The 114,928-nt window shown below is 67.3% G+C and carries 97 protein-coding genes (2 of these 97 only partly in view); 29 read left to right on the forward strand and 68 right to left on the reverse strand.

The annotated features are described in order from the left end of the window. Positions 1–1,337: the 5' portion of a DUF3422 family protein gene (locus OIK44_RS16035; protein WP_273672531.1), read on the reverse strand. It extends 22 nt beyond the left edge of the window; only the first 1,337 of its 1,359 coding nucleotides appear in the window; its start codon is at positions 1,335–1,337; its stop codon lies off the left edge, out of view. 221 nt (positions 1,338–1,558) lie between these two features. On the opposite strand from OIK44_RS16035, the gene yidD reads away from it, so the two are divergent. The 4 genes from yidD to OIK44_RS16055 all read left to right on the forward strand — a co-directional run bounded on the left by yidD (position 1,559) and on the right by OIK44_RS16055 (position 4,900). Further along, positions 1,559–2,074, forward strand: a complete 516-nt coding sequence (gene yidD / locus OIK44_RS16040; RefSeq protein WP_273672071.1) for a membrane protein insertion efficiency factor YidD — start codon at positions 1,559–1,561, stop codon at positions 2,072–2,074. A gap of 189 nt (positions 2,075–2,263) precedes the next feature. Then, entirely contained in the window at positions 2,264–3,205 is a 942-nt protein-coding gene (locus OIK44_RS16045; protein ID WP_273672072.1) for a bestrophin family protein, read from the forward strand. 74 nt (positions 3,206–3,279) lie between these two features. After that, a complete protein-coding gene (locus OIK44_RS16050) occupies positions 3,280–3,480 on the forward strand; it encodes a heavy-metal-associated domain-containing protein (protein ID WP_273672074.1) in 201 nt (66 codons plus the stop codon). A 76-nt stretch (positions 3,481–3,556) separates the two neighbouring features. Continuing rightward, positions 3,557–4,900, forward strand: coding sequence for an erythromycin esterase family protein (locus OIK44_RS16055; protein WP_273672075.1), 1,344 nt, complete (start codon positions 3,557–3,559; stop codon positions 4,898–4,900). On the opposite strand, the gene OIK44_RS16060 is transcribed toward OIK44_RS16055, so the two are convergent. Continuing rightward, positions 4,882–5,187, reverse strand: coding sequence for a hypothetical protein (locus OIK44_RS16060; RefSeq protein ID WP_273672076.1), 306 nt, complete (start codon positions 5,185–5,187; stop codon positions 4,882–4,884). The genes OIK44_RS16055 and OIK44_RS16060 overlap by 19 nt on opposite strands. A 303-nt stretch (positions 5,188–5,490) precedes the next feature. Between OIK44_RS16060 and OIK44_RS16065 the strand changes: the two genes are divergently transcribed. Further along, positions 5,491–6,243, forward strand: coding sequence for a sulfite exporter TauE/SafE family protein (locus OIK44_RS16065; protein WP_420213860.1), 753 nt, complete (start codon positions 5,491–5,493; stop codon positions 6,241–6,243). 215 nt (positions 6,244–6,458) lie between these two features. Here the strand turns inward: OIK44_RS16065 and cueR are convergent, their stop codons facing one another. The 7 genes from cueR to OIK44_RS16100 all read right to left on the reverse strand — a co-directional run bounded on the left by cueR (position 6,459) and on the right by OIK44_RS16100 (position 21,306). Next, positions 6,459–6,866 (reverse strand): Cu(I)-responsive transcriptional regulator, encoded by a 408-nt coding sequence (gene cueR / locus OIK44_RS16070; RefSeq protein WP_273672078.1) that lies wholly within the window; start codon positions 6,864–6,866, stop codon positions 6,459–6,461. After that, positions 6,863–9,301, reverse strand: a complete 2,439-nt coding sequence (locus OIK44_RS16075) for a heavy metal translocating P-type ATPase (RefSeq protein WP_273672080.1) — start codon at positions 9,299–9,301, stop codon at positions 6,863–6,865. Before OIK44_RS16075 ends, cueR begins: the two co-directional genes overlap by 4 nt. A gap of 147 nt (positions 9,302–9,448) precedes the next feature. Next, positions 9,449–10,297 (reverse strand): FecR family protein, encoded by an 849-nt coding sequence (locus tag OIK44_RS16080; RefSeq protein WP_273672082.1) that lies wholly within the window; start codon positions 10,295–10,297, stop codon positions 9,449–9,451. Then, positions 10,266–15,575, reverse strand: coding sequence for a beta strand repeat-containing protein (locus tag OIK44_RS16085; protein ID WP_273672083.1), 5,310 nt, complete (start codon positions 15,573–15,575; stop codon positions 10,266–10,268). The genes OIK44_RS16080 and OIK44_RS16085 overlap by 32 nt, the downstream gene beginning before the upstream one ends. 9 nt (positions 15,576–15,584) lie before the next feature. Beyond that, entirely contained in the window at positions 15,585–17,171 is a 1,587-nt protein-coding gene (locus OIK44_RS16090; protein WP_273672084.1) for a ShlB/FhaC/HecB family hemolysin secretion/activation protein, read from the reverse strand. A gap of 229 nt (positions 17,172–17,400) precedes the next feature. Continuing rightward, on the reverse strand, positions 17,401–19,677 hold the full coding sequence (locus OIK44_RS16095; RefSeq protein ID WP_273672086.1) for a CHASE2 domain-containing protein: 2,277 nt from the start codon (positions 19,675–19,677) through the stop codon (positions 17,401–17,403). Between the two features lie 21 nt (positions 19,678–19,698). After that, positions 19,699–21,306 carry an HD family phosphohydrolase gene (locus OIK44_RS16100; RefSeq protein ID WP_273672088.1) on the reverse strand — a complete coding sequence of 536 codons (1,608 nt, stop codon included), beginning with the start codon at positions 21,304–21,306 and terminating at the stop codon, positions 19,699–19,701. A gap of 184 nt (positions 21,307–21,490) precedes the next feature. Here OIK44_RS16100 and OIK44_RS16105 point away from each other — a divergent pair, with 184 nt between their 5' ends. Together OIK44_RS16105 and OIK44_RS16110 are read left to right on the forward strand one after the other, a co-directional pair. Beyond that, positions 21,491–22,354, forward strand: a complete 864-nt coding sequence (locus OIK44_RS16105) for an MBL fold metallo-hydrolase (protein WP_273672090.1) — start codon at positions 21,491–21,493, stop codon at positions 22,352–22,354. Between the two features lie 15 nt (positions 22,355–22,369). Beyond that, complete coding sequence (locus OIK44_RS16110) at positions 22,370–24,730, forward strand: ATPase, T2SS/T4P/T4SS family (RefSeq protein ID WP_273672092.1); 2,361 nt, start codon at positions 22,370–22,372, stop codon at positions 24,728–24,730. Here OIK44_RS16110 and OIK44_RS16115 read toward each other — a convergent pair. From OIK44_RS16115 to rpsF, 8 genes are all read right to left on the reverse strand, one after another. Then, entirely contained in the window at positions 24,723–26,315 is a 1,593-nt protein-coding gene (locus tag OIK44_RS16115) for a pyridoxal-dependent decarboxylase (RefSeq protein WP_273672093.1), read from the reverse strand. The two genes, OIK44_RS16110 and OIK44_RS16115, sit on opposite strands and share 8 nt — an antisense overlap. Positions 26,316–26,501: 186 nt before the next feature. Next, positions 26,502–27,515: an inorganic phosphate transporter gene (locus OIK44_RS16120; RefSeq protein WP_273672094.1), complete on the reverse strand. Its 1,014-nt coding sequence runs from the start codon at positions 27,513–27,515 to the stop codon at positions 26,502–26,504. A 48-nt stretch (positions 27,516–27,563) separates the two neighbouring features. Then, the gene (locus OIK44_RS16125) at positions 27,564–28,190 is read right to left on the reverse strand and encodes a DUF47 domain-containing protein (RefSeq protein WP_273672096.1); all 627 of its coding nucleotides are present in this window, start codon (positions 28,188–28,190) and stop codon (positions 27,564–27,566) included. Between the two features lie 84 nt (positions 28,191–28,274). Beyond that, positions 28,275–29,660 (reverse strand): replicative DNA helicase, encoded by a 1,386-nt coding sequence (locus OIK44_RS16130; protein ID WP_273672097.1) that lies wholly within the window; start codon positions 29,658–29,660, stop codon positions 28,275–28,277. A gap of 119 nt (positions 29,661–29,779) precedes the next feature. Beyond that, complete coding sequence (gene rplI, locus OIK44_RS16135) at positions 29,780–30,232, reverse strand: 50S ribosomal protein L9 (protein WP_273672099.1); 453 nt, start codon at positions 30,230–30,232, stop codon at positions 29,780–29,782. 33 nt (positions 30,233–30,265) lie between these two features. Further along, entirely contained in the window at positions 30,266–30,556 is a 291-nt protein-coding gene (gene rpsR, locus OIK44_RS16140) for a 30S ribosomal protein S18 (RefSeq protein ID WP_010400024.1), read from the reverse strand. A gap of 27 nt (positions 30,557–30,583) precedes the next feature. Next, complete coding sequence (gene priB / locus OIK44_RS16145) at positions 30,584–30,883, reverse strand: primosomal replication protein N (protein WP_273672532.1); 300 nt, start codon at positions 30,881–30,883, stop codon at positions 30,584–30,586. A gap of 20 nt (positions 30,884–30,903) precedes the next feature. Continuing rightward, complete coding sequence (rpsF, locus tag OIK44_RS16150; RefSeq protein WP_273672108.1) at positions 30,904–31,290, reverse strand: 30S ribosomal protein S6; 387 nt, start codon at positions 31,288–31,290, stop codon at positions 30,904–30,906. Between the two features lie 300 nt (positions 31,291–31,590). Here rpsF and lexA point away from each other — a divergent pair, with 300 nt between their 5' ends. Continuing rightward, positions 31,591–32,229, forward strand: a complete 639-nt coding sequence (gene lexA, locus OIK44_RS16155) for a transcriptional repressor LexA (protein WP_273672109.1) — start codon at positions 31,591–31,593, stop codon at positions 32,227–32,229. A gap of 59 nt (positions 32,230–32,288) precedes the next feature. Here lexA and OIK44_RS16160 read toward each other — a convergent pair whose 3' ends face one another. From OIK44_RS16160 to OIK44_RS16250, 19 genes are all read right to left on the reverse strand, one after another. Beyond that, positions 32,289–32,705 carry a hypothetical protein gene (locus OIK44_RS16160; protein WP_273672112.1) on the reverse strand — a complete coding sequence of 139 codons (417 nt, stop codon included), beginning with the start codon at positions 32,703–32,705 and terminating at the stop codon, positions 32,289–32,291. An 83-nt stretch (positions 32,706–32,788) separates the two neighbouring features. After that, entirely contained in the window at positions 32,789–34,033 is a 1,245-nt protein-coding gene (locus tag OIK44_RS16165; RefSeq protein WP_273672113.1) for a cystathionine gamma-synthase family protein, read from the reverse strand. Between the two features lie 188 nt (positions 34,034–34,221). Then, positions 34,222–35,745, reverse strand: coding sequence for an amidophosphoribosyltransferase (gene purF, locus OIK44_RS16170; protein WP_273672114.1), 1,524 nt, complete (start codon positions 35,743–35,745; stop codon positions 34,222–34,224). 39 nt (positions 35,746–35,784) lie between these two features. Further along, positions 35,785–36,273 carry a CvpA family protein gene (locus OIK44_RS16175; RefSeq protein ID WP_273672116.1) on the reverse strand — a complete coding sequence of 163 codons (489 nt, stop codon included), beginning with the start codon at positions 36,271–36,273 and terminating at the stop codon, positions 35,785–35,787. A 28-nt stretch (positions 36,274–36,301) separates the two neighbouring features. Beyond that, positions 36,302–37,249 carry an SPOR domain-containing protein gene (locus OIK44_RS16180; RefSeq protein WP_273672117.1) on the reverse strand — a complete coding sequence of 316 codons (948 nt, stop codon included), beginning with the start codon at positions 37,247–37,249 and terminating at the stop codon, positions 36,302–36,304. Between the two features lie 26 nt (positions 37,250–37,275). Further along, positions 37,276–38,574, reverse strand: coding sequence for a bifunctional tetrahydrofolate synthase/dihydrofolate synthase (folC, locus tag OIK44_RS16185; RefSeq protein WP_273672118.1), 1,299 nt, complete (start codon positions 38,572–38,574; stop codon positions 37,276–37,278). A 77-nt stretch (positions 38,575–38,651) separates the two neighbouring features. Then, positions 38,652–39,524: an acetyl-CoA carboxylase, carboxyltransferase subunit beta gene (accD, locus tag OIK44_RS16190; protein WP_273672119.1), complete on the reverse strand. Its 873-nt coding sequence runs from the start codon at positions 39,522–39,524 to the stop codon at positions 38,652–38,654. A gap of 197 nt (positions 39,525–39,721) precedes the next feature. Next, complete coding sequence (gene trpA, locus OIK44_RS16195; RefSeq protein ID WP_273672120.1) at positions 39,722–40,519, reverse strand: tryptophan synthase subunit alpha; 798 nt, start codon at positions 40,517–40,519, stop codon at positions 39,722–39,724. A 48-nt stretch (positions 40,520–40,567) separates the two neighbouring features. Next, positions 40,568–41,815 carry a tryptophan synthase subunit beta gene (gene trpB, locus OIK44_RS16200; protein ID WP_273672121.1) on the reverse strand — a complete coding sequence of 416 codons (1,248 nt, stop codon included), beginning with the start codon at positions 41,813–41,815 and terminating at the stop codon, positions 40,568–40,570. Then, positions 41,799–42,491 (reverse strand): phosphoribosylanthranilate isomerase, encoded by a 693-nt coding sequence (locus tag OIK44_RS16205; protein ID WP_273672123.1) that lies wholly within the window; start codon positions 42,489–42,491, stop codon positions 41,799–41,801. The genes trpB and OIK44_RS16205 overlap by 17 nt, the downstream gene beginning before the upstream one ends. Before the next feature lie 113 nt (positions 42,492–42,604). After that, positions 42,605–43,414 carry a tRNA pseudouridine(38-40) synthase TruA gene (gene truA, locus OIK44_RS16210; protein WP_273672125.1) on the reverse strand — a complete coding sequence of 270 codons (810 nt, stop codon included), beginning with the start codon at positions 43,412–43,414 and terminating at the stop codon, positions 42,605–42,607. A gap of 62 nt (positions 43,415–43,476) precedes the next feature. After that, positions 43,477–46,074: a motility hub landmark protein FimV gene (locus tag OIK44_RS16215; RefSeq protein WP_273672126.1), complete on the reverse strand. Its 2,598-nt coding sequence runs from the start codon at positions 46,072–46,074 to the stop codon at positions 43,477–43,479. A gap of 322 nt (positions 46,075–46,396) precedes the next feature. After that, positions 46,397–47,524 (reverse strand): aspartate-semialdehyde dehydrogenase, encoded by a 1,128-nt coding sequence (gene asd, locus OIK44_RS16220; protein WP_273672128.1) that lies wholly within the window; start codon positions 47,522–47,524, stop codon positions 46,397–46,399. Positions 47,525–47,581: 57 nt separating this feature from the next. Beyond that, complete coding sequence (leuB, locus tag OIK44_RS16225; RefSeq protein WP_273672129.1) at positions 47,582–48,652, reverse strand: 3-isopropylmalate dehydrogenase; 1,071 nt, start codon at positions 48,650–48,652, stop codon at positions 47,582–47,584. 13 nt (positions 48,653–48,665) lie between these two features. Then, entirely contained in the window at positions 48,666–49,313 is a 648-nt protein-coding gene (leuD, locus tag OIK44_RS16230; RefSeq protein ID WP_273672130.1) for a 3-isopropylmalate dehydratase small subunit, read from the reverse strand. 55 nt (positions 49,314–49,368) lie between these two features. Continuing rightward, on the reverse strand, positions 49,369–49,491 hold the full coding sequence (locus tag OIK44_RS16235; RefSeq protein ID WP_273672131.1) for an entericidin A/B family lipoprotein: 123 nt from the start codon (positions 49,489–49,491) through the stop codon (positions 49,369–49,371). A 96-nt stretch (positions 49,492–49,587) separates the two neighbouring features. After that, a complete protein-coding gene (gene leuC / locus OIK44_RS16240; protein WP_273672533.1) occupies positions 49,588–50,991 on the reverse strand; it encodes a 3-isopropylmalate dehydratase large subunit in 1,404 nt (467 codons plus the stop codon). A 236-nt stretch (positions 50,992–51,227) separates the two neighbouring features. Then, positions 51,228–53,111 (reverse strand): chemotaxis protein CheA, encoded by a 1,884-nt coding sequence (locus OIK44_RS16245; RefSeq protein ID WP_273672133.1) that lies wholly within the window; start codon positions 53,109–53,111, stop codon positions 51,228–51,230. Continuing rightward, complete coding sequence (locus OIK44_RS16250; protein WP_273672134.1) at positions 53,111–53,956, reverse strand: protein phosphatase CheZ; 846 nt, start codon at positions 53,954–53,956, stop codon at positions 53,111–53,113. The genes OIK44_RS16245 and OIK44_RS16250 overlap by 1 nt, the downstream gene beginning before the upstream one ends. A gap of 479 nt (positions 53,957–54,435) precedes the next feature. On the opposite strand from OIK44_RS16250, the gene OIK44_RS16255 reads away from it, so the two are divergent. From OIK44_RS16255 to OIK44_RS16280, 6 genes are all read left to right on the forward strand, one after another. Further along, complete coding sequence (locus tag OIK44_RS16255) at positions 54,436–54,900, forward strand: universal stress protein (RefSeq protein WP_273672136.1); 465 nt, start codon at positions 54,436–54,438, stop codon at positions 54,898–54,900. A gap of 204 nt (positions 54,901–55,104) precedes the next feature. Further along, positions 55,105–55,749, forward strand: a complete 645-nt coding sequence (locus OIK44_RS16260) for a response regulator (protein ID WP_273672138.1) — start codon at positions 55,105–55,107, stop codon at positions 55,747–55,749. Positions 55,750–56,106: 357 nt separating this feature from the next. Continuing rightward, a complete protein-coding gene (locus OIK44_RS16265) occupies positions 56,107–56,904 on the forward strand; it encodes a Crp/Fnr family transcriptional regulator (RefSeq protein WP_273672534.1) in 798 nt (265 codons plus the stop codon). Positions 56,905–57,128: 224 nt separating this feature from the next. Further along, positions 57,129–57,326, forward strand: coding sequence for a hemin uptake protein HemP (gene hemP / locus OIK44_RS16270; RefSeq protein WP_273672139.1), 198 nt, complete (start codon positions 57,129–57,131; stop codon positions 57,324–57,326). Between the two features lie 93 nt (positions 57,327–57,419). Next, on the forward strand, positions 57,420–57,782 hold the full coding sequence (locus OIK44_RS16275; RefSeq protein WP_273672141.1) for a hypothetical protein: 363 nt from the start codon (positions 57,420–57,422) through the stop codon (positions 57,780–57,782). 26 nt (positions 57,783–57,808) lie between these two features. Beyond that, positions 57,809–59,014 (forward strand): DUF2325 domain-containing protein, encoded by a 1,206-nt coding sequence (locus OIK44_RS16280; protein ID WP_273672143.1) that lies wholly within the window; start codon positions 57,809–57,811, stop codon positions 59,012–59,014. A gap of 43 nt (positions 59,015–59,057) precedes the next feature. On the opposite strand, the gene OIK44_RS16285 is transcribed toward OIK44_RS16280, so the two are convergent. Genes OIK44_RS16285 through OIK44_RS16305 form a run of 5 tightly spaced genes read right to left on the reverse strand, consistent with a single transcriptional unit; the run spans position 59,058 to position 63,475 of the window. Next, entirely contained in the window at positions 59,058–60,422 is a 1,365-nt protein-coding gene (locus tag OIK44_RS16285; protein ID WP_273672145.1) for a sulfite reductase subunit alpha, read from the reverse strand. Then, the gene (locus tag OIK44_RS16290) at positions 60,419–61,432 is read right to left on the reverse strand and encodes an FAD:protein FMN transferase (RefSeq protein WP_273672147.1); all 1,014 of its coding nucleotides are present in this window, start codon (positions 61,430–61,432) and stop codon (positions 60,419–60,421) included. Before OIK44_RS16290 ends, OIK44_RS16285 begins: the two co-directional genes overlap by 4 nt. 21 nt (positions 61,433–61,453) lie before the next feature. Continuing rightward, positions 61,454–62,272, reverse strand: coding sequence for a DUF4198 domain-containing protein (locus OIK44_RS16295; RefSeq protein ID WP_273672149.1), 819 nt, complete (start codon positions 62,270–62,272; stop codon positions 61,454–61,456). A gap of 18 nt (positions 62,273–62,290) precedes the next feature. Then, the gene (locus OIK44_RS16300) at positions 62,291–62,806 is read right to left on the reverse strand and encodes a DUF2271 domain-containing protein (protein WP_273672151.1); all 516 of its coding nucleotides are present in this window, start codon (positions 62,804–62,806) and stop codon (positions 62,291–62,293) included. A gap of 21 nt (positions 62,807–62,827) precedes the next feature. Beyond that, entirely contained in the window at positions 62,828–63,475 is a 648-nt protein-coding gene (locus tag OIK44_RS16305) for a PepSY-associated TM helix domain-containing protein (RefSeq protein ID WP_273672152.1), read from the reverse strand. Between the two features lie 88 nt (positions 63,476–63,563). Between OIK44_RS16305 and OIK44_RS16310 the strand changes: the two genes are divergently transcribed. Next, a complete protein-coding gene (locus tag OIK44_RS16310; RefSeq protein WP_273672153.1) occupies positions 63,564–63,701 on the forward strand; it encodes a hypothetical protein in 138 nt (45 codons plus the stop codon). Between the two features lie 187 nt (positions 63,702–63,888). Further along, positions 63,889–64,392, forward strand: coding sequence for a pyridoxamine 5'-phosphate oxidase family protein (locus OIK44_RS16315; RefSeq protein WP_273672154.1), 504 nt, complete (start codon positions 63,889–63,891; stop codon positions 64,390–64,392). 83 nt (positions 64,393–64,475) lie between these two features. Here OIK44_RS16315 and OIK44_RS16320 read toward each other — a convergent pair whose 3' ends face one another. The 8 genes from OIK44_RS16320 to OIK44_RS16355 all read right to left on the reverse strand — a co-directional run bounded on the left by OIK44_RS16320 (position 64,476) and on the right by OIK44_RS16355 (position 75,069). Then, positions 64,476–64,736, reverse strand: a complete 261-nt coding sequence (locus OIK44_RS16320) for a hypothetical protein (RefSeq protein WP_273672155.1) — start codon at positions 64,734–64,736, stop codon at positions 64,476–64,478. A 251-nt stretch (positions 64,737–64,987) separates the two neighbouring features. Beyond that, entirely contained in the window at positions 64,988–65,392 is a 405-nt protein-coding gene (locus OIK44_RS16325; RefSeq protein WP_273672157.1) for a KGG domain-containing protein, read from the reverse strand. Positions 65,393–65,591: 199 nt separating this feature from the next. Further along, positions 65,592–65,969, reverse strand: a complete 378-nt coding sequence (locus tag OIK44_RS16330) for a response regulator (protein WP_273672159.1) — start codon at positions 65,967–65,969, stop codon at positions 65,592–65,594. 84 nt (positions 65,970–66,053) lie between these two features. Beyond that, entirely contained in the window at positions 66,054–66,557 is a 504-nt protein-coding gene (locus OIK44_RS16335; protein ID WP_273672160.1) for a GNAT family N-acetyltransferase, read from the reverse strand. Positions 66,558–66,583: 26 nt separating this feature from the next. Then, positions 66,584–71,212 (reverse strand): CHASE domain-containing protein, encoded by a 4,629-nt coding sequence (locus tag OIK44_RS16340; protein WP_273672161.1) that lies wholly within the window; start codon positions 71,210–71,212, stop codon positions 66,584–66,586. A gap of 16 nt (positions 71,213–71,228) precedes the next feature. Continuing rightward, positions 71,229–72,152 (reverse strand): GGDEF domain-containing response regulator, encoded by a 924-nt coding sequence (locus OIK44_RS16345; RefSeq protein WP_273672163.1) that lies wholly within the window; start codon positions 72,150–72,152, stop codon positions 71,229–71,231. A 137-nt stretch (positions 72,153–72,289) separates the two neighbouring features. Then, positions 72,290–73,930, reverse strand: coding sequence for a methyl-accepting chemotaxis protein (locus tag OIK44_RS16350; protein WP_273672165.1), 1,641 nt, complete (start codon positions 73,928–73,930; stop codon positions 72,290–72,292). 245 nt (positions 73,931–74,175) lie between these two features. Further along, entirely contained in the window at positions 74,176–75,069 is an 894-nt protein-coding gene (locus OIK44_RS16355) for a DMT family transporter (protein ID WP_273672166.1), read from the reverse strand. 73 nt (positions 75,070–75,142) lie between these two features. On the opposite strand from OIK44_RS16355, the gene OIK44_RS16360 reads away from it, so the two are divergent. Beyond that, positions 75,143–75,937, forward strand: coding sequence for an AraC family transcriptional regulator (locus OIK44_RS16360; RefSeq protein ID WP_273672167.1), 795 nt, complete (start codon positions 75,143–75,145; stop codon positions 75,935–75,937). On the opposite strand, the gene OIK44_RS16365 is transcribed toward OIK44_RS16360, so the two are convergent. Then, complete coding sequence (locus OIK44_RS16365) at positions 75,926–76,822, reverse strand: hypothetical protein (RefSeq protein WP_273672169.1); 897 nt, start codon at positions 76,820–76,822, stop codon at positions 75,926–75,928. The genes OIK44_RS16360 and OIK44_RS16365 overlap by 12 nt on opposite strands. A gap of 136 nt (positions 76,823–76,958) precedes the next feature. Between OIK44_RS16365 and OIK44_RS16370 the strand changes: the two genes are divergently transcribed. Next, positions 76,959–77,549, forward strand: a complete 591-nt coding sequence (locus tag OIK44_RS16370) for a TetR/AcrR family transcriptional regulator (RefSeq protein ID WP_273672170.1) — start codon at positions 76,959–76,961, stop codon at positions 77,547–77,549. Between the two features lie 4 nt (positions 77,550–77,553). Beyond that, positions 77,554–78,348 (forward strand): type I methionyl aminopeptidase, encoded by a 795-nt coding sequence (gene map, locus OIK44_RS16375; protein WP_273672171.1) that lies wholly within the window; start codon positions 77,554–77,556, stop codon positions 78,346–78,348. 28 nt (positions 78,349–78,376) lie between these two features. Here map and OIK44_RS16380 read toward each other — a convergent pair whose 3' ends face one another. Beyond that, positions 78,377–78,847 carry a cyanophycin metabolism-associated DUF1854 family protein gene (locus OIK44_RS16380; protein WP_273672173.1) on the reverse strand — a complete coding sequence of 157 codons (471 nt, stop codon included), beginning with the start codon at positions 78,845–78,847 and terminating at the stop codon, positions 78,377–78,379. 3 nt (positions 78,848–78,850) lie between these two features. Beyond that, complete coding sequence (locus tag OIK44_RS16385; RefSeq protein WP_273672536.1) at positions 78,851–81,127, reverse strand: cyanophycin metabolism-associated ABC transporter; 2,277 nt, start codon at positions 81,125–81,127, stop codon at positions 78,851–78,853. Between the two features lie 496 nt (positions 81,128–81,623). On the opposite strand from OIK44_RS16385, the gene OIK44_RS16390 reads away from it, so the two are divergent. Both OIK44_RS16390 and cphA read left to right on the forward strand, forming a co-directional pair. Further along, positions 81,624–83,795: a cyanophycin synthetase gene (locus tag OIK44_RS16390; RefSeq protein WP_273672174.1), complete on the forward strand. Its 2,172-nt coding sequence runs from the start codon at positions 81,624–81,626 to the stop codon at positions 83,793–83,795. Positions 83,796–83,844: 49 nt separating this feature from the next. Next, positions 83,845–86,415, forward strand: coding sequence for a cyanophycin synthetase (gene cphA / locus OIK44_RS16395; RefSeq protein ID WP_273672176.1), 2,571 nt, complete (start codon positions 83,845–83,847; stop codon positions 86,413–86,415). A 247-nt stretch (positions 86,416–86,662) separates the two neighbouring features. Here cphA and OIK44_RS16400 read toward each other — a convergent pair whose 3' ends face one another. From OIK44_RS16400 to nosZ, 13 genes are all read right to left on the reverse strand, one after another. Further along, on the reverse strand, positions 86,663–87,670 hold the full coding sequence (locus tag OIK44_RS16400; RefSeq protein WP_337587206.1) for a DUF4351 domain-containing protein: 1,008 nt from the start codon (positions 87,668–87,670) through the stop codon (positions 86,663–86,665). Positions 87,671–87,746: 76 nt separating this feature from the next. Further along, the gene (locus OIK44_RS16405; RefSeq protein WP_273672180.1) at positions 87,747–88,931 is read right to left on the reverse strand and encodes an ABC transporter permease; all 1,185 of its coding nucleotides are present in this window, start codon (positions 88,929–88,931) and stop codon (positions 87,747–87,749) included. After that, positions 88,928–89,662, reverse strand: a complete 735-nt coding sequence (locus OIK44_RS16410; protein WP_273672182.1) for an ABC transporter ATP-binding protein — start codon at positions 89,660–89,662, stop codon at positions 88,928–88,930. The genes OIK44_RS16405 and OIK44_RS16410 overlap by 4 nt, the downstream gene beginning before the upstream one ends. A 14-nt stretch (positions 89,663–89,676) precedes the next feature. Further along, complete coding sequence (locus OIK44_RS16415; protein WP_273672184.1) at positions 89,677–91,107, reverse strand: alpha/beta fold hydrolase; 1,431 nt, start codon at positions 91,105–91,107, stop codon at positions 89,677–89,679. 207 nt (positions 91,108–91,314) lie between these two features. After that, the gene (locus OIK44_RS16420) at positions 91,315–92,352 is read right to left on the reverse strand and encodes an FAD:protein FMN transferase (protein ID WP_273672185.1); all 1,038 of its coding nucleotides are present in this window, start codon (positions 92,350–92,352) and stop codon (positions 91,315–91,317) included. 61 nt (positions 92,353–92,413) lie between these two features. Beyond that, the gene (locus OIK44_RS16425; RefSeq protein ID WP_273672186.1) at positions 92,414–92,824 is read right to left on the reverse strand and encodes a c-type cytochrome; all 411 of its coding nucleotides are present in this window, start codon (positions 92,822–92,824) and stop codon (positions 92,414–92,416) included. Between the two features lie 70 nt (positions 92,825–92,894). Continuing rightward, on the reverse strand, positions 92,895–93,551 hold the full coding sequence (locus OIK44_RS16430) for a hypothetical protein (protein ID WP_273672188.1): 657 nt from the start codon (positions 93,549–93,551) through the stop codon (positions 92,895–92,897). Positions 93,552–93,558: 7 nt separating this feature from the next. Next, positions 93,559–94,098 carry a nitrous oxide reductase accessory protein NosL gene (locus OIK44_RS16435; protein ID WP_273672190.1) on the reverse strand — a complete coding sequence of 180 codons (540 nt, stop codon included), beginning with the start codon at positions 94,096–94,098 and terminating at the stop codon, positions 93,559–93,561. Then, the gene (locus OIK44_RS16440) at positions 94,095–94,919 is read right to left on the reverse strand and encodes an ABC transporter permease (protein ID WP_273672192.1); all 825 of its coding nucleotides are present in this window, start codon (positions 94,917–94,919) and stop codon (positions 94,095–94,097) included. The genes OIK44_RS16435 and OIK44_RS16440 overlap by 4 nt, the downstream gene beginning before the upstream one ends. Then, positions 94,903–95,853, reverse strand: coding sequence for an ABC transporter ATP-binding protein (locus OIK44_RS16445; protein WP_273672194.1), 951 nt, complete (start codon positions 95,851–95,853; stop codon positions 94,903–94,905). Before OIK44_RS16445 ends, OIK44_RS16440 begins: the two co-directional genes overlap by 17 nt. After that, on the reverse strand, positions 95,828–97,111 hold the full coding sequence (locus tag OIK44_RS16450; RefSeq protein ID WP_273672196.1) for a nitrous oxide reductase family maturation protein NosD: 1,284 nt from the start codon (positions 97,109–97,111) through the stop codon (positions 95,828–95,830). The genes OIK44_RS16445 and OIK44_RS16450 overlap by 26 nt, the downstream gene beginning before the upstream one ends. 4 nt (positions 97,112–97,115) lie before the next feature. Continuing rightward, a complete protein-coding gene (locus tag OIK44_RS16455) occupies positions 97,116–99,341 on the reverse strand; it encodes a 4Fe-4S binding protein (RefSeq protein ID WP_273672198.1) in 2,226 nt (741 codons plus the stop codon). An 89-nt stretch (positions 99,342–99,430) separates the two neighbouring features. After that, the gene (gene nosZ, locus OIK44_RS16460) at positions 99,431–101,380 is read right to left on the reverse strand and encodes a TAT-dependent nitrous-oxide reductase (protein WP_273672200.1); all 1,950 of its coding nucleotides are present in this window, start codon (positions 101,378–101,380) and stop codon (positions 99,431–99,433) included. Between the two features lie 327 nt (positions 101,381–101,707). Here nosZ and OIK44_RS16465 point away from each other — a divergent pair, with 327 nt between their 5' ends. After that, positions 101,708–102,970 carry a DUF945 family protein gene (locus OIK44_RS16465; RefSeq protein ID WP_273672202.1) on the forward strand — a complete coding sequence of 421 codons (1,263 nt, stop codon included), beginning with the start codon at positions 101,708–101,710 and terminating at the stop codon, positions 102,968–102,970. 50 nt (positions 102,971–103,020) lie between these two features. On the opposite strand, the gene OIK44_RS16470 is transcribed toward OIK44_RS16465, so the two are convergent. After that, the gene (locus OIK44_RS16470) at positions 103,021–106,581 is read right to left on the reverse strand and encodes an indolepyruvate ferredoxin oxidoreductase family protein (RefSeq protein ID WP_273672204.1); all 3,561 of its coding nucleotides are present in this window, start codon (positions 106,579–106,581) and stop codon (positions 103,021–103,023) included. A gap of 136 nt (positions 106,582–106,717) precedes the next feature. On the opposite strand from OIK44_RS16470, the gene OIK44_RS16475 reads away from it, so the two are divergent. Both OIK44_RS16475 and OIK44_RS16480 read left to right on the forward strand, forming a co-directional pair. Next, entirely contained in the window at positions 106,718–107,182 is a 465-nt protein-coding gene (locus OIK44_RS16475; RefSeq protein WP_273672206.1) for an Lrp/AsnC family transcriptional regulator, read from the forward strand. Between the two features lie 60 nt (positions 107,183–107,242). Next, entirely contained in the window at positions 107,243–107,983 is a 741-nt protein-coding gene (locus tag OIK44_RS16480; RefSeq protein ID WP_273672208.1) for an SOS response-associated peptidase, read from the forward strand. A 332-nt stretch (positions 107,984–108,315) separates the two neighbouring features. On the opposite strand, the gene OIK44_RS16485 is transcribed toward OIK44_RS16480, so the two are convergent. Both OIK44_RS16485 and OIK44_RS16490 read right to left on the reverse strand, forming a co-directional pair. Next, positions 108,316–108,804 carry a hypothetical protein gene (locus OIK44_RS16485; RefSeq protein WP_273672210.1) on the reverse strand — a complete coding sequence of 163 codons (489 nt, stop codon included), beginning with the start codon at positions 108,802–108,804 and terminating at the stop codon, positions 108,316–108,318. A gap of 41 nt (positions 108,805–108,845) precedes the next feature. Then, positions 108,846–109,376, reverse strand: coding sequence for a glycoside hydrolase family protein (locus OIK44_RS16490; RefSeq protein ID WP_273672212.1), 531 nt, complete (start codon positions 109,374–109,376; stop codon positions 108,846–108,848). Positions 109,377–109,636: 260 nt separating this feature from the next. Here OIK44_RS16490 and OIK44_RS16495 point away from each other — a divergent pair, with 260 nt between their 5' ends. From OIK44_RS16495 to OIK44_RS16515, 5 genes are all read left to right on the forward strand, one after another. Further along, positions 109,637–110,128 carry an Hcp family type VI secretion system effector gene (locus OIK44_RS16495; RefSeq protein WP_273672214.1) on the forward strand — a complete coding sequence of 164 codons (492 nt, stop codon included), beginning with the start codon at positions 109,637–109,639 and terminating at the stop codon, positions 110,126–110,128. A gap of 278 nt (positions 110,129–110,406) precedes the next feature. Continuing rightward, the gene (locus tag OIK44_RS16500) at positions 110,407–110,577 is read left to right on the forward strand and encodes a DUF3096 domain-containing protein (RefSeq protein ID WP_420213852.1); all 171 of its coding nucleotides are present in this window, start codon (positions 110,407–110,409) and stop codon (positions 110,575–110,577) included. 108 nt (positions 110,578–110,685) lie between these two features. Beyond that, entirely contained in the window at positions 110,686–111,099 is a 414-nt protein-coding gene (locus OIK44_RS16505; RefSeq protein WP_273672215.1) for a hypothetical protein, read from the forward strand. 203 nt (positions 111,100–111,302) lie between these two features. Then, positions 111,303–113,990, forward strand: coding sequence for a DNA mismatch repair protein MutS (gene mutS, locus OIK44_RS16510; protein WP_273672217.1), 2,688 nt, complete (start codon positions 111,303–111,305; stop codon positions 113,988–113,990). Continuing rightward, positions 113,987–114,928 carry the 5' portion of a hypothetical protein gene (locus OIK44_RS16515; protein ID WP_273672218.1) on the forward strand. It continues 9 nt past the right edge of the window, so 942 of the gene's 951 nt are visible here — the first part of the coding sequence; its start codon is at positions 113,987–113,989; the stop codon falls past the right edge of the window. Before mutS ends, OIK44_RS16515 begins: the two co-directional genes overlap by 4 nt.

Raw genomic sequence — 114,928 nt, forward strand, 5'->3', positions numbered from 1 at the left:
TGCAGGCGCCGCAGCGCCAGCCAGACGGCGCCCGCCACCAGCGGCACCAGCAGGCCGGTGGTAATTTCGACATTGATCGGCAGGCCCGCCGCCTTCGCCGCCTTGCCGGCGTAGCTGAGCAAGCCCACCATGTAGTAGGAAATGGCCACCACCGACAAGCCTTCGACGGCTTGCTGCAGGCGCAGTTGCTGCGCCGCGCGCCGGTTCATCGACTGCAGGATGCGCCGGTTCTGGTGCTCCTGGATGATGCCGACGCGGGTGCGCAGCAGGTCATTGGTGTGGGCGATGCGCCGCGCCAACGCTTCCTGCCGGCCGGCGATGGCCGTGCAGGTGTTCATCGCCGGCGTCAGGCGCCGCTCCATGAATTCGCCGACCGTCGGGATGCCTTCGATGCGCGTCTCGCGCAATTCCTCGATGCGGGCGTGGACCAGGCGGAAATAGGCTTGGGAGGCGGAAAAGCGGTAGTTGTTGTCCAGCGATAGCTTCTCGACGCGCGCCGCCAGCCGCGTGATGTGCCCCAGCAGCGCCTGCTCCGGGTCGGCGTCCTGGGCCGAGCGCTCGGCGAAGGTGTTGGCGCTGGTGTCGTCGATGTCGACCATCGTCGCCGTCAGCGTCGCCAGCTCTTCCTCGACGGCGTTGAGGGCCGGCGCGGCGCTCTGCGCGTAGGGCAGGCCCAGCAGCGCCATCATGCGGTAGGTTTCGATTTCCAGGACGCGCTGCACCAGGCTGCCCGCCTGCTGCTCGCGCAGGCCGGCGTCGCGCACGACGAAGCGGCTGAAGCCGTCCGACTGGATCAGGAAGTCGGTCCACACTTCGCCGCCCTGCAAGACTTTGCTGCCGACCAGCAGGCAGCCTTCGAAGACGCGCTGCAATGGCTCGGCAAATTCCTCGGCCGGCGCGGCGCTCTTGTCGAGCACGACGTGGGCGGCCACCATGATCTTGCCCTGCAGGCCGGCCAGCCAGTCTTGCGGAATGTGCATCAGCGGCACGCGCGCGAAGGCGTCCGCCAGCGCCGTGCCGACGGCCTGCGGCTCGGCGAAGGTGTAGGTGGCAAACTCCGTGTGGCATTCCCACTTCAGGCGGAAGCGGCCGAAGTCGTGGTAGAAATATTTGGCGTCGACGTGCGGTGCGGCAACGCCAAAATGCAGGCACAAGGCCGCCAGCATGGCGTGCCGCCCGGCCAGGTTGGCGCCGCGCGGTTCGGCGCCGTCGCGGCAGTACACGGCCAGGTGGCTGATGCTTTCCGGCGCCTTGAGCCGCAGGAAGGGCCGCGAGTGGACTTCGGCGGCCAGTGGGATGCGCAGCGCGTGGTTCAAATTAGAATAACGTATCGGTATCGGGGTGGCGGCTAAATTGGGCATGGTCGGTGACTTGGTTGAAAGCGAAAAGCGTGCGTTGACATTGCATTGAGTGCATGGATGATGCCGTCCCAAACAATTGGCGCACCAGTTGGTAACCAGTGTCACATCACCATCTTCCGATGATTCCGGATATTATGCAATGTTCATCACCCGCGCGGCGCAATCCAGCAACAACGCCTGCCCGCCCCAACAGGAGCATGAGAAAAGTCATCACCGCCACCAGCAAAATGATGCAGAAAGCCGCGCTGGCCGCCATTTCCGCCTACCAGCGCCACCTGTCGCCGCTGAAAGGCTATGCCTGCGCTTTCCGCGTCCACGAGGGCGGCGCCAGTTGTTCCGCCTACGGCCGGCGCGTCATCGCCCGCTACGGCGTGGCGCGCGGCATGGCCTTGCTGCGGCGGCGCCTGCACGCCTGCGCCGAAGCGCAGCGCCGCCACCAGCCCAGCCAGCGGCCGCTGCGCCATCCGGCGCTGCGGCGCCAGGCCGGTTTTTGCGATGCGCCCTGCGACTGCGACGTCGGCAGTTGGGACGCCGCGGGCGAGGTGTGCGATTGCCTGTCCGATGCCGCCGACCTGAGAAAATCCGGCCGCAACTGCCGAAGCTGGACATGGCGCTGCAGCGATATGCCGAAGGGGCCGGAAAGTCGCGCGGCGCGGCGCCGCCGGGAACGGGAGGAGGCGCGCCGGAGCAGCGGCGGCGACACGCGGCCATAAGCGCCACTTATTCACGATCAGAATAGCTGATATGCCAGCGCTGAATTTGCCGGCGCAGCTAGCTCAGCCTATACTTTAACGCCCTCCCCCACGCCTGTCCCCCATGCAGATCAATTTCCGCCCAAGTCCCGCACGGCTTTCGCCTTTCCGGCCGGCGCCGTCCCGCCATCCTCGGCAAGGGAGCGCGGCATGATCGTGCGCGAGCGCCCCTCCGGCCCCCGCCTGTTCCTCGTGCTGCGCGGCTCCGTGCTGGCGCGCATCCGCCTGACGCTGTTCGTCAACATCCTCGTCGCCACCCTGGTGACGCTGTGCCACGGGGTGCTGTTCGACCAGAAGGTGACGCTGACCACCATCCCCTTCACCCTGATCGGCCTGCCGCTGGCGATCTTCCTCGGCTTCCGCAACAACGCCGCCTACGACCGCTACTGGGAGGGCCGCAAGCTGTGGGGCGAACTGGTGCACCGCAGCCGCAGCCTGTCGCGCCAGTGCCAGAGCCTGATTGCCGGCGCCGCGCCGGCCAGCTTCGAGCTGGGGCTCGACGATGTCCGCGTGCGCATGATTTACCGCACCATCGCCTTCGCCCACGCGCTGCGCCAGCAACTGCGCGACCTGCGCCGCCCCGAGGAACTCAAGCCGCTGCTGCTGGCGACGGAATGGCGCCAGGCCGTCGCCGCGGCGCACACGCCCGACTACCTGATGCAACAGATGGGCCTGGACCTGCGCCGCTGCCTCGACGAAAAACGCCTGGAAAGCTGCCTCGGCGCATCCATCGACGCGACGCTGTCGCAGATGGCCGCCGCGGCCGCCGCCTGCGAGCGCATCAAGGGCACGCCCATCCCGTTTTCCTATTCGCTGATGCTGCATCGCACCGCCTACCTGTACTGCTTCCTGCTGCCCTTCGGCCTGGTCGACTCGCTCGGCTTCATGACGCCCTTCGTCGTCGGCATCGTCGCCTACACCTTCTTCGGCCTGGACGCGCTCGGCGACGAGATCGAGGAACCGTTCGGCAGCGACGCCAACGACTTGCCGCTGGACGCCATCTGCCACACCATAGACAGCAATCTGCGCGCCTCGCTGGGCGAGCGCGACTTGCCGCCGGCGCCGGCCATCGTCGACTACTGCCTCAGTTGAACGGCGCGGCTTGACCTTCCCATCATGGCAAGGGCTACAGTGAAGACTCAACACAACTGACAGGAGTATTAGCCATGTATGAATTACAAGTCGAAGAAATGAGTTGCGGCCATTGCGTCGGCGCCGTCACGGCGGCCGTGCGCGCGCTGGACCCGCAGGCCCAGGTGGACGTGGACCTGGCCGCCAAGACCGTCAAGGTGGCAACGGCCGTCGAACTGGCGCGCGTGCGCGGCGCCATCGAAGAAGCCGGCTTCCCGGTGGCCGGCGCGCGCTAGCCGGCCGCCGGGAGCGGGAACCGCCCCGCGCCGCCCCGGTCTAATAGCGACGTAGCTAACACCGGGAGCGGCCGCCATGTCCGAGCCATCAATCATCGAAGCGCTTCGCCAAGAAGCCATCCCCCTGGCCGCCGACGACCAGGTCGAAGCATTGCTGCACCTGATAGGCGACGCCGGCGTCGTGCTGCTGGGCGAGGCCAGCCACGGCACGCGCGAATTCTACCGGCTGCGCGCCGCCATCAGCCGCCAACTGATCGTCGAAAAAAGCTTCGACGCGATCGCCGTCGAGGCGGACTGGCCCGACGCCCTGCAAGCCAGCCGCTACGCCCAGCTGGCCAGCAGCGACCGCACGGCCGACCAGGCGCTGGGCGGCTTCCAGCGCTTTCCGCAATGGATGTGGCGCAACATTGAAACCATCGAATTCCTCTCCTGGCTGCGCCTGCACAATTCCCAGGTGGCGGCGCCCGAGTGCCGCATCGGCTGGTACGGCTTGGACCTGTACAGCCTGCGCAAATCGATGCACGCGGTGCTCTGCTACCTCGACCACGCCGACCCGGACGCGGCGCGCCGCGCGCGCGAGCGCTACAGCTGCTTCGACCACCTGGCCGAAGACCCCCAGCACTACGCGTCGGCGGCCCGCTTCGGCCTGCGCAAGAACTGCCAGGAGGAAGTGCTGAACCAGCTGCAGGACATCACGGCGCAGGCGGCCGGCCACCTGTCGCAAGAGGATGGCAGCGTGCCCGACACCCTGTTTTACGCGCTGCAGAACGCCCGCGTCGTCAAAAACGCGGAATTCTATTATCGCGCCATGTTCGAAAGCCGCGACGACTCCTGGAACGTGCGCGACAGCCACATGGCCGACACCCTGGAGGCGCTGCGCGAGCACCTGAGCCGGCGCAAGGGCAGCCCGGCGAAAATCGCCGTCTGGGCCCACAACTCCCACCTGGGCGACGCCCGCGCCACGGAAATGGGCGAGCAAGGCCAGCTCAACCTGGGCCAACTGATGCGCCAGCGTTATGGCGGCGACGACACCTTCCTGCTCGGTTTCACGACCCACACGGGCACCGTCACGGCGGCCAGCGACTGGGGTGGCCACGCCGAGCTGAAGGAGGTGCAGCCATCGCTGCCGGACAGCGTCGAACGGCTGCTGCACGACACCGGCCTGCACAGCTTCCTGCTACCGCTGCGCGGCCAAGCCAGCGCCCTGCGCGCGGCCGGCATGCGCTACCTGGAACGGGCCATCGGCGTCATCTACCGCCCCGACACGGAACGCATCAGCCACTACTTCCACGCCGATCCGGCGCGCCAGTTCGACGCTCTGATCCACATCGACCGCAGCACCGCGCTGCGGCCGCTGGAATACTCGCCGCACTGGAAACCACGGGAAGAAGTGCCGGAAACCTACCCCTTCGGCGTCTGAGCGGCGTCGGCCGCCGGCAAGGCGTCGGCGCGGAAATCGACGTTGCAAGACCAGCAGTGGCGCGCACTCTTCGCCAAGCCCAGGCCGAAGCGGTCGCGCATCAGCTTGGCCTTGCAGTTCGGGCATTTCGCAATCGAGGCCACATACAGCGAGGAACCGGCGACGCCGGCGAAAGGCAGCATCAGCAGCAGTTGCGAATAGGCACCGTTACGGAAAAACAAACCGCCGATATACAAACCGAAAAAACCGAAGCCGATCAGGCGGGCCGTCACTATTTTTTTATGCAACTTTGAAACAATACTCAATTTATATCCCTGAATGAAAAACCTTGTGATTACCTGTGCAACGCCGGGAAACGGCGGCCTCCATCCGCGTTGCTGAACGGCAGGCGCGGCGGCGGGGCCGCGGGCCATCCGGATTCCTGGCGATGCGATGGCGCATATCATGCACCGCGACAAGCAAATCGGCAATGGCCAGTTGCCACTGATGGCGCTGCGCCCGCGACAAAGGCGGCCGCGCCGCATCCACGGTTATAATCGACGCCACACTTCCCGTCGCGCAACACTGCCACCCCTCCCCACATGAGCCCAATTGCCCCGCTCGAACTGCACGTCATCATCCTCATCGCTGCGGCCGGCTTCATCGCCGGCGTGCAAAACGCGCTGGCCGGGGGCGGCTCCTTCATCACCTTTCCGGCGCTGCTGCTGGCCGGGCTCAACCCGCTGGCGGCGAACATCACCTCGACGGTGGCGATGTTCCCCAGCCAAACCACATCGGCGCTGGCGGGGCGCAAACTGATCGACGACGTCGGCCCGCTCAGCTTTCGGCACATGTTACTCATCAGCGCAGTCGGCGGCATACTGGGCGCGCTCCTGCTACTGAGCACCCCGGCCACCTACTTCGCCAAAATCGTCCCCTGGCTCGTGCTCTTCGCCACCGGCGTATTCGCCTGGGGCACCTTCCGCCGCAAACCGCTGCACGCGGCCGGCGCCATGTCGCTGCCGCTACTCATCGGCGTACAAAGCTGCATCGCCGTCTACGGCGGCTACTTCGGCGGCGGCATCGGCTTCCTCATGCTGGCGGCGCTGACCATCGCCGGCATGCAAGTGCGGGCGGCGACGGCCACCAAAAACATGCTGGCGACGGCCATGAACGCGGCGGCGACACTCATCTTCGCCTTCTCCGACAAAATCAGCTGGCCGGCCGCGTTCGCGCTGGCGGCGGGCGGCATAGGCGGCGGCATCTGCGGCGCCTGGCTCATCCACCGCCTGCCCGAGCGCATCATGCGCGCCTTCGTCGTCCTCATCGGCGCCCTCCTCACCGCCTGGATGTTCATCCGCTAAAACAACAATGGGGTCAGGTCTAGACATGGCGGTTTTTTAAAACCAACATTGGGGTCAGGTCTAGACATGACGGTTTGTGCCGGAAAAACAACGGGCCAGCCAGGCCCATAGCACGTTGTGCCTTGCCCCAGGGCGACAAAACCGCCATGTCTAGACCTGACCCCAGTGGCTTTTTCACCACAAACCGCCATGTCTAGACCTGACCCCATTGTTGCTTAGCTGCAGCAGGGGGCGGCTGGCAGGCTGAGGTTTTGTAGGATGGGGCAGTCGGGCTGGTCGTCGCCGTGGCAGTGTTGCGCCAGTTGGTTGAGGGTGTCGCGCATGGCCGTCAGTTCGGCAATGCGGCCGTCTAGTTCCGCTACGTGCGCCAGCGCGATGCGTTTGACGTCGGCGCTGGCACGTTCGGCGTTTTGCCATAGCGATAGGAGGTCGCGGATTTGTTCGAGCGAGAAGCCCAGCGTGCGCGCGCGTTTGATGAAGCGCAGCGCGTGCAGTTCGTCGTCGTTGTAGGTGCGGTAGCCGGCCTCGCTGCGCGCGCTCGCTTTGATGAGGTCGATGCTTTCGTAGTAACGTATCATTTTGGCGCTGATGCCGCTCGCCTTCGCCGCTTGGCCGATGTTCATTGTTGTCTTTCCTTTCGTGGTGCGCCGCGCGGGCGCCAGCGCCGCAGCAGCAGGGCGTTGCTGATGACGCTGACGGAGCTGAAGGCCATCGCCGCCCCCGCCACCATCGGGTTGAGCAGGCCAAACGCGGCCAGCGGGATGCCGATCAGGTTGTAGATGAAGGCCCAGAACAGGTTTTGCCGGATTTTGTTGTAGCTGCGCCGCGAGATGTCGATGGCGTCCGCCACCAGCGACGGGTCGCCACGCATCAGGGTGATGCCGGCCGCGTGCATGGCGACGTCGGTGCCCGTCGACATGGCGATGCCGACGTCGGCCGCCGCCAGCGCCGGCGCGTCGTTGATGCCGTCGCCCACCATGGCGACCCGTTCGCCCGCCTGTTTCATGGCGTCGATTTTAGCCGTTTTGTCGGCCGGCAGCATTTTCGCGGCGACGCTGTCGAGGCCCAGCGCCTTGCCGACGGCGTCGGCGCTGCCCTGGTTGTCGCCGGTCAGCATGACGGTGCGCAGGCCCAGGGCCCGCAGGCGGGCGACGGCCGCGGCCGCTCCGGGTTTGATGCGGTCGCTGAAGGCGAACAGGCCCAGCAGTTGCAGCTGCGGCTCACTGCTGGCCAGCCAGGAGATGGTGTGGCCGCTGCCCTCCAGTTCGGCGGCCCGCGCCGCCAGCGGCGCCAGGTCGACGCCCAGTTCTTGCATCAGGCGCGTGCTGCCCAGTTTCAGGTCGAGGCCGTCGACGCGGGCCGCCAGGCCGCGCCCCGGCAGCGCCGCCAGCGCCTCGGCCGGCAGCGCCGCGACGCCGCCCGCGGCGGCGGCGTCGAGCACGGCGCGCGCCAGGCTGTGCTCGCTGCCGCGCTGGATGCTGGCCGCCAGTTGCAGCAGGCGCGCCTCGGCGATGCCGTGGGCGGCCAGTTGCGCCAGTGCCGGCCGGCCTTCGGTCAGCGTGCCGGTTTTGTCGAAGACGACGGTGCTGACGCCGTGCGCCACTTCGAGCGCCTCGGCGTCCTTGATCAGGATGCCGTAGCGGGCCGCCGCGCCGGTGCCGGCCATGATGGCCGTCGGCGTCGCCAGCCCCAGCGCGCACGGACAGGCGATGACGAGCACGGCGACGGCGTTGATGATCGCGCCTTCGATGTTGCCCGTCGCCAGCCACCAGCCGGCCAGCGTCAGCAGGGCCAGCACCAGCACCACCGGCACGAACACGGCGCTGACGCGGTCGACCAGATGCTGGATCGGCGCCTTGGCCGCCTGCGCGTCCTCGACCAGGCGGATGATGCGCGACAGCGTCGTCTCGGCGCCGACGGCGCTGGTGCGCACCAGCAGCAAGCCGTCGGCGTTGATGGCGCCGCCGGTGACGCTGTCGCCGGCGTGCTTGTCGACGGGCAGGCTTTCGCCGGTGATCAGCGATTCGTTGACCTGGCTGGCGCCGTCGACGACGACGCCGTCGACGGCGACCCGTTCGCCCGGGCGTATCACGACCAGGTCGCCGACGCGCACCTGGGCGGCCGGCACGTCGACGTCGGCGCCGCCGCGGCGCACGCGCGCCGTCTCCGGCCGCAGCACTTGCAGGGCGCGGATCGCCGCCGACGTCTGGCGCTTGGCGCGCGCTTCCAGCCATTTACCCAGCAGTACCAGCGTGATGACGACGGCGGAGGCTTCGAAATAGAGATGGTGGGCGGAGCGCTCCGCGCCCAGCCACTGGTACAGACTGAGGCCGTAGGCGGCGCTGGTGCCCAGCGCCACCAGCAAGTCCATATTGCCGCTGCGCGCCAGCAGGGCCTTCCAGCCGGCCCGGTAGAAGCGCGCGCCCAGCCAGAACTGCACCGGCGTGGCCAGCAGCATTTGCAGCGCCGGCGGCAGCATCAGGTGCCGCCCCGTCCAATCGAGCAGCATAGGCGCCATCAGCGGCAGCGACAGCAGCGCGGCGATGAGGACTTTGGCGCCGTCCGGAATGGCCGGCTGGGCCGGCTTGGCCGTGGCCGTGGCGCCGCCGCGCTCCCTGGCCGGCGCGGCGTGGTAGCCGGCCGCCTCGACGGCGCGGATCAGCGCGTCGGCGCCGGCGCCGCCCGTCAGTTGCACGCGGGCGCTGTCGGTGGCCAGGTTGACGCTGGCGTCGATGACGCCGGGCACCTTGCGCAGCGCCTTCTCGACCCGCCCGACGCAAGAGGCGCACGTCATGCCCTCGATGTCCAGGCTGACCTCCTGGCGCGCCACCTGGTAGCCGGCCTTTTCGACGGCCAGGCGCAGCGTCTCCAGCGCCAGCGGCGCGTCCGACTCGACCCTGGCCGACTCGGTGGCCAGGTTGACGCTGGCGCGGCGCACGCCGGGCACGGCGGCCAGCGCCTTTTCGACGCGGCCGACGCAGGACGCGCAACTCATGCCGTCTATGCTCAGCGTTTGCGCGGCGATGGGCGAGGGGAAAGCGGGGGCGGGCTGGTTCATGGCAGCGTATCCTGTGGTTGCACGATCAGGCAAGGATCAACTATCCAATGATGGGAAGGTCAAGGTTTATTTTCAAGCCGCAGCCGGGGACAGACCACGATTTCCGAGAAATATTTCTCGGAAATCGTGGTCTGTCCCCGGCTGGGTCTAGCGCACCTCGCAGTCGACGGTGTTGGCTTTGGGGGAGGCGGCCGCCCTGCCCGCCGGCGCATTCGACGAGAACGCCGGCGGCGGCGCGAACTGGATGCCGGGGTTGCGCGGCACGACAACCGGCGGCTGGACGAAGGACGGCGTGTAGCCGAACTGGCCGGCGCTGAACGATTGCGCGCCGCCGCCATTGCTCAGCGTGATCAAGCCGTCGATGACGTGCACGTACAAGCCGGGCGCCAGGCCGCCTTTGGGCGCCGGCGGCATGCCCGGCACCGGCGCCTGCGCCAGCGTCAGCGGCGCGATCGCGGCGCCGGCCCCGCCAAGCGCGGCCGTGCTGGCCAGCGCGTATGCCAGGCGCGACGCCGCCAGCGCCGCCGCCGTCTCCGGCACGTATTCGACGATGAAGGTGGTGCCGCGTATGCCGATGGTGGCGGCCGGCGTTTTCATCGAGAAGCGTTCCTTGTTGCGCTTGCCCAGCAGGCCCGTCAGCGCGCGCAGCCCGCCCTTGATCAGCGCGAGCGAGGCGCCGTCCGCATCCGCCTTGCCGGCGTCGAAGGCGAATTGCTCGACCGTCAAGGCGCTGCCCGGACGCAAGGTGATTTCGCTGTTGTCGATGAACTTGATCAACGCGTAGCTGTTTTTTTCCGTCACCAGCGTGTCGCCCTGCTCGACCTCGGATTTGACGGCCAGCACCTTGGCCGTGCCGTCGGCTTTTTTCGCCAGCAGCGGCCCGCTCAGATGCATCACCGTGCCGACCACCTGGGCTGCCGGGGCCAGCGCGGCGCAGCACAGCAGCGCCAGCGCCAGCACGGCCTTAATTGCAGTACATTTTCTTGACTGGCTCATCTTTTTTCGCTCCCGTGTCCTTGCTGGCTACGCCATCCTTCTTGTCCTCGGATTTTTTCGCCGCCTCGTCCTTGTCGCCGGCCTTGCCCGCCGCCTCCTTGCCGCCGGCGGGCGCCACCGGCAACACCGCCGCCGAGGCGCTCTGCGTCACGCTGTTGATGATGTTGACGGTCGTGTTCAGCGCCTGCGCCACCGGCGCGCTCTGCTGGGCGATCGGGTTCTGGCCGCTGTCGATGAGGGGCATGCCGCCGCTGAACACGCCGGGCGGCGCCGACACCGCGCCGTTCGGCGCCGACAGGATCACCGGGCCGCCGCTGTTGATGCGCACCCCGGAGCTGGCGGCGATGCTGCCGTTCCTGGCGGCGACGCGGATGCTGCCGCCGGCCGGCACCGTCAGGCTGGAGCTGCCGCCGAGGCTGACGCCGCCGCCGGCCGCCATGCCGATGTCGCGGCCGGCGCTCAGGCTGGCCGCGCCGTCGAGCGCGATGCCGCCGCCGGCGTTGACGCTGATGTCGCGCAGCGCGGCCAGGCTGGCGGCGGCGCCGAAGACGACGTCGCTGCTGGCCGTCAGGGCGATGTCGCCGCCGCCGATGGCGCCCTGCACCAGGATGGGGCTGTGCGCCGTCAGCGCGACGTTGCCGCCCTTGGCCTGGATGGCGCCGGTTTCGATGCCGCCGCTGTTGTCGACGACGATGTCGCCGCCCTCGCTGGCGAGCGGTCCCAGTTTCAGCGTTCCCGGCGCGCTGCTGTTGCTCAGCGCGATACCGCCGCCGGCGCTGTTGACGGCGCTGAAACTGCCGATGCGGTTGCCGGCATGGTTCAGCGCGATGCCGTTTTGCGCCCGCGCGCTGACGCTGCCGCCCTCCAGCGCGCCGCTCTGGCTGATGCGGCCGCCCTCGGCCGCCAGCGACACGGTGGCCGCGCCGAGGCGGGCGAAGTCCAGGTCGCCGCTGGCCTGGACGATCGCCAGCGCGCCGCCGATGCCGACGCTGCCGGCGCTCTGGCTGAAGCTGCGCCGCACCGTCAGGCTGCCGGCGCCGCCGACGCTGCCGCCGCTCTGGGCGTAGTTGTCGAGCGTCAGGCCGCCGCCCAGGACCAGGCTGCCGCCGCTGACGCTCAAGCCCGCCGCGCCTTCCAGCAGCGACTGCTCGTCGGCGGCCGTGCCCAGCGTCAGGCTGCCGCCGCTCACGCTCAGTCCCTGCCGGCCCGCCAGCTTGCGCAGCGTCGTCGCGCCGGCCGCGCCATTGTAGTCGACGAGGCCGGCGCCGGCCAGGTTCACGGCCAGCACATTGGCGCCGTCCGGCACCACGCCGCCGTCCCAGTTGGCCGCGTCGCTCCATAGGCCGGCGCCGCCGATCCAGGTCGACAGCGGTTTCGGCGTGATGTCGGCCGTGGCGGCCAGGCCGCCGACGAGCGCGTAATTGCCGGCGTCCGGGCCGCTCAATGCGGCGCCGGCGATGGTGACGGTTTTGCCGTTGCCGACGTGGCGGTCGACGAAGCTGGCCGGGCCGAGAACCAGGCTGACGCCGTCATCGCCGAGCACGCCGGCCAGCGCGCCGCTGACGCTGGCCCTGGTCGTGCCGTCGTAGACGCGGTTCGCCGCGCCCAGGCCGGCGATGGACAGGGTCGCCCTGGAGATGTCGCCGAAGCCGTCGGCGCTGTCGCCGCTAAAACGGTAGTTTTCCAGGCCAGCGCCGCTCAACACCACGCCGGTGGCATGCACGGGCTTGCCCGGCCCGGCGTTCTTGTCCAGGAAGGCGGCCTTGCCGGTGGCGACGATGGCGTCGCCACCGACCAGGTTGTTGACGCTGAAGCGGGCCGCGCCCAAGCCCAGTTGGCCGTCGTAGACCTTGCTGCCGCCGACGCTGACCGTCAGCGCGCGCGGCAGTATCGTCAAATCGCTGGCGCCGACGTAATTGATGTCGTATTTGGTCGACCACAGGCCGCCCAGCGCATAGGTGCCGACGTTGCGCGCCGCCGCCGTGTAGTCGAACACGCCGTCCGGCGCCGTGTCGCCGCCGCGCAAGCCGACGTAGCTGAGCGAACCGTTGAAGAAACTCCGCTGGCCGTCGTAGACCTTGTCCTTGGCGGCGCCGCTGACGTTCACCTGCAGCGGCTGCAGCAGCGCCTTCAGCAGCGGCGTCGTGTGCCCCTCATAGATGCGCCACATCGGCGTGCCGACGAAGTCGAAGCCGGCGAAACTGTCCTGGCGCAGCATCTGCGCGGCGCTCAGGCCCGTGGCGCCGGCGCCGTCCGCCGTCTGGCCCGAAGCCTCGCTGTTCCAGTAGCCGTGGCTCAGGGTGCCGTTGCTGAAACCGATCAAGCCGCCCACGGCGGCAAAGCCGACGCCGGCCACGGCGCCGCTGCTGTAGACATTGGCGACGCTGCCGGGATACACGTTTTCACCGACCAGGCCGCCCAGGTTCTCGGCCGCCAGCGCGCCGGCCTGGCCCGCGCCGCTACTGCTACTGCTGCTACTGCCGCCGGCGACGGCACCGAAGGCGGCGGCGTCATGGATGCTGCCGGCGTTGCGGCCGACCAGGCCGCCGACGCTGCGCGCGCCGCTGACGGCGCCGCCGGCCGCGACGATGCCGATGTTACCCTCGTTGTTGCCGACCAGGCCACCCACCATCTGCCGCGCCCCCGTCACGACGCCGCTGGCGAATGCCTCGGAAATGCTGCCGAAGCTGCCGTTGCGCCCGACCAGGCCGCCGATGCCGCCGCCGTCCGCGACATCCCAGCCGACCACGCCGCCGCTGGCGCGGGCGCGGTTGATGGCGCCGTCGTTCTGGCCGACCAGCCCGCCGACGGCATTGCCGCCGTTGACGGCGGCGCTGGCGCTGACGTTTTGCACCGTTCCCTCCTGCAGGCGGCCGGCCAGCGCACCGACATTGCCGGCGCCGGCGACGAAGCCGCCCAGCAGCGACAAGTCCTTGACGAAGGCGCCGTTCAGCGTGCCGAACAGGCCGACATTGACGCTGCCGGGGCGGTTCACCGACAGCCCGACGATGGCGTGGCCGGCGCCGTCGAAGTGGCCCACATAACCGTTGGTGTCGATGCCGCCTATCGGCGCGAAGCCGGCGCCGCCGTTCCAGCCCGCGCTGGGCTTGGCGTCGATGTCGCCGGCAAGCACAAAGGACTGGTACAGCGCGCGGCCGACGCCCTGCAAGCCATACACGTCGGCGATGCGGAAGGGCAGACCGGTGCTGCCGTCGCCGCCCATGGCGCGCACGAAGCTGCCGCCGTTCAGCTGGAAGTCGCGCGCGGCGAAGGCCGGCAGGCTGGCGCCGTTCTGCACCCAGTTGCCGCCGTTGAGGCGGAAGGTGCCGCCGACGTTGACGGCCAGCGGCGCGCTGATGGCGCCGCTGGCCGACAGCGTCAGGTCGCCGCCCAGGGCCAGCGGCGCGCCGATGCTGACGTCGCCGCCGGCCGCCTGCAGCGCCACCGCCGCGCCGCCGGCGTTGATGGCGCCGCCGACGCTGAGCGGCCCCGCCGCCGCATACGCGCTCAGGGCGCCGCCGCTGGTCGATTCGACGATGTTGAGCGCGGCGGCGGCGATCGTCACCGTCTGCGCCGCCGCCAGCGCGACCGCGCCGCTGATCTGGTTGCCCGTGTTGCCGAACAGGATGCTGCCGGCGTTGGCCTTGGCCGACAGCCGGGTCAGCTGCAACACGCCGTTGGCGTCCTGCTTGATGTCGCCGGCGGCGCTGAGCAGATTCAGCGACCCGTCCGCCGCCGTGATGGCCGCCTGCAGCGCGATGCCGCCGCTCGCGTCCAGCGTCAGGCTGCGGTTGCCGCTCCACGTCAGCGGGCTGACCACCTTGATGAAGCCGCCGCCGCTGGCATTCGGATTGCTGCTCATGACCGTCACGTTCGAGTTGGCCAGCGCCGTTTCCAGCCGTCCCGTCGTCAGCAGCGAATCGCTGGCCGCGCCCGTGTCGGCGAAGACGCCGCCGCTGTCGCCGGGGGTGCCGGCGCCGCTGGGCATCATGCCGGCGCCGACCGCCGCCGAGCTGTCCAGGGCAATGTAGATATTGCTGGGATCGAGCAGCAACTGGCCGGTGCGCCCGCGGGCCGCCGTCGTGTCGACGCGCGCCTGCATGTCCAGGTAGTGGCCCGAGGTTTCGACGAAGCCGCCGTCGCCGCCCTGCACGCCGCCGCGCGCCGAGATCGCCCCGAACACGCGGGTGGCGCCATCGGACCAGACGATCACCTTGCCGCCGTCGCCGCGCGCGCCGGCGTCGGCCTTCAGCGTGGTCTGCGCGCCCAGATAGGTCTGCTCGGCGTTCGGCAGCGCCGCGTTGGCGCCGCGGTAGTCGCCGCCGACGAGAATCGTGCCGCCGCCCTGCTGGCCGCTGGCGTCGGCGCTGGCGTCGCCGCTCAGGCCGACGCGCCGCCCCAGCAGCTCGATGCGCCCGCCGCGGCCGGTGCCGGTGGCGCTGGTGCGGCTGCCCGCCTCCAGCAGCGTGGTGCCGCTGGCCCGCAGCACGATGGCGCCGCCCTCGCCGAGCGCCGCGCTGTCCGCGTTCAGGCTGCCGCGCTGCGTCACCAGCGCGCCGTAGATGCCGATGCGGCCGCCCTGGGCCAGCACCTGGCCCAGGTTGACGGCCTGGTCGGCCGGCGCCGACACCACCACTTGCAGCGCCGGGTTGGCGGCGTCGGCCAGTTGCACGCTGCGCCCGGCCGCCAGCACCACCTGGCCGTTCGGCGCCGTGATGATGCCGCTGTTGCCGACGTCCGGCGCGATCAGCACGACCTGGCCGCCGGCCGGGGTGGCGATGACGCCCTGGTTGGCGACGGCGCCGGCCGTGGCGCCGGCCGTGAACAGCCCTCTCCCGGCCAGGAAGTCGGCGTTCGACAGCGCCAGGCTGGACGCCACCAGGCCGTTCACGTCGACGCGGGCATCGCGGCCGAACAGCACGCCGTTCGGATTGATCAGGAACACCCGGCCGTTCGACTGCAGCGCGCCGAGGATCTGGCTGGGGTCTTGCCCGATAATGCGGTTGAGCACGCCGCTGGCGGCGCTTTGCTGGATGAAGCGGGTCAGCTCGCCCGGCTGGATCGAAAAACTTTGCCAGTTGATGATGGTGTTCGGCGTGTTCGTGATGGAAAACACCTTGCCCTGCTGGCTGAACGTGGCTTGGCCGTTGAGCACCTGCGGCAAAGTCGGGTTCGCCGCCGCCGGCGCGAAGCAGCAGGCGATCAGCAGCGCCAGGTAGCGGCGCCGCGGGCGCGGCCGGACGGTGGGGCGGACTGCGTGCGCGAACTGAGCGTTCATGATCGATCCCTAGTAGGACAAGGCCAGGCGGAAATGCAGGCGGTTGCTGTCGGCGGGCGCCGCCGTGCCTGCGCGCAGCACATGGCCGTAGTCCAGCTGCACATTCAGGTTGTTACCGTACAGCACGCGCAAGCCGAGGCCGGCGCTGCCGATGGAGGCGCTGCCCGGCTCGCCCGGCAGCGCGTCGTTGCGCCGCACGTGGGCGGCGTCGTAGAACGCCAGCGCGCGGCACTGCCAGCGCGTGCCGGCGGCGCACCAGTTCGGCGTATACAGCTCCAGGTTCACGCCCAGGCCGGAATCGTCGGCGATGGCGCGCTCGGCGAAGCCGCGCACCGACGCCGCGCCGCCGGCGCCGAACTGCTCGCCGGCCACCAGCGCGTGCGGCGTGTACTGGCCGTTGACGATGGCGCGCCACTGCCAGTCGCCGTCCAGCACCCGGCTCAGGCTGGCGCCCAGGCGCAGCACGCTGTAGTCGGCGCGGGCGCCGGCGCGCGCCGCCGTGAAATCGCGCTGCCGACCGTGGGCGCCGCCGGAGATATTGTGCAGCAGTGTCAAGCCCAGGCTGGCCTCGCCGGCGGCCAGCGTCCAGCTGCCCAGGTAGCCGACGCTGAGCGGATGCACCGTGACGTCGCGACCCAGTTGCAGCCCCAGACTCTGCAACTGCACGCTGTTCTGGTAAGCCTTGTAGTCGAAGCCGTACACCAGCCGCGGCTCGTAGTTGCCGACGCGGGCGAACTGCTGGTTGTAGCGCAGGCCCGCGACGCTGCCCTTGCCGCTGACGGCCAGGTCGAAGATGCCGGCGGCGACCGTGCCGGAATCGACGTTCGAGTGGCTGGCGAACAGGTCCAGCGAATCGCCGCGCGCGTACAGCGGCACGTGGTAGCCGACGCCATACACGCTGACGCGGCTGGGATGCTCGACGCTGGTCGTGTACTGCAGGCTGAGCACATGGTCGCGCCCCCACAGGTTGGCGTGCTGCAGCACGACGGCCGCGTGCGTCTTGCCGCTCTCCCGGCCGCCCGTGTTGTCGAGGTTAAGACTGCCCTTCCAGACCGGCTCGTCGGCCACCTCCAGCATGGCGTCGACCGCGTCGTCGGCCTCGCCGCCCTGCAGTTTCAAGGTGATTTTCCTGGCCGGATTCTCATTTGCCAGCTTCAGGCTTTTCGACACCGCCGCCAGATTCGGCGTCCGGCCCTCGACCAGGCCGGGCAGCGCGCGGCGCACATTGGCCGTGTCGAAATAACGGTTGCCGGCCACCGCGACGCGGCCGATGCTCGTCTGCACGACGCGCAAGCGCACCACGCCGCCATTCAGCTCCTGCTCGGGCAGCTCGATGCGCACCACGCTGTAGCCGCGCGCGTGGAAGAGCGCCTCCAGCGCCTCCAGGGCGCGCTGGATGTCGCCGAAGTCGCGGGCGCGGCCGGCGAACGGCGCCAGGGTGCGCTCGACCAGTTCCGGCTCCAGCAGGGTATTGCCGCCGACGTCGAAGCGGCTGATGTCGAAGCGCAGCACCGCGCCCTCATCGGCGCCCCATGCCAGACCGGCGGCGGCCGAAAGCAGCGACGCGGCGAGCAGGCGCCGCAAACGATATGTCATCTGTGAGCTCCTGGAGGAGTAAGCTGTCCGCACTTGGTATTGCGCCAGCCGGCGGTCGTTGGCGCTTCAGCAACCATGTCAAAGTGTAGTCCCGTTTACCAGAAACAATCAGGTATTTTTCTGCGATCCGGGGCCGTGCCGGGCATGCTCCCCGCGCACATGGGCTTTTTCGATATGGCGCTTTTGCAACAGCGCCCCGCAAACAGCCCGCGGCCCCGCCCCTCGGGAACTACTTGCTGTCGAAGGTCGTCACGCCATCCCAATCGTAGCCGGGCGGGTTGGCGCGGTAGCGCGTGATGCGCGCCGCATACAGGCGGTACAGGGCGGCGCCGGCGTCCTCGCGCGCCAGCTCGTCGACGATCAGCGCGGCCCGGTCCCACTGCTGCGCGCGCACCAGCGCCAGCGCCCGGTGCCAACGTTCCAGCTGCCCCGACAGCGCCTCGCCAAGCTGCGCCGCCAAGCCCAGCGGCTCGAAAATCGCCACCGGCTCGCTCTTGCCCTTGACGCGCACCAGGTCCAGTTCGCGGTAGGCGAATTCCGGCGCGGCGGCGCGCGTGGCGGCGCCGACGGCGATGCCGACGCCGTACACCTTGGTGATGCCCTCCAGCCGCGCGCCCAGGTTGACGGCGTCGCCCATCACCGTGTAGGCGCGGCGGATGCGCGAGCCCATGTCGCCCACATGCATCAGGCCGCTGTTGACGCCGATGCCGATGGCCAGCGTCGGCCAGCCGCGCGCGGCGAAGTCGCGGTTCAGCCGGCGCGCGCTGGCCTGCATCAGCAAGGCGGTGGCGACGGCGCGGCCGGCGTGGTCGGCGAAGGCCACCGGCGCGCCCCAGAACGCCATGACGGCGTCGCCGATGTACTTGTCGAGGGTGCCGTGGTGGCTGTCGCGGATATCCTCCGACATCGCCGTCAGGTACAGATTGATGTATTCGCGCAGTGCCGTCGGCGTCAGTCCCTCGGCGATGGTGGTGAAGCCGCGCACGTCGGCGAACAGCACGCTCAGCTCGCGGCTTTCGCCCTCCATGTTGTAGCGCTCGGGGTCGTCGGCCATCTCGGCCACCAGCTCCGGCGCGACATATTCGCCGAAGCGCGACACCAGCGCGCGCCCCTTGCGGAACTCGAAGCAATAGCCCCAGCCCAGGTGCAGCACGAACAGGCCCATGACCAGCAGCGCCACGACGGCGATGTTGATCACGGCGTCCTGTTCGCTGTACAGGTAGTAGTTGAAGCCGGCGGCGGCGCCCAGCGCGCCCAGCGCCAGCCCGATCGAGGCGAGCGGCGACAGCGCCGCCAGCGCCAGCGACAGCAGCAGGCCCAAGCCCAGCACCTGCAGCAGTTCCAGCGCCGGCGCGTAATACGGGCGCGACTTGAATCGGCCGTCAAGGATGGACTTGATCAGGTTGGCGTGCACCTCGACGCCGGGGTATTCCGGGTTGACCGGCGTGGCGCGGATGTCGTTGATGCCCGGCGCCGTGCTGCCGACCAGCGCGATGGCGCCGCGCAGGGCCGCCGCCGGCGCCGCGCCGGACAGCACGTCGGCCGCCGACACGTAGCGGAAGGCGCCGCCGCGCGGCCCGCCGGCGCCGCGGAACTGCACGATGGTGGTCAGCGCCTCGCCGACGGGAATGCCGACCTGCCCGGCCGGCGTGAACAGCAGGATCTTCTCCAGGCCGCCGTTGTCCAGGTCGGCAGCCGACATGCTGTCGGCGTTCCGCGTGAAATGCGGCGCGATGGCCCTGGCCTTCAGGTAGACGGCGGCCGTCGCCAGCGACAGCGAGGGGTAGTAGGCGTCGCCGATGCGCTGCAGCAGCGTCGACGAGCGCAGCACGCCGTCGGCGTCCGTCAGCGCCGTGAAGATGCCGGCGCCGCGCGCCGCCTGTTGCAGCTGCGCGATGTTGGCCTCGTAGCCGCGCGGCGACAGCGCCGTCAGCGCGCGGCCGTTCAGGCCGGCCACCGTGAAGGCCGGCGCCGGCAGCACGCCCTTCTGCTGCTGCGCCGACACGCTGTAGCCCAGCACCACCGGCCGGCCCTGCATCGCGGCGGCGAACAAGCCGTCGTAGTCGAGCGCCGGCTTGAGGGCCGCCAGGCGCTCCTTGAACTCCGCCACGCCATCCAGCTCGCCCTGCGCCAGCCGCTCCAGCACGGCGTAGCCGGAGCTGGTGTCGGGCTCGGGAAAGGAGATGTCGAAGCCGACGGTGGCCGCCTGGTAGCGTCCGGTCAGCTGCGTCACCAGGCGGGCCTGGACGTCGCGGCTCCACGGAAAGCGCCCGACCGCGTTCAGGCTCTTCTCGTCGATGTCGACGATCACCACACGCCGGTCCAGTCGCGCCGGCTCCAGGCGCATGCGCAGGTCGGCGGCCATCAGGTCGAGGCGCTCGACCAGCGCGCTGTCGAGCAGGCCGACCACTTGCGCGGCCCCCGCCAGCGTCAGCGCCAGGCCCAGCGCCCAGCGCGCCGCGTACTTCGCCACGCTCTTGCGCCAGGTGCCGGGGATCAGGGCCATGTGCGCTCCGCTGCGACGGCGCTAGGGAAAATAGCCGGGGATGCGGGCCTCGTCGACGGCGTCGATCTGGCGCGGGTCCATATGCCTGCCGGCGAACGCGAGGTAGACCTTGGCGCGGATGAAAATGTCGAACAGGTCCGGGTCGATATGCCCGTTCAGGCTGAAGTTGCCGAGGATGCGCAGCGACTCCGACAGCAGCTTGCCCTTCTTGTAGGGCCGGTCGGGCGCCGTCAGCGCCTCGAAAATATCGGCGATCGCCATCAGGCGCGCCGGCACCGACATCTGCTCCTTGCGCAGGCCGCGCGGATAGCCCTTGCCGTCCATGCGCTCGTGGTGGCCGCCGGCGTACTCGGCCACGTTGCGCAAGTGCCGGGGCCAGGGCAGCGCTTCGAGCATGCGCACCGTCACGGCGATGTGGTTGTTGATGATCTGGCGCTCGGCCTCCGTCAGCGTGCCGAAGCGTATCGTCAGATTGGCCAGCTCGTCGGCGTCGAGGAAGTCGCGTTCGGCGCCGTCCGGGCCGACCCAGCGGTAGTGCGCGATGCGCCGCACCCGCTCCTGCTCGGCGGCCGGCATGCCCTCGCCGCCGACGTTGGCGGGGCGCAGGAAGTCGCGGTCGGCGGCCAGCGCCGCCAACTGCCCGGCCAGGCGCAGCTCGATCTGCGCGTGGCCGTCCGGGCTGGCCAGCTTCTGCCGCAGCGCGGCGATCTCGGCGTCGCGCATCAGCACCTCGAAGCGCGTGTCGATCAGGCCGATGCGGTCGTAGATCGTCTCCAGCTTGCTGGCCTTGTCGACCACGTGCACCGGCGTGGTGATCTTGCCACAGTCGTGCAGCAGGCCGGCCAGCCACAGCTCCTTGCGGTCGCCCTCGCTCATGCGGAAAGCGGCCAGCGGCCCGCTGTCGCACTGGTGCACCGCCTCGGCCAGCATCATCGTCAACTGCGGCACCAGCTGGCAGTGGCGCCCCGTGTGGGGCGACTTCTCGTCGATGCCGATGTTGATCAGCTTGACCAGCGCCTCGAGCAGCTGCTCCAGCTGCAAGATCAGCTGCTGGTTGGTGATCGCCACGGCCGCCTGCGCCGCCAGCGCCTCGATGAAGCGCTGGTCGGTCGGCGAAAAGGCGCAGATCGCGCCGCTGGCCGGGTCCTTCGCGTTGATCAGCTGGAGCACGCCGATCAGGCCGCCCTCGTGGTCGCTCATCGGCACCGTCAGAAAGGACTGCGAGTGGTAGCCGTAGTGCCGGTCGAAGGCGCGCATGGCGGAAAAATTGAAGTCGCCGGCCCGGTAGACGTCGGCGATGTTGACGGCCCGGCCGGAATGGGCGGCGTAGGCGGCCACCGAGGCCAGATTGGGCTGGCCGGCGGCGTCGAACAGCGGCACGGCCGGCACGCCGATCACGCCGCCCTTGTGGATGCCCAGGCTGTCGTTGATCGAAATGTGGAAGTCCAGGCTTTGCCGGTCGGCGCTGGGCCGGTACAGCGTGCCGCCGTCGGCGCCGGTGAGGTTTTTCGCCGTCGTCACTATGCGCTCAAGCAAGGTGGCGATGTCGTGGCCATGACCCAGTGCAACGCTCAGCTCGGTGAGCTGGTCTAACCTCTGGGCAACTTGTTCCGGGTGCAGCTCTCGCATGGTGTGCGCAGCCTGAAATGGGAGGGGACGCCGCCAGTGTAGCGCCGGCGCACCCGCCTGTACACCACCGATTGACAACAACAGAAAATACTTGCGCGTGCCGGATTACCACACATTTGCAGCGCCGGCGCCGCGAATTGGAATAGAATCGCCTACATCTCGACGGCAGCGACAGGGGCGGAGAATGAAAGTCAAATTCTGGGGAGTGCGCGGCTCCATCCCGTCGCCCGGGCCGCGCACGGCGCGCTACGGCGGCAACACCACCTGCATCGAAGTGCGCACCGACGACGGCACCCTGATCGTGCTCGACGCCGGCACCGGCATCTATGCGCTGGCGCAGTCGCTGCCGCCGGGCCAGCCCGTGCAGGCCGACATCTTCATCACCCACAGCCACTGGGACCACATCCACGGCCTGCCCTTCTTCACGCCGCTGTTCGTGCGCGGCAGCCGGATATGCCTGCACGGCGCGCACGAGCAGGGCAGCGGCAACGGCATCGAACACGTGCTCGGCGTGCAGCTGCAGAACAGCTACTTCCCCGTCAGCGAGGCGGCCATGGCGGCGCGCATCGACTACCGCACGCTGGCCGTCGGCGAGGCCATCGAGGTCGGCGGCGCGCTGGTGCGCAACACCGAGATGAACCACCCGGTGACCGATCTGGGCTACCGCATCGACTGCGGCGGCCATTCCGTGTTCTTCAGCGGCGACCACGAACCGCACGACGAACGGCTGCCCGACGCCGCCGCCGCGCAGCGCCAGGCCAGCCTGGCCACCCTGGTGCGCGGCGTCGACGCGCTGATCATGGATTGCTCCTACACGCGCGAGGAGTATCCGGCCAAGCGCGGCTGGGGCCACGGCAGCTTCGACGCCGCGTTCGCGCTGGCCCTGGACTGCGGCGCCAGGCGGCTGTACTGCACCCACCACGAGCCGGGCCGCGACGACGACGAGCTGGAGGCCGTGTTCGCCGACGTGATGGCGCGCCACGCGCCGCTGCCGGCCGGCATGCAGGCTTTCCTGGCCTACGAGGGCCTGGAAATCGCCTTCCCCTGACGGCGCGACGACACCATGAACGACGCTGGAACCGACCGCCGCACCCGCCCCACCGAGCTGGATCTGCGCCTGGATTTCTTCAGGAAGCTGAACGCCGTCACCAACAAGATCCACGCCACCGGCAAGCTCGACGAAATCATGCTCGACCTCGGCATGGACTTCTGCGACCTGTTCAACTGCGAGCGCTTCACGCTGTACGCGCTCGACCGCGACAAGGACTACATCGTCTCCAAGGTGAAAACCGGGCTGACCTCGTTCCGCGACCTGAAGCTGGCGATCTCGCCGGACAGCGTCGCCGGCTATGTCGCGCTGACGCGCAAGCCGCTGAACCTGAACGACGTCTACGACGAGGACGAGCTGCGGCGCATCGCGCCGGAGCTGCATTTCCAGCGCGGCGTCGACCAGCGCACCGGCTTTCGCACCCGCGCGATGCTGGTGGCGCCGCTGCTGGCGGTGCAGTCCAACGAACTGCTGGGCGTGGTCCAGTTCATCAACAACCGCAGCGGCGGGCCGTTCGCCGCCGTCTTCCAGGACGGCCTCAAGGAGCTGTGCGCCTCGCTGTCGGTGGCCCTGAGCCAGCGCCTGAAGCCGCCGCAGGTGGTGCGCGGCAAATACGACGCGCTGGTCAGCGAGGCGGTGATGTCGGCCGCCGAACTGGAACAGGCGACCCGCGCGGCCCGCGAGCAGGCGGTCGACATCGAAGAAGTGCTGCAGGACGAATTCCTGGTGCCGCCGGCGACGCTGGGACAGGCCCTGGCGGCGTTTTTCGAGGTGCCTTACGAACCGTTCAAGCGCGAGCGCCTGCGCCCCCTCGACCTGCTGAAAAACCTCAAACGCCAGTACGTCGAACAAAACGGCTGGCTGCCGCTGGAAGACGGCAAGGACGGCCTGATGGTGCTGGCGCTGGACCCGGAGCGGGTGCGCAACACGCGCATCGTCAACCAGATTTTCCCCAAGGCGGCCATCCTGTTCCGCGTCAGCGGCAGCCGCGAATTCCACCAGACGGTCGAGCTGTTCTTCGGCGCGGCCAGCGACTCGGGCAGCGTCGGCGACCTGCTGTCGGGCATGCAGGACGGCGACGACGAGGACGGCGCGCCGGGCGAGGTGTCGGAGGCGGTCGAGAACGAACTGGTCAAGCTGGTCAACAAAATCATCGTCGACGCCTACCGCCAGGGCGTCTCCGACATCCACATCGAGCCGCTGCCGGGCAAGGGCAAGACCGGCATCCGCTTCCGCAAGGACGGCACCCTGGTGCCCTACATCGAAATCCCGGCCAGCTACCGCGCCGCGCTGGTGGCGCGCGTGAAGATCATGTGCGACCTCGACATCTCCGAGCGGCGCAAACCGCAGGACGGCAAGATCAAATTCAGGAAATACGGCCCGCTCGACATCGAGCTGCGCGTCGCCACCATTCCCTCCACCGGCGGCGTCGAAGACATCGTCATGCGCATCCTGGCGGCGGGCGAACCCATCCCCATCGACAAGCTGGGCGTGCTGCCCTTCAACCTGGAGCGCCTGCGCGGCGCCGTCGAAAAACCCTACGGCCTGTTCTTCGTCTGCGGCCCGACCGGCTCCGGCAAGACCACCACGCTGCACTCGGTGCTGAGCTACCTGAACACGCCCGAAACGAAAATCTGGACCGTCGAGGACCCCGTCGAAATCACCCAGAAGGGACTGCGCCAGGTGCAGGTGAACCGCAAGGCGGGCCTCGACTTCGCCAGCGTGATGCGCGCCTTCCTGCGCGCCGACCCGGACATCATCATGGTCGGCGAAATGCGCGACAAGGAAACCGTGGCGATGGGCATCGAAGCCTCGCTCACCGGCCACCTGGTGTTCGCCACGCTGCACACCAACAGCGCGCCGGAATCGATCGTGCGCCTGCTCGACATGGGCATGGACCCGTTCAACTTCGCCGACGCCCTGCTCGGCATCCTGGCGCAGCGCCTGGCCAAGCGCCTGTGCGGCGACTGCAAAACGGCCTACCACCCGGAGCCGGCCGAGATCGAACTGCTGCTGAGCGAATTTTGCGAGGAACTGCACGGCACCGACGCCTTCGTCCGCGACGCGGCGGCGGGCCGGGCCGCCGTGCTGGCCGGCTGGAAGGCGCGCTACGCCGACCCGGCCGGCCGCTTCACCCTATACCGGGCGGCCGGCTGCGCCCAGTGCAACAAAGGCTACCGCGGGCGCGTCGGCCTGCACGAACTGATGCTGGGCAGCGACAAGGTGAAAAAACTGCTGCAGGAGCACAGCCGCGTCGCGCAGTTGCTGGCGGCGGCGCTGGAAGACGGTATGCTGACGCTGAAAATGGACGGCATCGAAAAAACCCTGCTCGGCATCACCGACATCAAGATGGTGCGCGCCGTGTGCATCAAATAGCCTCAGTCCCAGCCCACAGGCCGGCGCCCAGCTGGCGCTGCTCGTCCAAAATCTCGCGCAGGTGCTGCTGCGTCGTCGTCACATTCGTCAGGATGATGCGCAGCACGACGATCTCGCCGCCGTAGGCCGTCGACTCCAGCACCGTCCGCGAGACGAAGCTCTTGCCGCCCTCCTTCTGCGCAGTCTGCAGCGCCGCGTTCAAGTCGTTCATTTGCCCATTGAGCGCGGCGACCTCGGCGTGGCGGCCGGCGGCGAGCAAGGCGCGCAGCGACGCCTGCACGGCCGCCGGCACGTAGCGGTAGGTCAGGATAAAGGTTTGCGACGCCGACGTCAGCTCGAAGTCGCCGTCCGCCGCGATCAAGCCGCGCATGCTCTCCGTCAGGGCGCCGGCCCGCCCCAGCAGCGCCCCATACCCGCGCAGGCCGAACAGTTTGAACGACATCCATAATTTGAGCGCGTCGAAACGGCGCGAGCCTTCCAGCGAGGTCTGGCCCAGGTCGCCCGAGCCCGCGCGGATGATGTAGTTGGCGTTGTGCTTCAAGGCGTCCAGGCTGGCGGCATCCCTGAACAGCACCATGCTCTGCGCCATCGTCACCCACAACAGTTTATGCCCGTCGATGACCACCGAATCGGCCAGCTCGATGCCGCGGAACAGCGGCTTGTAGCGGTCCGCCAGCAGCAGCGCCCCGCCCCACGCCGCGTCGACGTGGAACCAGATCTGCTCGCGCCGGCAGATCTCCGCCAGCTCCGGCAGCGGATCGATGCTGCCCGTTTCCGTCGTGCCGGCGATGCCGACCAGCGCCAGGATCTTGACGCGCCGCGCCTTCAGCTCGGCGACCGTGCGCCGCAACGCCGCCACGTCCATGCGGTTGTCGGCGTCGACGGGAATCAGGCACATGGCGTCCTCGCCCAAACCGAGCGTGGCCAGCGCCTTCTTCACCGAATAATGCGTGCGCGCCGAGCCCAGCACGGCCACGCCGGCGTGCCCCGATTGCTGCAGCACGGCGAACAGCCCGGCCTTGCGCGCGCCGGGCAACTGGCGCTCCACCGCCACCGCCAGCGCCGTCAGATTGCCCATCGTGCCGCCGCCGACCATATTGCCGATTGGCCGCTCGCCGTCGGCGAAGCTGTCCCGGTAAAACGCCTCGTCGCAGGCATACACGCGCTGGTGCAGCCAGCCCAACACCTTGTTCTCGACCAGCGTCGCCGCATAGGCCGTTTCGATCTTCACCTGGTTCTGGTTCAGGGTGGCGATGAAGGCTTCCGCCAGCACCGCCATCCAGGGCAGCGCCTGGGTCATGTGGCCGATATACTTCGGGTGGTTCAGCTGCGCCGTGTGGGCGAAGACGTCGCGCTCCAGCTCCGCCAGCAAGGCGCCGGCGTCCATGCCGTCCAGCGGCAGGGCCGCGCCGCTCCAGTCCCGCTTGAGCTGCCCGTAGGCGGCAAGGGGATAGGGATGCCCGCGCCGCGCGCCGATCCACTCGCGCATCATGCCCAAGGCCGTCTCCAGCACGGCCGGGGACAAACCCAACCCGTCGACGTCAAAATGGCGCCGCAACAACTCATCCGTGAATAACTCGCTCATCGCGCTGCTCTCTTTCCTCGTCTAGCCTGGCGCGGGACGCCAACGGCCCCGTTTTTTCAGGCGCGAATGTAGCACGATGCGATGTTGAATTGTTGAATATTTCCCCTATAAGCCAGCAAATTTCAGGCGAAAAAAAACCGCCCGGCAATCAAGCGGGGCGGTTTTCGGGGGGGCAGAGCCCGCGCCTTACATGATGTGCTGGCCGACCCACCAGAAGATCGCGGCGACGAAGGCCGAGGCCGGGATCGTGAAGATCCAGGCCCAGACGATGTTGCCGGCGACGCCCCAGCGCACGGCCGACATTTTTTGCGCCGAGCCGACGCCGACGATGGCGCCGGTGATCGTGTGCGTGGTCGAGACGGGCACGCCCAGCGCCGTCGCCGTGAACAGCGTGATGGCGCCGCCCGTTTCGGCGCAGAAGCCGCCGACCGGTTTCAGCTTGGTGATCTTCTGGCCCATGGTCTTGACGATGCGCCAGCCGCCGAACAGCGTGCCGAAGCTGATCGCCGTGTAGCAGGAGATGATGACCCACAGCGGCGGCATCGCCTCGCTGGACTGCGAGTAGCCGGCGGCGATCAGCAGCATCCAGATGATGCCGATGGTTTTTTGCGCGTCGTTGCCGCCGTGGCCCAGGCTGTAGGCGGCGGCCGAGGCCAGTTGCAGGCGGCGGAACCACTTGTCGACGCGCCGCGGCGTCGAGCGCACGAAGATCCACGAGACGATCAGCATGATGACGGAGCCGAACACGAAGCCCAGCAGCGGCGAGACGACGATGAACAGCACGGTTTTCAGCAGGCCGGCCGAGACCAGCGCGCCGGTGCCGGACTTGGCGACGGCGGCGCCGACCAGGCCGCCGATCAGCGCGTGCGAGGACGACGACGGAATGCCGTAGTACCAGGTGAAGATGTTCCACACGATGGCGCCCATCAGGGCGCCGAAGATCACGTACTGGTCCACCACGGCGGGGTCGATGGTGCCCTTGCCGACGGTGGCGGCGACGGTCAGCTGGTGGAACACGAAGATGGCGACGAAGTTGAAGCAGGCGGCCATGGCGACGGCCGTTTGCGGCTTCAGCACGCCCGTCGAGACGACCGTGGCGATCGCGTTGGCGGCGTCGTGGAAGCCGTTCATGAAGTCAAACAGCAGCGCGAGGGCGATCAACAGGCCAAGCGCGTAGATGCTGATTTGTAGGGTTTGCATGGTTTTTCTTTTCGATTTCTGGCTATTTCAGGACAGGCTGGCAACGCTTTAGGCGTTTTCGACGATGATGCCTTCGATGATGTTGGCAACGTCTTCGCAGCGGTCGGTGACGGTTTCCAGAATTTCGTAGATGGCCTTCAGCTTGATCAGGTTGCGCACGTCCGGCTCGTCGCGGAACAGCTTCGACATGGCGGCGCGCATGACGTGGTCGGCGTCCGACTCCAGGCGGTCGATTTCCTCGCAAATGGCGACGATCTGCCGCGAATTGTCCATATTGTGCAGCATCGCTACCGCATCGCGCACTTTCTCGCAGCATGCCAGCACCAGTTCGGCGAGCCGCTTGGCTTCCGGCGTGACGGCCTTCAGGTCGTACAGCGAGACGGTCTGGGCGGCGTCTTCCATCAAGTCGAGGATGTCGTCCATGCGCGTGATCAGCTGGTGGATGTCGTCGCGGTCGATCGGCGTGATGAAGGTCTTGTGCAGCATCTCGACGGTCGAATAGGTGACCTTGTCGGCCTGTTTTTCGATGCTTTCAATCGCGTGCACGCGATTTTCCAGGTCGTCGAAATTGGTCATCAAGCCCAACATTTCTTTGGCGCCTTTGACGCACAATTCCGCGTGCTGGTTAAACAATTCAAAAAATTTGCCCTCTGTGGGCATCAAGCGTCCAAACATGTGATTCTCCGTTAAGCATTGAGTCGTGTTATTTACTACAGAAAGCCGCCCGCGGGGGGCGGCCGATGGCATTGCCGGTGCTGCTTAGTCGCCCTGATAGAGCGCCAGACCACCACTGTAATTGCCAAATTTGGTGTATTGCCCCATGAAGGTGAGGCGGATGCTGCCGATCGGTCCGTTACGCTGTTTGCCGATGATGATCTCGGCCGTGCCCTTGTCGGGCGAGTCGGGGTTGTAGACCTCGTCGCGGTAAATGAACAGGATCACGTCGGCATCCTGCTCGATAGCGCCCGATTCGCGCAAGTCCGACATGACGGGGCGTTTGTTCGGGCGCTGCTCCAGCGAGCGGTTCAACTGCGACAGCGCGATCACCGGGCAGCCGAGCTCCTTCGCCAGGCCCTTCAAGCCGCGCGAGATTTCGGAAATCTCGGTGGCGCGGTTGTCGCCGGGGCTGTTGGCCGACATCAGTTGCAAGTAGTCGACGATGATCAGGCCCAGCTTGCCGCACTGGCGCGACAGGCGCCGCGAGCGGGCCCGCAGCTCGATCGAGTTCAGCGCCGGCGTCTCGTCGATGTACAACTGGGCGTCGTTCATCTTCTGGATCGCGTGCGTCAGGCGCGGCCAGTCCTCGTCGTTCAGGCGGCCCGTGCGCAGGCGGTGCTGGTCGAGCTGGCCGACCGAGCCCAGCATACGCATGGCCAGCTGGGCGCCGCCCATCTCCATCGAGAACACGGCCACGGGCAGGCCGCTGTCGATGGCGACGTTTTCGCCGATGTTGACGGAAAACGCGGTCTTGCCCATCGACGGGCGGCCGGCGACGATGACCAGGTCGCCCGGCTGCAGGCCCGAGGTCATGCGGTCCAGGTCGATGAAGCCGGTCGGCACGCCCGTGATCTCGCTCTGGTTGTCGCGGCTGTAGAGTTCGTCGATGCGCTCCACCACCTGGGTCAGCAGCGGCTGGATCGCCGTCCAGCCCTGGGCGCCGCGGGCGCCCTCCTCGGCGATGGCGAAAATCTTCGACTCGGCCTCGTCGAGCATCTGCTTGACTTCCTTGCCCTGCGGGCTGAAGGCGGTGCCGGAAATGTCGTCGGCGACGGTGATGAGTTTGCGCAACACGCCACGGTCGCGGACGATCTCGGCGTAACGGCGGATGTTCGCCGCCGATGGCGTGTTTTGCGCCATCGCGTTCAGATACACCAGGCCGCCGACCTCTTCGGCCTTGCCGAGCTGGGTCAGGGTTTCGAACACCGTGATCACGTCGGCCGGCTTGGAGCCGTTGATCATCTTGACGATTTGCTCGAAGATGATGCGGTGGTCGTAGCGATAGAAATCCTCCGCATGCATAAAGTCGGCGATGCGGTCCCACGCCGCATTATCGCGCAGCAAACCGCCGAGGACGGATTGTTCTGCTTCGATCGAGTGCGGCGGAATACGGAGGGAATCGAGTTGCGGATCGGAGGGGGCGTTCATGGCGCGAATTATACCCGCTTCAGCGGGTGGGCAAAAAAAATCGGCAATAAAAAAGCCGGGCGGACCCGGCTTTTTCATCGATACAACAGTCGCGTGCGGGCCATGCGGCCCGCGCGGAATCAGGCGTGCTCGCCGACGACTGCGATCGTCACTTCGACGACAACGTCGGTGTGCAGAGCCACCGAAACGCCGTGCTCGCCGGTGACCTTCAAAGGACCGGATGGCAGGCGAACTTGCGATTTTTCAACAGCGAAACCTTGCTTGGTCAACGCTTCGGCGATGTCGAAGTTGGTGACGGAACCGAACAGACGGCCATCGACGCCAGCTTTCTGAGCAACTTGAACGGTCATGCCGTTCAGTTTTTCGCCCTGGGCTTGGCAAGCGGCCAGTTTAGCGGCAGCGGCTTTTTCCAGTTCCGCGCGCTTGACTTCGAATTCAGCGATAGCGGTGGCGGTGGCACGGCGGGCCATGCGTTGCGGGATCAGGAAGTTACGAGCGTAACCGTCTTTGACTTTGACGACTTCGCCGAGGTTGCCGACGTTAGCGACTTTTTCTAACAGAATGATTTGCATATTTCTCTCCAGGTATTCTCTGACGCAGGCGTATTAAGCGTGGTGCAGATCGGTGTATGGCAGCAGCGCGAGGAAGCGAGCGCGCTTGATTGCGGTGTCAACTTGGCGCTGGTAGTGCGCTTTGGTACCGGTCAGGCGTGCTGGCATGATCTTGCCGTTTTCCTGGACGAAATCTTTCAGCGTGTCGACGTCTTTGTAGTCGACTTGCTCAACGTGAGCTGCCGTGAAGCGGCAGAACTTCTTACGTTTGAACAGCGGGTTTTGCTGTTTGCGCTTTTCTTTAAGCTTGAGCTTGTTTTTGTCGAACTTTTTACCGAATGCCATGTGAGGCTCCTGTATCTAATAAATGCGCTAGTCTGAATTGACAGCACTAAAATCAATGATGTGAAACACCAGGCTTTTACTGTTGCGGCTCTTACGGGCCAAGAAACCGCTGAACTGATAGACCCCGCCCAAGGCTGCCTCACTGAACCGGCCGGAAATTTCGCCAGCGGCGAGCGCGGCGACTTCAAACTCGGTCAAGCGGGCGATGCCGGCCTCCATTTGCTGCGAACTGTGCTGCAATACTGCATTCACAATCGGCATGCCTGCCGGGGTATAGCGCAACACTTCGCGCTCGGCAATGATGGCGACAACCTGAAGCTGGTTCAGCTCACGATCCCTGACAACAATTAAGCGGCGGCAGCGACGGCGGCTGCAGGTGCTTCGGTGCGATGGCTTTTAGCCGCGTCTTCACGTTGAACCGACTTCATCATCGGCGATGGCGCTGTTTCAGCCTTCTTCATCTTAACGGTCAGGTGACGCAACACGGCATCATTGAATTTGAATGCGGTTTCCAATTCGACCAGGGTCTCATTGTCGCATTCGATGTTCATGCAGATGTAGTGTGCTTTAGCGAGCTTCTGGATCGAGTAAGCCATTTGACGGCGGCCCCAATCTTCGACGCGGTGAACCGAACCGCCGCGCGTCGTGACGCTGGCTTTGTAACGTTCGATCATCGCGGGCACTTGCTCGCTCTGGTCCGGATGGACGATAAATACTATTTCGTAGTGACGCATGCAAACTCCTTAAGGACGGATTAATAATCGCCCACCTCGGCGTCAAGACGAGTGTGGGAAGTGGTGAGCCGAAGATTATAACCCAGATTTTGTCAACACTCAATCCCTGTCTGCGCCGCAACAATGGGGTCAGGTCTAGACATGGCGGTTTACGGGGTGAAAACCGCCATGTCTAGACCTGACCCCATTGGTGGTTTTGGAAAATATTTCACGCGAAGGGGAAAAAGCCCTTGCATTGGCGCTCGCACTGTACAAAAATACAGTCTGTTTATATAGACAGCATTTCACTATGCCGACCCCATGATCAAGCTCACTGCACGGCAAGAACAAATTCTGAATCTGATCAAGGATGCGATCGAGAATACCGGCTTCCCGCCGACGCGCGCGGAAATCGCCAATGAACTGGGCTTCAAGTCGGCCAACGCCGCCGAGGAGCATTTGCAGGCGCTGGCGCGCAAGGGCGCGATCGAGATTTCGCCCGGCACTTCGCGCGGCATCCGCCTGATCGGCGCCGCCGCCGAGGCGCCCGCGCCGCAGGTGCCGGCCGCGCTGATGATGGCGCTGCCGCTGATCGGCCGCGTCGCCGCCGGCTCGCCCATGCTGGCACAGGAGCATGTGGAAACGAATTACCATGTCGATCCGACCATGTTTTCAGCCCGCCCCGATTTCCTGTTGAAGGTGCGCGGCGAGTCGATGCGCGACGCCGGCATCATGGACGGCGATTTGCTGGCCGTCAAAAAGGTCGACAGCGCGAAGAACGGCCAGATCATCGTCGCCCGGATCGGCAACGATGTTACCGTCAAGCGTTATCGGAAGACGGCCTCCGGCATTGAATTGCTGCCCGAGAATCCCGACTTCAAGGTCATCAAGGTCGATCCGGAAGCGGACGAATTCGCCATCGAGGGGCTGGCGGTCGGGCTGATGCGCAGCTGGCACTGAGGCGCCCGCCTCGCTCCAGTAAAGAACCGGCTGGCATGTCGGTTTTTTACTGCCCAGGCTCAGGATAGAAAGAGCTTGAGCAGGATGCCTGTGTTCATGGCGATGGACATGCCGACCATCCATTTCAAGAGGTGAATCTCGCCCGCCATCGCGGCGAAACGGGCCTCGAATTTGAGCTCAAGCGCGTCAATTTTGGCGTCAAGTTTGTCCATCCGCTCGTTAAGTGCATATGAAATCGCATCAATCCTGCCATGAAGCTCGCATGAAAGCGCATCAATACGCCCACCCAATTCGCATGCCAGCACGTCGATCCGGCTGAGCACATTTTTTTCCAGCGCGACCAGGTCGGACGGATGCGCAAACGACTTTTCCAGCACCTCGGCCAGCAATGTGGACTGCGCCTCGGCCTGCGCAAGCGGAACCCCGGTTTCCGCAAGCCTCTTCGCATAGTCCAGCGTGTCAAATTGCAAGGTCACGGCATCCTCCCGGCGATCCCGCTTATCGTAGCAGAATTGCCGGCGCGCCGACGCGGCTCAGATCAAGGGCGGGCCGCGTCCGCTCAGGCGCCGGCCAGCGCGGCGCGGAAGTCGTCCAGCAGGTCGGCCGTGTCTTCAATGCCGACGGAGACGCGTATCAGCGATTCGGCGATGCCCATCGAGGCGCGCCGCTCGGCCCCCATTTCGTAAAAAATCGTGTGCGCGACGGGTATCACCAGCGTGCGGGTGTCGCCCAGGTTGCTGGCCGGGATGGCCAATTGCAGGCGGTTGAGGAAGTCGAAGCAGTCGATGCCGTCCTTCAGCTCGAAACTCAGCAGCGAGCCGAAGCTGCGGAACAGTTCGCCCGCAATGGCGTGCTGCGGGTGCGACGCCAGGCCCGGGTAGTGGACGGCCGCGACGCGCTCGTCCGCTTCCAGCATCCGCGCCAGCGCCAGCGCGTTGGCGCTGGTGCGCTCCATGCGCAGCGCCAGGGTTTCCGCGCCGACGGCGATGTGGTGCGCCGCCTCCGGCCCCAGCGAGGCCCCGAAGTCGCGCAGGGCCTTGGCGCGGATCTGCGCGATGCCCCACTGCGCCGGCGCCGCCTTCTTGTAGTTGTCGAAGATGTTCGGGTAGCGGCTCCAGTCGTAGACGCCGGTGTCGGTCAGGCTGCCGCCCAGCGCGTTGCCGTGGCCGCCTATCGACTTGGTCAGCGCGTTCACGACGAGGCCCGCCAGCACGGCTTTCGGGCGGAACAGGTAGGGCGTGGTCATCGTGTTGTCGACGATGTAGAGGATGCCGCGCGCCTGGCACAGTTCGCCGATGCGTTTCAGGTCGGCGATCTGGGTGCGCGGATTGGCGATGGTTTCGACGAAGACGATGCGGGTCGCCGGCGTGATGGCCGCGGCGACCCGCTCGGCGTCGGTGGCGTCGACGAAGGCGACGCCGACGCCCTGCCCGGCCACCGTTTGCCACAGGCTGTTAGTGTTGCCGAACAGAAAGGACGACGAGACGACGTGGTCGCCGGCGCGCAGCAGCGCCTGGAACACGGCGCCGATCGCGCCCATGCCGGTGGCGAAGCACAGGCTGGCGATACCGTCTTCCATTTTGCTGATTTTGTCTTCCAGCGCCGACACGGTCGGGTTGCCCTGGCGGCCGTAGCGGAAGCCCGGCTCCTTTCCCTGGAATACGGACGCCAGTTGGCGCGCGTCGCGGTAGCCGAAGGCGACCGAGGTGTGGATCGGGCGGTGCAGCGAGCCGTGTTCGATGGCTTTCTGGCGGTCGCCGTGCAGGATGGTGGTGGTGAAGCCGTAGTGTTTTTTATCGCTCATGATGTCGGTCCGGGTACTGTGTTGCGCGGCAACTGGCAGCACGGGCAAAAGCGGGGGTCTGACCCCAAAACGCCGGGGTCGAACCCCGGGGCGGCGCCTTTGGCTGTCGTTTGCCGTTGCCGGCCCGCTTAACGGGATGGCATGTCCGCGCAGGCAAAAAAAAAGCCCGGCGCGAGCCGGGCGCGTCATCACCCTTCGGTGGTGGCGAGATTCAGGTTCAACTGCGAGCGCGGCGTGTCTTCGACGGCCGCCGCCTTCGGGTTGTGGCGCGCGTATTCCAGGCGGTCGAGGTAGGCTTGCGACACGTCGCCGGTGACGTAGACGCCGTCGAAGCACGAGGCCTCGAAGTTCTGCAGCGCCGGGTTGACGTCCGAGATGGCGCGCTTGAGCGCGTCGATGTCCTGGTACACCAGGGCGTCGGCCGTGATTTCGCGGCACACTTCCTCGTTGGTGCGGCCGTAGGCGATCAGCTCGTCGCGCGTCGGCATGTCGATGCCGTACACGTTGGGGAAGATCACCGGCGGCGCGGCCGAGGCGAAGATGACTTTCTTGGCGCCCGCTTCGCGCGCCATCTGCACGATTTCGCGGCTGGTGGTGCCGCGCACGATGGAGTCGTCGACCAGCAGCACGACCTTGTCCTTGAATTCGGAGCCGATGGCGTTGAGTTTCTGGCGCACGGATTTCTTGCGCATCGCCTGGCCCGGCATCAGGAAGGTGCGGCCGATGTAGCGGTTCTTGATGAAGCCTTCGCGGTATTCGATGTTCAGCGCCAGGGCCAGCTGGATGGCGGCCGGGCGGGACGAGTCGGGAATCGGCATGACGACGTCGATTTCGCCTTCCGGGAATTCGCGGCGGATCTTCTCGGCCAGGTATTCGCCCATCTTCAGGCGCGTCGCGTAGACCGAGGCGCCGTCGATGATGGAGTCCGGACGGGCCAGGTAGACGTATTCGAACACGCAAGGGTTCAGGCTGGGATTGTCGGCGCATTGCTGGCTGTGCAGCTTGCCGTCGAGGTCGATGAAGATGGCCTCGCCCGGCGCGATGTCGCGCACGAAGCGGAAGCCCATGCCTTCGAGCGCCACGGATTCGCTGGCGACCATGTATTCGGTGCCCTTGTCGGTGTCGTTGGTGCCCAGGCACAGCGGACGGATGCCGAAGGGGTCGCGGAAGGCCAGCAAGCCCAGGCCGGCGATTTGCGCGACGGCGGCGTAGGCGCCGCGCACGCGGCGGTGCAGCACGGCGACGGCCTTGAAGACGGCGGCAGGGTCCAGCGTGAAGCCGGTGGTCGCCTCCTGGATTTCATGGGCCAGCACGTTCAGCAGCACTTCCGAGTCGGAGTCGGTGTTGATGTGGCGGCGGTCGTTCTTGAACATCTCGACCTTCAGCTGTTCCCAGTTGGTCAGGTTGCCGTTGTGCGCCAGCGTGATGCCGAACGGCGCGTTGACGTAGAACGGTTGCGCTTCCTCTTCGCTGGACGAGCCGGCCGTCGGGTAGCGGCAGTGGCCGATGCCCGAGTTGCCTTGCAGCGAACGCATATTGCGGGTGCGGAAAACGTCACGGACCAGGCCATTGGCCTTGTGCATGGAAAACATACTGCTGTGATTGGTCGCAATCCCTGCCGCGTCCTGGCCGCGATGCTGCAGCAGCAGCAAGGCGTCATAGAGCATTTGATTAACAGGTTGATGAGAAACGACGCCGACGATGCCACACATGGTGTGCTCCTAAACTGGTGCTACTGATTTTAAAAGAATTCAAAATTGCACGTACTGCGCATAGGCGGCCGGCAGATAGGGCTTGATGGTGCGCGCCCCGCTTTCCGCCAACGGACTCAAAAGCGCATTTTTCCAGAACGCCTGCTGGGGAATCGATGTCATCCCACACAAGATGACGGTCGCCAACACAATCACCAAGCCCCGCGCCATGCCGAACAGGGCGCCGAGGCCGCGGTCGGCCAGGCTCAGGCCGGTCGCCGTGACGACGGCGTCGACGGCCAGCATCAACAGGCCCATCAACAGGCGCACGCCGATGAACAGGACCACGAAGGCGACCATCAGCCGTATCACTTCGCCGGGAATGACGGCCGGCAGCAGCTTGGCCAGCGCGGCGCCGTAGGCGTTGGCGATGACGAAGGCGACCACCCAGCTAAGCAGCGACAGCATTTCCTTGACGAGGCCGCGCAGCATGCTGATCACCACCGAGCAGACCAGGATCAGCAGCACCACATAATCGAAAATCGTCACGCCGTCCGCTCCGCCTTGCCGGCAAGGATCACGCCGGCACCAGGCTGCCGCCCAGGCCCAGCTTGCTCAATTTGGCGCGGGTCTTCTCCGCCTCTTCCTTGCTGCCGAACGGCCCCACGCGCACGCGGATGCGCTCGCCCGTCGGGGTCGGCACTTTTTGCGTGTAGGAGTGAATGCCCGCTTCCTTCAGCTTGCCCTGCAATTCGTCGACCTTGTCCTGGGTCGCCAAGGCGGCAACCTGGACCACAAACTTGCCGGCGCCGGCCTCCTGCGGCTTGGCCGCCGGCTTGCCCTCCAAAATGGCCAGCGCGCGGGCCGCGTCGTCGGCCGACTGGGCCGGCTTGGCGGCCGGCTTCGCCTCGGCCACCTTGACGTCGGCGGGCTTGGCATCATGCGGCCTGGTTTCGGCCGGCTTGGCGTCGCGGGGCTTGCCGGCCTCGGCCGGCTTGGGTTCGTGCCTGGCTTCCGGCTTGGCGGCCGGCTTCGCCGCCGGCGCCTCCGTGTGAGTCTTTACTTCGACCACGACGGGCGCGGCCGCCGGCTTGACGGGCGCGGCGACGATTTCCTCGGACTGGTCGAGGGCGGCGTCGGCGGCCACCCGCGACGCGGCCGGCGCCGGCGCGGCGGCGCTGGCCGAGGGCTGCTCGGCGGCCTGCTTGTCTTTCGAGGGAATGTGGATGGCGATGTCGGAAGCCAGCGGCTTCGGCTCGGAATCCAGCAGCATCGGCAAGCCGATGGCGACGCCGAGCGCCAGCGCGACGGCGCCGACGAGGCGGCGGCGCGCGCGCTTCTTCTCCGGCAGCACCGGATCGGCGGCGTCCTTGCCGGCGCGGCGCGGCGCGGCGCCCGCGCCGGCGTTGCCGGCGCGCTTGGAGCGCGCCTTCGCCGTCGCTGCGGCGTCGTCGGCGACATAGAAGCCGCTGTCTTCGCCAGCGGATTCCTGCTTGTTTTTACGGAGTTTCGAGAACAAGCCCATGCGTGATAATTTTCGGTGGAATTCGGTCAGTGAAGTGAGGATTTTCGGGCCACCATCACGCCGGCGACGGTCAGGAAGGAGCCAAAGACCACAATTCTATCATTCTCGCCGGCCCGGCTCAGCGCATTTGCATAAGCTTCGGCCGGATCGGCGAAAATAGCCACGCTGCGCTCGTCGCTGTCGCTGCGGCCGGCCAGCATCAGTTGCGCCTTCGCCGCCAGCTCCGCCGCGCCGGCCGCGCGCGCCGACGCCAGGCCGCAGACGCACCAGTGGTCGACGTGCTCGCCCATCGCCGCCATCACGCCGTCGATATCCTTGTCCTGCATCGAGCCGAACACGGCGTAGGTGTAGGGGTGGAAGCCCATATTGCCCAGGTTCTGGCTCAGCGCCGCCGCCGCGTGCGGGTTGTGGGCGACGTCGAGGATCACGGACGGACGGCCAGGCAGCACCTGGAAACGGCCCGGCAATTCGACCAGCACGAGGCCGCTGCGCACTTCCTGGGCGCCGACCGGCAGCTCCAGCCTCAGCACCTCCAGCGCGGCCAGCACGGCGGCCGCGTTGAGGATCTGGTTGGCGCCGCGCAGGCTCGGATAGGCCAGCGAATTGCGCCGCTGCGCCCGGCCGCCGTAGTTCCACTGCTGCTTGTCGCCGGAGTAATTGAAGTCGCGCCCCATCAGCCACAGGTCGGCGCCGATCGCCGCCGCGTGGTCGATCAGCGACTGCGGCGGCACGGGGTCGCTGCAAATGGCCGCCTTGCCGGGCCGGAAAATGCCGGCCTTCTCGAAGCCGATGGCCTCGCGCGTGCTGCCCAGATAGTCGGTGTGGTCGATGTCGACGCTGGTGACGATGGCGACGTCGGCGTCGATGACGTTGACGGCGTCGAGGCGGCCGCCCAGGCCCACTTCGAGGATCGCCACGTCCAGGCCGGCGCCGGCCAGCAGGTGCAGGATCGCCAGCGTGGTGAACTCGAAATACGTCAGCGGCGTGGCGCCGCGCGCCGCCTCGACGGCGGCAAAGCTGGCGACCAGCTCGGCGTCGCCGGCCATCGCGCCGTTGACGCGGGCGCGCTCGTTAAAGTCGAGGAAATGCGGCTTGATGTACAGCCCCACCTTGTACCCGGCGCGCAGCAGGACCGACTCCAGCATCGCGCAAGTGGAGCCCTTGCCGTTGGTGCCGGCGACCATAACGACGGGGCAGGAAAACTGCAGCCCCATGCGCGCCTTGACCGCTTGCACGCGCTCCAGGCCCATATTGATCTGGGTTTCGGAATGCCGGGTTTCCAGCATGGCCAGCCATTCCGGCAGAGTAGTTGGGAGGTTTTGCATGACAGGGCTTCTACGTAAAAGCGGCGCGCAGGCGGATCACTGTTCCGCTTGCGCGCCGCGAATGGTGCGACAACAAATTAGGCGATGACCTCGACGGCCTGGTTTTGCAGCAGCGCCAGCAAGTGGGCGATTTCTTCGCGCATCTTGCGGCGGTCGACGATCATGTCGACGGCGCCCTTGGTGACGAGGAACTCGGCGCGCTGGAAGCCTTCCGGCAGCTTCTCGCGCACGGTGTTTTCAATCACGCGCGGGCCGGCAAAGCCGATCAGCGCCTTCGGCTCGGCGATCACGACGTCGCCCATGAAGGCGAAGGAGGCGGACACGCCGCCCATCGTCGGGTCGGTCAGCACGCTGATGAAGGGCAGCTTCTTCTCGGACAGCTTGGTCAGCATGGCCGTCGTCTTGGCCATCTGCATCAGCGACAGCAAGCCTTCCTGCATGCGCGCGCCGCCGGTGGCCGTGATGCAAATGAAGGGCACCTTCTGTTCCAGCGCCACCTGGGCGCCGCGGACGAAGCGCTCGCCGACGACGGAGCCCATCGAGCCGCCCATGAATTCGAACTCGAAGCACGCGACCACCACCGGCAAGCTCATGATGGCGCCGCCCAGCACGACCATCGCGTCCGTTTCGCCGGTCGCTTCCATGGCCGACTTCAGGCGGTCCGGGTACTTCTTGCTATCCTTGAATTTGAGCGTGTCGACCGGCAGGATTTCCTGGCCGATTTCATAACGGCCGCCGGCGTCGAGCAAGCCGTCCAGGCGGGCTCGCGCGCGGATGCGCATATGGTGGTCGCATTTCGGGCAAACGTGCAGGTTCGATTCCAGGTCGGTGCGGTACAGCACGGCTTCGCACGAGGGACACTTGACCCACAATCCTTCCGGCATGGTCTTACGCGCGGCGGCGTCGGAACGCTGAATCCGCGGGGGCAGCAGTTTTTCCAACCAACTCATCATTTCTCCTATGGCCCTGTCGGGCAGACGGCTACTCCGGCAAGCGGCGGGCGGCCCCCTCAAGGGCCGCCACAACCGCTGCTTCGCCAATTACAGCGTAGTTCAGTGGGCGTAGTGTAGCCGTTTAGCGCCGAGCTGTCGAACATTGTAATTTAACAAGTTTTTCACCCCCTGGCGCCCGCCCGGCGGGCACGCGCTCAGGCGTCCAGCGCCGCGCGGATGCCGGCGACCAGGGCTTGCACGGCGGCCGGCGCCTGCGGCGGCGGGGTATTCTCGATTTCCTCGATGATGCGGCTGCCGATGACGACGGCGTCGGCCACCGCCGCCACCGCCTTCGCCGTGGCCGCGTCGCGTATGCCGAAACCTACGCCGATGGGCAGTTTGACATGCCGGCGGATGGCCGTCAGCCGCTCGGCCACCTGGGCCGTGTCGATATTGCCGGCGCCGGTGACGCCCTTCAGCGACACATAATAGCTGAAGCCGCCGCCCACCTTGGCCACCTGGGCGATGCGCTCCTCGGTCGAGGTCGGCGCCAGCAGGAAAACCAGGTCCAGCCCGTTGTCGCGCATCGCGGCGGCGAACTCGCCGCACTCCTCGGGCGGATAGTCGACGACGATGGCGCCGTCGGCGCCGGCCGCCTTCGCCGCGGCGATGAAGGCGTCGGCGCCGATGCGCTCGATGGGATTGGCGTAGCCCATCAGCAGCACCGGCGTGTGCTGATTGCTTTCGCGGAACTGGCGCACGTACTCGAACACGTCCTTCAGGCCGATATGGAACTTCAGCGCGCGCTCGCAGGCGCGCTGGATCACCGGCCCCTCGGCCATGGGGTCGGAAAACGGCACGCCCAGTTCGAGGATGTCGGCGCCGCCGGCCACCAGGGCGTGCATCAGCGGCAAGGTCAGCCCGGGCGCCGGGTCGCCGGCCGTGATGAAGGTGACGAGCGCGGTTTTCTTTTGCGCCGCGAGGGCGGCGAATGTTGCGGAGATTCTGGACATGGATGGCTTTCTAATGGTCACGGGGGCATCGGTTAAAGCTGGGGCCGCTCAACTGAAGTCGAGCCCCATGCGCTGCGCCACCGTGTGCATATCCTTGTCGCCGCGGCCGGACAAATTCGCCAGCACAATCCGGTCCTGCGGCAGCGTCGCCGCCAGCTTGGCCGCATAGGCCAGCGCGTGCGACGACTCCAGCGCCGGAATGATGCCCTCGATATGGCAGCAGTCGTGGAAAGCCTGCAGCGCCTCGTCGTCGGTGACCGACACATACTGGGCCCGTCCGCTATCCTTCAGCCACGCGTGCTCGGGGCCGACGCCCGGATAGTCCAGCCCGGCCGACACGGAATGCGTCTCGATGATCTGGCCGTTCTCATCCTGCAGCAAATAGGTGCGATTGCCGTGCAACACGCCGGGAAAACCGGCCGTCAGCGAGGCCGCGTGGCGGCCCGAGTCGAGCCCCTCGCCGGCCGCCTCGACGCCGATCAATTGCACATCGCGCTGGTCGATATACGGATAAAAAATCCCCATCGCGTTCGAGCCGCCGCCTATGCAGGCCAGCACATAATCGGGCTGGCGGCCGGCCATCTCCGGCATCTGCACCAGGCACTCCGCGCCGATGACGGACTGGAAATCGCGCACCATCATCGGATACGGATGCGGACCGGCGACGGTGCCGATGATATAGAAAGTGTTTTCGATATTCGTGACCCAGTCGCGCATGGCCTCGTTGAGCGCGTCCTTGAGCGTCTTGGAGCCGGACTCGACGGGCACGACGGTGGCGCCCAGCAACTTCATCCGGTACACATTCTGCGCCTGGCGCTTGACGTCCTCGCTGCCCATATACACGACGCATTCGAGGCCGAAGCGGGCGCAAATCGTCGCCGTCGCCACGCCGTGCTGGCCGGCGCCCGTTTCGGCGATGATGCGCGGCTTGCCCATGCGCTTGGCCAGCAGCGCCTGGCCGATGACATTATTGATCTTGTGCGCGCCCGTGTGGTTCAAATCCTCGCGCTTGAAATAAATCTGCGCGCCGCCCATCAAGCCGGACCAGCGCTTGGCGTGATAAATCGGCGAGGGCCGGCCGACGAAATGCTTCAACTCGTAGCGGAACTCCTCCAGAAACGCCGGGTCGGCGCTGTAGCGCGCATACGCCGCGTTCAACTCGGCCAGCGCGTGGCTCAGGGTTTCCGCGACGAAGGCGCCGCCATAGGGGCCGAAATGGCCGCGGGCGTCAGGCAAATGGTAATCGGTGGCGTGGAACAATGCGGCGGCTGCGCCGCAATCAGGCAAGGCTTTCATGGGGACTCTCTCTATCTATGATGGCATCGGCGTCACGGACCGCCTGGACGAAGTCCCGGATCCTGTGCGCGTCCTTGATACCCTTATCCGCCTCGACGCCACTGCTGACATCGACCGCGTAAGGGCGAACACCGAGCACCGCGTCAGTCGCGTTGCTTGCGCTCAAGCCACCACTTAAAACGACCCGAGGCGCGAGATCTTTTGGAATGAGAGACCAATCAAATACCTTTCCTGCACCGCCATAGGCATCGACGAAAGTGTCGAGCAAGAGGCCCGTAAACAAGGGGCTGGCGGCGCGATAGCGCTGCTCACATTCTAGCAAATCGGCGGCGCTTGTGTCGGGCTTAACGCGAAAAACCTGCACAAAAGGCCGATTCGCGGCGGCCGCCAGCGCGGCGCTGTGCTGCGCCGTCTCGTCGCCGTGAAACTGCAGCAAAGACAAAGGCGCGATGCGGGCCGCCGTCGCCACCTCATCGACCGAAGCGTTAACGAACAAACCGACACTGCCGACGAAAGGCGGCAGCGCCGCGATCAACTCGGCGGCGCGGCGCGGCGTCACATAGCGCGGACTCCTGGCATAAAACACAAACCCGAGCGCATCGGCGCCGGCGGCGACCGCGGCCCGCACATCCTCGGCGCGGGTCAACCCGCAAATCTTGACACGCGTCCTATGCATCACCATCCTCCCTCGCAATTACTTGCACAATCCAAATGGGGTCAGGTCTAGACATGGCGGTTTTACTTGAGCGCGCAAGTAAAACCGCCATGTCTAGACCTGACCCCAGGGGTTTAGAACCACGGCAGGGGGCTGCCTTTTTCTTGCGGCAGGCCCCATTTGGGGTCGTAGTCGATTTTTGCCAGGTAGAGGCCGTCCGGCATGAAGGTCGGCGCGGCGTCGCCGCGGCAGCGCCCCTCCAGCACTTCGCCCAGCCATTCCGGCGAGTGTTTGCCCAGGCCGATGTAGATCAGGGAGCCCACCAGGTTGCGCACCATGTGGTGCAGGAAGGCGTTGGCGCGTATCGTGAAGACGATGAGTTCGCCGCGCCGTTCGATGCCGATTTCGTGCATCAGCTTGACCGGCGATTTGGCCTGGCAGTGGGCCGCGCGGAAGGCGCTGAAGTCGTGCCAGCCGATCAGCGGTTTGACGGCTTCGCGCATCGGCGCGATGTCGAGCGGACGGAAGACCCAGCCGGCGCGCCCTTCCAGCAGCGGCGAGCGGGTCGGGTTGTTGTAGAGGACGTAGTGGTAGGTGCGCGCGCGGGCGCTGAAGCGGGCGTGGAATTGCTCGTCCGGGTGGCTCTCGACGTCGGCGGGGATGGCGTGCGCCCAACGCACGGCGATCGATGCCGGCAGGAAGGTGTTGACGCCGCGTATCCAGGAGTGGATGTCGCGCTCGAGTTCGGTGTCGAAGTGCACCACTTGTTCGATCGCGTGCACGCCGGTGTCGGTGCGGCCGGCGCAGGTGGTGGCGACCGGCACGCGGGCGAATTTTTGCAGCGCTATTTCCAGTTGGTCCTGGACTGTGTGGCCGTCTTCTTGTTTCTGGTAACCATGCCAGGCCGTGCCGTCGTACTGGACACCCAATGCTATCCGTTTCAATTGCTGTCCAATGTGTAGTCTGTGTCAGCGCATTATACTGCCGCGCCGACACAGACCGGGGCTTAGCCCAGCAGCGCCCGCATCGAGTTCGCCTTGGCCACCTGGGCGTCGCTGCCGCCTTTGATGACTTCGTCGATGAGTTCGCGCGCGCCTTCCTTGTCGCCGATTTCCTGGTAGGCGATGGCAAGGTCGAGCTTGGTGTCCATTTCCATGTGGACGGCCGACAGCGGGTCGTCGACGCCGGAGCCGGACGCTTTGGCGTCGGCGCTCAGGTCGAGGTCGATGCCGGACAGGTCGAATTCCGGCGCCGACGCCGCCGTTTCCTGCGTCACCGGCAGGGCCGGCTTGGCGAAGAAGTCGTCGATCGATTCGGCCGCGGCCGGCGCGGCCGGGGTCGCCGGCAGGTCGAAGTTCATCAGGTCGAGGTCCATCAGCGGGTCCGCCGCCGGCGCGACGCTGTTGGCCGCTTGCGGGGCGTCCAGCTCCAGGCCGAAGTCCATGCCGGCGTCGTCCGCCGGCGCGGGCTGGGCCGTGGCCGCCGGCGCGTCGAACGGCATGTCGAAGGCCATGTCGAACGGCGTGTCGGCCGCCGGGCCAGGCATGGCGATCGGCGCCGTCGTCGAGACGGGCTCGAAGCTCAGGCCGCCAAGGTCGAAATCGAGGACGTGGCCGGTGTCGGCCGGGGCCGGCATCGGCAAGGCCGTTTCCTGCTCCACGGCGCCGGCGGCAAAGTCGGCGTCGCGCGGCGCCAGCTCGGCGTCTAGGTCGAAGCCTTGCTCGGCCGCGTAGCTGGCGGTGGCGGCGGTGGCGGCCGTCGCGGCGGCCAGGCTGGCGCCGAATCCGCTGTCGAGCGCTCCGGCGCGGCCGGCCGGGGCCGCCTCGGCGTCGCGGTACAGGGGATTCGACGGGTCCAGCGCCAGGCCCAGCGCGGCGGCCTGCTGCCATTCCTCGCCCTGCCCTTTGCTCAGCGCATACAGTTCGCTGGCCTGGGCTTCGAACGCGCGCACGTCCTTGCGCGTGGCGTAGATTTCAAGCAGCTTCAGGCGCACCGGATGACGCTCCGGATGGGTCCGCAGTGCCTCCTTCAGTATCTCTTCCGCCTGGGCGTCGCGGCCGTAGGCGATGTAGACGTCGGCCTCGGCGACCGGGTCGACTTCATTGGTGTCGAGCTGGCTGGCCGACGGCGCGAAGTTCGAGTTGAACACGCTGTTGTTGGTGTCCACGCTTTGGCCGCCCGCTTCGGCGAACATGGCCGGCGCCGGCTCGCCAGGGTCGCCCGGCTCGCTGGCCTCGGCTTGCGGCGCCGGTTTTTTCTTGCGCCGCGACAGCGCCAGCGCGCCGGCGCCAGCCAGCAGGGCCGCCAGTGCGATGCCGATGGCGTTGATGTTCTCCATCGCCGTGTCGAGCAGCGATGGTTCGGCCTGCGGCGGCGGCGTTTTCTTCACCAGCGGCACCGGCTTGGCTTTCGGCACCGGCGGCGCCGATGCCAGCGGCTGCGAGGCGGCCGGGTCGGCAGCCGCTGCGGATGCGGACGCAGCGGCCGAGGCCGGCACGCTGGCCGCCTGCATGGCCTTGCTCTTGACGGCCATCAGTTTTTCCAGGTCGCTGACGTTCTTTTCCAGCTCCTTGACGCGGGCCGCCGCTTCGGCGACCTGCTTTTCCTTGGCAATCTTGTCTTCGACGCCGGCGACGGCCGTGTTGCCGGCCGTCGGGGCGGACGGCGCCGCCTTCGACAGTTTCAGCTGGTCTTTCGACTCGTTCGCCGGCGTCGCCCGTTCTTCGACCTTGGCGGTGATTTTGCCGGTCGCGCTTTGGCCCGCTTCGGCGCTCTTCGCCGGCGTGCTCAGGGCCACCTGGCCGGCCAGCTTGTTGCGGTAGGCATTGAAGTCGGCCGCGTGGGCGACGACGACGCCGTGCGCCTCGCCCTCGGCGGTGGCGCGGATGCTGTCGGCGTCCGGCACGGCAAGGATGCGGCCCGAGCGCAGGCGGTTCATATTGCTGCCGCTGAAGGCGTCCGGATTGGCGCGGTACAGCGCCACCAGCATCACGTCGAGCGAGACGTCGGTCGGCTTGACTTGCTTGGCGATGCGGCTCAGCGTGTCGCCCGATTTGACGCGGTAATCCGTGGCGGCGGCCTGCTTCGCCGGCGCCTTGTCGGCCGCCGCTTTGGCGGCGGCGCGCGGCGCCCGTTCCGGACGCCCTTCGGGGCGGCCTTCGGCTGCGGGTGCGGCCGTGCCGGCGGCAACGGCGGCGGGCGCCGGCGCGGCGGCCGGCGGCGCGGCGCGGTCGACCGGCGCGGCCACTTGCGCCGTTTGCGGCTGGCGCATGTCGGCCGGATCGAGCAGGAAGGTGTATTCACGCACCAGGCGGCCGCCGTTCCAGCTCAGTTCGAGCAGCATGTCGACGAAGGGATCGTTCACCGGCTGGGGCGAGGTGACACGGATGTATTGGCGGCCGTTGCGTTGCTCAACGGCGAAACGCAGCGACAGCAGGGTGGGATTGAAATCGATATTGGCTTGGCGGAAGGCGTCGGCTGGCGCCAGTTTCGCCACCAGCGCGGCGGCTTCGTCGGCGGAGACGGCGGTCAGTTCGATTTCGGCCCGCAGCGGCTGACCCAGCGCGGATAAGACCGTTAGCTTGCCGAGACCGGCCGCTTGCACCGCGGGAGACAATAAAACTGCACAGGCGACAGCACTGGTGAGTGTTTTCAGCGCGAAGGAGACGACCCTGGGGCGAGTGTTTACAGGCATAGTTGGCGGCATCATGGTTGACAGGGGAAAACAGCTACTTTCCCGGAGGTCTCAACATATCATCATGCACAGGCGTGTGCAAGCTTTGCGCACGCTTTACGCCCCTGCAAGAGGCGAAGTTTGAGTTTTGCCCCCGTTTCGCGGTAAAAAATCCTGTTTTCGCTGCGAAGCGGAGGCAAAAGCCGGGGGCAAAAGCCGGGGGCAAATGCCAGGGGCAAATGCCGGCCGGACTTTACGCTTCCAGCACGATGCGCAGCATGCGGCGCAGCGGTTCGGCCGCGCCCCACAGCAATTGATCGCCGACGGTGAAGGCGGACAGGTATTCGCCGCCCATGCTCATCTTGCGCACGCGCCCGACCGGGATCGTCAGGCTGCCGGTGACGGCCGCCGGCGACAGCTCGCGCACCGACGCTTCGCGCGTGTTCGGCACCAGTTTGACCCACTCGTTGTTGCTGGCGATGATGTCGTTGATTTCATCGAGCGGCAAGTCTTTTTTCAGCTTGATGGTCAGCGCCTGCGAGTGGCAGCGCATCGCGCCGATGCGCACGCACAGGCCGTCGACGGCGATTTCCTTGCTGCCGAAGCCGGCGCCGCGGCCGAGGATCTTGTTGGTTTCCGCGCCGGCCTTCCACTCTTCCTTCGACTGGCCGTTGCCCAGGTCCTTGTCGATCCACGGGATCAGGTTGCCGGCCAGCGGCGCGCCGAATTGCTTGATCTCGTCGGCCGAGTAGCCGTGCTGGGTGGCCAGCACCTGGCGGTCGATTTCCAGAATCGCCGAGGCCGGGTTGTCGAGCAGCGTCTTGACGGCGCCGTTGATGGTGCCGAACTGGGTCAGCAGTTCGCGCATGTGCTGGGCGCCTCCGCCGGACGCGGCCTGGTAGGTCATCGAGCTCATCCAGTCGACCAGGTCGTGCTGGAACAGGCCGCCCAGGCCCATCATCATGCAGGAGACGGTGCAGTTGCCGCCGATGTAGTTCTTGACGCCCTTGCCCAGCGCGTCCTTGATGACGTGCAGGTTGACGGGGTCGAGCACGATGACGGCGTCTGGTTCCATGCGCAGCGTCGAGGCGGCGTCGATCCAGTAGCCGTCCCAGCCGGCCGCGCGCAGTTTCGGGAACACCTCGGAGGTGTAGTCGCCGCCCTGGCACGAGATGATGATCGCGCATTTGCTCAGTTCGGCGATGTCGCCCGCGTCTTTCAGCGTGGTTTCATTCTTCGCCATCTTGGGCGCGGCGCCGCCCGGGTTCGAGGTGGTGAAAAACACCGGTTCGATGTGGGCGAAATCGCCCTCTTCCTGCATGCGCTGCATCAGGACCGAACCGACCATGCCGCGCCAACCTACCAAGCCTACTAGTTTCATCACATTTCCTCAACAAATAAACGGGGCTCGCTCGCCCCTGCTTCAAATATTCCGCTGTTACGCCAGCGCCTTGACGACGGCGTCGCCCATTTCCTCGGTGCCCACGCGGCGCGTGCCGGCCTCGTAGATGTCGGCCGTGCGCAAGCCCTGCGCCAGCACCGCCTTGACGGCGGCGTCGATGCGGTCGGCCTGCTCGGCGCGGTTCAGCGAGAAGCGCAGCAGCATCGCCGCCGACAGGATCGTCGCCAGCGGATTGGCGATGCCCTTGCCGGCGATGTCGGGCGCCGAGCCGTGCGACGGTTCGTACAAGCCCTTGTTGTTGGCGTCCAGCGAGGCCGACGGCAGCATGCCGATCGAGCCCGTCAGTTGCGCCGCGCAGTCGGACAGGATGTCGCCGAACATATTGCCGGTCACCATGACGTCGAATTTCTTCGGCGCCCGCACCAATTGCATCGCGGCGTTGTCGACGTACATGTGGTCGAGGGTGACGTCCGGATAGTCCTTGCCGACCTCGGTCATGATGTCGCGCCAGAACTGGAAGGTTTCCAGCACGTTCGCCTTGTCGACGCTGGTCAGGCGCTTGTCGCGCTTTTGCGCGGCCTGGAAGGCGACGTGGGCGATGCGGCGGATTTCGCCCTCGGCGTAGCGCATCGTGTCGTAACCCTCGCGCTGGCCCTGGAACGGACCGTCCGGGCAGCTGCGCATGCCGCGCGGCTGGCCGAAGTAGATGTCGCCCGTCAGTTCGCGGATGATCAGGATGTCCAGGCCGGCGACGACTTCGGGCTTGAGCGTCGAGGCGTTGGCCAGTTCCGGGTAGAGCACGGCCGGACGGAAGTTGGCGAACAGGCCCAGGTGCTTGCGCAGGCCCAGGATCGCCTGTTCCGGGCGCAGCGCGCGCTCCAGATTGTCGTATCGGTAGTCGCCGACGGCGCCGAACAGCACGGCGTCGGCCGCCTTGGCCAGCGCCAGCGTGGCCTCGGGCAGCGGGTGGCCGTGCTGCGCGTAGCCGGCGCCGCCGACGGGCGCCGTTTCCAGCTCAAAGGGTTCGCCCAGCGCGTTCAGGACCTTGACGGCTTGCGCGATGATTTCCGGGCCGATGCCGTCGCCGGGCAGGATTGCAATTTTCATGTGTATTCGATCTTTAGATAACGTTCGCCAACCACGGTTGATTGGCCAGATGGCGCTCCTCGAAGCTGTGGATGGCGTCGGCGTGGCGCAGGGTCAGGCCGATATCGTCCAGTCCATTCATCAGGCAATACTTGCGGAAGGCGTCGATGTGGAACGGGTAGGCGACGCCGCCATTGCTGGTCGTGACGCGCTGCTGCTCAAGGTCCACCACCAGCTTGTAACCGGGGAAGGCTTTGACTTCGTTAAACAGATGGTCGATCTGCGCTTCGGGCAAGACTATCGGCAGTAAGCCGCTTTTGTAGCAATTGTTGAAGAAGATGTCGGCGAAGCTGGACGCGATGATGGCGCGGAAGCCGTACTGGTCGAGCGCCCAGGGGGCGTGCTCGCGCGAGGAGCCGCAGCCGAAGTTCTTGCGCGTGAGCAGGATCGAGGCGCCCTGGTAGCGCGCCTCGTTGAGCACGAACTGCGGGTTCAGCGGACGCCGGCTGTTGTCCTGGCCCGGCTCGCCGTGGTCCAGATAGCGCCATTCGTCGAACAGGTTGGGGCCGAAGCCGCTGCGGTGGATCGACTTCAGGAACTGCTTCGGGATGATGGCGTCGGTGTCGACATTGGCCCGGTCGAGCGGGGCCACCAAGCCTTCGTATATCGTAAATTTGTCCATGCTAACTCTGCGCTGTGCTGACGGGCGGAGCCGTCAGGCCCGCCGCATCATGGGTTTATTTGCCGCCGGCGCCTTGCACCACTTGGCCGACTTTTTGTACGTCTTTACCGATGCCCGAAACGGTGTTGCAAGCTGTCAGTATCAGGGCGGTAATGCATAGGGCGAATAGTTTTTTCATATTGTTCTCGCTTGAGAGTGTTGACTTCAGCATCTAAAAGCCGGCCCGGACCGGCGGGGCCGGACCCCGGGGCTGGCGCCGGCCGCCGTCGCGCGCTCAGTGCAGCGCGCGCACGTCGACGAAATGGCCGGCGATACCGGCGGCGGCGGCCATCGCCGGCGACACCAGGTGGGTGCGGCCGCCCTGCCCCTGGCGCCCCTCGAAGTTGCGGTTCGAGGTGGACGCGCAGCGCTCGCCCGGCTCCAGCCGGTCGGCGTTCATCGCCAGGCACATCGAGCAACCCGGTTCGCGCCATTCGAAGCCGGCGGCCTTGAATATCTGGTCCAGCCCTTCGCGCTCGGCCTGCTCCTTGACCAGGCCCGAGCCCGGCACGACCAGCGCCAGCGAGACGTTGGAGGCGCGGTGCTTGCCGCGCACCACGGCCGCGGCCGCGCGCAAGTCCTCGATGCGCGAGTTGGTGCAGGAGCCGATGAAGACCTTGTCGATGCGGATGTCCTCGATCGGCGTGTTCGGTTTCAACGCCATGTAGACCAGCGCCTTTTCCATCGCGTCGCGCCGCACCGGGTCTTTTTCCAGGTCCGGGTCGGGCACGCGGCCGTCGACGGCGATCACCATTTCCGGCGAGGTGCCCCAGCTCACCTGCGGCTTGAGCTCGGCCGCGTTGAGGGTGACGACGAGGTCGAAGCGGGCGCCGGCGTCGGTGTGCAGGGTGCGCCAGTAGGCGACGGCGCGCTCCCAGTGCGGGCCGGCCGGCGACAGCGGCCGCCCCTTGACGTAGTCGATGGTGGTGTCGTCGACGCCGATCATGCCGGCGCGCGCGCCCGCCTCGATCGCCATATTGCAGACCGTCATGCGCCCTTCCATCGACAGCGCGCGTATCGCCGAACCGCCGAATTCGATGGCGTAGCCGGTGCCGCCGGCCGTGCCGATCTTGCCGATCACGGCCAGCACGATGTCCTTGGCGGTGACGCCGGCCGGCAGCGCGCCGTCGACCTGCACCAGCATGGCCTTGGATTTTTTCGCCAGCAGCGTCTGCGTCGCCAGCACGTGCTCGACTTCGGAGGTGCCGATGCCGTGCGCCAGGCAGCCGAAGGCGCCGTGGGTCGAGGTGTGCGAGTCGCCGCAGACCACCGTCATGCCCGGCAGCGTCGCGCCCTGCTCCGGCCCAATGACGTGGACGATGCCCTGGCGCTTGTCGTTCATGTTGAAATAGGTCAGGCCGTAACTTTTGGTATTGCTGTCGAGCGTCTCCACCTGCAGCCGCGAGACCGGGTCGGCGATGCCGCCGGCGCGGTCGGTGGTCGGCACGTTGTGGTCGGCCACGGCCAGGTTGGCCGACACGCGCCACGGCTGGCGGCCCGCCGCGCGCAGGCCGTCGAAGGCTTGCGGGCTGGTCACTTCGTGCACCAGGTGGCGGTCGATGTACAGAATGGTCGTGCCATCATCTTCGGCCCGCACAACGTGGGAGTCCCAGAGTTTGTCGTAAAGCGTCTTCATTATGATTTATGCAGCGTAGCTACAGCCTGTAGTAAGTGATCCTCAATGATTATGCCATATTTCGCGCCCCGCAAAACCGAGGCCAGCCGTATGTGCGGTCTGGCGATACGAAATTCGGTTTTGCCGCACAAAGCAGGCTAAACATTGCCATATACCAACTCCGCGCCAAGGCGGCGTTGGGCCAAAAAAAAATGCCTGCGGGTAAGGCAGGCATTTTGTGTGTTCCCGGCGTCTGAGCGCTAGGCAGCCATGCGTACACTTCCCCTGCAACCGTCCATTAGGAAGGATAGGCCGACGACGAGTACCAGCTCGCCTTCGGCGGAGCGGGCGGTGCCGGTAATGCCCTCGACGGCGATGGCCGTCATCGGCTTGATGACCAGGTCGGCGGTGCCGTCGACGGCCTCGACCGCGAGAATGTAGGGTTGTGGCGCCGCCACAACAATACCCACGCGTTCGCTGCACAATTCGTAGCCGAGCGAGCCGGCCAGCGAGCGCACCGGCAATGGCCGGCCCTGGTCCTTCAAGACCGGCAAGCCGCCCACTTCCATGAAGGTTTCCGGCAATTCGACGACGCGCTGCACCACCGCCATCGGCAGCGCCAGCGCGGCGCCCGAGGTCGACACGAGCATGGTCGGCACGATCGACAACTCGATCGGCAGGCGGATGGCGAACTTGGTGCCGATGCCGAGGGCCGAGTCGATGTGAATGGCGCCGCGGTTTTTCTCGACGGCCGTCTTGACGACGTCCATGCCGACGCCGCGCCCGGACACGCTGGAGGCCACGTCCTTGGTCGAGAAGCCCGGCAGGAACACCAACTGGAACGATTCGTCGTTGGACAACTGGGCCGACTCGCTGATCAAGCCCTTCTCCAAAGCCTTCTTGCGCAGCTTGGCCGGGTCCATGCCCTTGCCGTCGTCCTGCAGCACGATCATCACGCTATTGGCTTCCTGCCACGCCTTCAGCGAAATATAGGACTTGGTCGACTTGCCGGCCGCGACGCGCTCCTCCGGCGATTCGACGCCGTGGTCTAGCGCGTTGCGCAACATGTGCACGAGCGGATCGTACAGGCTGTCGACGACGACGCGGTCCACTTCCGTTTCCGCGCCCTCGATGGTCAGTTCGACGTCCTTGCCCAGGTCCTTGGCCAGTTCGCGCACCAGGCGGGGGAATTTCTGGAACAGCCGGCCGACCGGCTGCATGCGCGTGGCCAGCGTGGCGCGCTGCAATTCGGTGGAGTAGCGCGAAGCCCGCTCCAGCGTCTCGGCCAGCGTGGCCATCAGCGTGGCGGCCTGGCCCTCGAATTTGAATTGCAGCAGGCGTTCGAGCAGCACGGCGGCCTGGTTGGCGGCCTGCACCGATTCGCCGGCCACTTCCAGCAGCGCGTCGAGCTTGACGGCGTCGACGCGGATGCTGTCTTCCTTGACGGGCGCGGCGGTGCGCACCTCGGGGCGGTCCTCGCGGCGCTCGACGCCGTCCCAGTTCTTGCCGGCGGGCTTGGCGGCGGCGGCGGGCGCGGCGCTGGCCGCAGCCGCAGCCGCAGCCGGCGCGGCTGCCGCGGCCGGGGCGGCCGCGGCGGACGGCACATACGTACCCTCGGGCACGACGGCGACATACATCGCTTCCCAGTCCAGGCCGTCTTCGCCGGGCGGCGCCGACGGCGCGGCGGCCGCCACGGCCGCCTGCGGGGCGGCGGCGACGGGCGCGGCCGCGGCCACGGGGGCGGCAGCCGGCGCCATCGCCTTGCCTTCGATGGCGTTGGTGAGGATCAGTTCGAGTTCTTCCGGCATCGCCGGCAGGGTTTCCGGGGCGCTGCCGTTGGCCAGCTCGGTGAGCTGGTCGGCGACGAAGCCGGAGGCTTGCAGGGCCGCCTCGATGGCGATCGGGGTCACCGGCGCGGCGCCCGTGCGCAGCGCGTCGAACAGGTTTTCAGTCAGATGGCAGGCGGCCACCAGGGCCGGCAGGTTCATGAAGCCGGCGCCGCCCTTAATGGTGTGGAAGGAACGAAAAACCGCGTTCAGCGTTTCTTTATTGTCGGGGTCGCGTTCAAGGCACAGCAAATGCTCTTCAACGTTGACCGCAAGATCCATCGCCTCGACGACAAAATCCTTGAGCATATCGTCCATTAGAATCCCAGATCGGCAAGAAGGTCATCAACATTGTCTTGGTCCAGCGCGGCCGACGGCACAGACGGGCCTTGCATCAGCACCACGGGCTTTTGCGCCAGTTTCTCACGCACGGCGGGCGGCGCATTGTCGCGCAACAACTCCGCCAACTCGTGTTCGACCGTCTTGGTGATGTTCACCACTTTCTTGATCAACTGGCCGGTGATGTCCTGGAAGTCCTGCGCCATCATGATTTCCAGCAGGCGCGCCTTCTCGGCCTCGGTGGCCTCGGCCACGGTTTGCGCGAATTGCTTGGAATCGCCCGCCAGCGTCTTGAATTCGTCCAGGCTGAGCTTGCCGGCGAACAGCGCCGTCCAGCGGCTGTCCATGTCCTTGGCTTTTTTCGACAGCGCGTCCTGCGCCGGCATGCCGTCGTCGAGCGTGTTGAGGACCTTGTTGGCGGCCTGCTCGGTCAGCGTGGCGACGTATTCCAGGCGGTCCTGGGCGTCGACGATTTGCGAGGAAGCCTCCGTCAGCGCCTTGTCGTAACCGAGTTCGCGCAGCGAGTCGTGCAGCAGGCGCACGATGCCGCCCAGGCGCTCGAACATCGGTTTCTCGGCGGCGTCGCCGCCGGCGTCGTCGGCCGCGGCGGCAGGAACGGCGGGGGCCGCCTCCGCCGCAGCCGCCTCGGGCGCGGCCGCCGCGGCCGGCGCGGGCGCGCTCGACGCTACCGCATCGAACAGCGCTTCGAAATCGTCCTCTGCGGGAGCCGCCGGGGCTGGTGTTGGAGCAGGTTCCGGCGCAGTCGTACGTTGCGCGGACACTTCATCGAATAGTGCGTCGAAATCATCAGCGGCGTTGGTCATAGTCCCTGCTTCTCCATAATTTGTAAAATTTGTCGCCCTCACTTGCGTGTCGCAGACGTACATTCCCGCCATTGTCTTGGATATGATGATTTAAGGCAATATCACAGCGCTTACGCGAGTGTAGCAGGGCGCTGGCAGGTTGGTAAATCTGAAAACGCGGTTTAAACCGGTAAAGGTCAATCGCGACGGCTTTTGCACGACACAATAACGCCTGCCCCCCTGTATTTTGAAATACTAACATCGGATAGCGAAGCAAAACATGGGCGCGCCGATAAATGGCGGCCTTATTTGCACATGGGCCGCCCCGGAAATGCCGCCGCTAGCACGCGGCGGCGGCGGCGCGGCGACAAGCCGGCGATTTCTTGATCAGAATCAAGGCTTTGCGGCAAGACAATAATCGCCGCCCCGTCCAGCGACTACAATATAAGGACAGGCCGCGACCCCGCCTGCGGTGGGCACGGACCTGATGAGGAGTTGCCATGTATAAGAAAATTCTGATTACGACCGACGGCTCGGCCGTGTCGAATATGACGGCCTGCGCCGGCGTCGCCTTCGCCGAACAGATGCACGCCGAAATCCTGGCCCTGTATGTGGCGCCGGAATACCAGTACCCCGTGTACATCGAAATCATTCCGCCGAGCTATCCCAGCGAGGAGGAATACCGCATCGCCATGCAAAGGGCCGGCGCCGAGCACCTGCAGGCGATCCTCGACGCGGCCGGCAAACGGGGCCTGCCCTGCCAGGGCTTGACGACGTTCGCCGACAGCGCGGCGCTGCAAATCGTCGAAGTGGCCAAGCAGCACGACTGCGACCTGATTTTCATGGGCTCGCACGGCCGCAGCGGCTGGGGGCAATTGCTGCTCGGCAGCGTCACCAACAAGGTGCTGTCGCATTCCAAGCTGCCCGTGCTGGTGCACCGGCTGATCAAGGAGCCGGCCGCCTGAAGCGCCGGGCGCCGTGGCGTCCGCACCGCGCGCCCCCGCCGGGGCCGCGCGGCGGGCGTGGCTTTTTTCGCCGCCAACTTAATGAAATAGCAAACTGAGCAAAATATATAGTAGTATATTCAATGCTTAATTCACGCTATTTAAAACTCTTGCGCCGTCGCGGCAACGCGGCCGCGCAGCTGACCCTTTCCCCATGATTCCCCTATGATACGAATTGTCATTGCCGACGACCACACCATCATGCGCGAGGGCTTGAAGCGCATACTCGACGGCGCGCCCGACATCGACATCGTGGGCGAGGCCATCGACGGCTTCGAAGTGCTCGGCCACGTGCGCCAGGGCGGCTTCGATTTGCTGTTGCTGGACCTGTCGATGCCGGGGCGCAGCGGCGTCGACCTGATCCGCCAGATCAAGAGCGAGGCGCCCAAGCTGGCCATCCTGATCCTCACCATGCACGAGGAGGAGCAATACGCCGTGCGCGCCATCCGCGCCGGCGCCCAGGGCTATCTGACCAAGGAGAGCGCCGGCACCCAGCTGGTCGGGGCGATCCGCAAGGTCGCCTCCGGGCGGCCCTACATCAGCGCCGAAGTGGCCGAGCAACTGGTGCTCAACATCATGATGCCCAACGAAAGTTTGTTGCACAAACAATTGTCTGACCGCGAATTCGAGGTGTTCTCGCTCCTGGTGGCGGGCAAGTCGATCACGGAAATCGCCAACAATCTGCACCTGAGCGTGAAGACGGTGAGCACCCACAAGACGCGCATCATGCAAAAAATGAGCATGAGTTCGCTATCCGAAATGGTCCAGTACGCCGTCGCCCACCGCCTCTTGTCGCCCTTCAAGACCTGACCCGCAGCCCGCCTCCGGGCGGCGCCCCACTGTAGGAACAATCCTACCGTGGGCGCGCCATCTCCTACCGCCATATTCAGCGCCTGCTGATATCAATCAAGCACCCCAGTTGGCATACTGAAATCAGCGAATCAAGTTGCTGGCCGGTTATTCCCCAACCCCGACAGGCCGTCAGCGGATTGAGCCGCACCGTGGCCTGAACGGTCTTCATCCGCCGGCAGCGGTCCGCCCGACCAGCTGCCGTTCATTCTTTACGAAATCCGAAATCGAAGCACCTGTCAACAGGAGATGAGCATGCTGTCAACGCAAACGTCTGAAATCCGTCCCGCATCCTCGTCGGCCGTGCAGTCCGCGTCGATGGAAGCGGGCCGCCAGCGCCAAGGGCGGCTGTGGTCGAATTTGAAGGAAGTCTGTGATTTGCTGCACATTTCAACCGCCTGCTCGATCGCCGCCGACGAGTTGCTGTTCCAGCATGTGCAATTCAAGACGGGCCAGCGCGTGCACACGATAGGCCAGCCCTTCGACACGCTCTACATCGTCAACTCCGGCTTCCTCAAAACCGTGCTCATCGACGAGTTCGGCAACGAGCAGGTGCTCAGCTTCCCGATGAAGGGCGACATGCTGGGCGTCGACGGCATCCACTCCAAGCATTACTCCTCGGAAGCCGTGGCCCTGTCCGACTGCGACCTGATACTGCTGCCGTTCAAGAAATTGACGGCGCTGGGCCGCATCCACATCGAGCTGGAAAACGTCATGTACGGCGTCATGAGCCGCGAACTGGTGCGCGAGCAAGCCATGATCGGCATGTTGGGCGCCCTCAGCGCCGAAGCCCGCGTGGCGCGCTTCCTCGTGTCGCTGGCCGACCGCTTCGCCCAGATGGGCTATTCGAGCAAATTGTTCAACCTGCGCATGACGCGCCACGAAATCGGCAGCTACCTGGGCCTGACACTGGAAACGGTGAGCCGCACCCTGTCGGCCTTCAATGAGATCGGCCTGATCAGCGTCGACCAGCGCACCATCGGCATCAAGGATCCGGACGCACTGAAAACCCTGCGCCGGCTGCCGCCGTCGCGCTCGCGCGCCAAACAACTGGCGGCGGCCAAGCTGCGCGCCGGCGCCGAGGCGGCCGCCACGCCCATGCTGGCCACCATTTGATCGCAAACGGCTTCACCCCAGCTTAGGCCCGGCCAGAGCAATCTGCACCGGGTTTTTTTTCACCTATGGCGCGGCGCAAGCCGGCGCCGCCCCAGCCCCCTTCCCGGCCACCGGCCACGCCGCAACATATCCCCGTTTTGTCTGCAAATAAGGCTTGCATTTTCAGCCACCCTCGACAATAATGCAAATACGAATCATTCTCAACTGAGATAAGAGAAGGTAAAATGCATAGCCAAAAAACCAGCACCAGCACCGAAGCCACCAGCCTGCACGCGCGCCACGCCGCCGCCACCGTGCAAGCCCCGCTCCGCATCACCAGCGCCGCCCTGCTGCAGGAGCGCCGCGAAGTTGAAATCGAGCACGGCGGCAAAATCTACCGCCTGCGCGTGACGCAATTGAACAAGCTGATTCTTACCGCCTGAGCCGTTCTGCGGCGGGCCCCAACCCCAGCCAGCCCTGCCGGGTGTCGCGCGACGCCCGGCTAGCCAGCCAAACCACCTGAACAGGAGCGTTTGATGGCGATTGATCGTATAGACCCGATATTTCTGTCCCAGCACCATGCCGCGCACCAGCCCGAGCTGATGCTCTCCGCCGTGCTGCACCTGATGTCGCATTACACGGCGCGCAGCGCCGAAAGCGGTCCCTGCCTGAAACTGGCATCGGTCATCGAACGCCACCTGCAGGCGCTGGCCGAATTGCCCGACCTGGGCCCCGTGTTGCAGGCCACTTGCCAGCAACTGTCGGAACAGTGGGCCGGCATCGTCGAACGGGCCATGCCGGCCGCGCCGGCCAAGAGCTCCCTGCTCAGCCGCATCATCGCCGCCGCCAAGGCCGGCGCCCCGGCCGCCGACCGCGTCGCCCCGTCCCTCCCCATTTAACCAAGCCCCCTCCAGGATGCCCCGCCATGTGTGACAAAGACCAACTCCCCGTGATCAGCAATTGCGCCAGCGACGCGCCCGAAGCGGCGCTGACCTCGCGCCGGCGGCGCATCTGGGAACTCTCGCACACCTGCCACTGCCCGCTGGTCGGCGTCGGCCTGCCGCTCGGTTATTTGCGCAAGCTGGTGGGCAAGATGACGGGCGGGCGCGTGATGGCCGACGACTACGAGGTGCACGTCGGCGCCGTCACCGAGTGCGGCACGCGCAACCGCCTGTCCGAGGCCCTGCAGAAGGAATTCGAGCGGCGCTACGCCCCCGTGCTGCTGCGTTTTCGCGCCGCCAAGAGCGGCGAGCAGGTGGCCCAGTTGTGGCTGGCCGCCGTGGCCAACGGCGACGTCGCCGGCGCCTTCTGGGCCGGCCTGACGCACCCGCGTTGCAGTCCGGAGCTGGAAGAGCAGATGTGCAGGGACTTGCACATGATCCAGCACCAGGCCGGCGCCTGCGTGCGCGCCGACATGAGCAAGTTCAACCAGCTGGTCGAGGAAAACGCCGGCCTGGCCCGCGAACTGGCCAGGCTGCAGCAGCGCAGCCAGGCGCTGCTGATCGACAAGAGCGCCGAACTGGAGCGCGCCGACGTCTTGCTGATGCAGGCGCGCGCCCAGTCGATCGGCAAGGATAGCGTGATCGACGGCTTGCGCGCCGAACTGGCGCAGTTGCAGGAATCAATACCGGGGCTGGAGTCGCGCACGCGGCTGGCGCAGCGCCTGGAGCAGATGGAGGAGCGCGAGCGCGAATTGCGCATGCAGGTGGCCGAATTGCGGCAGGCGCCGGCGCGCCCGGCGGACGCCCCGCCGGCGCCGGCGGCGAAAGCGGAGCCGGCGCGCTCCATGAAAATGCCGATCCGCCTGGTCGACCAGAGCGTGCTGTGCGTGGGCGGGCGCAGCGGCAACGTCGCCACCTACCGCGCCTTGATCGAGCGGGTCGGCGCGCAATTCGCCCACCACGACGGCGGCCTGGAGGACAACGCCAATATGCTCGATTCGAGTCTAGCGGCGGCCGACCTGGTGATTTGCCAGACCGGCTGCATCAGCCACAGCGCCTACTGGCGCGTGAAGGATTATTGCAAGCGGACGGGCAAGCGCTGCGTCTTCATCGACAACCCCAGCATCTCCAGCCTGGCGCGCGGCCTGCAGGAGGTGAGCGGCGCGAGCGAGCCGGTGGCGCTCGACTAAGCCTGGCCCCGGATGGCAGGCCGGGGAGCGCCCCGGCTTGCAGTCAATACACGTCGCGGCGGTAGCGCCCCGCAGCGGCCAGCGCATCCAGCGCGGGCCGGCCCAGCATCTGTTCCAGCGCCGCGTCGACGCCGCCGGCCATGCCCTTCAGGCTGCCGCAGACATACAGCGCCGCGCCCTGCTCCACCCACTGCCGCACCGCGTCGGCCCGCTCCAGCAAGCGGTCCTGCACGTACAGCCGCCGCGGCTGGTCGCGCGAAAACGCCATGTCCAGCCGCGCCAGCGCGCCGCTGGCGCGCCAGCCCTCGATTTCCTCGCCGTAGTGGTAATCGTGCGCCAGGTTGCGCTCGCCGAAAAACAGCCAGTTGCGCGTCTGCCCGGCCAGGATGCGGCTCTTCAGGTGCCCGCGCAGGCCGGCGATGCCGCTGCCGTTGCCGATCAAGATCAGCGGCCGCCCGGCATTGTCTTCCAGGCGGAAACGGCGGTGCGGCCGCAGGCGCATATGGACGGTGTCGCCTATGCCGGCCTGCAAACCCAGCCAGCCCGACGCCAGCCCCGAACTGCCGTCCGGATGCGTGTGCAGGCGCACCAGCAGGTGGACGCGGCCGTCGGCGGGAATCGAGGCGATCGAGTACTCGCGCGGCTGCTCCGGCCCGGCCGGCGCGGCCACCTGCACCAGATCGCCCGACTGCCAGTCCGGCAAGGCGCCGGACGCCGGCGCCAGTTCGATGTGGTAGACCGGCGCGCCGGCGCTGTCCGGATTGAGCAGGCGCCGCTGCGCCAGGCGCCAGGCGTCGAAGGCCGGCGCGCTCCAGTCCGGCGCGTCGCTGGTGCCGGCCAGGTGGCTCAGTTGCTGGAACCAGTGTTCCAGGGCCGGCGCCGCGCTGCGGTCCACCTCGACGCGGGGGAACAGGCGCGCCGCGCCCTGCCCGGCCAGCCACTGGTCGAGCGCGCGGCCGAAGCCGCAGAATTGGGTGTACGCGCTGTCGCCCAAGGCCAGCACGGCGTAGTGCAGCTGCGCCAGCGCCAGCGGCGCGCCCATCAGGCGGCCGGCGAAGGCGGCGGCGTTGTCGGGCGCGTCGCCCTCGCCATAGGTGCTGGCCAGGAAGAGCACCCGTTCGGCGCCCTGCAGGTCGGCGCCGTCCAGCTCGGACAGCGCGCTCAGGCGCACGGGGATGCCGGCCAGCCGCAGCGTCTGCGCCGTCTGTTCGGCCAGCGCCTCGGCGTTGCCGGTCTGGCTGGCGTAGGCGACGATCCAGGCCGGCGCCTGCGCCAAGGCCGCCTTCTGCAGGCGCGCCTCGCGCCGCTTGCGCCGCTGGCGCAGATACGGCGCCAGGCACACGGCCGCGTAACTGAGGGACAGACCGGCCAGCAGCGCCAGCCGGGTGGTATCGGTGGTAAAAATCATTCGTCCAGCATGTCTTGTAATGGGCGGCTCAGGTGCTCGCGCAGGCCGCCGCCGCTGCGCACCAGGAAGCGCGCGGCCAGGCCGAGCCGTTCGGCCAGCGCCATGCCGGCCTCGGGGCCGAGCACGGTGAGGGCCGTCGACCAGGCGTCGGCCGCCATGCATTCGGCGTGCACCACGGTCACCGAGGCCAGCGCGTTGCTGATCGGCATGCCGCTGCGCGGGTCGATGGTGTGGGAAAAACGTGCGCCGTCGCGCTCGAAGAAGCGCCGGTAGTCGCCCGACGTGGCGACGGCCAGGCCATGCAGCGCCAGCACCATCTCGCCGACCTGCCCGGCCGCGTCGGCGTCGACGACCTGTTCCAGCGCCACCCACCAGGGCTGGCCGTCCGGCTTGGTGCCGGCGCCGCGCAACTCGCCGCCGACCTCGACCAGATAATGGCGCCAGCCCTGCGCCTCCAGATAGCGCGCCAGGCAGTCGACGGCGTAGCCCTTGGCCACGGCCGACAGGTCGAGCAGCGCGCCGCCCGGCTGGTAGGCGCGGCGCGCCAGCGGATCGAGCGCGACGTCCTGGCCGCGGCGCCGCGCCAGCAGCGCCGCCACGGCGTCGGGCGACGGCGCCGCGTAGCCGGGCTGGTCGTGGCGCCGCGTCGGGCCGAAGCCCCAGGCGTTGACGAGCGCGCCGGCGCAGGGGTCGTAGGCGCCGCCGCTGTCGCGCGCCACCTGCGCGGCAAACGCCAGCACCTCGAAAAACGCCGCCGGCAGGCTGTGCCAGGTGCCGGCCGCGGCGTGGTTGAAGCGGCCCAGGCTGGAGTCGTCGAACCAGTGGCTCATCTGCGCCACGACGACGTCTAGCTGTTGCTGCAAGCCTTCCTGCAAAGGGGCGCAGTCGCCAACGGCCAGCACGCGCACCGACCAGGTCGTGCCCATGCTGTCGCCGCGAAAATCCCGGATCGTGCCGCCGACGGGCGCCGGGTGCTCAGAAAAATGGTGAGGCAGGAGTACCCGGCGCATCGTCAGTCTTTGTCGTCAAGGTTACTGGGGCAGCACTTCCACCGTCGCCGAGTAGGCGAGGCGGCGGGCCGGCTGTTCCGGCGCCTGGCCGGCCGCCGCCGCTGCCGGCGCGGGCCAGCTGGTGCTGAGGAAATACATGCCCGGCGCCGGCAGCGCGAAGCTGATCTCGCCCTTGGCGTCGGTGCTCTGGCGGATCTCGCCCAGCACGCCGCGGTAGCGCACGCCGCCCGGCACCAGGCTGAACGCCAGGTTGGCCGCAGGCTTGCCGTCGATCAAGAAGCGCCACGTGGCCTTGTCGCCGGTGCGCATATCGTTCGGATGGCTCACCGGCACGAATTCCAGGCCCACGCCGGTCGGCTTGAAGACGGCCTCGCTGGTCGAGGCGGCGCTGAAGAAGGTTTCCATGCGGCTAAGCGTGCGCGTCGTCGTCACTTCCTTGGCGTCGGCCGGAATGGCCTTGGCGAACGCCTCCTCGGTGCCGCGCCAGCGCTTGATCTCGCCGTCGACCTTGTAGCTGGCCAGCACGCTCTTCGCCACGATGGCCGCCTTGTAGGTGCCCGGCTTGGCCAGCTTGACGTCGAAGACGCTGCGCAAACGGCCCGTGATGACGTTTTCCGGCTGCACGCGGGCGCCGTCCGGGCCGGTGATTTCCAGCGCGTCCAGTTTCAAGGGCTGGTGGTCGATGTCGAACAAGCCTTCCGAGACGGCCGCATCGACGGTCACCCACGGGTCTTTGGCCTCGACCATCGTGCTCGACGGCACCATCCAGGGGCGGTGCGCGTGCGCGTTCAATGCCAGACCGGCCAGCGCCAGCGCCATCAGTGGTTTATTCAGTTTCATGAACATGCTTTTCCCGCCTTAAGGTTTGAGTTGGACGGCGACAGCGCCGAGTTCTTCCTTGCCCTTGCCGGCCACGGCCAGCGCCGCTTTCGGCGGCCACTGGAAGGGCACGCGCACCAGCTCGCGTCCGCCCGCCTCGCGGGTCGCCTCGATGACGACGTGGTACTCGCCGGCCGGCAGCTTGTCCAGCGCCGCCTTGGCGCCCGGGAAGGTCAGCGTGTGCTCGCCCGGCGCGCGCGTGGCGCCGCTGACGCCGTCCATCGGCATGGCCAGATCACGCCCCGTCTTGCGCCACCACTGGCGCATATCCTTCAACCACTTGTTGCCGGCGTTATCCTTTTTCTTCACGTCGTACAGCACGGACAGGTTCGTCAACACCTTCTGCTCCGGGCTCTCCAGCCACACGGCCACGTAGGGGCGGTGATACTCAGCCACGTTCAATTGCGGGATTTCAAGCTTGAGGGCCAGATCGGCGCCCATCGCGGAAACGCTGATCAGCGGAAGGCTGAGCGCGATGGAATAGCGTAATTTCATGGTGTACCTGTCAAAAGAAAATTAATGGATGAATAAAAGCGCGAGCGCGCAGGGGACCAAAATGCCCAGGCCCACCATCGGCCAGGTGAACGGCCGGTTGGCCGCGTGGAACTTCAAGATCAGCAAGCCCGTCAGGCAGAACACCAGGCAGGTGGCGGCAAAGATATCGATGAACCAGTTCCACGCCGTGCCCGTGTTGCGGCCCTTGTGGACGTCGTTGAGCCAGGAAATCCAGCCGCGGTCGGTGCGCTCGTATTCGGCGGCGCCGTCCTCCAGGCCGATGCGCACCCAGGCGTCGCCGCCCGCCTTCGGCAGCGGCAGATAGACTTCGTCGAGCGACCATTCGGCGGGGCGGCCGCCGGCGTCGAGCGACCAGGTGTCGTGCAACCAGCGCTCGGCGGCGGCCGGCAGCGCCTCCTTGGCGCCGTCGTGGCCGGCGGCGAACTGGCGCAACTGCGCCTGCAGCGGCGCCGGCACCTCGGCCTTGTGGCGCGTGACGGCGGGCTTGGCCTCGATCTGGGCCGCGTGGTTCAGGGTGATGCCGGTGACGCTGAACAGCAGCATGCCGAGCAGGCAGAGCGCCGAGCTGATCCAGTGCCACTGGTGCAGATTCTTGAGCCAGACGGCGCGGCCGGCATTACGGTTCGGGCTGCTTGCCGGCGCACTCATCGACCGCCCCGTGCGGCGCGCGACGGCGCGGCGCGGCGTGGGCGCCGCGCCGGGATGGATAAGGCAAATCGATTCATAGCATCCTTCAGTGAAATTGCTCAGCCAGCGCATGCCGGATCGCGATGCCAAACGTAAGCGCGAACATGCGTGTGGCTGGCTGAACGACGCGAAAAAACAAGCGCTACGGCTGGCGATAAGGTCAAATGATAATGATTATCATTTATAATGTCAACCGCCGCGCCCCCTATGATACAAGCCGATACAAATCCGCTCCTGTTTACGGCCCCCCCCGTTTACGGTCGCGTCCACGCGAATGTCCTCGCTGTGTACGTTGTCGAACAGAGTCGCGCGCGGCGCCGGTCTAAGCTACTCCCCGGGGCACACCGAGATTGTTGGACGCACGGGGAGATGCTATGGGGCCATTCGCACAAGACCAGCTCGACGCCATCAAGGCCAGGATCGCGCAGGTGGAATTCGGGATGCTAACAACCAGTAACGACGCCGGAACGCTGACGAGCCGGCCCATGACACGCCAGCAGATCGACGCGCACGGGGACATCTGGTTTTTCACCTCGGACAAGGCGCCGTTCACGCACGATCTGCCGGCGCATCCGCAGGTGAACGTCAGCTTCACCGATGTCAGGGACAGCCTGTACGTGTCGATCGCCGGCAGCGCGCAACTGCTGAAGGACCGCGGCAAGGCGGAAGAACTGTGGAACCCGCTCGTCAAGGCGTGGTTTCCCGGCGGCCTGGACGATCCGCATCTGGCGCTGATCAAGGTGGCGATCGAGTCGGCGGAATACTGGGACGCCCATGCCAGCAAGATGGCGCACCTGTTCGCGCTGGCCAAGGCGGCCGTGACGGGCGAGCGGCCCGTGGCGGTGGGCGAACACGCGAAGCTGAACGGGGCGCCATAGAACGGAAGCCGGCAAGCGGCGCACAAAAAAACGGGGCCAGGTCCTTGCGGACGCTGGCCCCGGCCTAGCGGCGGCGCGTCGTTTCAGCCGCTGCTCTTGTCCTCGCCGCCCTGCTGGTTTTGCCCTTCCGAACTCTGGCGGTTGCGGGCGCGGTCGGCGCGGCGCACTTCACCGAGGATGAATTGCTCGTCGCCAATATCGAGGCCCTCGTCAAAATCAACCAGCACAAAATTCTGCTCGCTGCTCTGCTGCGCCCCCGACGACGAACCCTGTTGGTTGTCCTGGCTGCCGCCTTGCGTATCTGGACGGTTGCCCTGGCTGTTACCCTTGTTAGACGAGTTCATGACACTCTCCTTGATGGTCTTGATAGGCTCGGTAGAAGCGAACGCGATGGCAGACCAGTGGTCGCCTGAAATCATAGTAGTCCACGCACGCGCTTCCTGTATAGGACTAAAGCAGCGGGCGCCGCAGGATTTTTCCTACGGACAAGCAAACGGGAAACTTATGTTCCCCGTTTACATCTTCCGCCCCCGCAAGCCCTACATGCGGGGGCCAAGGCCAGTGGCCAAGGCGGGCCGGCCCCGTCCAACCGGGCCTAGCCGCGAGAACCGGAACCGCCCGAGCCGCCCGATGAACCGCCCGACGGGCCGCTCCTCTGGTTTGGACGGCTGGCGCCGCCCTTGGCCTGGTCCTGCTCCCCGTCGCGATCCGCGCGCGTCGTGTCGCGCGCCGCGCCACCGCTGGCCGCACTTTGGCGGTTACCATCGTTCTTGTGGCTCTGGCTACCGGCACGGCGCGCTTCTTCCGAAGTGAACTCGTGGGCGGTGCCCTTCTCGTGCGCGGCGCGTCCGCCTTCGCTGGCGATTTCCCGTTGCAGTTCCGGGTCCATCGACGCGAAGCCGCGCTTGCTGGTATCGCTTTGCCTGTTCTCGCTACCCTTGCTACTTTGCTTACCGCCTTGATTGCTGCCTTGTTTATTATCGTTGCTGGATGTGGCCATGATTATCTCCATTTGTCACGGTTTGCGATTGCCCAATCACCCGCCTCGATTGCACCTGGCGCCAATACGGGCCGGTAAGGGAAAGTCCATGGTAGTACCCACGACTGCGCTACAAAATAGGAGAAAATCACGCGCACCTGTAGGATGATTCTTTCAACGGCCGGCAAAGTCTGCCCTCGCAAGGCACGCGCCCAAGCCGTCAAACCAGCGCCGCCTTCAGCTCCGCCAGATCATAGGGCTTGCGCAATATGCGCGCGGGAAAATCCAGGGCCCCCAGCGCCTCCCTGCCGTAGCCGGTGGAGAAAATGATGCGCGTGTCCGGCTTCCCCTCCAGCACCAGCCGGGCCAGCGCGATGCCCGACATGCCGGGCAGGCTGACGTCGGAGAACAGCACGTCGAACTGCTGCCCGCGCATCAGCGCCAGCGCCTGCTCGCCGTCGGCGACGCCCTGCACGCGGTGGCCGAGCATGCCGACCAGCTCGCACACCATTTGCTGCGAGTCGAGGTTGTCCTCCACCACGAGGATGCGCAGCGACGCTGGCGCCGCCGGCGTGTTGTTGCTCGGTTCCAGACCCATCCCCTTCCGGCGCAGCTTGCGCACTACCTGTCCGGCAAATGCTACCAGCTTTCGCGGCCCTCGGCACACACCAGGCCGCCGCGCTCAGGCGCCGGGGAGCAGCGCCTTTTCCATGTAGACGCAGTCCAGCGCAATACCGCTGGGGTGGGCGTATTGCGCCTCGCGCAGCGGCACGAAGCCCGCCGCCCGATAAAACCCCACCGCGTTCAGCGACGCATACAGGTGCAGCCTGGCGCGGCGGTCGGCGCGCGCCATCCGCTCCAGCGCCCCCAGCAAGATCTTGCCGACGCCGCGCCCGCCGCTGTCCGGAGCGACGAACACGGCGCCGACTTCGCCGTTGCCGCGGTCGAGGATGGCATATCCCTGCAGCTCGCCGGCCGACTCGGCCATGACGGCGCCGCCGCCGGCCACCAGCGCCGCGTAGACCGGCGGCAGCGGCGCCGCCGACCACACGGCGATGATCCCGGGCGCATAGTACGAGGCGCAACTGCGCCTGACGGCGTCGGTGCGCAGCGCCCACAACGCCGGGATGTCGGCCGCGGCCGCCGCCTTCAGCGTGATCGTCGGCCCCTCCGTCCATCCAGTCATGTACTCCCCTTTTCGCAGTATTTCCGTCATCCCGCCGCTACGCTCAGCAGCACCAGCGCCGTCTTGAAATCGAGCCGCTCCATCGCGCCGTCGAGCGCGGCCAGTTCGTCGGCCGCCAGTTGCCGCCGCAGCGCCGGGCGCAGCGCCGCGTAGCCTTCGCAGGCGTCCAGGTCCTGGCCCGCCAGCAAAGCCTTCCATTGCTCGATGCGCGCGCCGTCCAGCGCCGCGTCGGCATCGTCCTCGCCGTCGGCGGGCGGTAGCGCGTTCTGCGCCGCCAGCCAGGCGCGCGCGGCCGCCGCCGTCGCCTCGATTTCCCGCTGCGCCGCGTCGAACAGCGCCGCCTCGCGCCCGCTCGACGCGCCGCGCAGCGCCGTCTCCAGCGCCAGCACCGCCGCCGCGAAGCGCTGCGCACCCAGCGTGCCGACGGAGCCGCGCAGGCCGTGCAACTTGTGCGCCGCCTCGGCCGCGCGGCCATCCTGCCAGGCCGCGCGCGCTGCCGCCGTGTCGAGCGGCGCGCGCACGCTCATGTTGCGGATCAGGTCGCACAGCGTGGCGCGCAGCGCCGGGTTGTCGTTGCTGTACTTGAGCAGCTGGCCGGGGTCGAACACGCCGTCGCGGCCGCGCGCCTGCTGCGCCTCGGCCGCGCCGGGACGCAGCAGGCGCCCGGCCGGCAGGTGGCGCGCGATCGCCGCCAGCATCTGCTCGACGTTGATCGGCTTGGCGATGAAATCATTCATGCCCGAGGCCAGGCACTGCTCGCGCTCGGACAGCATGACGCCGGCCGTCATCGCCAGCACCGGCAGCGCCAGCGCCAGTTCGGCGCGGATCGCCCGCGTCGCGGCGAAACCGTCCATCACCGGCATTTGCACGTCCATCAGCACCAGATCGTAGCGGCGCGGGTCGGTGCGCAGGCGCTCGACCGCCTTGCGGCCGTCGTCGAGCGTGTCGACGCTGGCGCCGGCCTGCTCCAGCATGGCCCGCGCCACCACCTGGTTCAGCGGATTGTCCTCGACCACCAGCAGACGCGCGCCGTCGATGCGCTGGCGCGCCGACGCCGCGCGCGGCTCGAACGGCGCGCCGCGGCCGCCGCCGGCGCGCAGCGCCAGCGTCTCGTGCAGCGCGTCGGCCAGGCCGGACGGCGTGACCGGCTTGAGCAGGATGGCGTCGGCGTCGGCGACGGCGTCTTCGCGCATCAGTTTGCCGCGGCCGAAGGCGCTGGCCATCACCAGCACCGGCACCGCCGCGTCGGGCTGCAGCAGGCGCAGCGCCTGCATCGTTTCCAGGCCGTCCATACCGGGCATCTGCCAGTCGACCAGCACGGCGTCGTAGCGCCCGCCCGCCGCGCGGCAGGCCAGCATCCGCTCGGCCGCCTGGGCGCCGCCGTCGGCGCCGTCGGCCTGCCAGTGCCAGGCGCGGATGGTCTTGCACAGGTAGTCGCGGCTGGTGGCGTTGTCGTCGACCACCAGCAGGCGCAGCGGCGCGGCCGGCGGGGGCGCCGCCGGCGCGCCCAGCGCCAGCGGCAGGCAGAGGCAAAACGCGCTGCCCTGGCCGGGCGCGCTGCTCACTTCGATGCTGCCGTCCATCATGTCGACGAGGCGGCGGCAGATGGCCAGCCCCAGGCCCGTGCCGCCGAAGCGCCGCGTGGTCGAGGCGTCCGCCTGCGAAAAGGCCGAAAACAGCCGCCCCTGCTGCTCGGCGTCCATGCCGATGCCGCTGTCGCGCACGCAAAAGCGCAGCAGCGCCGTGTCGCCGTCGCGGCGCAGCAGCTCGACCAGCAGCGACACCTCGCCCCGCTCGGTGAACTTGATGGCGTTGCCGGCCAGGTTGATCAGCAGTTGCTGCAGCCGCAGCGCGTCGCCGACCAGGCTTAGCGGCACGTCCGGCTCGACGCCGATGGCCAGCTCCAGATCCTTCTCGCCGGCGTTGACGGCCATGATGGCGGCGACGGCGTCGAGCACCTCGCTGAGCTGGAACGGCGCCGGCGCCAACTCCATGCGCCCCGCCTCGATCTTCGAGAAGTCCAGGATGTCGTTGAGGATGCTCAGCAGCGACTGGCCCGACACCCGTATCATGTCCAGGTACTTGCGCTGTTCGGCCGACAGCACGCTGCCGCCCAGCAGGTGGGCCATGCCCAGCACGGCGTTCAGCGGCGTGCGTATCTCATGGCTCATATTGGCGACGAACTCGCTCTTGGCGCGGCTGGCCGCCTCGGCCTGCTCCTTGGCCGCCAGCAGCGAGGCCTGCAACTGCTTCGGCCCGGTGATGTCCTTGGCCACGCCGAGAAAGCCGCTGATGACGCCGTCGGCGTCGCTGATCGGCGTCACCACCAGGCCCACCGGCAGCCGCGTGCCGTCCTTGCGCACATAGGTCCATTCGCGCGACTCCGCCTGGCCCAGCCGCGGCAGCGCGACGACGGCCGCTATGCCCTGCACCGGGCGGCCCAGTTGCACGCTGAGCTCGGCCGCGCGGGCCGCCAGTTCCGCGCCCACGTGCAGCAGCGCCGGCGTCTGCTGGCCCACCATCTCATCGGCGCGGTAACCCAGCATGCGCTCGGCGCCGGTGCTGAAGACGCGGATGATGCCGGACAGGTCGGTGGCGATGATGGAAAACTCGCTGGCCGCGTCAACCAGCGACTCGAACTTGCGCTCGGACTGCTTGAACGCCGCCGTCATGTCGCGCGCCAGCGCCACCGCGTACTCGCGGCGCGCCGACAGCGCCCGCACGACGCCGAAAAACAGCAGGCTGATGACGGTGCCCGCCACCAGCACGATCTGCGACTTTTGCCGGTCGATGCCGTCCTCGAAGGCGGCCAGCGAGGTCACCCGCACGGTCCAGGCGTGGTCGGCCAGCTCGATGACTTTTTGCGCGACGAAGGGGTTGGGATAGCTGCGCAGCTCGCGCGCCGTGCGCTGCACGCTGGTGTGCATGCGCCCCGCCTCGGTGATGCTGCTGCCGTCGAAAATTTCCAGCGCGACGCTGCTGCCGGCCTGGCCGAGGATGCCGCGCATCAGGTCGTCCATGCGGAAGGCGCTGTAGACATAGCCCTGCAGCGCGGCGCGGCGCTCGGCCACGCGCCCCTGCGGCGCGCCGCGCCGGTACACCGGCAGGTACATCAAAAAGCCGGCCTGCGGCGCCACGCCGCTCTCCTGCACCAGCGTCACCTTGCCCGACAGCGCGGGGGCGCCCCAGTCGCGCGCGCGCGCCATCGCCGCGCGCCGCGTCGGCTCGGAGAACATGTCGTAGCCGAAGGCGCGCCAGTTGCTGGGCGACTCGGGTTCGAGCAGGAAGATCGAGGTATACGCCTCGCGCGGGCCGGCTGGCCACAGGTGGAATTGCGGGAAACCCTGGGCCCGCACGCCCCGCTCGAAGGCGGCCACGCCGTCCGGCGCCAGCGCCTGGGCGTAACCGACGATCTGCAGGCCGGGGAAGTTGCGGTCGACCGCCATCGCCACGACGAAGTCGCGCCACTGCTCGCGCGTGACGGCGCCGGCGGCGTTGAACAGCGCCTGCGTGCTGCGCAAGCCCTGCTCGTAGCTGGCCATGCGCTCGTTGATGCGCTGCTCGATGTTCAGGGCCAGCACGTCGAAGCGCTCGCGCGCGCGGCGCTCGGTGCCGACGGCGATCAGGTTCCAGACGAACACGGTCAGGCCGACCCCGACCAGCAGCGTGAGCCATTGGCCGACGATGCGCCGGCCGTCGCGCGACAACTGGTCCTGGCGGCGCCGCTCGCTCATGTCGGCGCACAGCACCAGGCCGATGAAGCTGCACAGCACGCTGAAACTCTGGATCGCCACCAGCGCGTCGTTCAAGGTGCCGGTGGCGAAGGGGCCGAGGCCGCGGCTGGTGCCCCAGACGGCGCCGGTCGCCGCCAGCAGGCACACCAGGCTGGCGCCGCGCAGGCCGTAGCGGTAGGCGGCCCAGCCGATGCCGGGGATCAGCAGATAGGCCAGCCAGCGCAGCTCGCCGTCGGCGGCGAAGCGCTGGCCGAACACCAGCGCGACCAGCAACAGCAGCACCTGCAGCGAGGCGCCCACCTCCAGCGCCAGCGTGGCGCTCCAGCCGCGGTGGCGGTAGTGGCGCCACGACAACAGCACCGGGCCGACGATGACGACGCCGGCGATGTCGCCCAGCCACCAGACGCTCATCACGGCCCACTGCGCGGCCGGCGCGACGACGCCGCCGGCGACCAGGGCGAGCGCGCCGATGCCGGCGCTAAGCAGGCACATCAGCACGGCCACCAGGGCGAATTTGTAGATGTTTTGCAGCTGCGTCAGCTGGCGCGAGGCGCCGGCGAAGCGGCGCAGCAGGAAGGCGCCCAGCAGCGCCTCCAGCGTGTTGCCGCAGGCGATGGCGAGCGACACCAGCACGCCGGTCCAGCCCGGCGCGACGCCGTTGGCGGCGAAGGCGGCGAGGTTGGCGGCGAAGGCGCCGACGAGGATGCCCGGCCACATGCGGAAACCGCACAGCAGCAGCACGGCGAAGGCGATGCCGGACGGCGGCCAGACGGGCGTGGCGTTGCTGTCGGCGAAGGCCAGCAGCAGACCGAGCCGCGCCGCGCCGAAATACACCAGCGCGAACAGCGCCAGGCCGGCCAGCCGGCGCCAGCGCGCCGGCACCGGCACCGGCTGGCCGCCCCGCTGTGTGCCGTCGCGCATCGCCACGCCGGACGCGCTACAGCGGCGTGGCCGTGACGGCGCGGTTGCGCCCGGCCGACTTGGCCTGGTACAGCGCGCGGTCGGCGTCGGCGACCAGGTTCAGCGCCGAATTGGCCTCGCCCGGCACCATCGACGTCAGGCCGACGCTGACGGTGATGTGGGCGGCCACCGGCGAGCGCGCGTGCGCCAGCGCGTCGACGGCGATCTGCTCGCACAACCAGGCGCCGTACTTGGCCGCGTCGGCCGCGTCCGTGTAGGGCAGCAGCACGACGAATTCCTCGCCGCCGTAGCGCGCCACCACCTCGGACGGGCGCTGCGTGGCGCCCTCGATCAGCTCGGCCACCCGCTTCAGGCAGGCGTCGCCGCTCTGGTGGCCGTAGTGGTCGTTATAGGCCTTGAAGCAGTCGATGTCGATGAACGCCAGGCTCAGCGGCAAACCCTGGCGTTTGTGGCGCAGGAACTCGCGCGCCAGCTGCTCGTCGAAATAGCGCCGGTTGAACAAGCCCGTCAAGCCGTCCTTGTTGGCCAGCTGCATCAGGGCCGCCGTCGCCCGCTGCAACTTCAGGTGGGTGCGCACGCGCGCCCGCACGACGGGCGCGTTGAGCGGCTTGGAGAGGAAGTCGACGGCGCCCGCCTCCAACGCCGCGACCTCGCTGTCCATCGTCGACTGGGCCGTGACGAACATGATGGCGCAATCCCGCATGTCGCTGTCGGCCTTGATGCGCCGACACACCTCGTAGCCGTCCATCGCCTGCATTTCCACGTCGAGCAGGATCAGTTGCGGGCGGCGCTGCTGCGCCAGCTCGATGCCGGCCGCGCCGCTGGTGGCGAAGAGGATCTGCCCCATGTCCTTCAATATGCCGCTCAACAAGCGAATCGCGTCGACGCTGTCGTCGATGATCAGGATCGTGCTTTGTGCTTCAGGCGGCTTTGTTGGCATTGCTACAGCTCCGTGCGACAGCATTCATGAATTGTGACCGGCGTATGCGCCAGACTATATCTTATATCGATAGCAATATAAACCTTTGATTTACCACGCGGCAAGGGGAAATAGCGGCGCCGGCCGCGCCGCGCCGTTTATCCGCCGGCGCCCGGCAGGCGCGGCGGCGCCAGGCTGGTCCGGGCGGGCGCCCGGCGCGCCGGCGCCTGCCCGTGCGCCTTGTCGAGCTTGAACACGCTGACCACCTGCGCCAGGTTGCCGGCCTGGTCCTGCAAGGAGGCCGCGGCGGCCGCCGCCTGCTCGACCAGCGCCGCGTTCTGCTGCGTCACGCCATCCATCTCCGTGATGGCCTGGTTGATCTGCTCGATGCCCACCTCCTGCTCGCGGCTGGCCGAGGCGATCTCGCCCATGATGTCGGTGACCCGCCGCACGCTGGCGACGATCTCGTCCATCGTCGTGCCGGCCTGCCCCACCAGCTTGCTGCCGACGTCGACCTTCTCGACCGAATCGCCGATCAGGGTCTTGATTTCCCTGGCGGCGGCGGCCGAGCGCTGCGCCAGATTGCGCACCTCGCTGGCGACGACGGCGAAACCGCGGCCCTGCTCGCCGGCCCGGGCCGCCTCGACGGCCGCGTTCAGCGCCAAAATATTGGTCTGGAAGGCGATGCCGTCGATGACGCCGATGATGTCGACGATCTTGCGCGAGGAATCGTTGATCGAGCCCATCGTTTCGACCACCTGGGCCACCACGGCGCCGCCCCTGCCGGCCACGTCCGAGGCGGACGCCGCCAACTGGTTCGCCTGGCGGGCGTTGTCGCTGTTCTGCTTGACGGTCGAGGTCAGCTCCTCCATCGACGAGGCGGTCTCCTCCAGCGAGCTGGCCTGCTGCTCGGTGCGCGAGGACAGGTCCAGGTTGCCGCTGGCGATTTCGCTCGACGCCGTGGCGATCGTGTCGGTGCCGCTGCGCACCTGGCCGACGATGTCGAGCAGCCTGTCGTTCATCTCCTTGAGCGCCTGCAGCAACTGCCCCGTTTCATCGCGCGCCGTGGCGTCGATGCGGCTGGTCAAGTCGCCGGCGGCCACCGTTTGCGCCACCTGCACCGCCGCCAGCATCGGCACGGTGATCGAGCGCGTGACCAGCCAGGCGATGAACACGCCCGCGCCGACGGCCAGCGCCGACAGCACGATCATCAGCGTGCGCGCGTCCGTGTACACCTTGGCCGCCTCGGTCCCGGCCTCCTGGTTCATCTGGTCCTCCAGCTCGTCGAGCTCCGTCAACAGGGCCAGCCATGCCGCCTGCGCCGGCCGGACCTCCTGGATCAAGACCCGGGTCGCCTCCTCGGCCTTGTTGGCCAGGCCCAGCTCGGCCGCCTTGGCCATCACCGGCAGGCTGGCCGCCTCCGCCGCCTTGATTTTCGGCAGCATGGCGCGCTCGCGCTCGCTGGTGCTGGGCAGCGTGGCAAACATCTGGCTCAGCTTGGCCTCGGCCTCCGCGTACTTCCGCTCGTTGCGCTTGATGCGCTCGGCCTCAGGCTGCATATCCTTGAGCTCGGTGAGCAGGGCCAGGTTGCGCAGCGCGATCGAGCGGTCGGCCACCGTGGCGAGCATGATGCCGGCCAGCTTGCCCTCGGGGTTATTGACATTGGTGATCTCGTCGAGCCGCTCGGCCACCTGCGCCATGCGGCTGATTCCCAACACCGTCACGGCCAGCAGCAGGGCCAGCACGACGCCAAAGCCCATACTCAGGCGCGCGCCTATCTTCATATTCGACATAGCCATTTCTTACTCCCAGGTTGAACGGAGCTTGCGTAATATGCCGCCGGAGACTGGGGCGGGCCGAAACTGTGCGCCGGGCGCGCGGCCGCGGCCAGCGCCGGGCTGGCAGGCGGGAAGACGGAGAGGGCTGGGACAGTGATGCAGCGGACACCACCGATCCTTTCGTGAAGGATTGCTGAGCCGGCGGAATGGGCGGCCGGAACCGGAGGAATAATAATATACGGAAATTCCGCGACTTCCGAAACTTTTTAAACGGGCGCGGCCGCCCGCAGAGGCCGCTTCAGCGTCTGCGCCAGCACCACGCCGAGCAGCGTGACGAGGCCGCCGACGACGTCGTAAGCGTGCAGGGTTTCGCCGAGAAACAACAAGGCGATCGCGACCGTAAACACCGGCAACAGATTCATCATCGTCGTCGCGCGGCTGGGGCCGAGCTTGCCGACGCCGTGCATCCACAGGAAGGGCGCCAGCACGGACGCCGGAATGCCGGCGAACAGCACCAGCGGCAGGCCGGCGGCGCTGACCGGCGGCGCCGAGCGGCTCAGGTAATAGACCAGCAGCACCGGCACCGCGCACCAGATCTGCACCAGCAGCGAATGCCAGTTATTCAAGGGGATCTTCCAGCGCTTGAGCAGCACGCCGTAGCCGGCGTAGGACAGGCAGGCCAGCAGCATCAGCGCGTCGCCGGCGGCGGCGCCGTGGCGCAACAGCGCGGCCGGGTCGCCGTGGCTGAGCAGATAGGCCAGGCCGAACAGCGACAGCAGGCCGCCGCCGACGCCGCCGACGGTGGCCGCCTCGCCCAGCAGCAGCACGCTCAGGCCGACGGCCAGCAGCGGCATCAGCGAGGCCAGGATGCCCATGTTCGTCGCGCTCGTCGTTTGCGCGGCGACGTAGGCCAGGCACTGGTACATGACCATGCCCAGCATGCCCAGCACGAACAGCTTGGGCAGCCAGGGCCGCACCGCGGCGCGCTGGCGCCACACGGGCCGGCCGAAGGCCAGCGCCAGCAGGACGCCGGCCAGCAGCCAGCGGTAGAAGGAAATGGCGGCCGGGTCGACGACGCCGACGGCCAGCTTGCTGACGACCGTGTTGGCGGCCCAGATCAGCACCGCGCACAAGGGGAACAGATAGTGTTTGAGGTTCATCGAGCGATTCTCGCACAGTCCGTTTAAATGGATATAATCCGAAACGGACAAACCATGCGCGCAACAGGACAATATGGCCAGCAACCCGCACCACCCGCCCGTCGCCGACGCCCTCCCCTACGAGATCTACTTCCGCATCGAAACCTACGCGCGGGCGCGCCACTTCGGCAGCGAAAGCCACCCCTGGGGCCAGCTCAACTATTGCGCCAGCGGCGTGATGGAACTCAAGGTCGCCGGCCAGCGCTACCTGTCGCCGCCGCAGTACGCCGTGTGGATACCGCCGGGCACACCGCACGAGGCCACCATCCGCCAGAACGTCGCCTACCACTCGGCCTACATCGACGCGGCCCTGTGCGCCACGCTGCCGGCGCGCCACTGCGCCCTGGAGCTGAGCCCGCTGCTGAAGGCCATCCTCGCCGATTTCGCCGGCCGCCGCGTGACGACGCCGGCCAGCCCGGCCGACCGGCGCCTGGCGCAGGTGCTGCTGGACCAGTTGCGGCTGGCCCCACCCAGCAGCAACTATTTGCCCGGCAGCGAAGACCCGGTGCTGGCGCCGCTGCTGGAGGCGCTGCGGCGCCAGCCCGGCTGCCCGCGCACGCTGGCCGACTGGGCCGCGCAACTGCACCTGACCGAGCGCACGCTGGCGCGGCGCTGCCAGCGCGAACTGGGCATGAGTTTCGGCGCGTGGCGGCAGCGCCAGCGCTACCTGGCCGCGCTGCCGCTACTGGAACAGGGGCAGACGGTGCAGGCGGTCGCCCTGAGCCTGGGCTACAGCACGGCGTCGGCCTTCATCGCCATGTTCCGCCGCCACGGCGGCGCCACGCCGGACCGGCTGCGGCGCGGCCCGCAAGCGCCGTCAGCGCACTGAGGCGCAGGCGGTGGCGCCGTAGGCTTGCACGGGGTGCATGGCAAAGCCGTTCAGCTCAAAAATGAAAACGTCGTCCCCGGGCAAGTATTCCAGCGTGATCCCCGTCGGCCACCACGCATGGGCATAGGCGGCCGGCTGGCGTATCGGCCAGGCGCTCTTGCCGCCGGCGGCGGCCAGCTTGGCCGCGCGGCTGAAGGCATGCAAGGTCAGCGACGCCTCCAGGAAAGCCAGTTCGCCATCGAAGGAACCGTAGATGATGACGGGGTTGGCGTCGACGTTGCGCTTGCTGTAGTCGAAGCTGCCGTCCAGGCTGTGCAAGCCCATCTGCGCGATCGAACTGCCCGTGTCGGGAAAGTAGTCGGCCGCGGGGAAGAAACAGGGCGGCGGCAAGTCGAGGAAGCGGCGCATCTGCACATAACGGGTTTGCTGCGAATCACAGGTGTTGCCGCTTGAAATGCAGTGCATCTCGCGCTCGACAAAGTCCCGGCTCCGCGTATAAAAATGGAAATCGAAGTGCGGCGTGACGAAGGAGCCGTTCGGCCCGCGCACCTCGCCCTCCGTATTCCAGTCGATCTCGACGTAGCGGAACGGCAGCGCCGGCTCTACGCCGGCCGGCAAGTCCAGATACTTGAAGCGGTAGATGGTCGAGTGCGGCTTGTCCGGCAGCAGCGGCACGCCGCTGCCGCGCCGCCCGAACGGCGACGGCACGCGCAGGCGCAGCACCGGCGCCGGCAAGCCGGCCGCCAGCGCCTCGGCCTGCCAGCCGGCGCGCGCGGCGTAGCGCTCGATGGCGCGCTGCGGCGGCGCCGCCTTGCCGCCGTGGGCCGCCGCCGGCAAGGCCGGCAGCGCCAGGCAGGCCAGCGCCAAGAGGGGAAGAACACGCATGGGGTATCCTTTCAATGGTGGGACGGCGCGGCGCGTATGCGCCACGAAGATGCATTATAAACAACTCATTGCCGCTGTAAACATTGCGCCCCGCCCCGACCTTGACAGCATCAAATAGAATCTATATTCTATTTGAATGGTCAGACTCGCTAAATTCAACGCAGACAACTTCATCGACGCCGCCATCGACGTCGCCGCGCAGTGCGGCATGGCCGCCGTGTCGATGGCCGCCATCGCCGTGCGCGCCGGCGCGCCGATCGGCTCCGTGTACCACCGCTTCGACTCGCGCGGCGCCATCCTGGCGCACGCCTGGCTGCGCGTGAAAGCCGACTTCCGCGCCGACGTCGCCAGCCGCTGGCAAGGCGCCGACAGCTGGGACGGCGTGGCCGCCCTGCTCGACTGGTGCCGCCGCAAGCCCGTCTACGCCCGCTTCCTGCTGCAATGCGAAGACCAGCCGCTGGCCGACGCCACGCTGGCGCCGCAACTGCGGGCGGCGCTGGAGGCGGAGCAGGCCGAGCTGGACGCCTGCTTCGAGCGCTGCCTGCTGGCCTTGCCGGCCGGCGGCGAAAACGCCGCCGCGACGCTGCGTTTCATCCTGATCGACGGCCCCGTCGCCGTCGTCAAACCCTATCTGACGCAACACCACGCCATCCCCGCCGGCGCGGACGCGATCCTGCGCGCCGCGCACGACGCCGTGCGCGCCCTGGCCAACATCGAAACGGACTGAAGCAATGCGCTACTCGACCCAGCAAGACCACGGCAAACCGATCCCGCTGCACGACGCGGAGGGCTTCGCCGCGATGCGCGCGGCCGGGCGCATCGCCGCCGACACGCTCGACTTCATCACCCCCCACGTCAAGCCGGGCGTCTCCACGGCGGCGCTCGACAAACTGTGCGAAGACTATATGCGCGCCGCCGGCAGCATCCCCGCCACCATCGACTACCACGGCTACAAGCATGCCAGTTGCATCTCGGTGAACCACGTGGTCACGCACGGCATCCCGTCCGAGACGAAGATCTTGCGCGCCGGCGACATCGTCAACATCGACGTCACGCCGAAGTTCCAGGGCTGGCACGGCGACAGCAGCCGCACCTTCGAGGTGGGCGCCGTGTCCATCCTGGCGGCGCGCCTGGTCAAGACGGCCTACCAGGCGATGATGGCCGGCATCGAGCAAGTGCGTCCCGGCGCCACGCTGGGCGACGTCGGCGCCGCCATCGAAGCGGTGGCGCGGGCCCAGGGTTTTTCGTCGGTGCGCGACTTCTGCGGCCACGGCCTGGGCAAGGTCTTCCACGACGCGCCCCAGGTGCTGCACTACGGCCGCGCCGGCACCGGCGTCGTGCTGGAGCCCGGCATGATCTTCACCATCGAACCGATGATCAACGCCGGCAGCTACCAGGTCAAGGTGCTGCCCGACAAATGGACGACGGTGACCAAGGACCGCTCGCTGTCGGCCCAGTTCGAGCACAGCCTGGCCGTCACCGAGACGGGCTTCGAGATCTTCACGCTGTCGGCGCTGCCGGGCTAGGCGCACCAGCCGGCGGCCCGGCGCCGCCTTACAGGAAGCGGTCGAGTATCTTGCGGCTGTGCTTGTCGATGCCGAACATGTCGCGCACCAGGAAGTGGATGCCGTGGCTGTCGACCACCAGCAGCGAGCAGGCGCCGATGCGGCGGATGTCTTCCTCGCCCTTGAGCACGAAATGGGTGTCGCCGCGGTCCGTCTTGACGTGCCAGGTGCATGGCGTCGCGTAGCTGCTGACACTGCCGATGTGGAGAATCTCGGGCATGAACTCGCGCCCCTCCAGCTCGTCCTGCACCAGCGTGCACAGCGACGTCGGCAAGTCGCCGATGAAGTCTATCCACGCCACCTCCCGGCCGTCCGGCAACACCATCGAAATGCCGCGCTCCGGCGACTGGATGGGGAAGGCCCGCACCGGCGCCACGCCCTCGTGCACCTGGCCGTCGGCGTCCGTCAATACCAGCTTGCCGAAGGCGTTGCGGCTCAGTTGAAAAGTTGTGCTTGCCATTGCTTATTCCTTGTCGTCCATGTCCGTGTCGACGTTGCGCGCCTGCGCCTCGTACAGCCGGAAATACGCGCCCTCGCGCGCCATCAGTTCGTCGTGGCTGCCCACTTCGACCACCTCGCCGCGGTCCAGCACCACCAGGCGGTCGGCCCGGTGCAGCGTCGACAGGCGGTGCGCGATGGCGATCGTGGTGCGGCCCTGCACCAGGTTGTCGAGCGCCTTCTGGATTTCCTTCTCCGTTTCCGAGTCGACCGACGAGGTGGCCTCGTCCATGATGAGGATGCGCGGGTCGATCAGCAGCGCGCGGGCGATCGAGATGCGCTGGCGCTCGCCGCCGGAGAGGCCCTGGCCGCGCTCGCCGACCATCGAGTCGTAGCCCTGCGGCAGGCGCAGGATGAATTCGTGGGCGTGCGCCGCGCGCGCCGCCGCGATGATGTCTTCGCGGCTGGCGCCCGGCTTGCCGTAGGCGATGTTGTCGGCGATGGTGCCGAAGAACAGGAAGGGTTCCTGCAGCACCAGGCCGATGTTGCTGCGGTAGTCGGACACGGCCAGCGCGCGGATGTCGACGCCGTCGAGCAGGATGGCGCCCTCGGAGACGTCATAGAAGCGGCAGATCAGGTTGACCAGCGTGCTCTTGCCGGAACCGCTGTGGCCGACCAGGCCGATCATTTCGCCGGCCTTGATGTTGAGCGAGATGCCGCGGTTGACGGCCCGGTTGCCGTAGCGGAAACCGACTTCGCGCAGGTCGATGCGGCCCTCGATGCGCTCAAGCTTGACCGGCGCCACCGGCTCCGGCACGCTGGAAACGTGGTCGAGGATGTCGAAGATGCGCTTGGCGGCCGAGGCCGATTTCTGCGTCACGGAGACGATCCGGCTCATCGAGTCGAGGCGGCCGTAGAAGCGCGAGCTGTAGGCGATGAAGGCGGTCAGCACGCCCACCGTGATGTCGCCCTGCGACACCTGCCAGATGCCGAAGCACCAGATCACCAGCAGCCCCAGCTCGGTGAGGAAGGAAACGGTCGGCGAGAACAGCGACCACACCTTGTTGAGCTTGTCGTTGACGGCCAGGTTGTGCGCATTGGCCTCGCGGAAGCGGCTCGCCTCGCGCCGTTCCTGGGCGAAGGCCTTGACGACGCGGATGCCGGGAATGGTGTCGGCCAGCACGTTGGTCACCTCGCCCCAGACCCGGTCGATTTTCTCGAAGCCGGTGCGCAGGCGGTCGCGGACGATGTGGATCATCCAGGCGATGAAGGGCAGCGGCAGCAGCGTCATCACGGCCAGCCAGGGGTTCAAACTCCACAGGATGACGCCCGTCATGACGATCATCAGCACGTCGGAGGCGAAGTCGAGCAGGTGCAGCGACAGGAACACGCAGATGCGGTCGCTGCCGCTGCCGATGCGCGACATCAGGTCGCCGGTGCGCTTGCCGCCGAAATATTCCAGCGACAGCTTCAGCAAATGCTCGTAGGTGGCCGAGCGCAGGTCGGCGCCCATGCGCTCCGACACCAGCGCCAGCACATAGGTCTTGCCCCAGCCCAGCACCCAGGCCAGCACGGCCGAGCCGAGCAGGCCCGACATGTACCAGACCACCAGCATCGGGTCGATCTTCACCCCGTTCTGGTAGGGGATCAGCACATTGTCCATCAGCGGCTTGGTCAGATACGGCGGGATCATGTGCGCCGCCGTGCTCAGCAGCATCAGCGTGAAGCCCAGCGCCAGTTGGCCGCGGTAAGGCAGCGCGAAGCGCCACAGGCGGAACAGCGTCAGCGTCGACGGCGGCGTGTGCAAGACCTTGGTGCAGATCGGGCACTCGTCCTGGTCCGGCTCCAGCGGCGCCTTGCAACTGGGGCAGACGTTCTGCTCGGCCGCCTGCACGGGCAGGCCGCTGACATGGCTGTCCAGGCGCTCGCGGAATTGTTCGATGAGGCGCAGCGCGTGCAGGTTTTGCCCCAGCGTGAAACGCCACGCCGCCAGGCGCCCTTGCCCATCCTGCAACTCCAGGTGGCCGACGCCGGCGTGGTCGTGGTGTTTCAGGCTCAGGCCCGGGCGGTAGGCCCAGTCGTGCCAGACGGTCTCGCCGGGCGAGCGGGCCAGTAAACGGCGCTCCGTGACGACAATAATGCCTTTTGTGAAGCGCAAGCGCGCATCCAGGTCAACCTCAACGCTAGTTAAAACGTTCTCCCCGGATGCGAGCTTTTTTTCTAGCTCGCCGTGCCAGGGTTCGGGCAAGGATGGGGGCGCCAAAGCGGGCGCCGTTGCGGAGGGAAGTTGTTCAGTTGTCATCGTCAAGCGTATTCCGGCTCAAGGCCTGGCCCCTCAGGGGCGGGGATTCTGGGAAAAATGGGGAAAGGCACACAATGGCCCGATCAATTCTGTCTGTCAATCTGTTGCAGAATAACGCGGCGCCGGCGGACGGCGCACGTATCGCGGCAGCAATTTACGGTATTCTATCGGATGGACGCGCACTGGCAGAAATCGGTTCTGCACGGTAAGCTTCGTTACTGAGAGTATACAACAGGATGGGCTTCGGGAAATTCGGCCTTGCGTAAGGGGCAAACAGCGGTGGCAGCCGCGCGATTTCTTGCGGCATCAATAACAATAATGGCGCGACGGCGAACGCCAGCACCAGGATCTTATTTTTGCCATGCCATCAACAAACACGGATAGGCACTCCGCTGCAGCGGCGAACCTGCATGCACACCGACGGCAATTGGAAGAAAGCCTCTAAATAATAATTGGACGCACAAAGCGCCAAGCCTGTTATCGAAGAATTATTTACATGACAAACAAGAAAGACATCATATTCCTCCGCGTGAACCACCTGCGCGGCCCGAACATCTGGACCTACCGCCCGGTGATCGAGGCGTGGCTGGATATCGGCGAACTGGAAGACTTCCCGTCGAACACCCTGCCCGGCCTGTACGAGCGCCTCGTCGCCTGGCTGCCCGGCCTGATCGAACACCGCTGCGGCGTCGGCGCGCGCGGCGGCTTCCTCGAACGCCTGCGCGAAGGCACCTGGTCCGGCCACATCCTCGAACACGTGGTGCTGGAATTGCAAAACCTGGCCGGCATGCGCACCGGTTTCGGCAAGACCCGCTCGACCGGCGAACGGGGCGTCTACAAGATGGCCTTCCGCACGCGCCAGCCGCAGGTCGGCCGCGCCGCGCTGGAGGCCGGCCGCGCGCTGCTGCTGGCGGCCATCGACGACCGCCCCTACGACCTCGACGCCGCGCTGGCGCAGTTGCGCGAGCTGGTCGACGAGCATTGCCTGGGGCCGAGCACGGCGCACATCGTCGAGGCGGCCACGGAACGCAAGATCCCCTCGCTGCGCCTGACCGACGGCAATCTGGTGCAACTGGGCCACGGCGCGGCCCAGCGCCGCATCTGGACGGCCGAGACGGACCGCACCAGCGCGATCGCCGAAAGCATCGCCAGCGACAAGGACCTGACCAAATCGCTGCTGCGCTCCTGCGGCGTGCCGGTGCCCGAGGGCAGCCTGGTGCGAAGCGCCGCCGAGGCCTGGGAAGAGGCGCAGGACATCGGTCTGCCCGTCGTCGTCAAGCCGTATGACGGCAACCACGGCCGCGGCGTGTCGCTGAACCTGATGACCCAGGCCGACGTCGAGGCGGCCTACCACCTGGCCAGCCGCAAGGGCGACAGCCAGAGCGTGCTGGTGGAACGCTACATCACCGGCGACGAACACCGCCTGCTGGTCGTCGGCAAGCACGTCGTCGCCGCCGCCAAGGGCGAGTCGCTGTGGGTCACCGGCGACGGCGTGGCCAACATCATCGCCCTCGTCGACAGCCAGATCAACACGGACCCGCGCCGCGGCACGGGCGAGGACGCGCCGCTGAACGCGCTGGCGCCGGAAAACGGCGCCGAGATCATCCTCGAACTGCAACGCCAGGGCATGACGGCGTATTCCGTGCCGCTGGCAGGCCAGAAGGTGCTGATCCAGCCGAACGGCAACGTCGCCTACGACGTCACCGACCGCGTCCACCCCTCGGTGGCCTACGCCGCCGCGCTGGCCGCGCGCGTGGTCGGCCTCGACATCGCCGGCGTCGACCTGGTCGCCGAGGACATCTCCCGTCCCCTCGACGCGCAGCGCGGCGCCATCATCGAAGTCAACGCCAGCCCCGGCCTGCTGGCCCACCTGAAGCCGGCCGACGGCCAGCCGCGCCCGGTCGGCGCCGCCATCGTCGGCCACCTGTTCGGCGCCGCCGACAGCGGCCGCATCCCCCTCGTCGGCGTCACCGGCAGCCGCGGCGCCAGCCTGGTCGCGCGCCTCGTCGGCAGCCTGCTGCAACGCAGCGGCAAGCACACCGGCGTGGCCTGCGCCGACGGCCTCTACCTCGACCAGCGCCGCGTCACCGGCGCCGACAGCGCCAACTGGGAGGCCGGCCAGCGCCTGCTGATCAACCGCTCGGTGCAGGCCGCCGTCTTCGAGAGCAACGCCAGGATGATCGTCAGCGAAGGGCTGGCCTACGACAAATGCGCGGTCGGCATCGTCACCGACATGGCGCCGCAGCCGCAACTGGCCGAGTTCTACATCTGCGACGACGCCGACATGCGCAAGGTCGTGCGCACCCAGGTCGACGTCATCCTGCCGGACGGCGTGGCCGTGCTCAACGCCGCCGACGCCGCCGTGGCCGACCTGGCCGAGCTGTGCGACGGCAAGGTGATCTTCTACGGCCTCGACGCCGCGCTGGCGGCCATCGCCGCCCACCGCGAGCTGGGCGAGCGCGCCGTCTTCGTGCGCGACGGCGGCATCGTGCTGGCGCAGGGCGCCGACGAAACGGCCCTACTGGCGCTGGCCGCGCTGCCGGCCGCGACGGCGGCCCAGCCGGAAGCCGTCGCCGCCGCCGTCGCCGCCGCCTGGGCGCTGGACGTCGCGCCCGAACTGATTTGCGCCGGCCTGCGCACCTTTGACGCGAACACGGCAACCCAATAACAATATCGCGGCGCTGCCAGCCAAGAACAACAAGATAGGAAAACGGTTTATGGAAGTATCTCGCATACGCGCCCTGCGCGGCCCCAACCTGTGGAGCCAGCACACCTCCGTGGAGGCGATCGTCGCCTGCGGCGCCGACGAACTGTGCGTCGGCGCCATGGCCGGCTTTGAAAGCCGCCTGCGCGCGCGCTTCCCCGCGATGGGGCCGCTGCAGCCGACCGGCCACGACGACGCCATCCCGCTGGCCCACGTGCTGGAGCTTGCCGCCCTGGGCCTGCAGGCGCAAGCCGGCTGCCCGGTGACGTTCAGCCGCACCACGCCGACGCTGGAGCTGGGCATCTTCCAGGTCGTCGTCGAATATTCCGAGGAGGCCGTCGGCCGCCTCGCGCTGGAGCTGGCGCAGCAACTGTGCCGCGCCGCCGCCGCCGACCAGCCCTTCGACCTGCCGGCCGCGCTGGCGCAGTTGCGCGACCTCGACGAGGACGTGCGCCTGGGCCCGAGCACCGGCGCCATCGTGCAGGCGGCCGTGGCCCGCAACATCCCGTTCCGCCGCCTCACCGACGGCAGCCTCGTCATGTTCGGCTGGGGCAGCCGCCAGCGCAAGATCCAGGCCGCCGAAATGGACGGCACCGGCGCCATCGCCGAGGCCATCGCCCAGGACAAGGAACTGAGCAAGCGCCTGCTGCACGCGGCCGGCGTGCCGGTGCCGCTGGGCCGCGTCGTCGCCGACGCCGACGACGCCTGGGCCGCCGCCTGCGAGATCGGCCTGCCGGTCGTCATCAAGCCGAAGGACGGCAACCAGGGCAAGGGCGTGACGGTCAACGTCACCACCCGCGAGCAGCTGACGGCCGGCTACCACGCCGCCTGCGAGTTCCGCGACGACATCCTGGTCGAGCGCTACCTGCCCGGCAACGACTTCCGCCTGCTGGTGGTCGGCAACAAGCTGGTCGCCGCCGCCCGCCGCGACCCGCCGCAGGTGGTCGGCGACGGCACCCGCTCGGTGCGCGAACTGGTCGAACAGGTCAACCTGGACCCGCGCCGCGGCAGCGGCCACGCGACCTCGCTGACCAAGATCCGCTTTGACGACATCGCCCTGGCCAGCCTGGCGAAACAGGGTTATGTGGCCGACTCCGTGCCGCCGACCGGCCAGCGCGTCATCCTGCGCAACAACGCCAACCTGTCCACCGGTGGCGCCGCCACCGACGTCACCGACGACGTCCATCCGGAGGTGGCGGCGCGCGCCATCGCCGCCGCCCACATGGTCGGCCTCGACATCTGCGGCGTCGACGTGGTCTGCGACAGCGTGCTGCAACCGATCGAGGAGCAGAACGGCGGCATCGTCGAAGTCAACGCCGCGCCCGGCCTGCGCATGCACCTGTCGCCCTCCTTCGGCAAGGGCCGCGCCGTCGGCGAGGCCATCATCTCGGCCATGTTCGCCGACGGCGAGGACGGCCGCATTCCGGTCGTCGCCGTCACCGGCACCAACGGCAAGACCACCACGGTGCGCCTGATCGCCCACCTGCTGACGGCCGCCGGCCTGCGCACCGGCATGACCAACACCGACGGCGTCTACATCGAGGGGCGGCGCATCGACAGCGGCGACTGCAGCGGCCCGCGCAGCGCGCGCAACGTGCTGCTGCACCCCGACGTCGACGCGGCCGTGTTTGAAACGGCGCGCGGCGGCGTGCTGCGCGAGGGCCTGGCCTTCGACCGCTGCCAGGTCGCCGTCGTCACCAACATCGGCTCGGGCGACCACCTCGGCCTGAACTACATCACCACCGTCGAGGACCTGGCGGTGCTCAAGCGCGTCATCGTGCAAAACGTCGCCGACAGCGGCGTCGCCGTGCTCAACGCGGCCGATCCGGCCGTCGCCAGCATGGCCGCCAACTGCCGCGGCACCATCACCTTCTTCGCCGCCGACCACCAGCACCCGGTGATGTCGATGCACCGCGCCCAGGGCCGCCGCGTCGTCTACATCGACGGCGCCGACCTGGTCGCCGCCGAAGGCAAGAGCGCCCAGCGGATCGCGCTGGCAGGCGTGCCGATCACCGGCAACGGCGCCATCGGCTTCCAGGTCGAGAACGTCATGGCCGCCGTGGCCGCCGCCTGGGCCGTCGGCATCGAGTGGGAGGCGATCCGCGCCGGCCTGGCCTCGTTCGCCAACGACAGCGACAACGCGCCCGGCCGCTTCAACGTGTTCCAGCACCGCGGCGCCACCGTCATCGCCGACTACGGCCACAACCCGGACGCCATCCTGGCGCTGGTGCGCGCCGTCGACAGCATGCCGGCCAAGCGCCGCTCGGTCGTCATCAGCGGCGCCGGCGACCGCCGCGACGAGGACATCCGCCAGCAAACGGAAATCCTCGGCGCCGCCTTCGACGACGTGCTGCTGTACCAGGACCAGTGCCAGCGCGGCCGCGCCGACGGCGAGGTCGTGGCACTGCTGCGCCAGGGCTTGCAGGGCGCCAGCCGCACCACCCACGTCGACGAAATCAACGGCGAGTTCATCGCCATCGACACGGCGCTGGTGCGCCTGGGCGAGGGCGACCTGTGCCTGATCCTGATCGACCAGGTCGAGGAGGCGCTGGCCCACATCGCCGCGCGCATCGCCCAGGGCTGATCGGGCGCGCCACAGACAAAAGGCTGCAAACCGGCGGGTTTGCAGCCTTTTTTATGCGCGGGTTCAAAGGCCGGGCAGGTACGGCGCGGCATGCTGGCCGGGCATCAGATATTCACAAAATCAATTACAGTCATCACGTATATAAAGTGGATTTATATGATGCGGCGCGGCATACTGCATCTGTCTCCTCTATTCTCCTCCAAGAAAATAGATTCAGCCCGCTCTCGTTAGCGGGCTTTTTTTTGCCTCAAGCCTGGAACACCTGCTCCAGCGTCGTCGCGTCGACGAAGGCCTGCGACCAGGCCAGCAATTCCTCCGTCGAGCCCCGGGCAAGGCGTTTCTGCACGCGCTTGGGCAAGGCGCCGAAGCGCTGCTGCAGCATCTGCGTCAGCAACTGCGCCTGCCCCTGCCGCACGCCTTCCTGCAGTCCCTCCTGTAGTCCTTCCTGCAGTCCCTGCTCGCGGCCTTGCTGGAGGCCTTTCTCCAGCCCTTTCTCCAGTCCTTTCTCCATTCCCAGTTTCAAGCCGATGCGTTCAAACGAAGTGATATACGGCATGCTCTGTCTCCTTTCCTCGACGCGGCGCCAGAACGCGCACTCCAGCGGCTCAGGCAGGCGCATCATCCAGTCAATCACCTTGAATAAGTCCATGATAGCCTGCCTCCCCCAATTTCGCTGAAACAGCAGCTTTGCCAAGCGCCATTTCTCGGCGGCGCGCCGGGCCGCCTTGCCCTTGGTCCGGCGGCAGGACAAGTAAGCCAATGTCACCAGCGCAAACGGATTCGGGTCGCGCAACAACTGCGCCGAGCGGCAGGCGAAATCCTGCAGCCGGACGACGGGAAAGGCCATGTCCACGCTGCAGCCGAACAGCCGGTAGCCGAAGGCGGCGGGCTTGCGGGCGACGCTGTTGTCGGCCAGCAGAGCCAGGCTGGCGACGGGACAATGGTAGCGGTCGAAGATGCGGTAATTGTAGATAAACATGCGCTCGGCGAAACGGCTGTCGCGCCGCCCCTGCACTTCCAGGTGCACCAGCACCCATTTGCGGGCGCCGCCCAGCAGCGTGACCTGGACCAGCTTGTCGGCGATGCGCCTGCCCAGCGCCGCGTCCGGCCAAATCTGCGCCAGTTCCTGCTCAAGGAAGACATGCTCGCGCGACCAGTCGATCAGCGCGTGGGCCAGCGGAAAGTAAAACGCCATGAACGCGGGAAAATACCGCGTCACGGCGTCCTTCCAGGGCGTGTCGTAGTCGTCGGGCATGGCCATGCCCCAGTGTAGCGCGGCGGCCGGCCGCCGCCTTCGCCTGGCGCAAAGGCGAGGCGAAGGGCGCGGCGCCTTAGACGCTGAGCACGTAGCGCTCGCTCTGCATGCGCCGGCTGGCGACGGCGACCGACAGCAGGGCCAGCAGCAAGGCGCTGAAGAAGGTCATCGCGAACGGCAGCCAGCCCACATCCTGCCCCTTGGCCAACTCGCGCAACAGCGTCAGGTTCGACAGCACCGGCACCAGGTACATCCAGCTAGCCGTCGTCAACCCCAGCATCGGCACCGCCATCGCCGGCACCATCGGCAGCAGCGTGACAAAGCTCAGCGTGCTTTGCGCCTCCTTGAACGATTTCGCGTTCATCGCCAGCGCCACCTGCAAGCCCGCCGCCAGCAACGCCAGCGGAATCGTCACCAGGCACAACAGCGCCAGGTCCAGGCCGCTCAAGCGCCACGACATGCCCAGCTCCTCCAGCGGCAACCAGCGCAGCACCGCGTGGGTCAGCACCAGCTCCAGCGTCACGCCGACCAGGGACAGCGTCGAGGCCGCCAGCCATTTTCCCACCACCAGTTCGAGCGCGCTGGCCGGCTGCGCCAGCAACACCTCCAGCGAGCGCCGCTCCCGTTCGCCGGCCGTGCTGTCGACGGCGCAACTCATGCAGCAGATGAAGACGGGCAGGAACAGCATGCCCAGCAGCGCGCCCAGGAAGGTGGCCGAACGCGACGCGTTGGTGCCGGTGTCGTAGCGCTGCACCTTGATCGGCAAGCCCGTCGTCGGCGACACGCCGTGCGCCAGCAGGCGCCCGCTGGCGATGCCGGAACTGTAGTCGCGCAGCACGTCCTCCAGCTCGCGCTGCTTGGCATTGTTCTCCGAGGCCGAGTCGAACCACAGCTCGACGCGGGCCGGCCGCATCGCCTGGTAATGCTCGGCGAAATGCTTGTCGAGCTTCAGCACGGCCACCACCGTGTGTTCGTGCAGCAAATCGGTGACGGCCTGCTCCGTCATCGGCCCGCTCTCGCGGATGATGACGTTTTTCTGCTTGAGCTGGGCCATCAGCGTGGGCGCCTGGGCGCCGCCGATGACGACCAGCTCGATGCCTTCCCGCTCGGGCTTGCCGGCCCGCGTGATCAGGCTGTTCAACAGGAAGCCGTACATCACCGGGTACAGCAAGACCATGAACAGCAACAGCACCATGGCGCGGCGGTCGCGCAGATTGTCCGTCAATTCCTTCAGGAAGACGACGAGAAACTTCGGCTTCATGCGGCGATCCCCTCATCCGTGCCCACCAGGCTGACAAAGGCGTCCTCCAGGTTGACGATGCCGGTTTGCTCGCACAACTGCTGCGGCGAACCCTGCGCGACGGTGCGCCCGCCGGCGATGACGATGACGTCGTCGCACAGGTGGGTCACCTCCTGCATCACGTGGGAGGCCATGATGACGCAGCAGCCCTCCTCGCGCAGCACGTTCAGCGCGCGCCGCAGCGCCCGCGTGCTCATCACGTCGAGCCCCCGGCTCGGTTCGTCGAGCAGCAGGTGGCGCGGCCGGTGCAGCAGCGTGCGCGCCAGCGCCACCTTGATGCGCTGGCCCTGCGAAAAGCCCTTCGAGCGGCGCTCCAGGATATCCTCCAGCCCCAGCAGCTCCACCACCTCGTCCGTGCGGCGCGCGATGGCGGCCTGGTCCATGCCGTTGAGCTCGCCGAAATAGCGCAGGTATTCGCGCGTGCTGAGGCGTTCGTACAGGCCGAACTGGTCGGTCAGGAAACCGATGTTGTTGCGCACCTTGAGCGGTTCGACGGCCGGATCGACGCCGTCGATGCTGATGCTGCCGTGGTCGCGCTTGAGCAGCCCCACCAGCAGGCGCAGCAGCGTGGTCTTGCCGGCGCCGTTGGGGCCCAGCAGCGCCGTGATGTGGCCGTCGCGGGCGCAAAAGCTGACGCCGGCCAGGGCCTGCACGGCGCCGAAATGTTTGCGTACATCGTGAACTTCAATCATCGTGCCTCCTCGGCTCAGGGTTGCGGTCCGGCGCTGCGCAGCAGGAAGGTCGGCGCCGGAATCTCCTTCAGGCACTGCGCGTCCAGCGGCTGCTCGGGCCGGTCGAGGAAGGCGCGCAGCAGACGCGGCGCGCACCCCAGTTGCGACACGCCGTGGCCGACATTGGCGACGACGACATGCTGGGCCCGCGGCATATGGCGGGCGGCCGCCTCGGCGCGGCGCGGCGGCGTGACGGGGTCGAGCGCGCCCGACAGCAGCAGCGCCGGCGCGGCGATCGGCGTCGGCGCGGCATACGGCACGGCCGGCACCTTGACGGCCGTGCACAGGTCGGCGCGCTGGCGGATCGCCGCGGCGGTGAGGAAGGAGCCGCGCGTGTCCTCGGCCAGCAAGTCCGGCGTCAGGCGCGGATAGTCTTCGGCGCAGGTGACGGCCAGGTGCAGCACGAAGCCGAGGCCGCCGTCGACGGAGATGTCGCTGGCCAGGTTGCTGCGCGCCATGAACGGCTGCCAGCGGCCCTGGTAGGCGCTGTGGATCAGGAAAGGCAGGCGGCTGCTGTCGAGCGGCGAATACAGGATGCTGTGGACCGTGCCGAGAAAGCGGTTGCTGCTCATCTGCACGCGCAGCGGCTCGGCGGTGCGCGGATTGACGATGTTGATCTCGATCGGCCCCCGGCCGAGGCGCTCGACCAGGCCGGCGAATTCGGCGCGCAGTTCGGGGAAGGCCTTGGCGCAGCCGGCGTTGGCGGCGCACAGGCTGAACAGGCCGTCCAGCGCGGCCTGGGCGTCGCGCCCGCCGGCCGGTATCACTTGCTCGGGCGCGGCCACGCTGTCGAGTATCAGCGCGCGCACCTGGGCGGGGAAGGCCCGCGCATACGCCTGGGCCAGCCGGGTGCCGTAGGAGCCGCCCCACAGGTTGACCTTGCCGTAGCCGAGCGCCAGGCGCACCCTGTCCAGGTCGCGCGCCGCGTTCGCCGTCGTGTAGGCGGCCAGCGGCTGCTTCTGCGCGCCCAGGCAGGCGCGCGCGGCGCGCTCCGCCTCGGCCTCGCCGAGCAGCTCGTCGCCGTCGCGGCGCTCGCAGTCGAGTTTGCCCGACAGGCCCGTGCCGCGCTGGTCGATGAAGACGATGTCGCGCGTGGCGCGGGTCTTGCCGAAGGTGGCGGCCAGCAGCGGCAGCACGTCGGAGCCGGCCTCGCCCGGACCGCCGGCGAGGATGAACAGCGGGTCCGGCCGGGCGGCGTCGCGGAAGGCCGGCGCCACGGTCACGTGCAGGGCCAGGGTGGCGCCGCCGGGCTGGGCATAATCGAGCGGCACCGTGACGGTGACGCAACGCAAGGCGTCTTCGGAACCGGGCAAATGGCAGCTCCGGCCAGCCTCGCTGACGGGCGCGGCATGGGCCAGCGCGGCGGACAGCGTCAGCGCCAGCAGGGTGAAACAAGGTAAATTCACGGCGACTCCTTGATTGAGACGCAACGATAATAAGTTGATACTGTTTTTATAGTCAATCGTTAAATGCAACTATTTCGTTGCGCCAAACTCAATTACGGCACAAGAAAGGCAAGGCGCCGATGCGTTTGCGCAAACCCCGTTCCGCCGAATCGACTATATCGTTTCAACATACTACATTTTCCGTCTCACCAATAGTGCGCCTTTACCTCAGCGCTGCCGCACCACCATCCTCGCCCGCATGGCCGGCGTCATCTCGACGTTCCGGTCGGCGTCGATCAGCATCACATGGCTCAGGCCGAGGCGTTGCGCCAGACGCTGCCAGTTTTTCGGGCCGTTGATGAACAGCGGCTTGGACGGCCCGTCCGAGCGCGTGCCGGGGTCGCTGCCGCCGGAGGCGATGATGGTGACCGAGGCCACCAGGTCGATGGTGTCGCCGCTGCGCGGGTCGATGATGTGCGGATGGCGCTTGCCCTCGTTCATGAAGTAGCGCTGGTAATCGCCGCTGGTGCCGATCGCCTCGTTGTCGTGCAGCGCCAACTGGGCCACGGCGCCGGCGCCGCGCGGATCGCGCACGCCGACCTGCCACGGCCGCGCGCCGGGCCGGCCGATGGCCAGCACATTGCCGCCGATGTTGATCAGCGCCGCCTGCACGTGCTCGGCGCGCAGGATGGCGGCGGCGCGGTCCAGCGCATAGCCCTTGGCGTAGCCGCCCAGGTCCAGCATCACCGCCTTGTTGCGGCTGGAAATGCGCGTGCCGTCGTAACGCAGGTCGCTCATGCGCGGCTTGGCGTCCACCCAGCGGCGGATCTCGGCGGCGCTGGGCGCGTGCGCCGTGATGTCGCTGCTCTGGAAGCCCCACAGGCGGATCAGGCGGCCGATGGCCGGATTGAACAGATTGTCGGAGCGCTCGGCCAGCCGGCCGGCCGACTGCAGCAGGTCGACCATCTCGGCGTCGCCCTGGTAGGACTCGCCGCGGGCGATGGCGTCGTTGAGCGCCGTCAAGGCGCTCGGCTGCCAGGCGTGGAATTTGTGGTGCAGGCGGTCGAACTCGTTGAGCACGCGGGCGCCCAGTTGTTCGGCGCGCGCCTCCGTCTCGCCATAGATGGCGACCTCGACCTCGGTGCCGAACACATGGCCGGGAACGCGGTGGATGGCGGGCTCGGCGGCGCAGGCCGCGCCGGCGCACAACAGCAGCAGGGCGCCGGCCAGCAGGCCGCGCGCCCGGCGCAGGAAGGGAATGGGCATGGTGGTTCCGCCGTTCGTTGGAAAAGGGGGCGCGGGCGCGGAGCCCCGCCGCCCCGGTAAATTAATGCGCCTTGCTGACCATGTAGTCGACGGCCGCCTTCATTTCATCGTCCTTCAGCACGGCGTTGCCGCCGCGCGGAGGCATCATCTTGAAGCCGTTCAGGGCGCTGCCGTACAGCGTCTCCATGCCCTTGGCGATGCGCGGCTGCCAGGCGGCCGCGTCGGCGAACTTCGGCGCGCCCAGCACGCCGGCGCCGTGGCAGGACAGACAGTTGGCGCTGTAGACGGCCTCGCCCTTGGCGAGGTCGGCGGCGGCCGGCGCGGCGGCGGCGGGGGCCGCGGCGGGGGCCGCGGCCGGGGCGGCAGCAGGCGCGGCGGCGGGGGCGCTGGCGGCGCTCTCCGCCGGCGCCTTGTTGCCGCAGGCGGCGAGCGCCGCGGCCATCAGAATGACTGACAATGTTGATGCTTTCATGTGTATATCCCTATCTGTAATTGTAAAAAATCATAGCCGCTGCCGGCCCCCGCAACGCGCGGCACGGCGGTCAAGCCGCCGTGCCGCCCAGCAAGGGATCGCGCAGCAACACCTCCAGCAAGCCGGAAAAATTCGCCCAGCAATCGCTGCCGGGCGAGGTCAGTGTGTCGACGCGCTGCACGCCGTCGGCGTCGCGCAGCCGGTGCGCCGGCGTCGGCCGCCCCGCTCCGGCGGGCGCCGTGTCGATGCGCAGCTCGGCGTCGCCCCAGCTCCACGCCAGCGCATATTCGTCCGCGCTGGCATAGCGCACTTCCATCAGCAAGCCCGTGTCGAAGGCCAGCAGCAAGGCGTCCTGCGCCAGCCGCGCCGGCTCCGCCATGCGCGCCGCGTAATGCTGTTCCAGCTGCTCCTTCAAGTGCAAATGCAGGCTGACGCCGGCCGCCTCCAGCGCGGCGCCGCCATGCAGCAGCGCGCCCAGCTCGGCGCGGATCTGCGCGCGCATCTGCTCCAGAATCAGCGCGCTCAGATAGTCGCCGTACGCCGACTCGGCGTCCGCCTGCCCCAGGCGGATGCGTTCGAGCAGCTCGGCCTCGGCCGCCACGTCGTGGCGCTTGAGCAAGGTCTTGCGCGACTCGCGCAGCAGGTAGCTGGTGCGCGCGTACATGGCTTGCAGGGCGTCGTCGTCGAGCTCGGGCACCAGCGCTTCCTGGTCGTTGCGATTGTCCATAAACACCTCAGCGCGACATCGTCGTGTCATGGTCGACGCCGCCGCTAAGCGAGGCCATCTCGGCGCTGACCTGCTCGAAGCGCAAAATCTTGCCGCCCTCCTTCTTCACGAAGGCTTCGGCGTCCTGCATGCTGGAAAACGAGCCGAAGGTCGGCCCCATCGAGCCCAGTTTGGCGCTGCCGGCGACATACACGGCGCTCTTCGCGTCTATCCAGTGGCCGCTCGGATGCGCCCAATCCGTCTTGCCCATGTCCTGCACGTAGACGGCGCTGGCCGGACGCTGCTGCTCGGGCGCGCGCAGCGCCGTGAACAGCTCCATCAGGTCGCAGAAAAAGTCCGGCTTGCCTTCGGCGTAGTGGATCTGCGCCTTCGGTCCGGCGAAGTCCTTCAGCAGCATGCCGTCGAGCACGCAGGCGGTGTTGGCGCCCGGCTCCTCGGCCTGGGCGCGCTGGCCGGTCTGGTTGCAGGCGGCCAGCAGCGCCAGCAGGAGCAGGCCGACGCTGCGGCGCAGGGGGAAACGGCGGGCTTGTTTGCGGGGCGATATCACTTGAATCTCCAGTTAGCGAATAAGAAGGGGGCGACGACCCAGGCCAGCATGATGCCCAGCAAAACCGCCGGGTTGGTCAAGCCCTCGGGCATCACGGTGGCCAGGCCGTACATGGCTTGCACCTGCTGCGAATTGAACATGTTCAGCAGGCGGAACACGTCGGCCGGGTTCAGCATCAGCAGGCCGGCGAACAGGCCGCTGCTCAGCGCGCCCTTGCTCAGCACCAGCAAGCCCATCAGCAGCAAATCGAAAATCAGCACGAAGAAGAACCACAGCGCGATGGCCATGCCGCTGGCGCGCATGCGGTCGCGCGCCACCACGGACAGGCACATCGACAGGCTGAGGAAGGCCATGCCCATCAACACGGCCGAGCCGACGAAGCCGATGTAGTGGTACAGCTCGGCGCTGCCGATGCTGCCGGCCAGCGGCAGCAGGCCGGCGCCGAAGCCGATCGCCGTGGCGCCGGCCAGCGCCGCCGACAGGCCGAGGAATTTGCCGAGCAAAATCTCGAAGCGGGTGATCGGCATCGACAGCAGCAGCTCCAGCGAGCCGCGCTCGCGCTCGCCGACGATGGCGTCGTAGCCGAGGATGACGGCGATCAGCGGCACCAGATAGATGACCAGGCTGACCAGGCTGGCGACCGTCACCTCGATGCCCTGGAAGCCGACGGAACCCTGCTGGGCGCCGCCGAAATAGGCGATCGCCAGCGCGAACAGGGCGAAGATCAGCGCCACCGCCAGTACCCACCAGTTGCGGATGCGCTCGCGCCACTCCTTGGCGGCGATGACGCCGACCTGGGCCCACTCAATGCGCCTGAACATGGCGTCCTCCATAACCCAAAAATAAATCTTCCAGCGACGGCTCGTGCACCAGCACGTCGCGCGCCCCGCAATCCTGCGCCAGCAGGCGCCGCAGCACGTCGAGCTTCTGCGGCTGGGCGCAACTGACGCGCGCCGTGTCGCCGGCCACGTGGATGCGCAAGCCGTCCAGCCCCGCCAGCGCCGTGCGCAACGCGCCCTCCTGGCCCGCCGGCAGCGTCAGCTCTATCGTCGACGGCATCACCTGCTGGGCGCGCAACTGCGCCAGCGTGCCGTGGGCGGCGACGCGGCCGCCCTGCAGGATCAGCAGGCGGTCGACGCGCTCCTGGATCTCGGCCAGGATGTGCGAGGTGATGATGATCGTCGTGCCGTCCGCCTGCAACTGGCGCAGCACCTGGTAAAAATCGTGGATGCCCTGCGGGTCCAGGCCGTTGGTCGGCTCGTCGAGGAAGATCAGGTCGGGCCGGCCCAGCAGCGCCTGGGCGAAGCCGAGGCGCTGGCGCATGCCCTTCGAATAGCCGCGCACGCGCCGCCCGGCCGCCGCTCCCAGGCCGACGCGTTCCAGCAGCGCCGCGCAATCGGCGCGCGGCACCCGCTTCAGGTCGGCGAACAGGTACAGCACCTCCAGGCCGCTCAAGTTGTCGTAGGTGACGAAGCTCTCCGGCAAATAGCCGATGCGCCGCCGCACCTGGCGGAAGTCGCCGCCGGCGATCGGCACGCCGTGCACGCGCACGGCGCCGCTGCTGGGCGCGATCAATCCCAGCATCAGCTTGAACAGGGTGCTCTTGCCGGCCCCGTTCGGGCCGATCAAGCCGAACATCTCGCCCGGCGCGACGGCCAGGCTGACGCCGTCGAGGGCGTGCACCTCGCCATACCACTTGCCGACGTCGGCCACCTCGACCGCGGCGGGCCTATTTGTCATTGCTGCGTTTGTCATTCCAGCGTTTCCAATCCGTGTAAATGGGCCGCATGCGCGGGTGCTTGTCGACGATGCTGGGCGCGCGCAGCAGCGGGAACTGGCGCGCGACGAAGCGCAGGCTCTGCACCGAGGGGCTGGACAACAGCAGCTTGATCAGCGGGTACTGCCAGTGCAGGCGGTCGACGACGTCGTTGGCCTCGTAGGCGACGTCGCCGCGGCCGTCGCCGTCCTGGTCCCAGCCGCCGTAATTGCTCCAGTAATTGCCCTCGCTGCGGCCCCACTCGACGTCGCGCGCGGCCACATACTTGATCTGCTCGCGGTTGCCGACGAAATCGTTGCCGTCGACCTGGTTGTTGCCGGAGCCGGCCGTCAGGTGCACGCCGACGCGGTTGTTGATGACCAGGTTGCGCCGCACCACGTTGTACTCGGCGTCGTAGATGAAGAAGCCGCGGCCGTTGCCGGCCACGACATTGTTCTCGATGACGGAATCCTGGATGGTCCGCAGCATGATGCCGTGGTCGCTATTGCCCCAGGCCTGGTTGTTGCGCACCGTCAGATTGCGCACCTCCATCAGCGCCAGGCCGCCGCGGTTCAGGAAGGATTCGTTGTTTTCCCACACGCTATGGTCGGTGTTCATATAGTGGGTGCCATAGCGCAGGTGGTGGATCTTGTTGCCGCGGAACAGGGCGTGCTTCGACACGTCGACGTAAATGCCGTCGCGCGCGAAACTGATGTCGTTGTCGAGGATCTGCGCGCCGCTGGTGTTGAACACCTGGATGCCGTTGCCGCGCGCGGCCGACTGCAAATCGCGCTTGCCGGTGATGTGGTTGCCGATGACGCGGCCGTCCTTGAGCCCCTCCAGCCAGACGCCGAACAGGTTGTAGACCAGCGCGCAGTCGCGCACCAGCGCGCGGTCGGCGCCCGGCTCGAAATACACGCCGGCGTTCTGCGCGCCCAGGTCGCTGCCGCTGTCGCGTATCGTGAAGCCGCTGACGCTGACGTCGGCGGCGCGCACGCGGATCACGTCGCCCTCGCCCTGCCCCGTCAGCGTCGGCCGGCCCACGCCCTCCAGCGTCAGCGGCTTGTCGATCACCAGCCTGCCGCTGTAGACGCCGCGCGCCACGCGCACCGTGTCGCCGGCCTGGGCCGCCTGGATCGCCGCGCCGATCGACTCGCCCGGCTTGACCAGCAGGACGGCGGCCGGCGCCGCGCCCGCCAGGCACAGCCAGGCGGCCAGGGCGGCGCCGCAACGGCGCGGGGATAGGGCTGGACCCATGGCCTTACTCCTGCGGCGCCGGCCGGGGGGCCAGTTGCGCGTTCTTCTCGGACAGCGTGCGGCGCACGCTGTCGAGCGAAATGAAATAGCCGCCGGCGTCGATGTCCGTCAGCGGCAGGCCGGCCTTCTCGCGCGTCTTGCGCTCCTTCACCAGCGGCGGGCAGGCGTGGTCGTCGTAATACAGCACCATGCAGTCGAGGCAGGCCATGCATTCCATCTGGTCGATCTTGCCGGCCGCGTCGATCGCGTGCGAGCCGCAGCCGGAGGCGCAAGCGTGGCAAGTCTGGCACTCGGCCTTGCGCTTCAGGCCGAACAGGCGGAACTTGCCGGGGATGGCCAGGCCGGCGCCCAGCGGGCAAATATACTTGCAATACGGCCGCTCGCTGAAGAAGGACCAGCCGAGGATACCGCCGATGAACAACCAGAACGGCCACGTGCGGTTCCACACGCCGACCAGGAAGGTGGTCTTGAACGGCTCGATCTCGGCCAGCGTCTCGGCCGCCTCCATCGAGTAGAAGGACACGCCCAGCAAGACCAGGAAGATGACGTACTTGAGCCAGCGCAGCTTGTCGTGCACGGCCTTCGGCAACAGCTTCTGGAAGCGCTTCAGGCCCAGCCACTTGCCGGCGCTCAGCGCCAGTTGCTGCAGCGAGCCGAACGGGCACAACCAGCCGCAGAACACGCCGCGTCCCCACACCAGCACGGTGATGATGATGAACCACCAGAACAGGAAGATGAAGGGGTCGGACAGGAACAGCTCCCACTTCCACTGGTTGATCAGCGAGTGGAACCAGGTCATCACCTGGGTGATGCTGGGCTGGGCCTTCAGGTAGAAACCGAGGAAGCCGACGCTGGCCAGCCACAGCAGATGGCGCGGCACGCTGATCCACGGCTTGCTCTTGCGCGTCGAGCGGCGCACCAGGGCGTCGCGGCGGGCGTACCAGAACGCGGCGAAGCCGAGCACGGCGACGAACAGCGCGATCTGCGGCTTCTGGTTGGCCCAGATGGCCTTCCACGGCGCCTCGTGGCGCTGCACCTGCGGCCGGCCGCCCTCCAGATAGCGGGCCGGCAGCCAGAACTCCTGGTCGAAATGGACGAAGGTGCGGGTGCCGCTCTGGCGGTCGGCCTTGTTGGCCAGCACCGTCAACTGCCACGGCCAGGCCGGATTGAAATTGGCGGAGCGGACGATGAAAATCGCCGACTCCTTGAAGCCGGGCACGTCGGCCGGCTGCAAATGGTAGAGGTTCTGGTAATCCGTGTCGCGGAAGGTGAACGTCACCGGGTCCTGGCGCACCTGCACGCGGTCGTAGATGCCGCCGCGCACGAAGCCGGAGCCCTTGAACGATTCCTGGCCGTTGGCGACGATGAAGATCGCGTGCTCGTCCGGTTGCAACTCGTCCATCAGGCGCCGGTAACCGTGCTCGCCCAGCAGGCTCAGGCCCAGCGCCGGCGTGTTCAGGTAGCCGAAATACAAATCCATATACGGCCGCGAGGTATCGGCCGCGCCGGCGGCGGCGGCGGGAATCAGCAGGCGCTGCACGCTGCCTTCCTTGAGCATGGCGGCCCAGTCCAGCGTTTCCCGGACGGGGCTGAAGCGGGCCGGCGGCCGCGGCGTGCTCTTGATGATGCCGACCTGGCGGCCGATCTCATAGGCGCTGCGGGAAATGACCTGGTTCTCGGCGATGGCCGTGACGGTGGCGCCGCTGATCGCGTCCAGGCCGATGGCGCCCTCCTCCTCCTGGCCGCGGCCGATCACCAGCTTGGCGTCGGCCGCCTTGCCGACGTACTGCTGGATGAACTTCAACAGGGCCGACTCGGGTATGCCGGCCAGCAGAATCGGTTCGGAGTGCTTCAACACGCGCACGCCGCTGATGACGCCGTGCGTGTCCATGCCGATCAGGGTGACCACCGGCTTGCCGGAATAGGCGGGGATGTCGACGACGTCCGTCGACAGGAACACATAGCCGACCAGGCGCGTCTTGCCGCCCTCGACGACATAGCCGTCGACATAGCTGGGCGCGCCCTTGCGCTTGGAAAACTGCTGGGCGGCCGGCAGCACGTCGCGGCAGGGCGCGACGGCGCACAGGTCTTCGCCGTGCAGCAATTGGGCCGACAACTCGGCGTCGTAAATGGTGGCCAGCGCCGGCGGCGCCGACAAGGCGGCGCACAGCAGCGCCAGCGCCGCGCATAGGCGGCGCGGCAGGCGGAAACGGTCAACGATAGAAATCATGGTGGCGACAATTCGGGTGGCGCGCGACGCCGCAACGCCGCGCGCAAGCGGGACGGGGCGCCAGGCGCCCCGTCCCGGGTACGGCGAAATTACGCTTCGACGAGCAAGCGGCTGCGCATCTCCAGATGCAAGGCGTGGCAGAAGTGCGTGCAATAGATCCAGAAGGCGCCGGCACGGTCGGCCTTGAAGGTGACCGATTTGGTTTCCTGCGGATTGACGATGAAGTTCACGTTATAGGTCGGAATCGCGCAACCGTGGGTCAAGTCTTCCACCTTGTCGTGGTTGGTCAGCGTCAGCGTCACCTCGTCGCCCTTCTTGACCTTGATGACCGGCATGCTGTACGACGGCGCCTGCGACATCAGGAAGATCGACACCTTGTTGCCCTTGCGCTCGACGCGCGAATCGGCCGGCGTCTTGACGGCGTTCGGGAAGTCGTCCATGTTGTAGATCTGGCGCGTCTTGACGATGTCGCGGCGCACGATGATGCCGTCATGCGGCTCCGGATACGCCGTGTGGTCGGCGATCATCACCATCTTCTCGCCGCTGATGACGATCAACTGCTCCGTTTCCGGGTGCAGCGGGCCGACCGGCAGGAAGCGGTCCTTCGAGAACTTGTTGCCCGAGTTGAAGTACTTGCCGTCCGCTTCCTTCGTCTCGCCCATCGAGCAATACGTGTGGCCCGGCTGGTAGTGGACGTCGAGGCGGTCCAGCACCACCTTGGCCGCCTTGTCGCCCTTGAACTGGGCGATGGCCTTGTCGACGTTCCATTTGACGATCTGGCTGTCGAGGAACAGCGAGGTGTAGGCATTGCCCTTGCCGTCGAAGCCGGTGTGCAAAGGTCCCAGGCCGATTTCCGGCTCGGCGACGACGCTGGCGCGCTCGTCCTTGAGTTCGCCGGCGAACCATTTATGCACCAGCGACAAGTCGATCACGGTGGCCGTCGGCGACAGCTTGCCGGAGCAGACGAAGTACTTGCCGTCCGGCGAGGCGTTGACGCCGTGCGGATTCTTGCTGACCGGCACATAGCAGGTCAGCGCCGTTTTCGGGTCGGCGTTGGCGGCTTTGCGGCCGTCGACGACCGGCACCTTCGAGCTGCCGATGGTGGTGAACTTGCCGTCCTTGATCATCTGCTCGATGCGGCCGACGTTGAAGAACACGCAGGCGTCGCGCTCGGAGGCCATCATGCCGGCCAGGTCGAAGGCGTTTTCCGTGTTGTACTGGTTCGAGGCCGCCAGCTTGCCGTCGTAGGAGGTGGCGATCAAGTCCATATTGCCGTCGACGCGGCACTGCCAGCGCACTTCCATCGTCGCCGCGTCGACGCAGCTGAACAGGCAGCCCCATTTGCTCGGGTCGTTCAAGTCGCGGCCGTCGTTAGGCAGCGGAATGTGGAACTCGGCGCCGCAGAACACCCGCGTCGTGTAGTTGACCTTGGCGTCGACGGGGTCGCACTTGTCGGGGAAAATGCCGTGGAAACCCTGGATGTTGGGAATTTCGACGATCTTGTCGCATTCCATCGTGTCCATGCGGATGCGCGCCAGGCGGGCGTGGATCTTGTCGTTGACGAACAGCCAGCGGCCATCGTAGGTGCCGTCCTTGTAGCTGCCGTGGATGTGGTGGGTGTCGCCGGTGGTGTACTTCAGGCTGCCGTCGGGCTTGGTGCCGATGATGGCCTTCGATTCATTCGTCAGACCCCAGCCGACCATCGGGTCGATATTGAAGACGGGGATGCGGCGCAGCGTGCGGCCGGACGGCAGGCCGAGAATGCGCGCCTCGCCGGAATGGCCGCCGCTGGTGAAGTGGTAGTACTCGTCGAGCTGGCCGGGCGCCACCTCGTGGCCGGCCGCCTGCGGCGCACCGGCCGCCTTGGCGGAAGCGGACGCGGCCGCACCCTTGGCGGCGCCGTCGTCCTTGCAACCGGCCAGGCCCAGCGTCAGGCCGGCCCCCGTCAGTCCCAACAAGGCGCTCTTGCCGAGGAAGTTGCGACGGGTTGGGCGCTGTGGCACAGCGTCGGCGTTTTTCTTTTCGGGCAATGCATCCATCTGTAGTTCTCCAATCGGCATGAAAAAGCGGGGGTTGTTAGGCAGGCAAAGCTTATTCCCGGCCACCGGATTGCACTATTGGTCAAAGGATCATTTCCGAAAATCAATATAAATAGCCCGCCTCCGCCGAAGGAGCTAGCAGCGGCGCGGCCGCGCCTAGACTGGACGAACTAGACCGCGGGGCGCGCGGGGGCGCGCACGGCTGAGCGAGCGCTAACTTGCGGTTTTCGCGTAAAATTCATCCCGTGCAACTTTGCCGTATAGATAATTCAGCGTAGTTCCCCGCTTCCACCGGCCGCGCTTGCGGCCCTCACCCAGGCAATCCCTTTGAAAACACCATTTGTCGGCCTCACCCTCGCCACCGCCCTGCTGGCGGCCCCCAGCCACGCCGCATCGCAGTCGGAACTGACGGACGCGATCCTGTCCGCGTACAGCGAAACCTCGGCCGCCTTCGGCCCCCGCCCCAACCTGGCGCAGGCGCTCGGCACGCTGCCGCTGCGCTACTCGGCCGACACGGCGGAGAAATTGACCAAGGTATTCGGCAACGCCCAGCCGCTGCGCGTGAAGCCGGCGCCGGCGCCCAAGGGGCAGGTCGGCTACCTGATGACGCTGCAGCCGCTGCGCTTTAGCGAGCGCGGCCGCGTCGAGGTCGAATGGAGCGAACTGGCAGTCAAGCTGGCGCTCAACAAGGCCGGCAACACCCTGGCCACCGACGGCCGGTGGGCCGGCTTCGCCGCCGGCGACCGCTACAGCAGCGTGCGCTACAGCGACATCCGCTTCAACAGCCAGCACGAGCGCAACGCCGACGGCGTCTGGTTCGGCGCCACCCAGGGCCGCATCGGCGTCATCGCCTTCGACGAAACGCCGCTGACGGCGCCGGCGAAGCCGCGCGCGCCCAGCAAGAACAGCAAAGCCTTCCGCATGGAGGATGTGCGCTTCAGCACCGGCCTGGGCTCGCGCGGCAAGGTCGCCGACCTGAGCTACCGCTTGTCGGCGGCGACCCTCGAAGTGAACAAGGAAAAAATCGAGCGCCTGAACCTGTCGCTGCGCCTGACCAATATTGACGCCAAGGTGGTGAAGGAATTGTCGCAGTCGCTCAACGGCAGCGTGGCGGCGGCGCTGAACAACGCGCACAGCGGCGCGACGCTGCAGCAGTTCGAACAACTGGGCAAGCGCGCGCTGCTGAACGGCGCCGCGCTGGCCATCGACGACCTGAGCGGCAGCTTCCGCGGCGACACGGCCGCGCTCAAGGGCCACATCGGCCTTGCCAACGCCACGGAAGATGACCTGGACTCGTTCTCGCGCATGCTGGGCAAACTGGTGGCGCGCTTCGAGCTGCGCATGCCGATCTCGCTGGTGCGCAACGTCGCCGTCATCTTCACGCGCGCGGGCAGCGAAGCGGAAAGGCTGTCGCTGGGGCGCAAGGCGGCCGACAAGGCCATCGACAAGGCCATCGGCGACGGCTACGTCCGCCTCGACGACGGCGAACTGTATTCCACCATCGAATACAAGGACGGCAAGTTGAGCGCCAACGCCAAGGCGCTGGACATGTCCAACTTGCTCGGCGGACCGCCGCGGCGGACCAGGTAAGGAAAGCCGGCGGCTGCGCGCCGGCCCCATGCGCGCAGTGGCCGGTTCGCTCAGGCGGCCCGCCCTTGCGGCCTGGCCTCCCGCTGCGCCATCTGCTGGCGCAGCCGCAGCGCCTGCGCGTCGGCCAGGTCCAGGCTTTTCAGCTTGACGTGGCCATAACCGCGCACCTGCTCGGGCAGTTGCGCCAGCTTCAGCAGCGTCGCCCGGTTCTCGCCGTCGAGCGTGGCGCAGATCTCATCGACCAGGTCGAAATAGCCGTCGCGCCAAGCCCGCTCGCGGCGCCGCTCGGCGCTGTAGCCGAAGATGTCGAGCGGCGTACCGCGCAGCACCTTCAACGGCGCCAGCGCGCGGAACAGCGGCAAGATCCACGCGCCGACGCGGATCTTGCGCGGCACCTCGGAACCGGGCTTCTTGCGCGCCAATAGCGGCGGCGCCAGATGGAACTCCAGCTTGAAGTCGCCGCCGAACGCGGCGTCGATCTGCTCGCGGAACGCGGCCGCCGCGTGCAGGCGCGCCACCTCGTACTCGTCCTTGTAGGCCATCACCTTGAACAGATAGCGGGCCACGGCCTTCGCCAGCGGCGTCTTCGACTGCACGCCGTCGAGGGCGCGCTCCTTGTCGGCGACGCGCGCCACCGCCTCCAGATAGCGCCGCGCGTAGCGCCGGTCCTGGTACAGCTCCAGGCGCGCCGCGCGCAAGGCCAGCGTCTGCTCCAGCGAGGCCGGCGCGGTGAACTGCACCACCTTCGCGCGCTCCGGCGCCAGCCCTTCCAGCGCGGCGCCGTCGGCGGCGGCCAGGCGCCCCAGCGCGAACGCCTTCTTGTTCATCTCGACGGCGACGTCGTTCAACTCAATCGCGCGCAGCAGCGCGGCCAGGCCGACCGGCACCAGACCCAGTTGCCAGGCGTAACCGAGCATCAGCATGTTGGCGGCGATCGGCTCGCCCAGCAGGCGCGTGGCCGTGTCCTGGGCGTCGAGCGCGTGCACCCTGTCGGCGCCGACGACGCGGCGCAACTGCTCGAACAGCCGCCCCATGTCGTTGCTGGCGTCCGGGTTGCGGGTGAACGCGGCGGTGGGGATTTCACGCTCGTTGGCGACGACCCGGGTATGCCCGTGGCGCATTACCGCGAGCGCGTCCGGCATCGAGCCGACCACCAGATCGCAGGCAAGGATGGCGTCGGCCTGGCGCAGGTCGATGCGCACCTGGTTCAGCGCCGCCGGCGAGGCGGCGATGCGCAGGTGCGACATCACGGCGCCGCCCTTTTGCGCGAAGCCCATGAAGTCCAGCGTCGAGGCGCCCTTGCCTTCCAGGTGCGCGGCCATCGTCACCAGCGCGCCCAGGGTGACGACGCCGGTGCCGCCGACGCCGGCGACGAGGATTTCAAACGGCTTGGCGAAGATGTGCGGCGGCGGCACCGCGCAGGCGGCGACGGCGCGCTCCAGCGCGGCCAGCTCCAGCTTCGCGGCGGCCGGCTTCTTCAGTTGCCCGCCCAGCACCGAGACGAAGCTGGGGCAGAAACCCTCGGCGCAGGAATAATCCTTGTTGCACGAGGCCTGCTCGATCTGCCGCTTGCGCCCCAGCGGCGTTTCCAGCGGCAGGATCGACAGGCAGTTCGACTGCACGCCGCAGTCGCCGCACCCCTCGCACACTTCCGGGTTGATCAGCATGCGCCGCGCCGGATCGGGGAAAGCCGTGTGGGTCGCCGTGTTCTTCTTGCGGCGGCGCCGCTTCTCGGCCGCGCAGGTCTGGTCGTACACCAGCACGGTGACGCCCTCGATGTCGCGCAACTGGCGCTGCACCAGATCGAGCTCGCCGCGGTGGTGCAGCGTGACGCCGGCCGGCAGCGCCACGCCGTCATAGTTGCCCGTCTCGTCGGTGACGACGACGACCTTGCGCGCGCCCTCTGCCAGCACCTGCCGGACGATCTGCGGCACCGACAGCGTGCCGTCGACCGGCTGCCCGCCCGTCATCGCCACGGCGTCGTTGTAGAGGATTTTGTAGGTGATGTTGGTGCGCGCGGCGATCGCCTGGCGCACGGCCAGGAAACCGGAGTGGAAATAGGTGCCGTCGCCGAGGTTCTGGAACACGTGCTTCCGGCCGACGAAGCGCGAGGCCGCGACCCAGGTCACGCCCTCGCCGCCCATCTGCGTCAGATTGTTGGTGTCGCGCTCCATCCAGGTGGCCATGAAGTGGCAGCCGATGCCGGCCAGCGCCGTGCTGCCCTCGGGCACGCGGGTGGAGGTGTTGTGCGGGCAGCCGGAGCAGAAGTACGGCGTGCGCACGGCCCCGGCCGGGTCGGCGCGCAGCTCGGCCGCGCAGAAGGCCGGCAGATAGCGCTGCAAGTCCAGCGCCGGCAGGTGCGGCGCCAGCCAGCGTATCAGCACCGGCGCGATGCGCGACGGCCGCAGCTCGCCGATGGCCGCCAGCAGCGGCTGGTTCTGCAGGTCGGTCTTGCCCAGCACCTGCGGGCGCCGTTCCTGCGGCAGATTGTAGAACTGGTTTTTCAGTTGCTGCTCGATGAGCGGGTCCTTCTCCTCGACGACGAGGATTTCCCGCAGCCCGGCGGCGAACTCGGCCAGGCGCTGCGGCTCCAGCGGCCAGGTCAGGCCCGGCTTGTAGAGGCGGATGCCGAGCTGGTTCAGGCGCCCGACGTCGAGCCCCATGCGCTGCAAGGCTTCCAGCAAATCCAGATAAGCCTTGCCGGCGCTGACGATGCCCAGCGTCGCGCCCGGCGCCGGCGCGACCAGACGGTCGATCGAATTGGCGCGCGCGAAGGCCCGCACGGCGTTGAGCTTTTCCGCCACGCGCTGCTCGATCTTCAGGCTGGGCAGGTCGGGCCAGCGGTAATCGAGGCCGTCGGCCGGAAACACGTAATCGCCGGGCACGCGGTACTGCGGCAGCGGCGGCAGCTCGACCACGGCGCCGCCCTCGACGGTTTCGGAAATGGCCTTGAAACCCACCCAGTTGCCGGAAAAGCGCGACAGCGCCCAGCCGTACAGGCCGAACTCCAGATACTCCTCGATGTTCGCCGGATTCAGCACCGGCATGCTCCAGGCGACCAGCGCCTGCTCGCTCTGGTGCGGCATCGACGAGGAAACGCAGCCGTGGTCGTCGCCCAGCACCACCAGCACGCCGCCGTGTTTCGAGGAGCCGTAGGCGTTGCCGTGCTTGAGGGCGTCGCCGGAGCGGTCGACGCCCGGCCCCTTGCCGTACCACATGGCGAAGACGCCGTCGACCTTGCGCGTGGCGTCGCTTTCGACCTGCTGCGAGCCGAGCACGGCGGTCGCGCCCAAATCCTCGTTGATGGCAGGCAGGAATTCGACGCCGTGTTGCTGCAGCAAGTCCTTGGCGCGCCACATCTCCTGGTCGACGGCGCCCAGCGGCGAGCCGCGGTAGCCGCTGACGAAGCCGGCGCTGTTCACGCCGTTCGCCGCGTCCAACTGCTTCTGCATCACCAGCAGCCGCACCAGCGCCTGCGTGCCGGTCAAAAACACCCGCCCGGCGGCGCGCCGCAGATTGTCGTCGAGCCGGTAATCCGGGTCCGCCAGGGCCCGCGCAGGCTGCGCCACCACGGCCGCGGCCGTGTCCAACTTGTCTCCATGAGGAAGCATTTTTCTACCCTTTGAAAGGCGCCCTTTTGGGCGTTATTTTGTAGAGAAATGATAGTTCCGGGCATGCGGATAAATTTTCCTATCTCACTGAGCCTGTGATAGATTTCGGAGAGCCATACTCATTTTTAGCCAAAATATGAAAAACCATCCTCTTGATGCGGCATCCCTGAAAATACTTAACGAGCTGCAACACAACAGCCGCGTTTCGACGGCCGAGCTGGCCGAAAAAGTCGGCATTTCCGCCACACCGTGCTGGCGCCGGCAAAAGGAATTGGAGGATGGCGGCTACATCAAGCGCTACGCCGCCATCGTCGACCGGCGCAAGCTGGGGCTGATGGTGTGCTGCCTGGCGAACGTGTCGCTGAACCGCCATTCGGCCGAGGTGGTGGCGGCCTTCGAAAGCGCCATGCAGGCGCGCAGCGAAGTCGTCGAATGCTATGAAACCACCGGCTCCGACTACATGGTGAAAGTGATCGTGCCCGACATGGACGCCTACCAGAACTTCCTGCACGAGGTGCTGTTCAAGCTGCACGGCGTGGCCCAGGTCAACACCAGCGTGACGATGCGCGAAGTGAAGTACGAAACGGCGCTGCCCCTGTAAGGGCGCCCCCCGGTTCCGGCTCCCGGTTCCGGCCTCCGGCGCGACACGCTAGAATACGGCATGTGCGCCAACTACACCCCCAGCCCAAAAGACGTCATCGCGGCACACTTCGGCGTCCAGCTTGGCCTGTTCGACTTTCCGCTCGAAACGTTTCCCGGATACATGGCGCCCATCGTCCGCCGCGTGCGCGGCACGGACACCGACGTCGAATGCGTGCTGGCCTGCTTCGGCATGGTGCCGCACTGGGCCGACCTCAAGCTGGCCCGCAGCACCTACAACGCGCGCAGCGAAACGGTGGCGCAGAAACCGTCGTTCCGCGAGGCGTGGAAGCGGCGCCAGTTCTGCATCATTCCGGCGCGCGCGCTGTTCGAGCCCCGCTACGCCACGGAGCAGCCGGTGCGCTGGCGCATCGAGCGGGCCGACGGCGGCCCGCTGGGCATCGCCGGCATATGGGAAACGAAACCGGACGGGCCGGACGGCCAGCCTTTGATTTCCTTCTCCATGCTGACCATCAACGCCGACGAACACGGGCTGATGCGCCAGTTCCACCAGCCGGACGACGAAAAGCGCATGGTCGTCATCCTGGAACCGTGGCAATACGCGGGATGGTTGCGCGGCGACCTGGCTGGCTCGACGGCAGTGTTCCGCACCTATCCGGCGGAACTGTTGAGCGCCTGCGCCGACCCGCTGCCGCTGAAAAGCCGGCCGGCCCGCCCGGACTGGCGCCTGGAGAGCGGACGGCAAGGCGTCGACGGTCCGTCGGGCAAGCCGGCCGCGCCGGGCCAGGGCGAACTCTTCTAGCACGATTGAAACCGGCGAATCGGCGCTTGTGGCACACTCGCGCCGTCCCGTTTCACCTGCCATAGCGACAAATGGATATCGGCACGCGCGATGTCGGGAAAATTCGGCAAAGATGAAGATCAGCGCCAATCATTTTTTTAAAAATACACAACTTATCAAATCCAAAGTTGCCGGCGGCAACGCCCCGCCACACGCCCTCCTCGACGATTTGCTGCTTTTTCAATTATTTCAACCCGCGAGAACGTTGGCTTGAATCCACGCGACACGTGGCGACAACTAGCCCCACATAAGATCCCATCTCTCGCATTGTCGCGCTGGGCTCGCGCACTTTCTTAACGCCCGCGTCTGACCGCTTCGAAATAAAAACCGTTCCAATGAACCACGATACGGCCGGGCTTCTTCAAAAAGAGATAGGTGCAACGAGCGTCGATCGCCGTGACGGGGTCCGGCAATCCCATATTCGCCGAGCTCACATGCCCCTGCTCTCGAAACGAGCGCGCCAAGTCGTTTACGCTGCGCTCGTAAGTCGGCGAGGCGCACGCCTCGCCATTGAACACGAATTTATCCTTGGCGACCACGACGGTTTTGCCGATCAACGCGCGCGCCTGCCGGTCCGACATCGCGGCGATGTCGGCGGCGTCGAGCACCCTCGTCAAACGCCACCGGCCGAGGATGTCCGCGTTGGGCTCGGCTGCGGCGCGCGCGCCAGGAAGAAGTCCGGCATCCCCCGCCCCGGCCGCTACTGGCGCCCACGCCAGCCCCGCGAGGGCGAGGCAGCCGACAAGGTTGAGGATCCCGCCATGGATGGCGCGCAGCAACATGTCTTTCCTTTCGAGGTAGTCCGCGGGGCGTTCCTGGCGGCCTATCGCACCGAGTTGCGAAACGGCGCGCTCTCCTCCGCACGCCGGGGAATGAGCCCGCGGGCAATCACCCGTTTCGAGCCCTTCTTTGTCCTGATCGTCATGTAGATGGCCCCGCTGATGCCGCTTGCCGCCGCCTTGAAATTGCCGTCGTCGACGTAGGCCAGCACCTTCGCGGCTCCGCGCCCGCCTGAGTTGTAGGTGAAGCTGACCAAGGCGTCGAACTGATCTTGCGTGAGCGCCTGCTTCGAGACGCGGCGCCTGACGATCCGTTCTGCCTCGCCCACTCTGGAGGCGAAGGATGCCTCGATTTCGGTGGCGCTCACCTCCTTCTTCAGCTCGTCCGATGTGCAGGGGCCAAGATGAGCCAAAATCCCGATGCCCCACGTGCAGTTTCCCCGCCCTGGACGGCCCCCGTCATCGTAATAGAACGCCTTCGGGTCCTCGCGCTCGCGCATCCGCAACTTGGCGGAAGCGCTCATGCTCAATTTGGAATTGTCGACTTTAGGCGGCGTCAAAGCAACGTCGAGCATGGATTCATCCAATGGTCAGGGAGTTGATCGGACCGCCTCGCAGACGGACTACCCCGACTCTATTCCTCCGCCGACGCTCTACGTTGACGCCTCGCAACATTTGCGGTGCAGACGTTGACGGGCCTCAGGCCGCGCTTGGGTTGTCGAGGGACGGAGCGGAACTTCCGCCATGGTTGAGCACCCGCAATGGCCGCCATGGCCGATACCGAATAATGGCGGCTGCGCCGGGACGTTCCGGCGCGTCACAACCAGAGGTAGCCATGGCAATCGACGTCTATCTGCGCATCGACGGAATCAAGGGCGAGTCGGCGGACAACCGCCACAGGGATTGGATCGAATGCAAAACCGTGCGCTGGAAGATAGCGCAGCCGAAGTCGGCAACGGCGTCGACAGGCGGTGGGCATACGGCGGAGAGGAGCGAACACGGCGACATCGTCATCTCGAAGCTCGCCGACCTGTCCACTCCGCTGCTGCTGCAAACCTGCTCGGCGGGCAAGACGATTCCCACGGCGACGATCGAGTTCATGCGCGCCGACGCGATGGGCGATCGCATCAAATATTTCGAGATCCAGCTAGAAAACGTGCTGATCAGCGGCGTCGCTCCAAGGTTGGCCGACGGCGAGTTCCTGGGCGAGCATGTGGGGTTGAAGTATTCGAGGATTCGCTGGAAATACACGCAGCAAAAAATTGCAGGCGGCTCCGGCGGCAACACCGTCGGTGGCTGGGACTTGTCGACGAACAGGATTGCTTGATTTATTGACAGCGAAGGCATTTTCAAAACCTCGATGTGCGCCTTTCTTCAACAATGTAATGAATACTCCTGTTCTCCTTATCGATAACGCGGAATGGTTGCGCGGCGACCTGGCTGGCTCAACGGAAGCGTTCCGTACCTGTCCGGTGGAGCTGCCGAGCGCCTGCGCCGACCCGCTGCCGCCGGAAAGCCGGCCGCGCCGGGCCAGGGCGAACTCTTCTAGCACGATTGAAACCGGCGAATCGGCGCTTGTGGCACACTCGCGCCTTCCCGTTTCCAATGAAAGAGCCCGCTTTGAGCATCCACCTGACCACCGTTCCCCTCGCATCGCTGATCGCCGGCGTGCTGATCCTGTTCATGCCCAAGTTACTCAACTACATCATCGCCCTGTACCTGATCATCGTCGGGCTCGTTGGCGTGTTCGGCACCAGGATGTTTCACCTGCCATAGCGGCGCGCGCGATCTGTGGCGGCACAATGCGCTATCCCCGCGTCGGCGTAGAATGGATTTCTTGAGGGCCGTATTGGTCGGCGGCGACGCGCTTAGGGAGGCCATGCAATGAATGCGCCGAGCAGGGAAGAATTCGATGCAAAACTGGAGGCTATCGAGGCAAGGATGGACGCCCGGATCGCGTCCATTGAAGCCAAGGTAGACTATTTCATGGCCAGGATCGACGAGAAATTCGGCTGGATGGACGCCCGGATGACGAACATCGAAACGTCCTTGTCGGAAATGAAAAAGTCCATTGCAGGCATGAAAACGACGATCATCGTCACGGCTGTCAGCGCCTCCCTCGCCATCGTTCTCGGGGTCGCGACGTTCAACGCCACGCTACTGGCCAATATGCTCGCCTCGTTCGAGTCGGGCAAAAACACGACGCTGGCCCAAGCCGAGATCAGAAAACAGGCCGAGGAAACCGCCCAGTTGCTGAAGCAGATGCAGCGGCAACTCGATACCATCAGCAAAAAATAATCCGCTCCACCGCCTGCCCCGCCAACGCCGCGCGCGCAGCGCCGCAGCGCCGCCTCGCCATTTGTCGTCCCTGCCCGCGCTTTCGCCCTACCGCCGCTTGCGAAAGCGGTAAAATGGCGGCCTTAACGCAGGCGCAGCAATGCGCCGCACCATAGGCGGGGAGCGCGAACTGGCTGGCGCCCCGCCCCACCGACAAAGAACAGATGACGATCACCCCTACCGAAATCAACGCCGCCGCCATCAAAAACAGCGCGACGGAAAAGCACACCCCTATGATGCAGCAATATCTGCGCATCAAGGCCGACCACCCGACCATGCTGGTGTTTTACCGCATGGGCGACTTCTACGAGCTGTTCTTCGAGGACGCGGAGAAGGCGGCGCGCATCCTCGGCATCACGCTGACCCAGCGCGGCGCCAGCAACGGCAACCCGATCAAGATGTGCGGCATCCCCTTCCACTCGCTCGACCCCTACCTGGCCAAGCTGGTCAAGCTGGGCGAATCGGTGGCCATCTGCGAGCAGGTCGGCGACCCCGCCACCAGCAAGGGGCCGGTCGAGCGCAAGGTGATGCGCGTGGTCACGCCCGGCACGCTGACGGACGCCGACCTGCTGCCCGAGAAGGCCGAGCGGCCGCTGCTGGCCCTGTGCGTGATCAACCAGCGCAAGGTCGTCACGGCCGGCCTGGCCTGGCTGTCGCTGGCCAGCGGCGCGCTCAAACTGATGGAGTTCTCCGGCGACGCCAAGTCCGTCGACGTGCGCCTGCGCCAGGAGCTCGAACGCATCGCGCCGGCCGAGATCCTGCGCGGCGACGGCGCCGACATGTTCGAGGACAACGCCGGCGCCAACGTCAACCGCGTGCCCGACTGGCATTTCGACGTGCTCGGCGGGCACAAGGCCCTGCTCGAACAATTGGGTGTGGCCACCCTGACGGGCTTCGGCGCCGACGGCCTGGGCGCCGCCTTCGGCGCGGCCGGCGCGCTGCTGCGCTACGCCCACTCGACCCAGGGTCGCGGCCTGCAGCACGTGCGCACGCTGACGACGGAAACGGAAAGCGAATTCATCGGCCTGGACGCGGCCACCCGCCGCAACCTGGAGCTGACCGAGACGATACGCGGCCAGGAGTCGCCGACGCTGTTCTCGCTGCTCGACCACTGCCGCACGGCGATGGGCTCGCGCCTGCTGCGCCACTGGCTGCACCACGCCCGCCGCGACCAGGGCGTCGCGCGCGCCCGCCACGAGGCGATCGCCGCGCTGGCCCAGAGCGACGCCAGCGGCGCGCTGGCCTCGACGCTGGCCCAGGTGCCCGACATCGAACGCATCACCACCCGCGTCGCGCTGCTGTCGGCCCGGCCGCGCGACCTGGCCGCGCTGCGCGACGGCCTGCAGCAATTGCCGGCGCTGCGCCAGTGCGTGCTGCGCTGCGACGGCCCCGGCTTCGACGCCAGCCTGCTGGCCGCCACCCACGCCGCGCTGGCCACGCCGTCCGCCTGCCTCGACCTGCTGCAGCGCGCCGTCGCCCAGGAGCCGGCCGCGATGGTGCGCGACGGCGGCGTGTTCGCGCGCGGCTTCGACGCCGAACTCGACGAGCTGCGCGCCCTGTCCGAGAACGCCGGCCAGTTCCTGGTCGACCTGGAAACCCGCGAGCGGGCCCGCACCGGCATCGCCAACCTGCGCGTCGAATACAACAAGGTGCACGGCTTCTACATCGAGGTCACGCACGGCCAGACCGACAAGGTGCCGGACGACTACCGCCGCCGCCAGACGCTGAAGAACGCCGAGCGCTACATCACGCCCGAGCTCAAGGTCTTCGAGGACAAGGCCCTGTCGGCCCAGGACAAGGCGCTGGTGCGCGAAAAACTGCTGTACGAGCAGTTGCTGTTCGATCTGGCGCCGCACATCGGCACGCTGCAGACGATCGCCCAGGCGCTGGCCCAGCTCGACACCCTGACGGCGCTGACCGAGCACGCGCTGCACCACAACTGGTGCGCGCCGCAACTGGTGGCCGAGCCGTGCATCGACATCGTCGACGGCCGCCACCCCGTCGTCGAAAAGCAGATCGAGCGCTTCATCGCCAACGACTGCAAATTCGTCAACGAGCGCCGCCTGCTGCTGATCACCGGCCCGAACATGGGCGGTAAATCGACCTTCATGCGCCAGGTCGCGCTGATCACGCTGCTGGCCTACGTCGGCAGCTACGTGCCGGCCGCCAGCGCCGTCATCGGCCCGATCGACCGCATCTTCACGCGCATCGGCGCCACCGACGACCTGGCCGGCGGCCGCTCCACCTTCATGGTCGAGATGACGGAATCGGCGGCCATCCTGAACGGCGCCACCGAGCAGTCGCTGGTGCTGATGGACGAGGTCGGCCGCGGCACCTCGACCTTCGACGGCCTGGCGCTGGCCTGGGCCATCGCCCGCCACCTGATCGACAGCAGCCGCAGCTTCACGCTGTTCGCCACCCACTATTTCGAGCTGACCCAGCTGCCCGAGAGCCACCCGAGCGCCGCCAACGTCCACCTGTCGGCCGTCGAGCACAAGGACAGCATCGTCTTCCTGCACGCCGTGCAGGCCGGCCCCGCCTCGCAAAGCTACGGCTTGCAGGTGGCCCAGCTGGCCGGCGTGCCGCAGGCCGTGATCAAGGCCGCGCGCAAGCACCTGGCGCGGCTGGAGGCGCAGGCGCTCGACGCCACGCCGCAGCGCGACCTGTTCGCCGCGCCGGCCGCCGATCCCTACACGCAGGAGGAAGAGGCGGAGGCGACGCCGGCCGCCGACCCGGCCATGCAGGCCCTGCTGGGCGCGCTGGAGGAACTCGACCCGGACTCCCTGAGCCCGCGCGAGGCGCTCGAACAGCTGTACCAGCTGAAACGCCTGGCCCTGCCGGCGCTGGCATGAGCCTGCGCCGCAGTGGCTTGACGGCGGCCCTGCTGGCCGCCGCGCTGGCGTGGCAGCCGGCCGGCGCCGCCAAGCCGGCCCGGGCCGACGCGCCCTTCCAGTTCGGCGTGCTCGGCCACGCCTTCAAGGCCACGCCGGACGAGGCCGCGCTCAAGCAGGCAATCCACGAGGCCGACCAGGCCGACCTGGCCTTCGTCGTCGCCACCGGCATCAAGGCCGACAGCGAATCGTGCAGCGACAAGTTGTACGCACGCCGCAGGGACTTGCTCGACGACAGCGAGCGGCCGCTGATCGTCTCGCTGGCCGCCAGCGACTGGAGCGGCTGCAAGAACTCGCTGGGCCGCTCGAACGCCATCGAGCGCCTGAACCGCCTGCGCGAATTGTTCTTCGCCGACGACAATTCGCTGGGCGCGCGCAAGCTGACGCTGTCGCGGCTGTCGGCCAGCGCCAAGTTCCGCAGCTACGCCGAAAACGCCCACTGGGAATCGGGCCGCATCCTGTTCGCCACGGTGAACCTGCCGGCCAATAACAACCACTTCCTGCGCGAGGCGGGCCGCAACAGCGAGTTCGAGGACCGCCTGGTGGCCAACCGTTCGTGGCTGCAGCGCCTGTTCGCGATGGCGCAGCGCAAAAAGCTGGACGGCATCGTGCTGTTTTCCGACGGCGATGTCGGCGTGCAGATGGAGGAGGACAGTTCGCTGCTGCCGAGCTTTAACACGAAGCAGGATGGCTTTGCCGGCCCGCGGCGGCAGATCAAGATGCTGGCGAAGAAATTCAGCGGCAAGGTCTTGCTGGTCGATACGCGGCGCGTGAAGCGGGCGGCCGACGCGGCCATCGCCTGGCGCGACAACCTGGGACACCTCAGCGTCAATGGCGGTTGGGTGCAGATCGGCGTCGACCGCAGCCGGCCGGCCCTGTTCGAGGCCAGCAACGGCGCC

Source organism: Janthinobacterium fluminis (genome assembly GCF_028595325.1).
Classification (GTDB): domain Bacteria; phylum Pseudomonadota; class Gammaproteobacteria; order Burkholderiales; family Burkholderiaceae_D; genus Janthinobacterium; species Janthinobacterium fluminis.

Coding starts and splice junctions, on each gene's coding strand:
- yidD (WP_273672071.1), top strand. CDS start 1,559: ATGAGAAAAGTCATCACCGCCACCAGCAAAATGATGCAGAAAGCCGCG.
- OIK44_RS16045 (WP_273672072.1), top strand. CDS start 2,264: ATGATCGTGCGCGAGCGCCCCTCCGGCCCCCGCCTGTTCCTCGTGCTG.
- OIK44_RS16050 (WP_273672074.1), top strand. CDS start 3,280: ATGTATGAATTACAAGTCGAAGAAATGAGTTGCGGCCATTGCGTCGGC.
- OIK44_RS16055 (WP_273672075.1), top strand. CDS start 3,557: ATGTCCGAGCCATCAATCATCGAAGCGCTTCGCCAAGAAGCCATCCCC.
- cueR (WP_273672078.1), bottom strand. CDS start 6,866: ATGAACATCGGCCAAGCGGCGAAGGCGAGCGGCATCAGCGCCAAAATG.
- OIK44_RS16075 (WP_273672080.1), bottom strand. CDS start 9,301: ATGAACCAGCCCGCCCCCGCTTTCCCCTCGCCCATCGCCGCGCAAACG.
- OIK44_RS16080 (WP_273672082.1), bottom strand. CDS start 10,297: ATGAGCCAGTCAAGAAAATGTACTGCAATTAAGGCCGTGCTGGCGCTG.
- OIK44_RS16085 (WP_273672083.1), bottom strand. CDS start 15,575: ATGAACGCTCAGTTCGCGCACGCAGTCCGCCCCACCGTCCGGCCGCGC.
- OIK44_RS16090 (WP_273672084.1), bottom strand. CDS start 17,171: ATGACATATCGTTTGCGGCGCCTGCTCGCCGCGTCGCTGCTTTCGGCC.
- OIK44_RS16095 (WP_273672086.1), bottom strand. CDS start 19,677: ATGGCCCTGATCCCCGGCACCTGGCGCAAGAGCGTGGCGAAGTACGCG.
- OIK44_RS16100 (WP_273672088.1), bottom strand. CDS start 21,306: ATGCGAGAGCTGCACCCGGAACAAGTTGCCCAGAGGTTAGACCAGCTC.
- OIK44_RS16105 (WP_273672090.1), top strand. CDS start 21,491: ATGAAAGTCAAATTCTGGGGAGTGCGCGGCTCCATCCCGTCGCCCGGG.
- OIK44_RS16110 (WP_273672092.1), top strand. CDS start 22,370: ATGAACGACGCTGGAACCGACCGCCGCACCCGCCCCACCGAGCTGGAT.
- OIK44_RS16115 (WP_273672093.1), bottom strand. CDS start 26,315: ATGAGCGAGTTATTCACGGATGAGTTGTTGCGGCGCCATTTTGACGTC.
- OIK44_RS16120 (WP_273672094.1), bottom strand. CDS start 27,515: ATGCAAACCCTACAAATCAGCATCTACGCGCTTGGCCTGTTGATCGCC.
- OIK44_RS16125 (WP_273672096.1), bottom strand. CDS start 28,190: ATGTTTGGACGCTTGATGCCCACAGAGGGCAAATTTTTTGAATTGTTT.
- OIK44_RS16130 (WP_273672097.1), bottom strand. CDS start 29,660: ATGAACGCCCCCTCCGATCCGCAACTCGATTCCCTCCGTATTCCGCCG.
- rplI (WP_273672099.1), bottom strand. CDS start 30,232: ATGCAAATCATTCTGTTAGAAAAAGTCGCTAACGTCGGCAACCTCGGC.
- rpsR (WP_010400024.1), bottom strand. CDS start 30,556: ATGGCATTCGGTAAAAAGTTCGACAAAAACAAGCTCAAGCTTAAAGAA.
- rpsF (WP_273672108.1), bottom strand. CDS start 31,290: ATGCGTCACTACGAAATAGTATTTATCGTCCATCCGGACCAGAGCGAG.
- lexA (WP_273672109.1), top strand. CDS start 31,591: ATGATCAAGCTCACTGCACGGCAAGAACAAATTCTGAATCTGATCAAG.
- OIK44_RS16165 (WP_273672113.1), bottom strand. CDS start 34,033: ATGAGCGATAAAAAACACTACGGCTTCACCACCACCATCCTGCACGGC.
- purF (WP_273672114.1), bottom strand. CDS start 35,745: ATGTGTGGCATCGTCGGCGTCGTTTCTCATCAACCTGTTAATCAAATG.
- OIK44_RS16180 (WP_273672117.1), bottom strand. CDS start 37,249: ATGGGCTTGTTCTCGAAACTCCGTAAAAACAAGCAGGAATCCGCTGGC.
- folC (WP_273672118.1), bottom strand. CDS start 38,574: ATGCAAAACCTCCCAACTACTCTGCCGGAATGGCTGGCCATGCTGGAA.
- accD (WP_273672119.1), bottom strand. CDS start 39,524: ATGAGTTGGTTGGAAAAACTGCTGCCCCCGCGGATTCAGCGTTCCGAC.
- trpA (WP_273672120.1), bottom strand. CDS start 40,519: ATGTCCAGAATCTCCGCAACATTCGCCGCCCTCGCGGCGCAAAAGAAA.
- trpB (WP_273672121.1), bottom strand. CDS start 41,815: ATGAAAGCCTTGCCTGATTGCGGCGCAGCCGCCGCATTGTTCCACGCC.
- OIK44_RS16205 (WP_273672123.1), bottom strand. CDS start 42,491: ATGCATAGGACGCGTGTCAAGATTTGCGGGTTGACCCGCGCCGAGGAT.
- asd (WP_273672128.1), bottom strand. CDS start 47,524: ATGAAACTAGTAGGCTTGGTAGGTTGGCGCGGCATGGTCGGTTCGGTC.
- leuB (WP_273672129.1), bottom strand. CDS start 48,652: ATGAAAATTGCAATCCTGCCCGGCGACGGCATCGGCCCGGAAATCATC.
- leuD (WP_273672130.1), bottom strand. CDS start 49,313: ATGGACAAATTTACGATATACGAAGGCTTGGTGGCCCCGCTCGACCGG.
- OIK44_RS16235 (WP_273672131.1), bottom strand. CDS start 49,491: ATGAAAAAACTATTCGCCCTATGCATTACCGCCCTGATACTGACAGCT.
- OIK44_RS16245 (WP_273672133.1), bottom strand. CDS start 53,111: ATGGACGATATGCTCAAGGATTTTGTCGTCGAGGCGATGGATCTTGCG.
- OIK44_RS16250 (WP_273672134.1), bottom strand. CDS start 53,956: ATGACCAACGCCGCTGATGATTTCGACGCACTATTCGATGAAGTGTCC.
- OIK44_RS16255 (WP_273672136.1), top strand. CDS start 54,436: ATGTATAAGAAAATTCTGATTACGACCGACGGCTCGGCCGTGTCGAAT.
- OIK44_RS16260 (WP_273672138.1), top strand. CDS start 55,105: ATGATACGAATTGTCATTGCCGACGACCACACCATCATGCGCGAGGGC.
- OIK44_RS16265 (WP_273672534.1), top strand. CDS start 56,107: ATGGAAGCGGGCCGCCAGCGCCAAGGGCGGCTGTGGTCGAATTTGAAG.
- hemP (WP_273672139.1), top strand. CDS start 57,129: ATGCATAGCCAAAAAACCAGCACCAGCACCGAAGCCACCAGCCTGCAC.
- OIK44_RS16275 (WP_273672141.1), top strand. CDS start 57,420: ATGGCGATTGATCGTATAGACCCGATATTTCTGTCCCAGCACCATGCC.
- OIK44_RS16280 (WP_273672143.1), top strand. CDS start 57,809: ATGTGTGACAAAGACCAACTCCCCGTGATCAGCAATTGCGCCAGCGAC.
- OIK44_RS16285 (WP_273672145.1), bottom strand. CDS start 60,422: ATGATTTTTACCACCGATACCACCCGGCTGGCGCTGCTGGCCGGTCTG.
- OIK44_RS16290 (WP_273672147.1), bottom strand. CDS start 61,432: ATGCGCCGGGTACTCCTGCCTCACCATTTTTCTGAGCACCCGGCGCCC.
- OIK44_RS16295 (WP_273672149.1), bottom strand. CDS start 62,272: ATGAAACTGAATAAACCACTGATGGCGCTGGCGCTGGCCGGTCTGGCA.
- OIK44_RS16300 (WP_273672151.1), bottom strand. CDS start 62,806: ATGAAATTACGCTATTCCATCGCGCTCAGCCTTCCGCTGATCAGCGTT.
- OIK44_RS16305 (WP_273672152.1), bottom strand. CDS start 63,475: ATGAGTGCGCCGGCAAGCAGCCCGAACCGTAATGCCGGCCGCGCCGTC.
- OIK44_RS16315 (WP_273672154.1), top strand. CDS start 63,889: ATGGGGCCATTCGCACAAGACCAGCTCGACGCCATCAAGGCCAGGATC.
- OIK44_RS16320 (WP_273672155.1), bottom strand. CDS start 64,736: ATGAACTCGTCTAACAAGGGTAACAGCCAGGGCAACCGTCCAGATACG.
- OIK44_RS16325 (WP_273672157.1), bottom strand. CDS start 65,392: ATGGCCACATCCAGCAACGATAATAAACAAGGCAGCAATCAAGGCGGT.
- OIK44_RS16330 (WP_273672159.1), bottom strand. CDS start 65,969: ATGGGTCTGGAACCGAGCAACAACACGCCGGCGGCGCCAGCGTCGCTG.
- OIK44_RS16335 (WP_273672160.1), bottom strand. CDS start 66,557: ATGACTGGATGGACGGAGGGGCCGACGATCACGCTGAAGGCGGCGGCC.
- OIK44_RS16340 (WP_273672161.1), bottom strand. CDS start 71,212: ATGCGCGACGGCACACAGCGGGGCGGCCAGCCGGTGCCGGTGCCGGCG.
- OIK44_RS16345 (WP_273672163.1), bottom strand. CDS start 72,152: ATGCCAACAAAGCCGCCTGAAGCACAAAGCACGATCCTGATCATCGAC.
- OIK44_RS16350 (WP_273672165.1), bottom strand. CDS start 73,930: ATGGCTATGTCGAATATGAAGATAGGCGCGCGCCTGAGTATGGGCTTT.
- OIK44_RS16355 (WP_273672166.1), bottom strand. CDS start 75,069: ATGAACCTCAAACACTATCTGTTCCCCTTGTGCGCGGTGCTGATCTGG.
- OIK44_RS16360 (WP_273672167.1), top strand. CDS start 75,143: ATGGCCAGCAACCCGCACCACCCGCCCGTCGCCGACGCCCTCCCCTAC.
- OIK44_RS16365 (WP_273672169.1), bottom strand. CDS start 76,822: ATGCGTGTTCTTCCCCTCTTGGCGCTGGCCTGCCTGGCGCTGCCGGCC.
- OIK44_RS16370 (WP_273672170.1), top strand. CDS start 76,959: ATGGTCAGACTCGCTAAATTCAACGCAGACAACTTCATCGACGCCGCC.
- map (WP_273672171.1), top strand. CDS start 77,554: ATGCGCTACTCGACCCAGCAAGACCACGGCAAACCGATCCCGCTGCAC.
- OIK44_RS16380 (WP_273672173.1), bottom strand. CDS start 78,847: ATGGCAAGCACAACTTTTCAACTGAGCCGCAACGCCTTCGGCAAGCTG.
- OIK44_RS16385 (WP_273672536.1), bottom strand. CDS start 81,127: ATGACAACTGAACAACTTCCCTCCGCAACGGCGCCCGCTTTGGCGCCC.
- OIK44_RS16390 (WP_273672174.1), top strand. CDS start 81,624: ATGACAAACAAGAAAGACATCATATTCCTCCGCGTGAACCACCTGCGC.
- cphA (WP_273672176.1), top strand. CDS start 83,845: ATGGAAGTATCTCGCATACGCGCCCTGCGCGGCCCCAACCTGTGGAGC.
- OIK44_RS16400 (WP_337587206.1), bottom strand. CDS start 87,670: ATGCCCGACGACTACGACACGCCCTGGAAGGACGCCGTGACGCGGTAT.
- OIK44_RS16405 (WP_273672180.1), bottom strand. CDS start 88,931: ATGAAGCCGAAGTTTCTCGTCGTCTTCCTGAAGGAATTGACGGACAAT.
- OIK44_RS16410 (WP_273672182.1), bottom strand. CDS start 89,662: ATGATTGAAGTTCACGATGTACGCAAACATTTCGGCGCCGTGCAGGCC.
- OIK44_RS16420 (WP_273672185.1), bottom strand. CDS start 92,352: ATGCCCATTCCCTTCCTGCGCCGGGCGCGCGGCCTGCTGGCCGGCGCC.
- OIK44_RS16425 (WP_273672186.1), bottom strand. CDS start 92,824: ATGAAAGCATCAACATTGTCAGTCATTCTGATGGCCGCGGCGCTCGCC.
- OIK44_RS16430 (WP_273672188.1), bottom strand. CDS start 93,551: ATGGACAATCGCAACGACCAGGAAGCGCTGGTGCCCGAGCTCGACGAC.
- OIK44_RS16440 (WP_273672192.1), bottom strand. CDS start 94,919: ATGTTCAGGCGCATTGAGTGGGCCCAGGTCGGCGTCATCGCCGCCAAG.
- OIK44_RS16445 (WP_273672194.1), bottom strand. CDS start 95,853: ATGACAAACGCAGCAATGACAAATAGGCCCGCCGCGGTCGAGGTGGCC.
- OIK44_RS16450 (WP_273672196.1), bottom strand. CDS start 97,111: ATGGGTCCAGCCCTATCCCCGCGCCGTTGCGGCGCCGCCCTGGCCGCC.
- OIK44_RS16455 (WP_273672198.1), bottom strand. CDS start 99,341: ATGATTTCTATCGTTGACCGTTTCCGCCTGCCGCGCCGCCTATGCGCG.
- nosZ (WP_273672200.1), bottom strand. CDS start 101,380: ATGGATGCATTGCCCGAAAAGAAAAACGCCGACGCTGTGCCACAGCGC.
- OIK44_RS16470 (WP_273672204.1), bottom strand. CDS start 106,581: ATGCTTCCTCATGGAGACAAGTTGGACACGGCCGCGGCCGTGGTGGCG.
- OIK44_RS16475 (WP_273672206.1), top strand. CDS start 106,718: ATGAAAAACCATCCTCTTGATGCGGCATCCCTGAAAATACTTAACGAG.
- OIK44_RS16480 (WP_273672208.1), top strand. CDS start 107,243: ATGTGCGCCAACTACACCCCCAGCCCAAAAGACGTCATCGCGGCACAC.
- OIK44_RS16485 (WP_273672210.1), bottom strand. CDS start 108,804: ATGTTGCTGCGCGCCATCCATGGCGGGATCCTCAACCTTGTCGGCTGC.
- OIK44_RS16490 (WP_273672212.1), bottom strand. CDS start 109,376: ATGCTCGACGTTGCTTTGACGCCGCCTAAAGTCGACAATTCCAAATTG.
- OIK44_RS16495 (WP_273672214.1), top strand. CDS start 109,637: ATGGCAATCGACGTCTATCTGCGCATCGACGGAATCAAGGGCGAGTCG.
- OIK44_RS16500 (WP_420213852.1), top strand. CDS start 110,407: ATGAAAGAGCCCGCTTTGAGCATCCACCTGACCACCGTTCCCCTCGCA.
- OIK44_RS16505 (WP_273672215.1), top strand. CDS start 110,686: ATGAATGCGCCGAGCAGGGAAGAATTCGATGCAAAACTGGAGGCTATC.
- mutS (WP_273672217.1), top strand. CDS start 111,303: ATGACGATCACCCCTACCGAAATCAACGCCGCCGCCATCAAAAACAGC.